This window comes from Streptomyces sp. NPDC026538 (assembly GCF_055567535.1).
This window is the reverse complement of sequence record NZ_JBVHQG010000013.1, coordinates 1-112,019: the sequence shown is the minus strand read 5'-3', so window position 1 is coordinate 112,019 and position 112,019 is coordinate 1. Positions and strand designations below refer to the sequence as shown.

The following is a 112,019-nucleotide window of genomic DNA, read 5'->3' as shown; positions in this document are numbered from 1 at the left end:
GATTACCCAAGAGCAACGAGAGAAGCTGCGCGGCTGGTTCGCCGGCCGGCTGCCCGACGATCTGTTCGAGGAACTGGTCGAGGTGACGGTGGACCGCGAGGAGATCACCGTCGTCGGGCGCATCCCCGGCCCCAAGCTGGCGGAGGGCGTCTCGGACGCCGAACGGGAGGCCGCCGTGGAGGGCCGGATCCAGGAGTTCCGGGAGCGCACCCGGGAGACCCGGATCGGGGTGGCCCAGGAAGCGGAGCACCAGTTCCGCCGCAAGGTGGCCTGGGGTGTGGAGTGCGCCGGGCAGCGGGCGCTGTTCACGCACGTGGCCGCGCCGGTGATGACCCGGCTGCGCCAGCCCGAGCGCCAGGTACTGGACACGCTGATCGCCGGGGGTGTGGCACGCAGCCGCAGCGAGGCACTGGCGTGGTGCGTGCGGCTGGTCCAGAAGCACACCGACGACTGGCTGACCGAGCTCCGCGACTCCCTGGAGCACGTCGAACGGGTCCGGGCCCAGGGGCCGGACGCCGATCAGGACTGAGACCGTCCGGCGATGGCCCAACCGTCCACCGCGGCCGCGAAAGCCGGAGGAACAGCCCGCCGGCCGTCGGCCCGACCCGGGCTCCGGCGTCGGCGGAACCCGTCGGGGACGGCGTCCGGTCCGTCGCCCACCCCGCGCCACGGAACCGTCGGCCGCCCCGCGCTCCCCCGCCGTCCCCCGTTGGAGCCCTCTCGTCCTCGCAGCACACGCGGCCCGGCCCGCCTCACCGCGCCACCGGGCGGTCGGGGCCGCGTTCCTCTCACGGATCCTGGCGCGAGGCGGCTAGTTGCCGGACAGTTGCGCCGGCTGGGCCGAAGGACCGCCGGCTCCGGCGATGGAGAGGGAGCCGGAGCTCTGGGACGGGGCCGGCGGGTCCGTGAGCCAGTGCTGGGCGCTGGAGCGGTCGCGGACCTTCACGACGATGTCGGCGCCCGCTTCCTCGCCGGCCGTGGCGAGGGCGAGGGTCTGGTCCCAGCGGGGCAGCAGCTCGCCCTGGACGGTGAGGTCGTAGCGGACGTCGTCACCGCGTTCGGTACCGGCGTCCGCGCAGGTGCCGAGGATGACCACCCCGCCGTCCGCGTGCGAGTCCAGGCACAGCCCGCGGTCGGCCACGCTGCGCAGCTCGCCGTCGTTCTGGTAGGTCCACTCCTGGGTCGAGGAGGAGGAGCACACCGCCAGCACGACACTCGCCCCGGCCTTCGGCGCGCCGTTGATGTCCAGGCACAGCTGGGCGGCGACGTTGCGCAGTCTGGTCTCGTGGTTGGCGGCGGGCAGCCCGGCGGCCGTACCGGAGGTGGGCGTCGCCTCGGGGTCGGAGTCGCCGGGCACCAGGCCCGCGGAGGCCACGGCGTCGCTGCCGTCGCCGCCGCCGGACAGCGCGCTGACCGCGAGGACGGAGGCCAGCAGGCCCGCCCCGGCGACGCCGACGCTGGTCAGCAGCGTCTTCGACGACCAGGACCCCGGTGGACGGCGCACCGGCACGGTGATGCGGGCCAGGATCCGGTTCCGCGCCGTCGCGCGGCGGCGGCCGCCTCCGGAGCGCCGGGAGGAGGAACGGGTACGGGGCTCTCCCCCGCCGCCATTGCGTCCCGGACGGGAGTCGAGGTAGCGGCGGGCTCCCCAGCCGAGCACCGCTTCGACGAGCAACGCCCCCAGACCGCCCTCGACCTGGCCGAGTTGTTCGGCGGCGGCCCGACAGTACGGGCACTCCGCGAGATGCTCCTGGACGTCCGGCAGCAGCGCGCCGCCCCGGCGCAGCGGAACGTCCAGCAGCCGGTTGTAGTAGCGGCACTCCTGGGACGGCGCGAGTTCCCGGTGGGCGCGGACACAGCCCTCCCGGAATTTCTCCCGGGCGTCTTCGAGCGCGGCCCCTGCGGTTGCCGTGTCCATGCCCAACAGACCGGCCGGTACGGTTATCGGTTCCGCCTCGACCTCGATGTGCCACAGCAGACTCTGGGCGAGCGCCGGAAGACCCAGGAATGAACGCTCCGCGAGGGTGCGGTTTTCCGGTGTCATGGACTTCGCGGCGCGCATACCGCGGCCGCCGGCCGGTTTCCCGAGGTCCGGAAGAACCTCGGATATTCGGTCTTCGGCCGACCAGTTGGCGACCGTGTCACGGACCGAGACGAGCAGCCGGGGCCGGAGCGCGTCGGCACTCTCCCCGAGGGCCACCCGGTCGAGAACCTGGTGGAAGGCGGCGGCCGCGACCATGTGGGCGACGGGCCCGGAGGCGGCCAGACAGATGACCGCGTATTCCTGTACGGGGCGCCAGTGCCGGGCCATGAGCAGCGCGGCGGACCGGGAGGCCTCGACGTCGGATCCGGCGCGCAGCGGGGCGGCGAGGGACTCGTCGGACTCCCCGGCATCACCGCCCGGCGGCGGATAGGGGGGTCGAGGCGGGTGGGGGGTGGGCACGGAGCGGATTCCTTTGGTGCGGTGGTGCGTACCTCTTCGGTGCGCGTACGGGGAGCGGGAATTGACCGGCATGGCGTCGGTCGCGTTCCCCAACTGCGGAATAGTTCCTGGCCATTACCCCCCGCGGGGATGTTTCACCCTCGCACAAGTCTCACACAAGCAACAAGGCGCCTGTACAACATCGACAGCATTGACAGAATGTCAGAAAGACGGCCGCGACCATTGTCCTGTCACGGCCGTATTCACTTTTACGCACACCCCGTGTGAACGGCGCACCCACTCCGGTCCCGCGCGCACGCTCCCGCCCCGTCCGTACGGGTAGTCCACTGGTGACCGGCCCTCCTCGTACGGCCCCGCGCAGAACGGCGGCTCTTCTGTGCGAAACAGGTCGCCGGCCCCGTTCCTCCCGCCCGTGGCCGGCGACCCCCGAGGCGCCGGAGGCAGCCTTGCCCGCAGGTCCGGGCGGGTCAGAGCTGCCAGGAACGGAGCCGGTCCGCCGCGGCGTAGACGTCGGCCTTGCCGTCGATCAGGTCGCGGGCGAGGTCGACAAGGGCTCCGTAGGGCGGATCGATGCCCACGCCGCTGACGAACATGTAGGCCACCGCGGTCGCGCAGGCGAACCGGGCGTTGGCCGAGGGCAGCGGCTTGAGCAGGGCGAGAGTGTGCAGCAGGGCGGCGGCCCGCCAGGCCGGGTCGGAGTCCACACCGAGCCGGGGCGGGTCGACGCGGTGCCGGGCGACGGCGGCGACCAGTGCGGAGAAGTCGTCGACGGTGGGCTGGTCCGGCAGCACTTCCTCATGGCGCTGCAGGAGCCAGGGCACGTCGATATGGATGACCGGCGGCATGGCTCAGGCGGCCTCGCCCTTCGCGGACGGCTCGTCGTCGGGGAACGCGGCCGCGAACTCGGCCGCGTGCGCGGCGAAGAACCGGCGGAACTCCTCCGCCCCCTCCTGCAACGCCCGGTGCCGGGCGATGTCGGCGGCGGCCGCCTCACGGACGAGGGCCTTCATGGACGTACCGCGCTCCTTGGCGATCTGCCGCAGGTCCTCTAGCTCGCGGTCGCTGAACTCCACGTTGAGAGCTGGCATGCCCTTCACGGTACCGCGCGGGTACTCGCCCGTAAATACGCGCTGGTCAGAGCGGAATCCTGCGGTACCTCCGGGCACGGTTCGGCGGCCGGGGTCCGAACCGCGCCCGTCGGGGTCCGAGTCAGATGTCGAGCCTGCTGATCCGCAGCGCCCCCGAGGCCTCCCCCGGATGGGCGCTGGTCAGGGTCAGCCGCAGCCGCGAGCCGTGTACCTGGGTGAAGGTGATGACGGTCGGGGCGTCCGAGGCGGTGGCCCAGTCCACCGTCGTACCGTCCACCGCGCGGTACGTCCCGCCGTCCCAGACCGCCACCTCGACCGAGGCGGGCAGCGCATGGGTGGCGTCCACGGTGAAGGACACGTCCGCCCGGTCGAAGGTGCGGGTGCGCCCGAAGTCGACCGACACCCAGTCCTCGGTGCGGGCTCCGCTGAACGCGGGCAGCAGGGCGGTGGCCGACTTGGCGAAGGCGTTGGACCAGCCGGTGGCCGGGTCACCGTCCAGCAGGGCGGCCGGGAGGGTGTCCGGACGGCCCGAGTAACTGGCGTCCGCGTAGGGGTAGCCGGGCGGGGCCGGATGGTCCGGGCCGAAGTCGGGGGCGGGGGTGCGGGCCGCCGAGCGGGCGGGCGTGGTGTGGACGGTGACGGTGCCCTTGCGCAGGCCGTCCACTCGAGCGGTCACCCTGAGGGCGCCCGGCTTTGTACCGGCGCGGACGATGGCGAGCGCCTTGCCGTGGAAGGCGGTCCGGGTGCTGGCCTGGTAGCGCTCGGCGCTCTCCTCGCGACCGTTGTCGAGCCCGGCCAGCGAGCCGCCGGAAACCGCGAAGGAGACGAGGTGCTCGGCGTCGGGCACCACCACACCGTGCGCGTCGACGATCTCGGCGGTCACGAAGACCAGTGACCGCCCGTCGGCGGCCAGGGACCTCCGGTCGGCGGTGAGGCGGACGGTGTGCGGGGCACCGGCGGTGCGCAGGACGTCGGTCGCGACCACCTTGCCGTCGCGCCGGGCCACCGCCTTCAGCTCGCCCGGCCGGTAGGGCACCTTCCAGGTCAGGTGCAGTTTCCCCGCACTGCCGTTCGGGCTGGTGTAACTGCCCGGGTAGGGGCCGGTGGTGAAGGTCTTGTCGTCGCCGGTGGCCTCGGTGGTCTCCAGATAGGTACGGCCGTCCGTCGTCGTCTTGGTGTCGAACTCCCGCACCCCCAGGGACTTCCCGTTCAGGAACAGCTCGACGGCGGGCACATTGGCGTACGCCCACACCTCGACCGTGTCCCCCGCCTCGTGGTTCCAGCTCATCGGCAGCAGATGCACCATGGGCTCGCTCACCCACTGGCTCCGGAAGAGGTGGTACATGTCCTTCGGGAAACCGGCCGTGTCGACCGCGCCGAAGAAGGACGCCTTGACCGGGAAGACGTTGTACGGCGTCGGCTCGCCGATGTAGTCGATGCCCGACCACAGGAACTGGCCCGCGAACCACTTCCGGTCCCGGTCCTTCTTGTGGCCGTACTCGCCGCTCATCGTCCAGGAGGCCAGGTTGTTGTCGTACGACGAGGTCGCACGGCGGCCGGGCGTGTGGTTCTCCCCCGTGTTGAGGTGTTGCGGCTCCTGGTACGCGCCACGGGTCGAGGTCTCCGAGGAGGACTCGGACTCGAAGAGGAAGAGGTGCGGGTAGGCCGCGTGCAGCGCGTCCACCGACTTGGCGGTGTTGTAGTTGAGGCCGAGTCCGTCGAGCTTGGCGAGCATCAGGTCGGCGGCGGAGCCCTGCTTCGGCACCCCGCGGTACTTGTCGGAGCCGATGACCAGGGGGCGGGTGTCGTCGGCGGCTTTGACGGCGGCGATGATCCGGTCGGCCATGGCGAGGCCGGCGGTGGAGGTGGAGTCGGGGATCTCGTTGCCGATGGACCACAGGACGACGGCGGGCGAGTTGCGGGCCGCGAGGACCATCTCGGTGGCGTCGCTCTCGCACCACTCGTCGAAGAACCGGCCGTAGTCGTACTTGGTCTTGCCGGTCCGCCAGCAGTCGAAGGCCTCCACCATCATCACGATCCCCAGCTCCTCGCAGACCTCGATCATCTGCGGCGAGGGCGGGTTGTGCGAGGTGCGGAAGGCGTTGACGCCCATCGACTTCATGATGGTCATCTGTCTGCGCACCGCGTCGGAGCTGATCGCCGCGCCGAGGGCGCCCTGGTCGTGGTGGAGGTCGACACCCTTGATCTTGGTGTGGACGCCGTTGAGGGTGAAGCCCTCGTCCGGGTCGAAGCGGTAGCCGCGGATGCCGAAGACCGTGCGGTAGGTGTCGGTGGTGGTGCCGCCGACCCGGAGTTCGGTGTGCAGGGTGTAGCGGTGTGGGGCCTCGATGGACCACAACTTCGGTCTTGCGACGGTCAGTTCATGGGTCTCGACGGTCTCACCGGAGCCGGAGCCGGATCCGGTGACGGTGACCGTGGAGGACGTACGGGCGACCGTACGGCCGTCGGGGCCGACGACCCGGGAGACGACCGTGACGTCCGCGCCCTCCCCGGACTCGTCGACCACCGCCGTCCGCACCCGCACCACGGCCCGCTCGGCGGTGATGTCCGGTGTGGTGACGTACGTCCCCCAGCGGGCGACGTGCACGCGCTCGGTCACCACCAGGCGGGCCTCGCGGTAGATGCCGCTGCCCGAGTACCAGCGGCTGCTGGGCAGTTGGTTCTGCACCTTGACCGCGAGGACGTTCTCGGTGCTGCCGTCGGTGTGCAGCAGCCCGGTGAGGTCGAGGGCGAACCCGGTGTAGCCGTACGGGTGGCGGCCGACCTGGGTGCCGTTGCAGTAGACGTACGAGTCCATGTAGACGCCGTCGAACTCCACCGAGATCCGCTTGCCGGCGTAGCCGGGCGGCAGGGTGAAGGCGAGCCGGTACCAGCCGAGGCCGCCCGGGAAGAAGCCGGTGCCGCTGGTGGTGCCGTGCTCGGTGGTGGGGGTCTGCTCGATGCTCCAGTCGTGCGGTACGGCGACCTGGCGCCAGGCCGAGTCGTCGTACCCGGGGTCGGCGGCGTCCGCGTAGGCGCCGGTCGGGTCGGTGATCCCGCCCGGGTCTACCAGCGCGAACCGCCAGCCGTCCCGCAGGGCGACCGTGCGGCGGCCGGTGACCTGCGTGGTTGTATCCGGCTCGGGGACCGCCCAGACGCCCGGGGCGCCCAGCAGGGCGCCGGCCGTCGGGGCTGCCGTGGCGGCTGCCAGAACCGATCTGCGAGTGACCGTCATGGTGCGGCTCTCCCTCATCAGGGCCCAGAACTACTCACAACTGATCGTGAACAAACAGATTCTGACGGTGCGCCACTCGCGACAGTCAAGGGTCCGGAAGCGGTCGGCCCCGGCTTTCGTCCCGTCGACCGGTCCCCGTTCGACCCCCCGGACAGGGGCCGGTCCTGCCCGAACGGCCGCCGGTGCCTGGCGGCCACGGGCGGTCCCGACCCACTAGGCTGAACACCTGTGGTGCACCTGTTGACTGTGAGTGTGCGCTTGGGAGTGGCGAGATGAGCCGGGTCTATCCGTTCGACGATGCGGCGACGGCCCGGGCTGTCATCAACGAGAACGGCACACTGGTCGAGTGGAACGAGGGCGCACGGCGGCTCCTCGGCCACCCGGCCGAGGATGTCGTGGGCCGGCCCGCGGCGCTGCTGCTGGCCGGGGACCCGCCGCCCGTGCCTGTGGGCATCCGCTGGGACGGCACCCTGGAACTCCGCCACCGGGACGGCCGTACGGTCCCGGTCTGGCTGGTCGCCCACCACCGCACGGCACACGACGAGCGTGCCGGACGGTGGCTCGTCTTCTCCCCGGTGACCGGCGGCGCCCCACCCGCCCCGGACGATCCGCTGGCCACGGCCGCGCTGATCCAGTCGCCGTGCGCGATCGCGGTCTACGACGGGCAACTACGGCTGCGCCGGGTGAACGACGCGATGGCCGAGGTCATCGGTCTGCCCGAGGAGCGGATCCAGGGGCTCCGGATCACCGAGATCGGCGGCAAGCCGCAGAGCGAGGAGCTGGAGCGGAACATGCTCCGGGTGCTGACCACCGGCCGCCCGCTGGACGTCCAGACCTATATGCGCACCGGCGGCGAGGAGCGGGCGCACGCCTGGCTGGCCCGGATGGCACCGGTCACCGACGCCGCTGGACGCGTGCTGGGGGTGAGCCTGGCCGCCCACGACATCACCGATATCTACCTCGCCAGGGAACGACTCCAGCTGGTCAACGAGGCGAGCGTGCGCATCGGCACCACCCTGGACGTCACCCGTACGGCGGAGGAGCTGGCGGACGTCTGCGTGCCGGCCCTCGCCGACTTCGTCACCGTCGACCTGCTGGACCCGCCGGACAACGGCGGCGACCTCCCGACCCGGCTGACGGTGCCGGTCACGCTGCGCCGTGTCGCGCATCAGTCGGTACTGCCCGGCGTCCCCGAGGCGGTGCTCAAGCCCGGTCACAGCGAGTCCTACCCGGCCTCCTCCCCGCAGGCCGACTCGCTGATCGCGGGGCACACCATCGTGGCCCAGGTGGCGTCCGGCGAGATGACGCAGTGGCTGACCTGGCACAAGACGCGCGGGGAGCGGGTGCGCGAGTTCGGCGTCCACTCCTCGATGGCCGTGCCGATCCAGGCGCGCGGCACGACCCTGGGAGTCGCGGTGCTGACCCGCCACCGCCGGGCCGACCCGTTCGGCCCCGACGACGTGCTGCTGGCCGAGGAGATCACGGCCCGGGCCGCCGTCTGCGTCGACAACGCCCGCCGCTACTCCCGCGAGCGCGAGACCGCCCTGGCCCTGCAGCGCAGCCTGCTGCCCCGGACGCTGCCGCACACCGCGGCCCTGCAGGCCGCCTCCCGCTATCTGCCGGCCGCCCGGGCCGGGGTGGGCGGCGACTGGTTCGACGTGATCCCGCTGTCCGGGCTGCGGGTCGCCATGGTCGTCGGGGACGTCGTCGGCCACGGTGTGCAGGCCTCGGCGACCATGGGCCGGCTGCGCACCGCGGTACGCACCCTGGCCGACATCGACCTGGCCCCGGACGAGCTGCTCACCCACCTCGACGACCTGGTGGTCCGGCTGTCGGAGGAGCTGGGCGGCGAGGGCAGCCCCGGTGAGCTCGGCGCGACCTGTCTGTACGCCGTCTACGACCCGGTGTCGCGGCACTGCACCATGGCCCGCGCCGGTCATCCGCCGCCCGTCGTGCTGCGCCCGGGTCACCGCCTCCACGAGGTGGACCTGCCCGCCGGTCCCCCGCTGGGCCTGGGCGGGCTGCCGTTCGAGTCCACCGAGATCGAACTGCCCGAGGGCACCGTGCTGGCCATGTTCACGGACGGCCTGATCACCTCCCCGCACCGTGACCCGGAGACCGGTCGCCGGCTCCTCCACGAGGCGCTGGCGGCGTACAGCGACTCGCTGGACGAGACCTGCGACCGGATCCTGCACGCCCTGCTGCCGTCGGGCGGCGCGGCCGACGACGTGGCCCTGCTGCTGGCCCGTACCCAGGGTCTGCCGCCGTCCCGGGTGGCGACCTGGGACGTCCCCGCCGACCCCGCCCTGGTCGCGCCGATCCGCAAGCAGGTGGTGGAACAGCTGGACGTGTGGGACCTGACCACGGCCGCCTTCACGGCGGAGCTGGTGGTCAGCGAACTGGTCACCAACGCCATCCGCTACGGCGCCCGTCCCATCCGGCTCCGCCTGATCCACGACACGACCAGGCTGATCTGCGAGGTCTCCGACACCAATCACACCGCCCCGCACCTGCGCCGGGCCAAGACCTGGGACGAGGGCGGCCGGGGCCTGCTGCTGGTGGCGCAGCTGACCCAGCGCTGGGGCACCCGGCACACCGGCGAGGGCAAGACGATCTGGGCCGAGCTGTCCCTGTTCCCGGAAGACGTTCCCTAGGGAGTGCTGGTCAGGACGACCAGCTGGCGGGTCGCCCGGGTCATCGCGACATAGCGGTCGACGGCGCCCTCGACGCCCGTGCCGAAGTCCTCCGGATCGACGAGGACGACCAGGTCGAACTCGAGCCCCTTCGACAGCTCCGGGGTGAGCGAGCGGACCCGGGATGTCGCGGTGAAAGCGGGATCGCCGATCACGCAGGCGACGCCCTCGGGGTGCGCGTCGAGCCAGCCGTCGAGGATCGGGGCCAGCCGGTCGGCGGATCCGTGGACGACGGGCAGGCCGCTGCCGCGGATCGAGGTCGGCACGTTGGCGTCCGGGAGCGCGGCCCGGATGACCGGCTCGGCCTCCGCCATGATCTCCTCGGGGGTGCGGTAGTTGATGCTGAGCGAGGCCAGGGTGATCCGGTCGAATCCGACCCGCTCCAGGCGTTCCCGCCACGACTCCGCGAACCCGTGCCTGGCCTGGGCCCGGTCCCCGACGATGGTGAAGCTCCGGGACGGGCAGCGCAGCAACAGCATCTGCCATTCGGCGTCGGTCAGTTCCTGGGCCTCGTCGACGACGATGTGCGCGAACGGGCCGGCCAGCAGGTCCGGGGTGAGGGTGGGCAGTTCGGACTCGTCGACCAGGCTGACCTTGGCGTCCTCGCCGCGCAGCATCCGCACCAGGCCCTCGCCGTCGTCCCCGTCGGCGCCGGAGTCGACGGCGGCCCCGATCAGGTTGTCGACGACCTGTGCCATGCGCTCGCGCTGGGCGGCGAGCGCGGCCTCCTGCCGCTGCCTGCGCCGGGCCGCCGCCGGGTCGCCGAGCCGCTGCCGGGCCGCGTCCAGGAGCGGCAGGTCGGACACGGTCCAGGCCTGGGCGTCGGCGCGCTGGAGCAGCCGTACGTCGTCGCGGTCGAGCCAGGGGGCGCACATCCGCAGATAGGCGGGCACCGACCACAGGTCGCCGACCAGGTCGCCGGCCTCCAGCAGCGGCCAGGCGCCGTTCAGGGTGTCGGTCAGCTCCCTGTCCTGCTGGAGCGACCTGCGGAACCGCTCGGGCGGGACGTCGTCGCCGGTGTGCTTGTCCAGCAGGATGGTCGCGAGTTCCTCCCAGATCTGGTCACGGCCCTCGTTGTGCGGTGTGCCCGGCCCCGGCGCCCGGAACGCGTCGGCCCAGTCGTCGGCGCTCAGCCACAGGTCGCCCCAGTCGGTGGCGACCGTCATGCCCGTGGCGGGCGGCTCCTCGTAGAAGCGGACGGCCGTCTCGATCGCCCGCACCATGTCCGCGGTCGACTTCAGGCGGGCCACCTCCGGGTCGGCCTCGGGCGTCGCCGCGGATCCCTCGTCGACGAGGTCGGCCAGGACGCAGGTCTGGACGCCCTCCTCGCCGAGGCTGGGCAGCACGTCGGAGACGTAATTCAGGTAGGGCCGGTGCGGGCCGACGAACAGGACACCGCCCCGCCGGTGGCCGAGGCGCGGGTCGGAGTACAGGAGATGGGCGGTGCGGTGCAGGGCGACGACCGTCTTGCCGGTGCCCGGGCCGCCGTCGACCACGAGCGCGCCGCGGGATCCGGCGCGGATGATCGCGTCCTGGTCGGCCTGGATGGTGGCGAGCACGTCCCGCATCCGCTCCGACCGGTCGGCGCCGAGGCTCGCGATGAACGCGGACTGGTCGTCGAGCGCGGCATGCCCTTCGAGCCCGTCGGCGGTGAACACCTCGTCCCAGTAGTCGCTGATCCGGCCGTCCGTCCAGCGGTATCTGCGGCGGCTGCGCAGCCCCATCGGGCCGGCGTGGGTCGCCGCGAAGAACGGCTCGGCCGCGGGTGACCGCCAGTCGAGCAGCAGCCGGCGGCCCTCGCTGTCGGTGAGGCCCAGCCGGCCGATGTACACGGGGTCGGGGTCGTCCGCGCCCACGACGCGCCCCAGGCACAGGTCGAGGCCGAAACGGCGCAGGGTGCGCAGCCGTCCGGTCAGCCGGTGGACCTCGATGTCCCGGTCCATCGCGGCCCGGCCGGTACCGCCGGGCGCCTTGAGTTCGGTGTCGAGCCGGTCGGAAAGCTCGGCGATCGTCTCGTCGAGACACCGCGCGATGGCCACGAAGTGCCGCTCGTCGTCGGCGATCAGGGCCGGGTCGGCCTTGCCGGACAACTGCTCGGGGAGATCGAAGACACGGGTGGTCAGGGGGTTCACTGCATCAGCTCCGTTGAGGTGCCGGCACCCGCCGGATGCGGCTGACTCCGCATCCGTGCGGGGTGCCGGGCTCGGCGACGGTGGGGACGGCTCTGGTTCTTTGACGGATGGGGACACACCCGCTGGTGCGGGCGGCACCGCTTCCCTGCGAGGTGCCGGGCTCGGCGGCAGGCGGGGCGGCTCTGGTTCCTGGTCGTCTGTGCGGAGACGGGCGGTGCTTGCGGCCGGTCTCGTCCGGTGGTGGCGGGCGCGGGTGCGGGCGGCTCTGCCTCCGCACGGTTCACGCGGAGACGGGCGGCGTCTCCTGGTCGTCTGAGCGGAGACAGGCAGTGCTTCCGGCCGGTCTCGTCCGGTGGTGGCGGGCGCGGGTGCGGGCGGCTCCGCTTCCGCACGGTTCACGCGGAGACGGGCAGCGTCTCCTGGTCGGCCTCTTCGAGCAGGAGCTTCGCGGCCGTCGTCGCGCCGTCGGTGCGGATGTCGGCGGCCACGGCGGTCGCCCGGGCCCGGGTCCCGGGGGCGAGGGCGGTCGTGAGCGCGGCGGAGAGGGAGTCGGCGGTCGGGGTCGGGCCGTCGTGGGCCGCGCCGATGCCGAGCTCGGCCACCCGGGCGGCCCAGTGCGGCTGGTCCACGATCTGCGGGACGATCACCTGGGGCACGCCGGCCAGGGCGGCGGTCGTCGTGGTGCCCGCCCCGCCGTGGTGGACGACGGCGGCCACCCGGCGGAACAGCGCCTGGTGGTTGACCTCGCCGATCGCGAGGCAGTCGGGCCGGCCGTCGACGGGGGCGAGGTCGGCCCAGCCGCGTCCGACGAGCACCCGGCGGCCCTGGGCGCGCACCGCCTCGACGGCCGTCCGGGCGGCGTCCGGCGCGCCGCGCATCGCCATGCTGCCGAAGCCGACGTACACCGGCGGCTCACCGGCCGCCAGGAAGGCCGCCAGCTCGTCCGGAAGCGGGCGTTCGTCCGGCAGCAGCCACGCGCCCGTCTGTACCAGGTCGAAGTCCGTCAGGTCCTGCCACGGTCCGAGGACCGGGTCCGCCGCCAGCCACGGCCGGTCGGTGAGGACGTGGGCACGGACGTCGTCCACCGGAGGCAGCCCGATGGCCGCCCGATGGGTGTTCAGGGCCTCGCCGTACAGCGCGTCCACCCGCTCGGCGTCCACCTTCCACAGCGTCCGCAGGTCCGCGTCGGGCGGTGCCGGGCGGCCCGGGCGGCCGGCCGGCGGGAAGTGCGGGGACGGCATCCCGAACGGGTGGGGGCACGCGAAGACGTACCGGATGCCCAGCTTCTCGGTCACGGACCGCACCCCGGCCGGCATCAGGCCGCTCGCCACCACCGCGTCGCACCCCTCGGCCGCCGCGGCGACCGCGTCGAAGTGCGCGGCGACCAGTTCGGCGGCGAGCCGGAACGCGTCCGACGGCTGCGGATTCGGCCTGGTCACCACCGAGCGCACCGAAGGCCCGAACGGCACATGCGTCACGCCCGCCCGGGCCAGCAGTTCCGCGAACTCCTGGTCCGGCGGGGCACACACCCGTACCTCGGCGCCGAGTTCCCGCAGCGCCGACGCGAGTCCCGCCATAGGTTCGACGTCCCCGCGCGACCCGTATCCCATCAACAACACACGCACGTGGTGAATCCCCCAAATACCGCTGGTTCTGGCTTCGGCCTGCGATTTTGCGGGACGAGGGGGGCCTTGCCGCAAGCCCCCCTGTGCGCTATAAGTTAAGAGTGGCGAGGAGCGACTGAACTCCTTGCCCTATTTTTTTGCCGCTTCCGTCACGACGCGCCCGCCGTTCCTGCTCTCGGCGCGCCTGCCGCTCCCGTCACGGCGCGCTCAGCCAGGGCCGGACCTGCTTGCGCGCCTCGTGCAGCCGCGACTTCAGCGTTCCCAGCGGAATCCCGACCCGTTCGGCGACCTCCGCGTAGTCCAGCTGGCAGATGTCCCGGTAGACCAGCGGCGCGACCAGCAGAGGATGCTCCCGCTCCAGCCGGTCCAGCGCCTCCAGCAGATCGATCCGGGAGCCGGCGATCACGCTGGTGGTGCGTGGATCGACGTGCTCGGCCGGTTCGATGTCCGCCGGCTGCTCCGCCGCCCGTCGCTTCAGGTCCCGGTACTTCTGCCGGGAGCAGTTGGCGACGACCGTGTACAGCCAGGTGCTGAAGCGGCTGCGGCCCTCGAAGGTGGAGATCTTCCGGGAGATCTGGAGCAGCACGTCCTGGGCCGCCTCCTCGGCATCTTCCCGGCACGGCAGAAACCGTCCGCAGCGTCGTACGACGTCGGGCCAGACCTCGGTCAGCAGCTGGTTCAGGGCCAGCTGGTCGCCGGCGGCGGCCCGCCGGGCGAGGTCTTCGGTCAGCGCGGCGTCCGGCACGGGAGGTCCCCCTCGAAGTCGATCTCAGGCCAGGCATGATAGTCGTATGCAACCCCTGGAGCGGATCGGCCGCTATCGCCTCGAACGGCGCCTGGGCACCGGTGCCTTCGGGACGGTCTGGCTCGCCCACGACGACCAGTTGGACGCCTCGGTGGCGGTGAAGGTGCTCGCCGACAACTGGTCCCACCGTCTCGACATCCACGACCGCTTCCTGTCCGAGGCGCGGCTGCTGCGCCGGGCCGACTCGAAGCGCGTGGTGCAGGTCTACGACATCGGCGAACTCCCGGACGGGCGGCCGTACTTCGTGATGGAGTACGCCGACGCGGGCACCCTCGCCGATCTGCTCGGGGCGGGCCCGCTGCCGATCCCCGACGCACTGCTGCTGACCGCGCTGGCGGCACGCGGCGCGGCGGACCTGCACGGGGCGGGGATCGTGCACCGGGACATCAAGCCGACCAATGTGCTGCTGCGCACCGCGCAGGACGGCACCCGGCGGGTGCTGCTGGCCGACCTGGGGCTGGCGAAGAGCCTGGCGCAGGCCTCGGGGCTGACCCTGGCCGCCGGTTCGGCGGGGTACCAGCCGCCGGAGCAGGCCCAGCCGGGCGAGGGCATCGACGCCCGGGCCGACGTGTACGCGCTGGGTGCGGTGGGCTACGAGCTGGTCACCGGCACCGTGCCGGCGGCCCCCGGGCAGGTCGTCCGGCCGGAGCGGTTGCGGCCGGACCTCGGGGACGACGTCCAGCGGGCGCTGATGCGGGCCCTGGAGCCGGACCGGCAGCGGCGCTGGCCGTCCGCGCAGGCCTTCGCGGACGAGCTGGACCGGCTGGCGGCGGCCGCGGCCGCGCGCCGGCCGCGGCGCCTGGACGGCGTCCGCCGACGGCTCAACGTCATCACGCTGACGGTCGCCGCGGTCCTCGCGGCCGGGGGTACCGCCCTCGCGGTCACGCTGGTCGACCTGAACGGCTCGGCGGGCGAGGAGACGAAGGTCAGCGACTCCACCGGACGGGTGGCGGCCGAGGTGCCGTCCGGGTGGGCGGGCGAGCTGCGGAACTCCGGCTGGAATCCGAAGGCGCTGGGGCTGGCCTCGGGGCACGAGCCGGGGCTGGAGGTCGCCGACGACGTGTCGGAGTGGCAGGACCTCACCACGGCGGTGAACGGCGTGTTCATCGGCCTGACCGAGCACGGCGACGTCACGGCGAAGGTGAACGCCCTGTCCCACGCGCAGTGCCATTACGACGGCAGCCGTGCGTTCACGAGCGGTACCTGGAAGGGCCGGGTCCGGACCTGGAGCGACTGTTCCGGCGCCGGCGGCTCGATCCAGGAGGCGGCCCTCGCCCCGGCCGGCGGGGACGACCAGCCCCAGGTGTATGTGCAGGTACGGCAGAAGGGAGCCGCGGACAACACCGCCACGGACGGCATACTCCGGTCGATCCGGGTCACCTGACTCGACGAATCACGGCGTGCCCCCGAACTTTTCCGCCGTTTCTCGCATCGGATGGGAGTGACGGCGCACGGAGCGCCTCGGGCACGCCTCGCAGCGTGCCGCGAACATCCAGGAGTGTGGAGAGACATGGCGCACACGTCCCAGTCCTTGCGGCGCGGGGCGGCCCTGCTCGCGAGCACGGTCGCCGCCCTGGGCCTCCTGACCGCCTGCGGCAACGACAGCCCGGGCAAGTCGCCGGAGTCGGTGTCGGGCACGGCCGCGCCCGCGACCGGCGACTCGGCGGGTTCGAGCGCGTCGGACACCGGTTCCGCGTCGTCCGGCACGGCATCCTCCTCGGCGTCCCAGAGCACCGGCTCGTCGACAGGCGGCGGCTCCTCGACGGGCGGCGGCACGACGACCGCCAGCACCGCGTCCGGCAGCCGCTGTCACACCTCCGAGCTGACCGCCTCGGTGGGCGGCAACGACCCGGGGGCCGGCCAGGAGAACTTCCCGATCGTGTTCACCAACAAGTCGGGCCGTACCTGCACGGTCCGCGGCTTCCCCGGCGCCGCCTTCGTGAACTCCGCCGGTACGCAGCTGGGTGCGGACCCCGAGCGGGAGTCCGGCAGCACCCCCGCGACGGTCACCCTCAAGCCCGGTCAGAGCGCCTGGGCCGGGCTGACCTTCTCCAATCCGGAGATCAGCGGCGCCAAGACGGCGACCCCGGCCGCGCTGAAGGTCACCCCGCCGGACGAGCGTGACTCGCTGAAGGTCACCTGGAAGGGCGGCACGGTCCCGGTCTCCGGGAACGCCTCCTCGGTCCGGCTGACCGTGCTCAGCGCCGGGACCGGTGCCTGACCTGCCGCAACGTCGGCCGCCCGGCACCTGATCCCCCGCACCCGGACCCCGCTGCCCACTCCCCCGGGCGGCGGGGTTCGTCATGTCCGGGCCACGACTGTCACAGGCGTGCAACACGCGCCTCCGGCTCCGATCTTTTTCGCCGGCCCGCCCATCGAACCCGTCGACCACACAGGAAGAAGGCCCCGCGAGGGCCGGGACGACGGAATCGGGGACGGACATGAGCGGCATCTCCCGCAGGCGGATCCTGACGGCGGGCGCGACGGCGGGCGCCCTGGGTGCACTGGGCGCGGTGTCGGGGTGCTCGAACGGCGAGTGGACGGTGGGCGGCGGCGGCGGTTCCGCCGGCGACGGCAGGAGCAGCGGCGTACCGGCCAAGCCGCTGAAGCTCATCGGGGACGGCTCCACCGCCGACACCGGCGCCCAGCCGCACCAGCCGAAGGCGACGCGCCTGGCGGCCGGCGCCAAGCCGCCGCAGTTCGTGGTGTTCTCCTGGGACGGCGCCGGCGAGCTCAGCAACCAGTTGTTCTCCCGGTTCCGCAGGGTGGCCGCCGACCACGGCGCGAAGATGACCTTCTTCCTGTCCGGCATCTACACCCTGCCCGAGGCCAAGAAGGACCTCTACCGGCCGCCGCAGCACGAGGTCGGCGCCTCCGCGATCGGCTACCTCTCCGACCGGCACATCCACAACACGCTCCAGCAGGTGCGGGCCGCCTGGCTGGAGGGCCACGAGATCGGCACCCACTTCAACGGGCACTTCTGCGGCAGCGACGGCGTGCGCAACTGGTCTCCGGCCGAGTGGCGCAGCGAGATCGACCAGGCCATCGACTTCGTCACCAAGTGGAAGACGAACACCGGCTTCACCGACCTGGACCCGCTGCCGTTCGACTACCGCAAGGAGCTGATCGGCGGCCGTACCCCGTGCCTGGAGGGCCAGACCAACCTGCTGCCCACGGCGGCCGCGCTCGGCTGGAAGTACGACGCCAGCTCCCCCGGCGGCCTGCAGATCTGGCCGGGCAAGGTGCAGGGCAACCGCATCTGGGACTTCCCGCTGCAGTCCATACCGTTCTCCGGGCACTCCTTCCAGGTCCTGTCGATGGACTACAACATGATGTTCAACCAGTCGGCCGGCAACCCGCTGGGCGACAAGTCCCAGTACGACGCCTGGCGCACCCAGGCCCGCGACACCTATCTGGCCGGCTTCGAGCGGGCGTACTCCACCAACCGGGCGCCGTTCTTCATCGGCAACCACTTCGAGCGCTGGAACGGCGGCATCTACATGGACGCCGTCGAGGAGGCGATCGGCAAGATGGCCGAGTACGACGACGTGCGCTTCGTGTCGTTCAAGCAGCTGATGGCGTGGCTGGAGGCGCAGGACCCGGCGGTGCTGCGCACCCTGCGCACCCTGAACCCGGGCCAGGAACCGACCGGCGGATGGGCTGAGTTCCTGGGCACAGCGGGTACCCGGTCCTCGTAAACGGGTCCGTCTGCTTTCATGGGCGGGCCGCACTTGATCACGCCCCGAGGAACGCGCCCTGAACAGCCCGCTCGCCGAGACCCTGTCCGTCCTGCTGCTCGCCGCCGTCCTCGCCTGGGCTGTGATCCGGCCCCGCGGCTGGCCGGAGGCGGTGCTCGCCGTACCCGCGGCGGGGGTGGTGATCGCCACCGGGGCGATCTCGCTGGACCATGCCCGGGAGGAGGCCGAACGGCTCGGGCCCGTCGTCGGTTTCCTCGCCGCCGTCCTGGTCCTCGCCCACTTCTGCGATGTGGAGGGGCTGTTCCAGGCCTGCGGGGCGTGGATGGCCCGCTGGGCGGCCGGGCGGCCGGTGCGGCTGCTGACCGCGGTGTTCGCGCTGGCCTCGGTGATCACCGCCGTACTGAGCCTGGACGCGACGGTGGTGCTGCTGACTCCGGTGGTGTTCGCGACCGCGGCCCGGTCCGGGGTGCGGGCCAAGCCGCACGTCTACGCCTGCACGCATCTGTCGAACACCGCCTCGCTGCTGCTGCCGGTGTCCAATCTGACGAACCTGCTGGCGTTCGCGGCGAGCGGGCTGAGCTTCACCCGGTTCGCGGCGCTGATGGTGCTGCCCTGGCTGGTGGCGATCGGCGCCGAGTACCTGGTGTTCCGGCGGTTCTTCGCCCGGGACCTGTCCTCGGCGGCCCCGGGGGCGAAGGACACCGGCGAGCCGCCCCGGCTGCCGCTGTTCGCGGTGGTGACGGTGGCCTGCACGCTCGCCGGGTTCGTGGTCGCCTCCGCGTTCGGGATTGACCCCGCGTGGGCCGCGTTCGCCGGCGCGCTGGTGCTCGCCGGGCGGGCGCTGGTACGACGGCGGGCGACCCCGCTGTCGGTCGTGAAGGCGGCCGCTCCGGCGTTCCTGGCGTTCGTGCTCGCGCTCGGGATCGTGGTGCGGGCCGTCGTCGACAACGGGCTGTCCGACGCGCTCGGGCATGTCCTGCCCGGCGGGACCGGGCTGCCGGCCCTGCTCGGCATCGCCGCGCTGGCCGCCGTGCTGGCGAATGTCGTCAACAACCTGCCGGCTGTACTGGTGCTGCTGCCGCTGGCCGCGCAGACCGGGCCCGCCGCTGTGCTGACGGTGCTGCTCGGGGTGAACATCGGCCCGAACCTCACCTACGCCGGTTCACTGGCGACGCTGCTGTGGCGCAGGATCGTGCACCAGCACGATCACGGGGTGGACCTCGGGGAGTTCACCCGGCTGGGGCTGTTTGCCGTGCCGACCGCGCTGGCCGGTGCGGTGGTGGCACTGTGGGGGGCGCTCCAGGTGGTCGGGATCTAGACGGGAGGCCATGGACATGCGGGTGATCGTCTGGCTGGTCGAGGGGACCTGGCCCGCCTGTGTGGACGCGGCGCGTGGTTACGCGCGGGACGCGTCCGAGGTGGTGCTGCTGCACGTGACCGAGCCGGGGGTGGCCGGGCTGGCGCACGGCGCCTTCGCGGGGCTGCTGGGCCGGGCGGGTTCGGAACCGGACCCGGAACAGCGACTGGTGGAGCTGGGCGGCACGTCGGCGGCGGAACTGCTGGACGCGGCCGAGGCACGGCTGGGGCGGCCGTGCACCCGGCTGGAGCGGACCGGGCGCGTCGAACGGGAGGTGGTGGCCGCCGCCGAGGGCGCCGACCTGCTCATCGTGGCCCGGGACGGCGACCGGTCCAGGCTGGGGCCGCACAGCCTGGGCAAGGCGGTGCGGTTCGCCGTCGACCACTCGCCCTGCCCGGTGCTGCTGGTGTGGCCGGAGGGGGCGCCGGACCTGACGACGATGCCGCCCCCGCCTCCGCCCCACCCCTGAGCCCGTACCGGCTCATCGGCCGTGGTGACCACCGCCGCCGCCGTAGCCGCCACCGCCCCCGTAGCCGCCGTCGCCGTACTGGCCACCGCCGTAGCAGTACCCCGGGTACTCCTCGCACGGGTTGTAGCCGGGGGCGCCGCTCGACGGCGTGGGCTGCGCCGTCGTCCGCGACGCCGACGGAGTGGGCGTCGGCGTGGGGGTCTTCGCGGCCTTGGTCGTGGCGGTGGGCGAGGAGGAAGGGGCCGGTGCCGGCGTCGGCGTGGTCTCGGCGTCCCAGTTGACGATCTGCATCTGCAGGTCGGGCTGGGAGGTGTCCATCACCCAGCGCTGGGAGGCGACGTTCGCCCGGGTCTTGACCACCAGGGAGCCGCCGCCGTCGGTGGCGGCCGGCGCGAGCGCCAGATCCTGGTCCCAGCGGGGCACCAGGGCACCCTGGAGGGTGAAGTCGTAGCGGATGCTCCGGCCGCCGGTCCCGGAGGCGGCCGAGCACGGGGCGAGCTGGACGGAGTAGCCGAGGTGCGAGTCGAGGCACAGGCCGGGGTCGGCGCCGTTGCGCAGCAGCCCGTCGTTCTCGTACGTCCACTGCTGGCCGGCGGCCGAGGAGCACTCGGCGAGCTCGGTCTCCGCGCCCTTGGCGGGCTTCTTGCCGACCACGCCGATGCACAGGCCGGAGGCGATGTTGTGCAGGCGTCCGCGCAGGGTGCCCTGGGTGGTCTGGCCGGTGCCGATCCAGGACGGGCCCGAACTGGCGGTGCCGGTGCCGGGCGTGGCGGAGGGCTTGACTGAGGCGGCCGAGCCGGAGCCGTCGCCGGAGCCGAGCACCGACCACAGCACCAGGGGCAGCACGACCAGCCCGCTCACCGTGCCCACGGCCACGGCGAGGTTGCGGCGGCGCACCCGGCGCGCGGCCCGCTGCTTGGCGCGGCGGGAGAGGGCGGGATGCACCACCAGGTCCTTGCCCGACGCGGCCGTCGCCGGTCCGAAGGCCTCGCCGCCCGCGGGGTGGCCGCCGGGCGTGGCCTCCTGCTCTGCGGGCTGCTCGGTGCGGCCGGCCCGCGACTCCAGATAGGCGCGGGCGCCCCAGCCGAGCACGGCCTCGGCCAGGGCGAGGCCGAGCCCGCGGCCGCCGTTGAACTGGTGGAGCTGGTCGGCGGTGTACCGGCAGTGGATGCAGCCGTTGAGGTGCTGCTGGAGGTCCGGGTCGACGTCGACGCCGCCGCGCCGGAAGGTCACGTCGATCATCCGGACGTACCGCTGGCACTCGTCCTCGTGGGCGAGTTCGCGGTGCACCTGGAGGCACTCCTCGCGCAGCCGCTCGCGGGCCCGGCCCAGTTCGACCCGCGTGTCCTGCTCGTCGAGGCCCAGCAGCCCGGCGGGTGTCGACAGCGGCTCCGACTCGACCTCGGTGTGCCACAGCACGGCCCGCGAGGACTGGGTCAGGCGCTGGAACGCGCGGGAGAGCAGCCGCCGGTCGGCGGGCGGGAGCAGTCGGGTGGCGGCCCGCTCCCCTTTGCCGACGCGGAGTTCGGGGTGCAGCAGTTCGCCGCGGCCGTCGTTGTCCCATTCGGCGGCGATACGGCGGACGGTGACAAGGAGTTGGGGACGCCAGGCAGCGGTAGGGCCGGCCTGACGGAGGGATTCCCCGAAGAGCCGGGTGAATGCGGCGGTGGTGAGCATTCCTGCGCCGCGGGTCCCGTCGGTGCACAGACGGGCGTAGGTGAAGGCCGCTTCCCAGTGCCGGTCGAGGAGTTCACCGACGGGGTGCAGCGCGGGGGCGGCGCCCGTCCAATGCTTGAGCTCGGCACTGAGCTGCTCGTCGGTGACGTCGAACGGCCGGTCGGGGGTAGGGGAATTCCCCAGGCCTGCGTCATTCACGGCGGCATTCCTTCCAGACGCAACGCGGAATCTGATACATACCAGTCGGTATGTGACCGGTGCACGACCCGGCCGATGCCATGATCGGATGGGCCCGTTGGGGGTTCGGCGCCCGAACGTCCGCCGTCGGCAGCTCTTTTGAAGCGTGGGGGCGAACGGGAGCGGCCTCGCGCATGCGGGGAAAACAATTCTCCGCATGCCGACACGGCACACCTTTGCACAGGCCAGCAGGGCGGAACAAGGGATCTCGGGGTTTTGCGCATTGCCCGGAGTCTGCGCTGATTTGACGCTTCGTCAATGAGCGCGTGAAGGGTTTGTCGTTGTATCGACATCGCAATTGGCGCGAGGATTCGGGTCGGACCACCACGACCTGCGCACCAACCATTGAACCACGGCCCGACCTGCGCGGGCCGAACGGCCGACAGCCTCGGTGAACCAATAGCAGCGAGTATTAAGGGCGTTTCACCGGAACGGTAGCCGCCGGGCGGGACACCGTATCGTTCGCGGAAAACCCGGTAGAAATGGACGGGCTGGGAAATCCGGACGCGGCCTCGACACGCGCGGCGGGCGAGTCGACGGTGTGCGGGGCGCCCGAGCCGACGGCGATCAGCTCCTCGGCGCGGCGTACGCGTCCGGATCCTGGAGGGGTTGTCCGGGGAGGAGGTGCCGGCGGCGCCGAGCATGTTCTCCTTCGAGCCGCCGGGGCCCGGCGGCAGGCGCCGCACCAGGACGACGCACCGCCCAAGGTGCTGGTGGCGGTGCGGATCGGCGAGTGCCACCGGACGTTGACCACCCGCGCCCCCAACGGGGCCCTCAGTGGCCGGAGATGGGATGGGGGCCGTAGGAGTGCTCCAGTTCCTCCAGTTCTTTGCCGCTGAGCTCCAGGTCGACGGCCGCCACCGCGTCCGCGATGTGGTTCGGCTTCGATGCTCCGATGATCGGGGCCGTCACCGTGTTCTGGTGCAGGAGCCAGGACAGAGCCACCTGGGCCCGGGGGACGCCCCGGTCGCCGGCGATGCGGGTGACCGCCTCGACGATCGCGCGGTCGCCGTCCTGGTAGAGGCGGTTGCCGAAGTTGTCGGTGGCGCTGCGCTCGGTGACCGTGCCCCAGTCGCGGGTGAGGCGGCCCCGGGCCAGCGGGCTCCACGGCAGCACGCCCACGCCCTGGTCGGCGCAGAGCGGCAGCATCTCACGCTCCTCCTCGCGGTAGAGGAGGTTGTAGTGGTTCTGCATGGAGACGAACTTGGTCCAGCCGTTGCGCTCGGCCGTGTACTGGGCCTTGGAGAACTCCCAGGCGTACATCGAACTCGCCCCGACGTAGCGCGCCTTGCCCGCCTTGACGACGTCGTGCAGCGCCTCCATCGTCTCCTCGATCGGGGTGTCGTGGTCGAAGCGGTGGATCTGGTAGAGGTCGACGTACTCGGTGCCGAGCCGGCCGAGGCTGTGGTCGATCTCGGTGAGGATCGCCTTGCGTGACAGACCGCCGCCGTTGGGACCGGGGCGCATCCGGCCGTGCACCTTGGTGGCCAGGACGATCTCGTCGCGCTGGGCGAAGTCGCGCAGCGCCTTGCCGACGATCTCCTCGCTGGTGCCGTCCGAGTAGACGTTGGCGGTGTCGAAGAAATTGATGCCCGCCTCCAGCGCCTGCCGGATCAGCGGGCGGGACGCCTCCTCGTCGAGGGTCCACTCGTGGGTGCCGCGGTCGGGCAGGCCGTAGGTCATGCAGCCGAGGCAGATCCGGGACACGTCCAGACCGGTGCGGCCGAGCTTCACGTACTCCATCGTTGTCTCCCACCGTCGAGATCACGTCGTACAGAGCCGAGCGTACGTCGGTCCGCTGTCAGGTTCCGGGCGACGGCGGCGGTGATCGGGCGGGTCAGCCCTGCTCCAGCAGGTCGAGTGCCCGTTCCCAGGCGAACTCGGGGCGCCGGCCGTCGACTTCGTTCCCGCCGGTGTGCGGGTCGCCGAAGCGGACGCCCAGCCCGCGCAGCCGGGCCAGGCTCTCCTGGTAGGCGGGGTGGGCGGCCAGCGCGTCCGCGACGCAGGGCAGGACGGCGATCGGCACGCCCAGGCCGAGGGCCTCGCAGAGGGTGCCGACGGCGAGGGTGTCGGCGAGCCCGGCGGCCCACTTGTTGACGGTGTTGAAGGTGGCGGGGGCGACGGCCACCGCGTCCGGCGCCGGGAAGGGGCGCGGGTCGGAGGGCCGCCGCCAGGCCGACCGGACGGGACGGCCGGTGCGTACCTCGGCCTCGGCGGTGTCGAAGAAACCGTTCATGGCGACCGGGGTGGCGATGACCCCGACCTCCCAGCCGCGGTCCTGGGCCGCGGTGATCAGCCCGCCGACGCCTGCGGCGATGCCGGCCCCGCAGACGACGAGGTAGAGGAAGGGCTTCGAGGGCGCATCGGTCATCCGGGAACCCTATGCGGGTGCTACCGGAGCGGGAACGACAGGCCCCGCTCGGACTCCGGGCGCGGACCGTGGAGCCGGCGTTCGTGTTCCTCGATCCGGACGTCGTTGATGCTGGCCTCGCGCCGGGTCATCAGCCCGTGCTGGTCGAACTCCCACAGTTCGTTGCCGTACGACCGCCACCACTGGCCGGCCTCGTCGTGGCACTCGTACTGGAAGCGGACCGCGATGCGGTCGCCGTCGAAGGCCCACAGGTCCTTGCGGAGCGCGTAGTCGAGCTCCCGGTCCCACTTGGCGGTGAGGAACTCGACGATCCCGGCGCGGCCGGTGACGAAGGTGTCCCGGTTGCGCCAGACGGAGTCCTCGGAGTAGGCGAGCGCCACGCGCCGCGGGTCGCGGGTGTTCCAGGCGTCCTCGGCGGCCTGGACCTTCTGGGCGGCGGTCTCGCGGGTGAACGGCGGCAGGGGCGGGCGGTCGGCCATGGTCTCCTCCTCAAGCGGAGAACGTGCGTTCTCCGGGGCGCTGCTAACGTAGGGGAACGCACGTTCTCTCGTCAAGGAGCCATCGGAAGTGGTCATGGACAGCGCGGTCGCGCGGGAGCAGGCCCTGGACGCCGCCGAGCGGCTGTTCTACGGACGGGGGGTGCAGTCCGTCGGCATGGACGACATACGCGGCGCCTCCGGCGTCTCCCTCAAGCGGCTCTACCAGCTCTTCCCCGCCAAGGAACAGCTCGTGGTGGCCTACCTGGAACGCCGGGACGTGCGCTGGCGGCAGCGGCTCGCCGCGCATGTCGAGCGCCGGCCGGACCCCCGGGAGCGGCTGCTCGCCGTCTTCGACTGGCTGGCGGGGTGGTTCGGCGAGGCGGACTTCCGGGGGTGCGCGTGGATCAACGCGTACGGCGAGCTGGGCGCCACCTCCGAGCGGGTGGTGGCCCAGGTAAGGGGCCACAAACAGGCGTTCCGGGACTACCTCGCGGACCTGGTGGCGGACGCCGGGCTGGACGCCGCGCTCACCGGGCCGCTGTTCCTGCTGGCCGAGGGGGCGATGGTGACCGCGGGCATCACCGGGAGCACGCAGCCCGCGGCCGAGGCGCGCGAGGCGGCCCGGGCGTTGCTGCGCGGCCGGTGAGGTCAGGCCGCGGCCATCGCGGCCGGCCCGCCCGGACGGCTCCGGTACGTCCTGCGGATCACCGTGCAGGCCGACCGGGTGGCGGCGACGAGGTGCTCGCCGACCCGGCGCGGCTGCGCGGGCTGGAACTGGCGGTGCCGGAGGCACCGCCAGTGGTCGCTAGCCCGTCGGCTCCTTGACGGTGATGGCGTGCACCGGGCAGGCCCGGGCCGCCTCCCGGACCAGCGGGTCGCCGCCGCCGTCCTCCTTGCCGGGGAGGAGGGTGCTGAAGCCGTCGTCGTCCTGGGTGAAGACGTTCGGGGCCGTCATGGCGCACTGGCCGGCTCCGATGCAGACGTCCGTATCGATATCGATGTGCATGGCAGGAGCCTCTTACCAGGTCACGGGGAGTTCCAGCATCCCCTGGATCGTGTCGCCGGGTTTGAAGGGAATCTCCTCCGGCGGCGCGGCCAGCCGCAGGCCCGGGAGCCGCTCCCACAGGGTGCGCAGGGCGATCTCCAGCTCGGTGCGGGCCAGGTTCTGGCCCAGGCACTGGTGGATGCCGAAGCCGAAGGCCACGTGGTGGCGGGTCGGGCGGTGCCAGTCGATGGTGTCGGGGTCGTCGTACACGGACTCGTCGCGGTTGATGACCGAGGTCGCGAAGAGCACGCCGTCGCCCTTGCGGATGGTGGTGCCGGCCACCTCGATGTCCTCCAGGGCGACGCGCAGCAGCCCGTCGGCGATGGACAGCATCCGCATCAGTTCCTCGACGGCGGCGGGCACCAGCGCGGGGTCGGCGCGCAGTTCGGCCAGCCGCTCGGGCTGTTGGAGCAGGGTGAAGGTACCGAGCGAGATCATGTTGGCCGTGGTCTCGTGCCCGGCGACCAGCAGGATGAGGGCCAGCGCGACAACCTCGTCGCGGTCCAGGGCGCCCTCGCGCAGCCGCTCGTGGACGAGGTCGTCCAGGACACCGTCGCCGGGCGCCTCGTCCCGGCTCTTGCGGTCGGCCAGCTCGCCGAGATAGGCCTCCAGCCGGTCGCGCGCGTCCAGGGAGTCCGCGGGCTCCGGACCGCGCAGCAACCGCCGGGACTGCGCCTCGAAGAACTCGTGGTCGGCGTACGGCACACCGAGCAGGTCGCAGATGACCATGGACGGCACGGGCAGGGCGAAGGTGCTCACCAGGTCGGCCGGCGGACCCTGGGCGATCATCCGGTCGAGCAGTTCGTCGACGATCCGTTGGATGGCCGGCCGCATCCCGGTCGCCCGTTTGAGGGTGAAGTCCGGGATCAGCATCCGGCGCTGGGTCTGGTGCTCGGGGTCGTCGAGGCCGAGCAGGGCGACCTTGCGGCGCTCCCGGGCCGCCGCGAACCGGGCGTTCGGCATCGGGAAGTCGTCGCGTCGGCGGTCGCTGGAGAGCCGGGGGTCGGAGAGCAGCGCCCGGGCCGTGCCGTGGCCGGTGACCGCCCAGGCGGTGCGGCCGTCGTAGAGAGTGACGCGGGACAGCGGGGTGCCGTCGCGCAGGGGGTCGTAGCCGGTGGGCGGGTGGTAGGGGCACGTGCGGTCCTGCGGCCAGGCCACGGGGTCGGCCGGGTGGGCCGCAACAGTGGGTTCCGTCAGGTCCGTCAGTTCGTTCATGGAAGACCTCGCAGACGAATGTCGTACGTCGTGCCGATCTTCATTAGATGCCCGGGGCATCTATGGGACGACCGCAAGTTCAGCCAGATCGGTGAATCGGGTGATCTGGCCGAACCCCACGTGGTCGGGGGACGATTCCGCGCCGAAATTCGCTTGCCGGGGAGACGAGGCGGACCACAGGATCTGCGCATGAACACTCCTGACGCCGTGGTGCCGCTGACCTTCGCGACCGTCGGTCGGGGGCGGGTCCAGCAGCAGCCGAGGCGCCCCTGGAGGCCCGAGCCCGCACGCCCGTGACGGCCGCGCTCGTCGCCGGCCTGCTCGCCGGGTACGGGATCGCCGTCCCGGTCGGTGCGGTCGGCACATACCTAGTGTCCCTCACGGCCCGTACGTCCCTGCGGACCGGCGCCTGCGCCGCGCTCGGCGTCGCGAGCGCGGACGGCCTCTACGCTCTGCTCGCCGCGGTCGGCGGCGCCGCGCTGGCGACCGCGCTGCTGCCGGTGCTCGGGCCGCTGCGCCTGGTCTCGGCCCTGGTCCTGGTGGCGCTCGCGGTACGCGGTGCGGCGGTGGCGCTGCGCCAGTACCGGGAGCGGCGGCTTTCGGCCCGGGCCGAGCGGCCGGTACCCGGTCCCGGACGGGCGTATCTCGGCCTGCTCGGGATCACGCTGCTCAATCCCACGACGGTGATCTACTTCGCCGCTCTGGTGGTCGGCACGCGTTCCGCCGAGCCGGTACGGCCGCTGGAGCAGGGCGTCTTCGTCCTGGCGGCCTTCGCCGCCTCCGCGAGCTGGCAGCTGCTTCTGGCGGGCGGCGGCGCGCTGCTCGGCCGGGGCCTGACCGGCCACCGGGGACGCCTGGTCACAGCTCTGCTGTCGAGCTGCGTGATGCTGGGGCTGGCGGCCCGGATGGTCCTGTCGCCGGGCTGAGCCCCGCCCGCGGCCAGGGCGCGAAGGCCCGGGCCACGGCGAGGCCGTCCTCGCAGACGTGGTGCCGTACGACCAGACCGCGCCGGACGGTGAGGTGCAGGGCGGACCTGGCGTGATACGAGCGTCCCGTGGGGTGACCTGCCTCGGGTGCCGGCCGGACGGGGTGTGTGCACGACTGTGCCCGCGGCGTGCGGTACGTGCGATTACCCGTGAGGTAAGGAGGGCCCGGTGTCGTGAGGAAGATCCGGGGCGCCCGCGGTGTTGAATCGTGGCGTCAGTCTTGGAAGCGATGAGGGGACGGACCTCACATGCCTCTTGAGGGCGAGTACGAGCCCAGCCCGACAGCCTGGGTGCGCGAGCAGGTCGAGCTGTACGAGAGCTCCGGCGGGACGAAGGGCACCACCCTGATGGACACCGGGATGCCCGTCATCCTGCTGACCACCCTGGGGGTGAAGAGCGGGAAGATCCGCAAGACGCCGCTGATGCGGGTGGAACACGACGGGAAGTACGCCGTGGTCGCCTCGCAGGGCGGCGCGCCCAAGCACCCGGTCTGGTACTTCAACATCAAGTCGCAGCCGCATGTCGAGCTCCAGGACGGGCCGGTCAAGCAGGACATGACCGCCCGTGAGATCACCGGCGCGGAGAAGGCCGAGTGGTGGGAGCGGGCGGTCGCCGCGTATCCGCCGTACGCCGAGTACCAGAAGAAGACCAACCGGGAGATCCCGGTGTTCGTGCTGGAGCCGCACCAGGGGAACTGACGGTTCCGGGAATCCTTTCCGGCCGGGGAACGTCGGAATCTAGAAAAATCTGTTTCCCGGAGGCATGAACCGGCATCGGGCCGGGCAGCCGAATGTCAGGCCCCGCCGCGTTCCCCCGTCGCGGCGGGGCTTTCTCCTGCCTCCCGCGCCGAGCGGTCGGTCACGTCCAGGAAGATCTGGTCGGTCTCGCCGAACTCCCCGTCCAGGGACCGCTTGATGCGCACCAGGACCTCCTCGACCTCCTCGCTGTCCAGGCCGGGCACCAGGTCGATCCGGGCCGCGACCAGCGTCGAGTCGAGGCCGAGCTTCATCGTGAACAGCGCTTCCACGCTGTCGATCTCGGGCTCCTCCGCCAGCCGTTCGCGGATGGTGCGGCTCAGCTCCGGGTCCGCGGCCTCCCCGATCAGCTGGGCGCGGGCGTCGGCGCCCAGCCGGTAGGCCACGAACACCAGCAGGACGCCGATGGCCAGCGAGGCGGAGGCCTCCCACACGACCTGTCCGGTGACCATGTGCAGCACCATGCCGACCATCGCGAGCAGCACCCCGAGCACCGCGGTGCCGTCCTCGGCGACGACCGTACGCAGCGCCGGATCCCGCAGCCCCCGGTCCTCCCGGCGGGCCTGGTGCAGCGCCCGGACCAGCGAGGCGCCCTCCGCGAGCAGGGCGACACCCAGCACGATCAGGCCCGCCACATAACCGCTGAGCTTCTCCTCCGCGCCGTTGCGCAGCGCCTCGACGCCCTGGAAGACGGAGAAGCAACCGCCCATGACGAAGATCCCGACGGCCGCGAGCAGCGACCAGAAGAAGCGCTCCTTGCCGTAGCCGAAGGGGTGCCGTTCGTCGGGCGGGCGGCGGCTGCGGCGCAGGGCGGCCAGCAGGAACACCTCGTTGAGACTGTCGGCGACGGAGTGCGCGGCCTCGGACAGCAGCGCGGGCGAGCCGGCGACGACTCCGCCCACGGCCTTGGCCGCGGCGATCACCAGGTTGGCGGCGAGCGCCACGAACACGGTCAGCCGTGTCCTGCGGTCGGCGTTCGACCGCTCCGAATGCCCTTGCGACCGCGCCTCCGGCCGCTCATCGGGCTTCGCTTCCGGCTGCTCGTCCGGCATCTCTTCCCGTTTCTCCTCCCATTGCCCTCGCGGCTGTTCTCGCCACTGTTCCTTCGGCTGGTCCTGCGACTGTCCTTGCGACGAAGTCCCACTCACGACGGCCGACTGCCCCGGCACGGGGTGATCACACCGTACGGGAGGAGCGAATCGGGCGGCATCGGGGAACACGGTCCATCGGCGCGTATCGGCAAGGAGGCACCATGAGCGGTGACAGCGGCAACACCTCGCTCGGGCACAAGGCGTTCAAACGGTCCCCCGGTCACTTCGCGGACCGGATCACGGCGGACGGGCGGGACGGCTGGCCGATGGCGGCCGGGCGTTACCGTCTGGTGGTCAGCCGTGCCTGTCCATGGGCGAGCCGGGCGCTGGTGTCACGGCGGCTGCTCGGCCTGGAGGACGCCCTGTCCCTGGCCGTCACCGACCCGATCCAGGACGACCGCAGCTGGCGCCTCACCCTCGACCCCGACGACCGTGACCCGGTGCTCGGCATCCGGTTCCTCAGCGTGGCCTACGACCGCCGGGAGACCGGTTACCCGGGCGGGGTGAGCGTGCCCGCGATCGTCGACGTACCGAGCGGGCGGCTGGTCACCAACGACTACCAGCGGCTGACCCTCGACCTGGCCACCGAGTGGACGGCAGAGGCGGACATCCGGCTGTTCACCACGCTGGTGCGGTTCGACGCCGTCTACCACGGCCACTTCAAGTGCAACCGCTGGAAGGTGACGGAGAACCCGGTGCTGTGGGCGTACGTCAGGGACCTCTACCAGACGCCGGGATTCGGTGACACCGTCGACTTCGACCACATCAAGCGGCACTACTACCAGGTGCACACGGGCATCAACCCCACCCGTATCGTTCCCCTCGGCCCGGATCCCGCCGGGTGGCTGACACCCCATCACCGGGAGCAGCTGGGCGGCCGGCCCTTCGGGGACGGGACATCGCCCGGCCCGGTGCCGGCGGCCGAGGAGGTCTCGGTCGCGGGACGGCCCTGACAACGCGGAGGCAGGCATGGCCAAGAGCAGGAAGAAACAGAAGCTCCCTCTCGTCTACGCGCCGCTCGGCTTCCTGCTGAGCTGGGCCGGCGGAGCGCTGGGCGCACTGGTCTTCCGCCGGACCTGGATGGCGCTGCGCGGCGAGGAGGACGCGCCGGACGCCCTGGACCGGGACCGCGGCTGGGGCGAGGTGCTGCTGGCCGCGGCGCTCCAGGGCGCCGTCTTCGCGGTGGTGCGCAGTGCCGTGGACCGCACCGGCGCCACCGCCATAGAGCGCTCCACCGGGACATGGCCGGCGACCCGCAAGGGCGGCCGGGACTGAGCGGGTTCAGCCCTGCTTGGGTGCCGCCGGCGGTACCAGACGCAGGGTGAAGGAGTGTCCGGCCGGGTCGGCGTACCCCCGCTCCTCGTACGGCCCGGCCGCGTCCTTGGTGTCGAGCGGCCGTCCGCCGAGGCCGACCACCCGCAGCTCGGCCTCGTCGAGGTCCTCGACCAGGAAGTCGAGGTGGGCCTGGAGCGAGTTCTCGGGCCGTGGCCAGCTCGGCGGGGTCGCGTTGACGTCGCGCCGGAAGGCGATCCGGAAGCCGCCGGCACGGATCTCGACCAGGTTGGCCGATGCCTCGCCGTCCTCGGCCTCCAGCAACTCCCGGTAGAAGACCGCGAGTTTCTCGGGTTCGGCGCAGTCGAGCACCACGACGGCCGCATTCACCAGTGCCATGTTTCCTCCCTGGGAAGGTTCTTGCCGTCCGTCTGTCCCCCATCACCGGATTCAGTCGGGCCGGCCGCTGCCGGCACCGTCATGACCGTGCGTCCTCGGCGGCACGGACCCGGGCGAGGCGGGCCTCGGCCGCCGTCAGCAGCAGCTCCAGGGCGGCCGGGTAGGAGCTGCCCCGCATCGAGGCCACGAGGTGGCGGGCGGTGGCGGCGATGTTCGGGTGGGTGGCGGCGGGCAGCCGGGCGTAGGTCGCCTGCCACACGTCCGCCTCGGCCTCGCGGGCGGGTCTGGGCAGGGCGGTGTTGGCGGAGTCGAGGGCGCTGTAGGCGAGGGCCTGGTCGACGAAGGCGTGATAGACGCGGACCGCCTCCGCGTCCGGGAAACCCGCGCCCCGCAGCACCCCGAGGATGGTCTCGACGGCCTGGATCTCGTACCTCCGCCCGGTCACCCGGTGGGCGCTGAGCACCGCCGCCCTGGGATGGGCGAGGGCGCCGGCGTGCATACGCAGGCCCAGGTCGCGCAGGTCGGCTCGCCAGTCGCCGGTGGGCCGCCAGACCCTCAGGGTGCGGCCGATCAGCTCGTCGGCGACGGCCAGCATCAGGTCGTCGGTGTGCCGGAAGTAGCGGTAGAGGGAGCTGGGGTCGGCGCCCAGGGCGCGGCCGAGCCGGCGCACCGACAGGGCCTCGGCGCCGTGCTCCTCGATCAGCCGCAGCGCCGTCTCGACGATCAGCTCCTCGGAGAGGACCACGCCCTGTTTGGTGGGGCGCCTGCGCCGCCGGTCGGCGGACGGGACGACTCGTTCGCTCATGGGGCTTCCCTTCCTGGTGGCGCACCTTATGACAACACCGTTGACCTGTGAAGTGCGCGGGCAGTTTCATGTGCGGTCACCGGGGCCGACCAGGTCCGGGCCCCCAGGTGCGAGCGGAGCGCTGGCCATGACCGACAAGCCCTACAGAGTCGACCCCCCTGAGTTGCGCAGGTCCCTCGGCGTCCTCGACGGCGTCGCGGTCGCCGCGTCCAGTACGGCCGCGACCACCAGCATCGGCATCGGTCTGGGGGTGACGGCGGGGGTGGTCGGGCTGCATCTGCCGGCCATCATGCTGCTGGCGTTCCTGCCGGTGCTCGGTATCGCGGGCGCCTACTCCCGGCTGAACCGGGTGGAGCCGAACGCCGGCAACGGCTACGTGTGGGTGGGCCGTTCGCTCAGTCCGTGGCTCGGGTTCATGGTCGGCTGGGTGAACATCGTGGCGACGGTGGCCTTTCTCGCGTACACCACGGCGGTCACCGGGTCGGCGATGCTGCAACTGGCGGGCGAGGCGGGGGTGCACCGCGTCGGCGGGCTCACCCTGGACCCGGGTTCGACGGCGCAGACCACGGCCGTCGGCATCGTCGTCCTGGTCGCCGTCACCCTCACGGCGGTGACCGGCATCCGCACCGCCGCCCGGCTCCAGACCGGTCTGCTGGTCTTCGAGTACGTGGTGCTGCTCGGGTTCTGCGGCTACGGCATCGTCACCGGCCCGCACCCCTTCAGCCTGAGCTGGTTCGATCCGTTCACGATCCCCTCGGCCACCGCACTCGCTCAGGGCCTGCTCCTTTCGGTGTTCTGCTACTGGGGTTTCGAGGCCGCGTTCAGTGTCAACGAGGAGGTCCACGACCCACGGGACGCCTCCCGGGCCGGGCTGATCACGCTGGTGACCATGCTGGGGCTGTTCCTGCTGGGCTCGGTGGCCTTCCAACGGGTGCTGTCGGAGCCGGAGTTGGCCGGGCACGGGGCCGAGGGGCTGGCGTTCTTCGGCGACCGGCTCGCCGCCCAGCCGTGGGCCGCGCTGCCGCTGGTGGCGCTGCTGTTCTCGGCGATGGCCTCGCTCCAGGCCGGGGTGATCCCGACGGCGCGGGGCATGTTCGCGATGAGCCGGGACCGTACCCTCGGGCCGGTGTGGGCGAGGGTCAGTCCCCGGTACGGCACCCCGGCGGCCGGGACGCTGCTGATCGGGGCGCTGGCCACGGCGGTCGCCGCGCTCGCCCTGGTGATCCCGAGGCTGGCCGACATGATCATGGCGACGGTGAACGCGGTCGGTATCGTCGTCGCCCTGTCCTACGCGCTCACCGCGCTGGCCGCGGCGGTGCGCTTCCGGGCGCTGCTGCGCGAGGACTGGCGGCAGGGCGTCCGGGCGGTGGTGCTCCCGGCGCTGAGCGCCTGCGCACTGCTGGGGCTGGGCGGCTACCTCGGCTGGTCCTTCTCCACCTCGACCGACCACTTCGCGGTCAGCGCGGACAACGGCTGGTTCCTGCTGACCACCCCGCTGGTGATGATCGCCTCCGGGTTCGTCGCGGCCGGATGGGCGAAGTACGTGCGCCGCTCACCGTACTTCCGCACCGGCGAGGGCACCGACGCCGACGCACCCCAGCTGCTCACGACCCCCAACTAAGGAACAGGAACGATGCACGCAGATCTGCTCTTCACCGGTGGACCCGTCCTCACCCCCGAGGGCCCGACGGCCACCGCCGTCGCGGTCACCGGTGAGCGCATCACCGCCGTCGGCTCCGCCGGGGAACTGCGGGAACTGGCCGGGCCGCGCACCGAGGTGGTCGACCTCGCCGGGCGGCTGCTGCTGCCCGGATTCCAGGACGCGCACGTCCATCCGGTGCCGGCCGGGCTCGAGTTGAGCCAGTGCGACCTGACGGGAGTGCGGACCGCCGCGGAGTCCGTGGCCGCCGTACGTGCCTATGCCGAGGCGCATCCGGAGCGGGAGTGGATCCTGGGCGGCGGCTGGTCCATGGAGGCGTTCGAGGGCGGTACGCCGACCCGGGAGCTGCTGGACTCCGCCGTACCGGACCGGCCGGTGTACCTGCCGAACCGGGACCATCACGGGGCCTGGGTCAACAGCCGGGCCCTGGAGCTGGCCGGGATCGACCGCGACACGCCCGACCCGGCCGACGGGCGGATCGAGCGGGACGCGTCCGGCGCGCCGAGCGGCACGCTCCAGGAGGGGGCGATGCGGCTGGTCGGCCGGCTCGCGCCGCCCGCCACCCCGGCGGACCGGCTCGCGGCGCTGCTGCACGCCCAGCGGCATCTGCACGCACTGGGCATCACGGCCTGGCAGGACGCGCTGGTCGGGGACTTCCTCGGCATGGACGACCCGTCGCAGGCGTACCTGGCGGCGGCCCGGGACGGTTCGCTGACCGCGCGGGTGGTGGGCGCGCTGTGGTGGGACCGGGAACGCGGTGCCGAGCAGATCCCCGAACTCGTCGAGAGGCGGGCCGCGTTGAGCCATGGCAGGTTCCGGGCGGGCACGGTGAAGCTGATGCTGGACGGGGTCGCCGAGAACGGCACGGCCGCACTCCTCGACCCGTACCTCGACAAGTGCGGCTGCGTTACGGCAAACCGGGGCAAGAGCTTCATCGACCCGGCGCGACTGCCCACGTACGTGACGGAGTTGGACGCGCTCGGCTTCCAGTGCCACTTCCACGCGCTGGGCGACCGGGCGGTACGGGACGCGCTGGACGCCGTCGAGGCGGCGCGAGCCGCCAACGGCCCCAGCGACACGCGGCCCCACTTGGCGCATCTCCAGGTCGTGCACCCCGCCGACGTACCGCGTTTCGCCCGGCTCGGCGCCACCGCCAACATCCAGGCGCTGTGGGCCGCGCACGAGCCGCAGATGGACGAGCTGACGATCCCCTTCCTGGGGTCCGAACGGGCCGGACGGCAGTACCCGTTCGGGGCGCTGCTGCGCTCCGGGGCGCGGCTCGCGGCCGGCAGCGACTGGCCGGTGAGCAGCCCCGACCCGATCCAGGGCATCCATGTCGCGGTGAACCGGGTCGAACCGGGCGGCGACGCGCCGGTGTTCCTGCCCGGGGAGCGACTCGGGCTCCGGGACGCGCTCACGGCGTACACGGCCGGATCGGCGTACGTGAACCACCTCGACGACACCGGCCGGGTGACGGTCGGGGCGCTCGCGGACCTGGTGGTCCTGGACCGCGATCCGTTCGCCGGGGACCCCGGGCGCATCGCGGAGACACGTGTCACGCACACATACCTGGCGGGCGCGCGAGTGTACTCGACTCAGGAGGCGTGAGCAGTAACACACGTCACGGTGAGGTCACGCGTAGATCATTTACGCTCTGGGCAGCCTCGTACCGCTTCACGGCTCAACTTTCGAGCCACGAAGGCCAGTTCGAGTGCACGGGTGGCCGACAGGCCACCCGCTCGCAGGGACGGGGGGACTCTGCGCACTGTCTCCCGAAAGGACACACATGCCTCAGGACGTCACCTTCGACCTGCCCTTCGAGACCCCCGTCTGTGAGCACCCGGAGTTCGCGCGCGTCCCACATCCCTACCGGATGTGGGACATGGACCCGGTGAACGGCAAAGCCGGGTTCGAGGAGTACACGTCGTGGGACCTGCCGCAGGCCGTGGCTGCCCTGCCCGATAGAAGCAAGGCGGGCGCTGATCGGGCACACGGGGCGGCCCGCGTCGGATCCTCCGGCCTTCCCGGAGCGGCCACGCGCCTCGGATCCGGGGGTCGCGCTACGCCTGCTGGGCCGCGAGTGCTTCCTGATCGACGCAGCTGAGACGGCGGTGCAGGTGCTCGTCTTGTAGCACGAGTGCCTCGACAGGGGCGGGCCGCTCATGGAGGGCCCGCGGTGTCGAGGGTGAATCCGCCATGGACGAGCGGCTCGCCGTGTTGGAGAACCCGGGCGGGCACAGGGCGGTTGGTCCTCGAAGGGCAGGCAGGCGACCTGCCCCACTTCCCGGGCCGTCAACGCGGCAGTCGTGCCCCTCGCGGTCGTTCGCAGCGGGAGCCGGAGCCGGTCGCGTGCGTCCGGCCGTTCGGCGAGGCCGTCGCGGAAGAACCAGAAGATTCCCGGACACGACCGGCCGGCGATCACGGTCGGTCGATTCCGTTGCCAGGACCACAGCTTGAAGGAGACCGGTGTGACATCTCAAGGCGTAGGTGCTGTTCAGAAGGCGTCCGCCGACAGCCTGCTCCCGGCGCAGCCAAGCGCCCAGCTCCAGCCCGGGGAGGCGGGGAACACCCTGGCCGGCCTCTTCGTGAAACGCATCAACGGGAGCACCGAGCAGTACCGAAGGTCCCAGCACGCCGCTCAGCAGCGGCTGGACGCACTCGGATCCTCCCACGCCGGCACCACGCTGCATGTGGAGGGAGCCCTCCAGCTGGCGCCACGCGCGTTCCTCCCGCCCGACGAGGAGGGCTACGCCAGGTTGAAACGACTCGACACCAGCCTGCGCATGATCGAAGCAGCTTTCCCCCAGGTCAGCATAGATGCCGAGGTCTGCCGACTGACCTGCACGATGCTGGAAGGGGCCTGGCGGAGCCGGGCACTCGTCCCACCGCGCGAGGAGGAGCCGGCAACCGCCTGCACCTGCCCGCTGTGCCGTCGGCTGCCCGCACCGCCCGCCCGCACGCTGGAAGACTACGGTTGGCGGCAGAGCGCCGGTCGTCCCCTCACGGTCAAGACCTGGCCGTACCGCGAGGAATTCGACAGCGTCCTGACCGGTGGATGGTCCGTGGTCCGGCAGATGAACGACCTTGAACGAGACCTCGGCCTCCGCCACCGCTTCGAAGACGACATCCTCGTCTTCCACGAGTACAAACGCGTGATCGACACCATCGACACCACGCACGTCACCCAACTCGCCGAAGGCCGCCTGGCCGAGAGTTTCAGCACCAACAGCGCACGCGCCCTGGTCTGCGGACTCTACGCGGCCCACAAGCGATCCGTCGACGAGTACTGGCTCCGACAGCACCACGCGGGCAGCGTCACACTCCCCCAGACCAACCCGCTCAGCCAGAGCACCTACTCAGCCCTGCAGATGCTGGACTGCCTGTTCTGGCACGTCTCGCCCGACACCGAACTCTGGCAGGAGGAACACCTCGCCTCCCTGCTGCTGTGCCGCGTCATCGACGACATGGCCGACGTACGGGTCGACTCCCTCACCGGCGAGATCAGCAACTTCTGGCTCGCCGACATACCCACCCACACCAAGGCCCTCTACGCTGCCTGCACCATCGCCCTCATCAAGTACGGCTGCATGCCCGAGGCGCATTCCACGATGTGGAACACGTGGTTGATGACCAGCACCATCGTCTGGTTGGGGCTCACGGGCCGCCACGCCCTGTGGTTCGACGGCATCACCCAGGGCCTCCCCCCGGCCGAGGAGTGCCCGCTCTGCGACCTGCAGCCCAACCCGTGCACCGGCATCCTCACCCACGGCACCACCCTCACCATCAGCCCGCGGCCCACCGCACCGGCGCTGAGCACCCGGACCGCCGAGCTGTCCGCACGCTGCCGGGCCCAGTACCCCCGGACCTGGCCCCTCTTCGACGCCGAGCTCCACGCCTTCGAAGCACTGCACGGCCCCTGGCACGGCAACACCGACAGGGTTTGGGAGGTCCTGCGCCGCACCTACGTCGCCGCCGTGGAGGCATCCATGGCCGCACCGTCCCCCGACCGTGCTCGTCAGGTCCAACAAGACGCCGGCGCAGTGGGGTCCGAGTACTTCTACACCATGTACGACCCTCAAACCGGGAGGGAGGACACCGCGCTGCTCGCCTACATGTTCGGCTGCGCCCACCCGCATTTCATCTGGAACGCCACGGGATACCGTCCCACGGGCGTCACGGGCGACTGGCTCGACGGCTGACGCCTCGATCCTGGTGTGTGAGACGGCAACGCTGCTGCCCGGCCGGAAACCGGCCGGGCAGCGGCGGGCTCACACCGGGAACTCGACCGGCAGGCTGTCCAGCCGGGACTCCCAGGTGGAGGCGGTCGAGGTGAGCTCATCGGCCGGCACGGCCAGCCGCAGGCCCGGCAGCCGGTGCAGCAGGACGTCCACCGCGATCTCGATCATGGACTGCCCGATGCTCTGCCCGGGGCACTCGTGAGGGCCCGCGCCGAACGCCAGGTGCGCATGGTTGCCCTCCACCGAGACACCCGGGTCGGGCCGGACCTCGGGGTCGAGGTTGCCCGGGGCGAGACCGAGAACGAGCAGGTCGCCCGCCTCGATGCGGTGCCCGCCCAGTTCGACATCGCTGGCGGCGAAGCGCCCCGGCAGGACGGTCAGCGGCGGAGAGTTCCACATGGCCTCCTCCACCACCGCCGAGATGTTCAGCTGACCGCTGATCAGCCCGGAGAGCCGGGAGGCGTCGGTCAGGACCAGCCGCAGCACCCGGGCCAGCAGGTTGGTCGTGACGGCCGCGGCGATCAGCACCACGCGCAGGTGGTGGACGACCTCGTCGTGGTCGAGAGCCGCGTGATGCGCCAGCAGGTCGGTGGTGAGGTCGGAGCCGGGTTCGGACCGCCGGCGCTCGACGAGTTCACCGAAGATCTCCCTGATCCTGCCGTCGTGCACCACGGCGTCCTCGCCGCCCTTGAGCACCTGGGCGCAGGACTCGACCAGCCGGCGCCCCTCCGCCTCGGCAAGCCCCAGAATGCGGGACATCACGAGCATCGGCGCGTAGTCGGCGTAGTCCGCCACCAGATCGGCGCGGCCGGTGTCCGCGAACCCGTCGATCAGCTTGTTCGCGAAGTGCGTGGCGTGGCGCCGGATCCCGCGGCCGACAGCGGCCTGCAGCACATCGCTGACGGCGCCGCGCAGCCTGCGGTGCGGCTCACCGTCCTGGGACACGCAGTCAGGACGCCAGCCGAGCATCGGAATCAGCGCGGAGGTCTCCGCGATCCGTCCTTCCCGGTAGTCCCGCCAGGTCCGCGCGTCCCGGGGGAACTGGCTGGGATTGTCGAGCACCCGCCGGCTGTCCCGGTAGCCCAGCACCAGCCAGGCGTGGATGTCGCCCTCCAGCAGCACGGGGGCGACGGAGCCGTGCTCCTTGCGCAGCCGCTCGTAGATGCCGAGCGGGTCGGTCGCCGCCTCTGGCCCGTACAGCCGGGCCAGTTCGGGCGAGCCGTGCGCGACCGGGCAGCCGCGGGGGGCGTCGGGACTGTCGGGGCTCTGGTCGTTCATCGGGGCTCCAGTGCGACGGCGGAGCGTTCCTTCAAATGACGTATCAGGGCGACCAGGACGTCCCGGCTGGAGGCGCGGTCACGGGCGTCGCAGGCCACGATCGGGGTGTGCGGGGAGATGTCGAGGGCGTCCCGGATCTCCTCGATGGGGTGTTCCTTGCAGTCCGGGAAGACGTTGAGGGCGATGACGAACGGCACGTTCTGCCGCTCCATCTCCTCGATGGCCCGGAAGCTGGAGGCCAGCCGGCGCGTGTCCACCAGGACGATCGCCCCGAGCGCGCCCTTGAACAGGCCGTTCCACAGGAACCAGAACCGTTCCTGCCCGGGGGTGCCGAACAGATACAGCATCAGGCTCTCGTTGAGGCTGATCTTGCCGAAGTCGAGGCTGACCGTGGTCTCGGCCTTGTCCGCGACGCCGATCAGGTTGTCGACGCCGACGGTCGCCTGGGTCAGCGTCTCCTCGGTGGTGAGCGGCTTGATGTCACTGACGGATCGGACCATGGTGGTCTTCCCGGTGCCGAATCCCCCGGCGATCATCACCTTGACCGAGCGGGTCCCCCCGGCACCGGGGTCGCCGGGATGGTCAAAGCCTTTCAAGTCCACTGAGTACCTCCTGGAGGAGCGCGAGGTCGGGCCCGCGGCCGGCGTGGTGGGCCGGAATGGGATCACGGGCTTCAATACGGCCTGCGTCCAGCAGATCCGCCAACAGCACCGCGAGAATGTTGAAGGGCAATCCGAGATGGGCGGTGAGTTCGGCCACCGACAGCGGATCGCGGCAACGCCGGACTATCTCCTCGTACTCGTGCTGCATCCCCGGGACCGGGGCGGTGCGGGAGACGACGAGGGTCGCCACGTCGAGGCTCGACGCCGACCCGCCCGGTCCGCTGCGTCCCCCGGTGAGGACGTAATAGCGCTCTAGGCCTTGGGGGTCCCCCCAGCTCGAGCGAAGTCGAGAGCCTGGGGGAGGGTCCGTTGGCCGACGAGGAGCACTCATCCAGAGTGCTCCTCCAGACGCGGAGAGGTGCCGAGCAGCTCGCCCATCCGCCGCGACAGGTCCCTCATCTGATGCCCGAGCAGCCCCTGGTCGAGCCCTTCGCGCGCGAGGACCCCGAGGTACGTCTCCACACCGGCCCGTACGACGAAGAGGTGGCCGCCGTCGACCTCGATCATCGCCAGCCGCAGCTGCCCCGCGTACTTGGGGAACTGCTCGGCGACCGGCTGGGCCAGCGCCTGCAGTCCTGCCACCACGGCCGCGAAGCGGTCCACGTCGTCCGGGTCTTCGGCGCCGAAGGAGGTGATGGCCTTGCCGTCGCTGGAGGCCACGAGGGCGAAGCGGATCTCCGGGATGCTCTCCACCAGATCGCGGAGCGCCCAGCTCACGTCGGTTCCCTGTTGCGTCATGTGGACTAGTCGCTCTCTTCAGTGTGGTGCTCCGCGGCCTCGCGTCCGGCGGCGTCATCGGCGCCGGCCGGGGTCGCGGATGCCACGACGTCTTGTTCTCCGGTCAACTCGGCCTCGCTGTCCGCCTCTTCGGACACGGCGGCTGCGCGGCCCGCGGTGGCGAAGGCGGCCAGGCCCGCGAAGGACTCCTCCGGCGGGACCGCGGTGAACGCGGGGCCCTCCGTACGGACGGCGCGCTCCTCGGGCTGCTCCTCGGCACGGCGCCGGCTGCGCCGCCGGGGCAGTCCGCCCGGGGTGGTGTCCAGGGCCTCGCCGGACTCCGGTTGAGTGACGGATTCGACGGCGACCGGGCCGTGCGCCGGCGACGCGGCGGCGGGGGCGGCCGTCACGGGAGCCGGGGCGGCGGTGGCCGCGGGCAGCGGGCTGAAGAACTTGTGCGGGACCACGACGACCACCGAGGTGCCGAGCCAGGGCGAGTCCGCGAAGGTGACCCGGATGCCGTAGCGGCGGGCGAGGATGCCGACGACCCGCAGGCCGATGTTGGCGTCCTCGGAGATACCGCCGATCCCGGGGCCGTTCTCGGTGCCCGCCAGGGAGTACTCGGCCTCGCGCTTCTTCTCCTCGCTCAGGCCCTTGCCGGAGTCCTGGATCTCGATGCCGACGCCGTTGGGCACCTCCTTGCCGGAGACGACCACCGGCTCGGTGGGCGGCGAGTAGCGGGCCGCGTTGTCCAGGAGGTGGGAGAAGATCAGCGTGAGGTGGTCCACCAGACCGCCGTCGACGCCGAGTTCGGGCAGGTGCCGGACCTCGACACGGTGGAAGTCCTTGATCCGGCCGATGCCGCCGCGCACCACGCTGAGCAGTCGCTGGGGCTCCTGCCACTGACGGCCCGGGCGGTCCGAGCCGCCGAGCACGCCGATGCTCGCGGCGAGCGAGTCGGCGGGGCCGAGCTCCTGGTCGAGCTCCATGAGACCGCGGGCCACGGCGGGCAGCCGGCCGTGCTCGCCCTGCATCTCGTGCAGCCGGCCGCGCAGCTTGCTGGTCAGGACGTGGATGCGGTTGCCGATGCTGATCACGGCCTGTTCGGCGGAGGTGGAGCGGTTGAACTCCTCCTCCACGCCGATCAGCGAGGTGCGCAGGATACGGCGCAGGTCGGCCTGGACGTCCTTGTCGACCTTGGCGCACTGCTCGGTGACCGGCAGCAGGTCGTCGATGGCGTCGCCCTCACGCAGCCGCCGCAGTGCCTCGGGCAGCTGCTCGTCGGCGAGGCGGGAGACCGCGGCCCGCTGGTGCGAGACCTGCTCCTGCCAGACCTCGGCCTGGTCGGCCAGCTGGGCGTCGGAGGACTTCAGCTGCTCGGCCAGCCGCTCCTCGTACGCCCGTGCCTGCTCGGCGAGTTGGGCGTCGTAGTGGGCGGTCCGCTCACCGAGCCGGGACTCGAAGGCGGCGGCCTGCTCCCCGAGCTGGGCGTCGAACGCGGCCGCCTGCTCGTTCAGCCGGCCCTCCAGCGTGGCGCGCTCGGCCGAGAACTTCCGTTCCAGGCCCGAGACATGCTGCTGCCACTGCTGGGAGTGCTCGGTCTGCGAGCTGCGGAACGCCCCTTCGGCGCTGCGCAGTTGGCGCTGCGAGCGGATCAGCAGCCGCACGCAGACGGAGCTGGCCACGGTCGCCGCGGCGCCGGCGACGGCCGCGGTTATTCGCTCGGAGCTCATGAACGTGGCGGCGACTGTACCTCCCCCTAAGGCCAGCGGCATCAGCCACCAGCTGTACCAGGCGACAGGGGCCCGCGCCGCCGGCGGCGGAGTGGCGAGTTCCATCTGCATCCTTCGAAGCAACACAATCGGACAACAGCGAACAAGGGCAGTGTGCGAGGGCCGCACCCATGACTGCGAACGGCGGGACGGACCCACCGCGGGGTACGTCAACTCGCTGTGACGGACTGGAGCTTATCGGGTTTGAACCCGAAAGGATCAACCTCGACGACCAGAGGAAGTGAGGGTTCCGTCACGCTCCGCCAGTTGGTGGCAAATCAATAAATACCCATCCCTGCCTGCGACTTGCCGACATGTTCCCCTTCCCCGGCCGTTGGACTACCCGATCGCGTCTTGGACACCTGTCCAGCTATAGTGGACACCTGTCCAAGTTGGGGAGAGGGTCGGTCGATCATGGAAATCCTGGCGAACGTGCTGGTCGGACTGGTGGCCGCGCTGCACGCGTACATCCTGGTGATGGAGATGTTCCTGTGGCAGAAGAAGCCGGGGATGCGCTTCCACGGCTTCGACGCGGAGCTGGCCCGGCGGACCGCGCCACTGGCCGCCAACCAGGGCCTGTACAACGGTTTCCTGGCGGCCGGCCTGGTGTGGGGCCTGGCGGCGGCCGACCCGACGGGCTTCCGCGCCCAGGTGTTCTTCCTGTCCTGCGTGGTGGTCGCGGGGGTGTACGGCGCGGTCACGGCCAACCGGCGGATCCTGTTCGCGCAGGCGCTGCCCGGCGCCCTCGCCCTGGCCGCCGTCCTGGCCGCCCGGTGACCGGCCCGGAGCCCCGCCCCGCGGTCGAGGACCCACGGGCCGCCCGCACCCGGGCGCGGCTGCGGGCGGCCCTGCTGGCGGAGTGCGCCGAGCGGCCGCTGGCGGAGGTGGGGGTGGCCGCGCTGGTGCGCCGCGCCGGGGTGGGCAGGGCCACGTTCTACGTCCACTACGACGGCTTGGAGGCGCTGGCCGTCGACACCTGCGCGGACGTGGTACGGGACGCCGTGGACGCGCTGCACGCCTGGCGGGGCCGGCCCGATCCGGTGCACGCGCCGCCGGCGCTGCTGGACTTCTTCGCGGGGCTGGTGCCGCATGCGGCGCTGTACCGGGAGCTGCTCGCGCCGGGCGGCGGCGGTCCGCTGGGCCGGGTGCTGCACCGGGACCTGCGGGCCCGCAGCCTGGCCGAGCGCGAGCTGGCCGGCGCGGCCGACGCTCCCCTGGTGGCCTCGGCGGTGGCCGCCACCTTCGCCGGGGTGCTGGCCGACTGGCTGCACGGCCTGCTGGACGCCGGCCCCGACGACGTGGCCGACCAGGTCTGGCAACTGCTGGTCGCCCTGCACATGAGCCGCTGAGGCTTCCGGCACAGGCGAGGGCGGGCCACCGTCAGGGCTGGCACGATTCCATCGAAGGTTGGCCATCGTGCCATTTCCCGGACGGGCGCATCCCGGCAGGCTGGGTGACCATGAGCAATGTGAACACGATGCGTGTGGTCAGTCAGGACGTCCTCGGCGGGCCCGAGGTACTCAAGGTGATCGAGGTGGCCCGGCCGCAGCCGCGCGCCAACGAGGTGCTGGTCCGGGTGCGGGCCGCCGGGCTCAACCCGACCGACTGGAAGCACCGGGAGACCGGCGGCTTCCTGGGCAAGCCGCCCTTCGTCCTCGGCTGGGACGTCTCCGGCACGGTCGAGGAGACCGGGATCGGTGTCGCCGCCTTCAAGCCCGGTGACGAGGTCTTCGGCATGGTGCCCTACCCGTTCGGCCACGGCACGCACGGCGAGTACGCGATCGTCCCCGCCCGCGCCCTGGTGCCGAAGCCGGCCGGGATCGACCACGTCCAGGCGGGCGCGCTGCCGCTGGTGTCGCTGACGGCCTGGCAGGCGCTGGTGGAGAACGCCGAGGTACGGCCGGGACAGCGGGTGCTGGTGCACGCGGCGGCCGGCGGGGTCGGGCATGTGGCGGTGCAGATCGCCAAGGCGCACGGCGCCTACGTGATCGGCACGGCGAGCGCCGCCAAGCACGACTTCCTGCGCGAGATCGGCGTGGACGAGCCGGTGGACTACCGGTCCGTGGAGGTCACGGAGACGGTGCGGGACGTCGACGTCGTGCTCGACACGATCGGTGGGGACACCTCCGTCGACTCGCTGCGGGTGCTGAGGCCGGGCGGGATCCTGGTGTCCATCCTGCCGGTGGGCTCCGCGGAGCTGTACGAGGAGGCCGAGCGGCTCGGGGTGCGGGCGGTGCGGATGCTGGTGGACGCCGACCGGGCCGGGATGCGGGCGGTCGCCGACCTGATGGCGGCGGGGAAGCTGCGCGCCAGCGTCGCGGGGACCTTCCCGCTGGCCGATGCCGCCAAGGCGCATGAGCTGGGCGGCACCGGCCGCACCACCGGGAAGCTGGTCCTCGTGGTGGACTGACCCCGCAGGGGCGGCAGAGGCCCCGGGTGCCTGAAGGTGAGCACGGGCTTGATCGCCTTGCCCGTGCTCCTCTCCCGCACCACCCGTTCGATCCCGGCGAACGGGTGGGTGCCGATCAGCCGGCGCGGCGGCGGGCGCCCCACACGGACCAGCCGGACCGGCGCCGGGACGAAGGCCTGGTTCTCGCTGCCGCCGAGGATCAGGCCGTCGACGTGCTTTCCGGCCGGCAACCCGCCGGCGCCCAGGGTGACTTCGCCGCCGGACGCCGGAGCGCCGACGCACACCCCGGGGAGCAGTACCGCCAGGCGCTGGGCAGTGCCTGGCACGCGCTTTCTTGGTGGAGCGGCAGCGCTCCCACGTGCCCGTTCTCCGACTGTCGCGCACGCCACAGAAAATGGCGCACCAAAGCGGCAGACATATGTCAATCGAACATGCTCAAATTCCCTCCATCGAGGGTAACTTGCAAGGCGGGGAACGGAATTGGACCGGCTGGGGTGGGAGGTGATGCCGTCGTGCGCCAGGAACCCCGACAGGATCCCGGGGCGCTCACCCGGCACCTGCGCATCCACCAGGACCGCGGATACACGGTGCTGGAGTTCCGGGGCGAGATCGACATCGCGGCGGCGACCGAGATGGCGCCCTATCTGGACCGGGTGACCGGGCGGGAGAGCACCCGGGTGGTGATCGACATGCTGCCCGTCGACTTCTTCGACTGCTCCGGGCTGCGGCTGCTGTACCGGGCACGCGGCCGGGTGCTGGAGCGCGGCGGACAGCTCCAGCTGGTGTGCACACACCCGCTGACCCTGCGGGTGCTGAAGGTGACGGGTCTGTCGCAGCTGCTGCCGCCGCTGGCGACGCTGGACGCGGCCCTCGGCCGGCCGGAGGCCACGTCCGGATCTTTATGACGTCACGTCAGGACACGCCTGGCAACGCCTACTTGAGGATGCCGGTCACCTGACCGGCGCCGACCGTCCGGCCGCCCTCGCGGATCGCGAACTTCAGCCCCTCCTCCATCGCGACCGGCTGGATCAGCTGGACGCGCACGGTGGTGTTGTCGCCCGGCATCACCATCTCGGTGCCCGGCGGCAGCGTGACGACTCCGGTCACGTCGGTGGTGCGGAAGTAGAACTGGGGCCGGTAGTTCTGGAAGAACGGGGTGTGCCGACCGCCCTCGTCCTTGGAGAGGATGTACGCCCGGGCCTCGAACTCCGTGTGCGGGGTGACCGATCCGGGCCTGATGACGACCTGTCCGCGCTCGACGTCGTCTCGTTTGACCCCGCGCAGCAGCAGGCCGACGTTCTCGCCGGCCCGGCCCTCGTCGAGCAGCTTGCGGAACATCTCGACGCCGGTGACGGTGGTCCTGGTCCGCTGCGGGTGGATGCCGATGATCTCGACCTCGCTGTTGACCCGTAGCACGCCGCGTTCGATCCGGCCGGTGACGACCGTGCCCCGGCCGGTGATGGTGAACACATCCTCGATCGGCATCAGGAACGGCCGGTCCACCTCCCGCACCGGCTGGGGCACGAACTCGTCGACAGCGTCGAGGAGTTCGAGCAGGGCCGCGGTCCACTCGGGGTCGCCCGCCAAGGCCCTCAGCGCGGAGACCCGGACGACCGGGACGTCGTCGCCGGGGAACTCGTACTCGCTGAGCAGCTCGCGCACCTCCAGCTCCACCAGTTCCAGGATCTCCTCGTCGTCGACCATGTCGGTCTTGTTGAGCGCGACGACGATGTACGGCACGCCCACCTGCCGGGCCAGCAGGACGTGTTCCTTGGTCTGCGGCATCGGCCCGTCGGTGGCCGCGACCACCAGGATCGCCCCGTCCATCTGGGCGGCCCCGGTGATCATGTTCTTGATGTAGTCGGCGTGGCCCGGGCAGTCGACGTGGGCGTAGTGCCGGCGCTCGGTCTGGTACTCGACATGCGCGATGGAGATGGTGATGCCGCGCTGCCGCTCCTCGGGCGCCTTGTCGATCTGGTCGAACGGGGTGAACGGGTTGAGTTCGGGGAACTTGTCGTGCAGCACCTTGGTGATGGCCGCGGTGAGTGTCGTCTTGCCGTGGTCGATGTGCCCGATGGTGCCGATGTTCACATGGGGTTTCGTCCGCTCGAACCTGGCCTTCGCCACAGGGGGCCTCCCGTCCGCCTCGGTGGAGCCGAGCGCGGGTCAGCGCCGCAACTCCTCCTTCCTGTCTAGACGTTGCGCGGCTCGTCGAACAGGGCGCTCACGGACTCACCGTTGTGAATACGGCGTACGGCCTCGGCCAGTGCCGGGGCGATGGACAGGATCCGCAGCTTGTCGGTGTGCTCCTCGGCCGGTACCGGCACGGTGTTGGTGCACACGATCTCCAGGACGTCGGGCTGCTCGCTCAGCCGCTTGAGCGCCCCGGCCGCGAACAGGCCGTGCGTGCACGCGATCCGGATCGAGCGGGGCGGCCCCAACTCCCGCAGCCGCTCCAGGAGTTCGATCACCGTGCTGCCCTTGGCGATCTCGTCGTCGAGCACGATGACGTCCCGGTCGGCCACGTCGCCGATGACGGAGCTGATGATCACCCGGTCGTCGGCGAACCGCTGCTTGGCGCCGGCCGCCACCTGGGCGCCGATCAGCCGGGCGAAGGCGGCGGCCTCCTTCGCGTTGCCGAGGTCGGGCGAGACGACCGTGGTGCGCGACAGGTCGTAGCGCCGGAAGTGCGCGGCCAGCTCCCGCAGGGCGTGCAGGTGGTCGACCGGCACCGAGAAGAAGCCGTGCACCTGCGGGGCGTGCAGGGTCATGGCGAGGACCCGGCTCGCGCCGGCGGCCACCAGCAGGTCGGCGACGAGGCGGCCGCCGAGCGAGATGCGCGGGGCGTCCTTCTTGTCGGAGCGGGCGTAGGAGTAGTGCGGCATGACGACGGTGATGCGGCCCGCGGAGGCACCACGGGCCGCGTCGCACATCAGCAGCAGCTCCACCAGGTGCTCCTGCACCGGCCGGACCAGGGGCTGGATCAGGAAGACGTCCCGCTCCCGGCAGTTCGCCTGGAGCTGTACCTCCAGACAGTCGTTGGCGAACCGGCTGACCCGTGTCGGGCTGAGCGGCACCCCGAGGTGCGCGCAGACCTCCTCGGCCAGCTCGGGATGGGCGCTGCCGCTGAAGACCGAGATGTCTCGCACGATCCGCTCCTCGCATGATCAATACGGGCTACGCGCTCATGCTACGGACCGTCGCGCTCTCACCACGGCACGGGTGTGCCGTCCCAGGAGAAGAACCCGCCGGTCGGCCCGTCGTCGGGCAGCAGCGCCAGCCGTACGGCCCCTCGTGCCCCCTCGGCCGGATCGCCGCCCCCCGCGGCCGCCCCGGGGACCAGGTCGGTGGCCCGGCGCCCCGGGGCGAGGGCGTTCACCTTGATGCCGTCCTCGGCCAGCTCCTGGGCGTAGAACACGGTCAGCGCGTTGAGCGCGGCCTTCGAGGAGCGGTAGGCCGCGGACCGGGGGCTGCCGGGGGTGAACTGCGGATTGGGGTGGGTGCTCCAGGTGAGGGACGCGGCGCCGCTGGAGACGTTCACGACGCGCGGGTGGGCGGAGCGGCGCAGCGCGGGCAGGAAGGCGTTGGTCACCGCGACGACACCGAAGACGTTCGTCTCGTAGATCCGCCGGAGGTCCTCGACACCGGTCCCGGTGGGCGGGCCGGTGACCGGCTGGACGCCGGCGTTGTTGACCAGGACGTCCAGGCGGTCGAGGCGGGCGGCGGCGCGTTCGATGCCGGCGGGATCGGTGACGTCGAGGACCAGGAGCCGCGCGTCGCCGCCGATCTCCGCCACGGCCCGCTCACCGTGCCCGATGTCCCGGGAGCCCACGTGGACGCTGAAGCCCGCCTCCACGAGGAGCCGTGCGGTATGGAAGCCGATGCCCTTGTTGGCACCGGTGACGAGTGCTGTGCGATCGTTCATGACAGCCACGGTTCCCCGGCCGCGTCCGTCCTGCCAGGGACCACCTGTACCAGGCGGACCGGGGAGGCGGCGGTATGGCGAGGCAGGAACTGGCGCGCTTCCTGCGGGAGCGCCGGGCGGGCCTGCGTCCGCAGACGGTGGGCCTCGCGCCGGGCACCGTCCCACGCCGGACGCCCGGCCTGCGGCGTGAGGAGGTCGCGGAACTGGCCCACATGTCCGTCGACTACTACACCCGTCTGGAGCAGGCCCGCGGCCCCCGCCCCTCCCCGCGCGTCCTGGACGCCCTGGCCGGGGCGCTGCGGCTGGCCCCCGCCGAGCGCAGCCACCTCTTCCGGCTGGCCGGCTCGGCCGCGGCGCCGCCCGCCCCCGTGGCGGTCCGGGAGGTGCGCCCGCACGTGGCCGGCATGCTGGAGCGGCTGCCCGACACCGCGGCGATCGTCACCGACGCCTCCTACGGCCTGGTGGCCTGGAACCCCCTCGCCCAGCGGCTGTTCGGCGGGGACCTGGGACACGGCACGACCAACCTGGCGCGGCGGCGCTTCCTGGGCCAGGGCCGGATGTACGCGAGTTCCGCTGCCGGGGAATTCGGCCACATCGTGGTGGCCCGGCTGCGGCGGGCTGCCGAACGCTATCCGCACGACGCGCGGCTCACCGCCCTGCTGGACGAGTTGAGCGCGGGCAGCGCGGAGTTCCGGGGCATCTGGGCGACTCATCCGGTGCATGCCCCGGGGCATCGCACCAAGGTCCTCGACCATCCGGAGCTGGGGCGGCTACGGCTGAACTGCGACGTCCTGCTGGTGCCGGAGGACGACCAGGAGGTCGTCCTCGTCACGGCCGACCCGGGCTCGGCGTCGGCACGCCGGATCGCGGAGCTGGCGGCGCGGGTCTAGCCGGCCGGGAAACGGGTCCACCGGGATGCCGGTCGCCGGCGTGCTGAGCCGGGTCGGTCCGGACTCGGGATACGACACACGGTGCAGCGGACAAAGGGGCCGGGAAGTGCTTTCTGCGGTCATCCGGGGCTCCTGGCACGCCGACGGGAGGTCACTCCACGCTCAAGCGTGTACCAGTCCTGCGTCAGCTGTCTCAATCGGCCAACAACACGGTCTGGCAAGGCGTTCGGCGGGCATTCGTGTCGTTGGAAAGGAGGACCGTCACATGGCGAGTTCCACCAAGGAGAGCAAGGAGACCTCCGAGAAGGAGACTCCGGTCAAGGCCCGGCCCCGGCGTATGCCCGGTTGGGCGAAGCTGCTCACCGCGTTCGTGCTGGTGCTCGTGGTGCTGTTCGCCGGGATCAAGCTGGCGGTGCTACCGGGCATCAAGGACCTGTTCGGCACGGAGACCCGTGACAACACGGGCCCCGCGCTGCTCAAGTCCATCCAGGACATGAGCCGTTACGACGCGGCCTCGGGCAACTTCCAGGTCGTCGTGGACCTGGAGAAGGACGCCAAGTACCTGCCGAGCGCGATCCGCGGCACCCGCACCCTGTACGTCGGGGCGGGCAACGTCGATTCCTATGTCGACCTCGGGAAGATCGGCGAGAAGGACGTGACGGTCAACGACGACCGTACCGAGGCCACCATCCGGCTGCCGCACGCGCAGCTCGGCAAGGCCACCCTGGACGCCGACCACTCCTACGCCGTCTCCAAGCAGCGCGGTCTGCTGGACCGGCTCGGCGACCTGTTCTCGGACAACCCCAACAGCGAGCAGGCGGTGCAGAAGCTGGCCGTGAAGCACATCTCGGACGCGGCGAAGACCAGCGGTCTGACCACCCGGGCCGAGACCAACACCACCGACATGCTGGAGGGCCTGCTGCACTCCCTCGGCTTCACGGAGGTGCACGTGTCCTACGGCACGGTCTGATCCGGACCGTGTGATCAGCCGCCCAGCACACCCGGCAGGGCCAGCGCCCCGAGCGTCGCGGCGCCGACCAGCAGCCAGGCCACATAGTCCCCGACGTGCCCGGACTGCAGGCGGCGCAGCGGCAGCGCCTGGCCCCGGGCCGCCAGGAGGCCGGGTCGGAAGACCGCGACGGCGGCCAGGCCGACGGCCAGGAGAGTGGAGAGGCAGCCCAGCAGGACCCCGGTGGACGTCCAGTGGACGGCGACCGGGGTCCTGCCCCTGTCGACGGCACGGACCACCGCCGCCGGGAAGCCGGGGGCGAGGCCCACGGCCAGGGCTCCGGCCAGCAGCACGGCGGGGACGGCGGTCATCGTGCCCGGGATCCGCCCGAGCCGGCCCTCGGTCTCGGGCTCCTCACCGGTCCCGGTGGTCTCGTACGCGTCGCCCTTGGGCGGCCGGTCCCCGAGGCCGAGGAAGACCCGGGCGGCGACCCGCAGCACCGCCCCCGCCGTCACCGCCGACACGACGACGTAGAGCACGGTCAGCGGAGCGCCCACCGCCTCCTCGGCGACCGACTTGCCGAGCGCGGTGCCGAACGGCGGCAACCCCGCGAGGGCCAGCGCCCCGAGGGTGAACAGGACGCCCACCGTGCGCAGTTCGCGGGCCCGGCCGTGCAGCGCGCGTTCGTCGACGTTGCCGTAGCGGTCCAGGAGGATCCCCGCGCAGGCGAAGAGGGCGGCCTTCACCCCGGCGTGCCCGAGCAGGTACAGGGCGATCCCGGAGTCGCCCGCCGGCGTCAGGACGCCGAGGCCCACGAGGAACAGCCCGGTGTGGGCGATCGTGGAGTTGGCCAGCAGCCGCTTGATGTGCCGTTGGTGCCAGCACATGAACGCGCCCAGCACGGCCGTGAGCGTGCCGAGGACGACCAGTGCCCGTTCCAGGTCGGCGGCCGGGATGCCGCCGGGTCCGGCGAAGACCGTGCCGTACACCCGCCATACGCCGTAGGCGCCGAGTTCGACCATGACTCCGGAGAGGAGCATGCAGACCGGGGTGGGGGCGACGGCGTGGGCGTCCGGGAGCCAGAAGTGGAACGGCACGGCGGCGGCCTTGACCAGCAGAGCGGTGAGCACCAGCACGAAGGCGGCCAGGACCAGCGCGTCGGGGCGGCCGTGCGCGTCCAGACCGCGACCGATCTTCGCCATGCCCAGTTCGCCGGTGCGGGCGTACAGCAGGGCGATGCCCGTCAGCATCGCGTACGCGCCGAGGGAGTTGACCACGCCGAAGGTCAGGGCTCCCTGCACCGCCTTGGCCTCGTCGATGCGGTAGCCGGTCAGCGCGTAGGCGACGACGCTCATCAGCTCGAAGAAGACGAACGCGTTGAACAGGTCGCCCGCGAGCGTGAAGCCGCACATGCCGGCCTGGAAGACCAGCATCAGCGCCGGGAAGGAGCCCGCGTGCCGGCGCGGCGGCTCCGCGAAGTAGTGCCAGGAGTAGACCAGCGCGGCCAGCGTCAGCAGCGAGGCGAGGGCGGCCATGCCGAGGGCGGGGCCGTCCCCGGTCAGCACGATCCCGACGCTCTCCCCGCCGACCGGCCGCCAGCCGCCGGCCCACTCGACCAGCGGGGGCGAGGAGTTGAACAGCAGGATGAGCGCGAGGGCGCAGGTGCCCGCGCACACCGCGCAGGCGAAGCTCTCGGCGAGGACCCGGTGCAGCCGACGGCCACCGGCCACCAGCAGGGTGGCGCCGAGCAACGGGACGGCCACGAGCAGCGGCAGCAGGTGGTGCATCAGCCGCGCAGCTCCGTCAGTTCGTCCGGGTCGACCGTGCCGTGCCGCTTGGCGATCTGCAGGACCAGCGCGAGCAGCAGCGCGGTGACGGTCGCGCCGACGACCACGTCGGTCAGGGCGAGGGCCTGCACCACCGGGTCGACCAGCGGCCGGGTGCCGGGCCTGAGATCGGAGAAGACGGGTGCGGTGCCGCCGTCGCGGTAGCCGACCGCGAGCAGCAGGACGTACGTCGACGACTGGACGACGGCCAGGCAGCCGACGGCGTGGATCAGGTTCCGGCTGGTGGCAAGGCCGTAACAGCCCGTCAGGAAGATCCAGACGGCGACCAGATAGGGGAATACGTGCATCACTGGCGGCTCAACTCCCGTTCTCCTCCTCGATCTCCACGGCCTGGTCGAGGAAGCTGGCGAGCAGGACGACGACCGCGCTCGCCACCTCCATGCCGATGGCCGCGTTCAGCAGGGGGACCAGGCCGCCGGAGGACAGCGTGTTGAACGTGCCGTACGGCAGCAGTGTGTTGGCGAGGAACGCGGTGCCGGCCAGCAGTCCGGAGAGGCCCAGCACCAGGTAGGCGCAGGCGGCCAGGGAGTCGGCGACCTCGAAGACACCGATCGGGCGGACGCGTTCCAGGGCGTGGTAGTCGGCGCCGAGGTACAGCAGGTGCAGTGCGGTCGCGGCGGCGACCCCGCCCTGGAAACCGCCGCCGGGGCTGAGCTGGCCGTGCGCGATGACGTACAGGCCGGTGACCAGGGCGACGGGGAGCACCAGCAGGGCGTACCGGCGGACGGGCCGGGCGACTTCGGCGGGCCGTGGGCGGGCCCGGTGCTCGTCGCGGGTCTGACGCAGCAGGACCACACAGCCGAGGACGGCGGCGAAGAGGATGCTCATCTCGCCGAGGGTGTCGTAGGCGCGCTGGTCGAAGTTGACGGACGAGATGACGTTGGCGGTGCGCCGGGCCAGCGCGGCACGGACGGCGCGGTCGCCGTAGGGGTGGCTGCGGCCGCCGAAGGACGGCAGGTCGAGGCAGGCGGCGACCAGCAGGGCGGCGAGGCCCGCGCCGCCGACGGCCAGCAGCCACAGCCGCAGGCGCCGGGTCACCTGTCGTCCGCCTTTCCGCGCCGCTTCACCTTGCGGACCGACAGCATGATCAGCAACGGGGTGAGCGCGGAGCCGACGGCGAGCTGGGAGAGGCCGACGTCGGGGGCCTGGAGCACGGTGAACAGGGCGCCGAGGAACAGCCCGAGGAGGGAGAGCACCAGGGCCTGACGGGCCGGGTCTCGGGTCGCCACGGCCGCGGTCGCCGAGGCGGCCGTCAGCAGCAGCGCGACGACGATCACCGCGTCAGCCACCGCGCACCCCCCGGAACCCGCCGGACAGCGCCCGCGAGGCGACCACGTTCCCGCCGATCAGCAGCGCCCCGATCACCAGCAGTTTCACCGTCGCCCGACCCGGTCCGGTCACCGCGCAGAGCACCAGCACGACCACCGCGCCGACCGCGGCCGCCGTCCAGGTCAGGCCCCAGGCGGCGGGCCGTTCGTCCGCCAGGTCGTCGGCGAGCAGCCGGGCGAAGACCAGGGTGCCGACCGGGCCCAGCAGCGCGAGGAGCAGTGCGAGATCGACGTAGGACGTACGGCCGTAGCCCTGGGCGAGCAGCAGCAGGCTGGGGCAGACCGCGGAGGTGGCGAGGTTCTGGCCGACCACCCGGCGGCCGAGCGGGCCGGTGGCGACCGCCCACAGGGCGGTGCCCGCTCCCCCGGCCAGCAGCACGGTCGCGGCCAGGATCCAGCCGTTCACCGCCAGGTCACCACCCGTCGGCCGGCCCGGGCCGCGAGGGCGCCGACCGCCGCCGCGCTCGCGCCGACGATCCGCTCCAGGGTGTCGACGCTGCCGATGAACACCAGCCAGAGCAGGGCCAGTCCGGCCCACCAGGTGAGCAGTTCGGCCGCGGCGACGAGCGCCGTACGTCCGGTCATCCGCCGCCTCCTTGGGTCGCCTTGCGGCGTTATGCCCGTTTCGCCGTCCCCGGCATCCAAGCACCGCATCCGTCGCGGGGAGCGGCGGCACGCGGGAACGGGTGCGGAGTGCCCGGGGAGCGCGGACGGAAACCTCGGATGCGCTCCGGCCTTCGCCATGGGTGAGGGCATCTCCGGGCGGTTCCTGGGTAACTGGGTCAGCACGCCGGACTGTTGACAAGTGGAGGACCTAATGGCCAGTGCCGCCTCGCGCCTGCGCACGACCAGGGCCGAGAAGAACGAGGGGACGAACACGGACAAGGACACCGGCAAACGGCCCGGGGTACTGACCAAGGTCGCCCGCGCTGTCGGCGTCCGCCGCACCGAGCCGGCCGCCACCACGAAGGCCGGCACCACGAAGCCCGGCACCGGAAAGACCGCCGACACCGGGAAGAAGGGCCGCATCGGCAAGGCGGGGCGTACCGGCAGGACAGGGGGCGCGGGGAAGGCCGGCGGCACCGGCAGGGCGAGCCGCACCGCCGGGGCCACCGGTACCGAACGCCGGCCGCTCCCGCTGCCGTTGCGGGTGCTGGCCATGCTGTGCGCGTTCGCGGTGATGGTGGCGTTCGCCGTCGTGCTGGCCCGGCTGACGCTGGATCCCTCGCCGGCGTCCGTGTCGATCGCGCACACCAATCTGCATCCCGGCCGCTCCCTCAAGATCTATCTGGACCAGCCCGCCTTGCGGGACGCGGTCAAGCAGATCGGCGGGAACATCCTGCTCGGCGTGCCGTTCGGGATCATCGTGCCGGTCCTCGTGCCGCGCGCCCGGGGCTTTTTCGGGGTGCTGCTGCTCACCGCGTTCGTGATGCTGATGGTCGAGACGGCTCAGGGCCTGCTGGTCGAAGGCCGCGCCTTCGACGTGGACGACGTCATCCTCAACACCTCGGGGGCGCTGATCGGCTGGGTGCTGCTGGGCCGCCGGCTCGGCCGGGCGGTCCACGCGCGCAAGCCGAAGAAGGCGAAGGCTTGACAGGCGTAGGGATGACCCGCCCGCGACCGCCCCGCGTGGGGACCCGGGAGGGTCATCGCCCGATCGTCCGGCACTGGTCCGTACCAAGGTATTGACGCGCCACTTATCTCATCTCTTAAATCAAGAGGCGACGCCTTCACCCCCCACCTCGGCCGGATGCCTCCCCGCGCCCGGCCGCCGTACGGAAGGACGAGCCGTGGCCTCCCCACGCCTTATCCGCAGATGCCTGTTCGCCGCCCTGTCCGCCGCCCTCGTCGGGTCGGTCGCGGTCGGTCCCGCACACCGGGCCGAGGCCGCCGACGCCGGTGCGGCCGCCGTGACCTTCTCCGACACCTTCGACGGACCCGCCGGTTCGGCGGTCAACTCCTCGAAGTGGACCCTGGAGACCGGCGACAACGTCAACAACCACGAACGGGAGTACTACACCTCCGGCACCAACAACGCGGCCCTCGACGGCCAGGGCCACCTGGTCATCACGGCCAAGAAGGAGAACCCCGCCAACTACCAGTGCTGGTACGGCACCTGCCAGTACACCTCGGCCCGGATGAACACCTCGGGCAAGTTCAGCGCCCAGTACGGGCATGTCGAGGCGAGGATGAAGATCCCGCGCGGGCAGGGCATGTGGCCCGCGTTCTGGATGCTGGGCAACGACATCGGACAGGTCGGCTGGCCGAACTCCGGTGAGATCGACGTGATGGAGAACGTCGGGTTCGAGCCCTCGACCATCCACGGCACCATCCACGGCCCGGGCTACTCCGGCTCGGCCGGGATAGGCGCCGGCTACACGCTGCCGAACGGCCAGGCCTTCGCGGACGGCTTCCACACCTTCGCGGTCGACTGGGCGCCCAACTCGATCACCTGGTCGGTCGACGGGATCGCCTACCAGACCCGCACCCCCGCCGACGTGGGCGGCAACACGTGGGCGTTCAACAAGCCGTTCTTCCTGATCCTGAACCTGGCCGTCGGCGGCTACTGGCCGGGCGACCCCAACAGCTCCACGGCGTTCCCGGCGCAGCTGGTCGTGGACTCGGTGTCGGTGACGACGAGCGACACCGCGGCCGGCGTCGCGATCAAGGGCCTGGCCGGCAAGTGCGTGGACGTGGCCGGGGCGAACTCCGCCAACGGCACCCCCGTCCAGCTCTACGACTGCAACGGCTCCGCCGCCCAGCAGTGGACGGTGGGCAGCGACGGCACCATCCGCGCGCTCGGCAAGTGCCTCGACGTCACCAGCGGCGGCACGGCGGACGGCACGACGGTCCAGCTCTACGACTGCAACGGCAGCGCCGCCCAGAAGTGGGCCGTCTCCGCGGCGCACGACATCGTGAACCCCCAGGCGAACAAGTGCCTGGACGTCACCGGCAACAACTCGGCCAACGGCACCCGGCTGCAGATCTGGACCTGCTCCGGCGGCGCCAACCAGAAGTGGACCGTCGGCTGAGAGCAGGACTCGCCGTCCGGTGGTCGCTGTCTAGTGGCGGGGCGTCCAGGTGAACTTGTCCCCGCCCACCCAGCAGACCACGGCCGGGTCGTCCAGGTCGTGGACCGTGATCCCGTGGGTCGCGGCGACCGACAGCACCTCGGTGATGTCCCTCGCCTCACCGACCACCTCGCCGTCGATCTCCACGATGCGGAAGGGCAAGGTGCCCGGCCTGCCGGTCATGACGCCTAGCACCAGGATCCGCGGCCGGGAGATGAACGGGCTCGCTATCTCGGTCATGCAATCGAGGGTAGATCTCCCCGGGCGGAAGTGACTTGCCTGAGTCACCCTGACGGTGGAGGTGGCCATGGGACCCGTCGAGGCGCTGGAGCGGATCGCCTTCCTGCTGGAACGGTCCCTGGCACCGGCCTACCGGGTGCGCGCCTTCCGCACCGCCGCACGGGTCCTGGCCGCCCTGCCCGCCGGTGAGATCGCCGAGCGGGACCGGGCCGGCACCCTCGAATCGCTGCGGGGCGTGGGCCCGAAGACGGCCCAGGTGGTCCGGGAATCGCTGGCCGGAGATTTGCCCGGATATTTGCGCACGCTTGAGGAAGCTGCGGGCGAACCCGCGGCGGACGGCGGGTCCCGGCTGCGGGCGCTGCTGCGCGGGGACTGCCATCTGCACTCGGACTGGTCCGACGGCGGCAGCCCGATCGAGGAGATGGGCCGCACCGCGGCCGCGCTCGGCCACGAGTGGGCGGTGCTCACCGACCACTCGCCCCGGCTCACGGTGGCCCACGGGCTGTCCCCGCAGCGGCTGCGCGACCAGCTGGCGGTGGTGGCGGAGCTCAACGCCTCCTGGGCGCCGTTCCGGCTGCTCACCGGCATCGAGTGCGACATCCTGGAGGACGGGTCGCTGGACCAGGAACCCGAGCTGCTGGAGCGGCTGGACGTGGTCGTCGTCTCGGTCCACTCCAAGCTGCGGATGGACGCCCGCTCGATGACCCGGCGCCTGGTGCGCGCCGTACGCGATCCGCACGCGGACGTCCTGGGCCACTGCACGGGGCGCCTGGTCACGGGGCGGGGGCGGCCGGAGTCCGAGTTCGACGCGGACGAGGTGTTCGCCGCGTGTGCCGGGTCCGGTACGGCCGTGGAGATCAACAGTCGCCCCGAGCGTCTGGACCCGCCCCGGCGCCTGCTGCGCCGGGCCGTCGAGGCGGGCGTGCTGTTCTCGGTCGACTCCGACGCGCACGCGCCCGGCCAGCTGGACTGGCAGATCCTCGGCTGCGCCCGGGCGGAGCAGTGCGGGGTACCCGCCGAACGGGTGGTGAACACCTGGCCGGCGGAGCGGCTGCTGGCCTGGACCGGGGCCGGGTGACGCTCATCACGTCAGGGCCCGGAACAGCCCGGGGTGGTTGCTCGTTGAACAAGCCGTGGGTGCGGATGGGACAGTGTCCCCGGGCCTCACCTTTTGCCCACAGGGACGATCGTTCGGCTGAAGCCCTGTGGAGCCTTTCGCCGAGAGGCGACCGCCATCCGTGCCCACCACCTGGCCGCCCCGGCCGCGAATCCCCCGTCGCGGCCGGGGCTTTGCGCTGTCCGGGGGCGGTTCCCGGGCACCGGGACCCGGGCTTGACTTCGAGAGCACTCCAATTCGTAGCGTTCAATCCATGAGCACTACGACTCCACAGCACAAGATCGGTTCCGGGTTCGGCGCGGGCAGCACCGCCGACGACGTCCTGGCGGGCCTCGACCTCGGCGGCCGGCTCGCGATCGTCACCGGCGGCTACTCCGGGCTCGGCCTGGAGACCACCAGGGCGCTGACCAAGGCGGGCGCCCACGTCGTCGTCCCCGCCCGGCGCGCCGAGGCCGCCCAGGAGGCGCTGGCCGGCCTGGACGGGGTCGAGGTGGACGAGCTGGACCTCGGCGACCTGGACAGCGTGCGCGGCTTCGCGGAGCGGTTCCTGGCCTCCGGACGACCCGTCGACTTCATGATCGACAACGCGGGCATCATGGCCTGCCCCGAGACCCGGGTCGGGCCCGGCTGGGAGGCCCAGTTCGCCACCAACCACCTCGGGCACTTCGCCCTGGTCAACCGGCTCTGGCCGGCCCTCGAACCGCGCGGCGCCCGGGTCGTCTCGGTCTCCTCGCGCGCCCATCACTTCGCCGGGATGCGCTGGGACGACGTCCAGTGGCGGCACGACTACGACAAGTGGCAGGCGTACGGGCAGGCCAAGACCGCGAACGTACTGTTCGCCGTGCACCTGGACCGGCTCGGCCAGGACTCCGGCGTGCGGGCCTTCGCCCTGCACCCGGGCGGCATCATGACCCCGCTCCAGCGGCACATCCCCCGCGAGGAGATGCGCGAGCGCGGCTGGATCGACGAACAGGGCAACGTGCTGAACCCGCAGGGCTTCAAGACGCCCCCGCAGGGCGCGGCCACCCAGACCTGGGCCGCGACCTCCCCGCAGCTGGCGGGGATGGGCGGGGTCTACCTGGAGGACTGCGACATCGCCGAGCCCGCCGTCGAAGGCGAGACGACCGGCGTCAAGGCCTGGGCGACCGACCCGGACCAGGCGGCCCGGCTCTGGGACCTCTCGGCGGAACTCACGGGCGTGAACGCCTTCGCCTGACACCCGCCGCCAGCTCCCGGCGTCGACGAACTCCCGGACGTCCGCGGGCAGTTGCCGCGCACGCGGCTTGAACCGCCCGGTGCCGTGCGCAGGCTCCCGCGGATCCGGGGGCAGCCGGGCTCGGCCAGGCCGCGTTCCCCGCTCAGCCGGACGGTTCTTCCGGCAGCGGCTCCTCGGGGTTCACCACCCCCGGACGCGGCGCCCCCCGAGGCCCTGTCCCTGCCTCGTCGGTGTCGGGGAGGTCGGCGTCCTCATCGGCGTCCGGTCGGCTGTCCTCGGCCGCGGCCCACGGGTCACGGCCTTCGGTTTGGGCCTGCTGGTCCGGCATGTCCCGGGGTACGGGCCCACTGTTCTGCTGGTCACTCACGGCTGCTCCCCTCGCACGTCACATCGGTCCGGGCAGCATGCGGGTACCTCGCCCGGGAGCCGTGAAACCGGGGCGGGCTCAGCGCGGGGTCCGCTCCTCCAGCGCCGTGCGCCAGGCGGGCAGGCGGTCCTCGGTCGCCGGTTCCGCGCGACGGCCGCCGCGGCTGAAGAAGTCGGCGAGGGGCAGGATCGCGGCCCCGACGGTGACCGCGTCCGGGCCGAGCCGGCCGAGGTCGATGGTGACCTGCTCGGCGGGGTGGCGCAGCGCGTACGTGGTCGCGTACCGGCGGACGGCGGGCAGGAAGCGGGCGCCGAGCTGCAGGCCGGCCCAGCCGCCGATCAGGATCCGCTCGGGCTGGAAGAGGTTGATCAGGTCGGAGAGGCCCGCGCCCAGGTACTCGGCGGTCTCCTCCAGGACGGCGAGCGCGACCGGGTCGGGTTCGGTGCCCTCGGGCGGGTAGGCCGCGGCGAGCATCGCGGTCAGCGCGGTCTCCTCGTCGGTGCCCTCGGCCGGACGGCCGCCCTCCTCGCGCCAGCGGGCCAGCAGCGACTCGGCACCGGCGTACGCCTCCAGGCAGCCGAGCGCACCGCAGCGGCAGCGGCGGCCCCGCACCCGTACCGTGAGGTGGCCCCACTCGACGGCCCGGCCGTGCTCCACCTCGGCGGAGACCAGACAGGCGCCGACGCCGGAGCCGAACAGCACCACGACCGCGTTGTCCGCACCGCGCCCGGCGCCGAACCACATCTCGGCCTGGCCCAGAGTCTTGGCACCGTTGTCGATGAAGTACCGCACGGAATCCGGGAGTTGGCAGCCGGAGCGGAGCAGTTCCTCCAGCGGAACGGCGTCCCAGCCGATGGTCTGGCCGTGCACCAGGGCACCCCGGTCGGCGGTGTGCTCGACGATGCCGGGGACGCCGACACCGACACCGAGCAGCAGTTCGGGCGAGGCCCCCTCGGTCGCGAGGACCTCCGCGATGCCGTCCCGGATGTGGCCGACGATCACCTCGACGTCGTAACCCTGCTGCTCCAGCGGACGCTCGACCCGGGCGAGTTCGGTGAGCGTGAGGTCGAACAGCTCGACCCGGACCCGGGTCTCGCCGACGTCGACGCCGATCATGTGACCGCTGTCCGGTGCTACGCGCAGCAGGGTGCGGGGCCGGCCGCCGTCGGAATCGACGCTGCCGGCCTCCTCGACCAGGCCGTCGGCGACCAGGTCGGCGACCACGTTGCTCACCGAGCCGGAGCTCAGGCCGGTGGCCGGCCCCAGCTCGAAGCGGCTGAGGGGGCCGTCGAAATAGAGCCGCTGGAGCACGGCCGTGCGGTTGGCCCTTCTGAGGTCGCGTACCGTGCGCCCGTTCCGCCCCGCCATGTGGCTCCCTTCACGAACCCTTCCCGACCTGCAACATACTCCTTCGGGAGGGCGGAAGCGACATTTTCCCAACCCTTAGTTCACGCTGTGAGTGAAGGGTTCCGGCAGGGCGGGCGGGTGCGGGAGCGCGGCGGGGTGCGGGTTGTGCGCGGACCGTCGGTCCACCCTGGTCGCTCGCGCGGTTCCCCGCAACCCCGAAGGGGCGCTTCAAGCCCGGGCACCGATCAGGATGCCGCGTACACATCCTCCACGTAACGCCCCTCCGCCACCAGCGAGTTCAGCCACTCGTCGGCGTCACCACCGGGCGTGCGCTCCCGGTACAGGGTGCGGAACGCCTCCCGTACCCCCGGTGCCATCCTGCTGCCGTCCCCGCAGACGTGGACCCGGGCACCGGCGGCCAGCAGGGCCCATACCTCGTCGGCCTCGGCGGCGATGCGGTGCTGGACGAAGGTGCCGGCCGTGCTGAAGGCCGGGCGCAGCGACACGGCTCCGGCGGTCTCGGCGCCGCGGAGCTCCGCGGCGTGCAGGAAGTCGGCGTCGGCGGCGTCGCAGCCGAAGTAGCAGAGCGCGGGCGGGAGTTCGGCGCCCGCCGCGAGCGCGGCCGTGCGGTCGGCGACGGCGCCCCGGAAGGGGGCCAGGCCCGTGCCCGCGGCGACCATGACGACCGGTGTGCCGGTGTCGACCCGGAAGGCCTCCCGGCACGGCTGGACCCGGGCGTACAGGGTGTCTCCGGGGCGGAGTGTCGCGAGGTGGCCCGAGCCGGTACCCCGGTAGGTGCCCTTGCCGGACCAGGCGGGTGCCTCCAGCAGGGAGATCATCAGGTCGGCGTGGCGCGGGTCGGTGGCGGGCGACGAGGAGATCGAGTAGTGGCGCGGTTTCAGCGGGGTCAGGAGGTCCAGCAGCCGGGGCCAGTCGAGGACGCCGCGCAGCGCCGGGTGGGCGGCGGAGCCGGTCTAGGTCACCCCGGTCGAGGGGCGGGTGCTTGCGCTGCTGGCCAGGGGCGCCAGCACCGCCCAGGCCGCCCGCGACCTGGGCCTCACCAAGGACGGGGTCACCTACCACCTGCGCCGCCTGTCGGCCCGCTGGTCCGCGGCCAACCGCACCGAACTGGTCGCCCGCGCCTACGCCTTGGGTGTACTGGCCCCCGGTACCTGGCCGCCCGAGCCGACGGAGTAGGCCGTACCCGCGCCTTCCGGGGCGCCGAAGCGGGCGAGGGTGTGCCAGACCATCTTGAGGTCCTGGATCGCGTACCGGCCGGTGCGGGCCGCCTCCCCGATGATCCGGGGGTCCACGACGCCCTTCTCGGCGATCAGGGCACCGAGTTCGGCGTACTGCGGGCCCCGGTAGTCGGCGTGGCGGCGCAGGTCGGGCACGGTGAGCCGGTAGCCGGGGTGCCAGTCGACCGGGAAGGGCAGCCGCCGGGCCGCCGTTTCGACGGGGGTGCCCTGGTAGCAGGCGTCCAGGACGAGGGCCGCCACGTCCCGGTCGAGCCGTACACCGCCGTGCACCTGTGTCTCGATGTAGTCGTTGAGGGCGTCCTGCTCGTCGGCCTCGGCGAGGGCGAGCAGGTGTGTTCCGGCGGCGACGCCGAAGTCCGTCGACTCGGCCGCGCTGTCGGGGTAGCAGAAGGTCGCGCGGTGCAGCGCCGGTCCGGTCAGCCGCAGGTGCGAGGAACCGAACCGGGGGGCCGCGCCGACCACTTGGCGACGGAAGTTCAGCGCCCCGTACACCGGTCGTTCGGCCGGGGCGGCGTCGTCGTAGGTCCCGCCGAAGATCCGGCTCTCCCAGCGCCAGCGGTCGCCTCCGGGGTGCGCGGTGAGCCCGCCGTTGCTGGTGCCGGTGACGAACTGTGAGTGGTAGGCACCGTCCCGGGCCAGCGCCTCCAGGATCGGCAGCCCGGCCGACAGCCGGTCGGGGTGGAAGTTCAGGGTGATGGGCAGACCGGGGTCGAGGGCCGGTCCCGAGGACAGCGCGGCCACATGGCGCAGCGCCGCCGCGGCTCGCGCCGTCCCGATGTCGGTGAGTTCCATCGGCTCCCCCGCGGCCTGTCCCCGCTCGTTCGGTGCCGGCCGACCTTATCCGATCACGTCCCGCCCGGTCGCGGTCGTTTCGTCGGGCCGGGCGTCAGCCCGTCAGGGCGATGCGTACGCCGACCCCGAGGAAGACCACCCCGCCGAACACCAGGAACACCAGGGGGCCCACCACGTGGCGCCCCATGCGGACGCGGGCGATCTGCGGGTCGGCCGCCAGGTAGACCACCGCCACCTCGCGCCCTGTGGCCAGGCCCATGCCGGAGCCGTGCATGCGTGGGGAGAACTCCACCCGGTAGCCCGAACGGTCCGTGAAGGCGATGACGGGGATCCACTTCGGGCCACCCTCGCTGTCACGGGTGCGTACGTTGTCCACGACGACTCCCCAGGTGCGCAGTCCGTGCCGGCGCAACCGCCTGACGACCGCGCTCTCCCGCACCGCGAACCCGAGGAGCCCGAGGCCCACCGCCGCCCACAGCACCGCACCGCACCGCACCGCACCGCACCGGAGTCCAACGTCCCAACCCTTCCGTCCCGCCGACCCGTTCGACACCCCGGGTGCGGGAGACGCGTCGGCCTGGTGTTCGGTTGCGGGGTCCGGGGCGCGGCGGTCGGAAACTCTCCGTAGTCCACCCTGGTCATCCAGCCACCGGCGCCCGAGTGATCCGCGGAAAACACGTTCGACGTGACCCGTGAGTGGGAACAGGCCAAGGGATGCAAGACGTACGGAAGTGGGCCAAGGGTCTGCCGCAACTGCTGCGGCGCCATCGGGACCCGGTGGTCGTCCAGACGCTGCGGTCGGCCGCCGCGGCCACGATCGCCTACGTCGTCGCGCTCCGGCTGAGCCCGGAACCGGCACCGCTGACCGCCCCGCTGACCGCGCTCCTGGTCGTGCAGGTGACCCTGTACGCCACCCTCACCAACGGTTTCCGCCGGGTCAACGCGGTGGTGGCCGGTGTGCTGGTCGCCATCGCCTTCAGCCAGCTGGTGGGGCTGACCTGGTGGAGCCTGGCGCTGCTGATCGTGGCCTCGCTGGGGGTGGGGCACCTGGTCCGGGTCGACGAGTACATCCCCGAGGTGGCGATCAGCGCCATGCTGGTGCTCGGGGTCACCACCATCAGCAGCACGGCGTGGGCGCGGATCGTGGAGACGCTGATCGGCGCGGTCGTCGGCATGGCCTGCAACCTGCTGCTCCCTCCCCCGGTGTGGGTGGACGAGGCCGGCGAGTCGATCGAGGGCCTGGCCCGCAGGCTGCGGCAGTTGATGCTGCGCATGGGCGAGGAGGCGTCGGGGCTGACGCCGTGGCGGCAGGCGGCCGAGCGGCTGCACGAGGCCCGCCGGCTCGACCACGCCATCGTCGAGGTGGACGCGGCGCTGCGGCAGGCCGAGGACAGCCTGCGGCTCAATCCGCGGGTGAAGGAGGGCCTGCTGCACCGGGTGGTGCTGCGCACCGGTCTGGACACCCTGGAGATCTGCACGGTCGTGCTGCGGGTGCTGGCCCGCACCTTCACCGACCTGGCCAAGGCCCGCGAACCCGAGGCACTGTTCGCCTCGGACGCCGGGGCGGCCGTGGAGCAGTTGCTGTCCCAGATCGCCGACGCCGTGGTGAGCTTCGCGGTGCTGGTGACGACCAGCATCAGCGAGAGCGCCGAGTCGGCCGAGGCCCGGCTCTCCGCCGAGCTGCACACCGCGACCGGCACCCGCGACAAGCTCGCCGAGCTGCTCCGGGACGAGGTCCGCGGCGACGACCGGAACTGGCAGCTCCTGGGTGCCGTCCTGACCGAGGTCAACCGGCTCCTCGACGAGTTGAACACCGAGCACCGCACCCGCCGGCTGCTGGAGGAGCTGGACCGCGTCTCCGGCGAGCAGCGCGCCCGGCGGCCCCGGCTGACCTGGCTGCGGGAGCGGATCGGCGTACCTGAACGCCTGCAGCGGAACCGGGCGGGTGGTGCGGGGCGTTCTCAGTCCGGGACGGAGAACAGGGCGGAGAAGGGGGCACGCCGGTGACGGACACGGCGGTACGGATCGACGGGAACACGCTGCGGCTGCCGGGCGGGGTGGCGGTGCGCTTCGTGCGCACGCTGCGCCTGCCGGAGACGGGGACGCATCCGCTGCCGCCGGGGCTCGGCGAGTTCCCGGTCCGGCGGGTGAGCGACTATCCGGACACGGTTCCGGCCGGGTGGCGGGCGCGCGGCGGAGTGATGCTGCCGGTGTATCTGCGCGAGGCGATGTGGCTGAGTTTCGCGGGCACGGTGGAGCCGGCCGCCCTCCAGGTCGGCGTCGGCAAGGTGTGCGCGGTCTCCGGCGAGCCGTGGAGCGACCGGCTGTCCCGGGATCCGCAGAACTACCTGGTGCTGCCCCGGCAGCCCTGGCTGGACGGCATCAATTCCGGGAGGGGCACGGTCCGCCAGTTCGTGGCGGTGCCGCTCGGTCTCGGCGCCACGGTGGAGGGGCAGGTCACCGGCGAGGAGGTGTGGGGCGGGGTGCAGCTCCGGTCCTTCACGCTCAGGGAGGAGCCGCTCGCCGAGTGGCGGCGCCGGGAGCGGCTGCGGCGGGAGCGGACGCCCGCGCCGGGATCGCTCGGCGGTTACGGCGCGGCTGTTCCCATGATGGCCGCCGCCCCCGCACCCGGTGCCGCCCCGCGCTCCCGCTCGGCCGGGATGGGCCTCGGGGTCGGCGGCTCGATGCGCCAGGAGGTCTACCAGGACGACCGGCCGCCGCGGGACTGGGCCGAGACCCCTGCCGGGCGGGTCTTCGTGCACCTGGTCACGCCCCCGGAGTGGCGCCGGATCACGGGCGAGGCGCCGCCGCCGTCACCGGTGGACCGGGCGGCGTACACCCGGGCCGGGCTGCCCTGGTACGACTACTACGATCAGGACGCCCAGGATCTCGCCCCCACGGACGCCCTGGAGACGGTCAAGCCGGTCGGCGACTGGCTCGGCGACGACCTGGAGCCCTGGCAGCAGCCGTCCCAGGGGCAGGTGATCCCGCTGAAGGACTCGCCCGGCAAGCCGGTGGAGGACGGCGACTGGTGACAGCTGTTGCAGTGGGTGCAACGGTCGTTGCCCTTCTTGCTTTTGACCAGGGGCCCGCGCCAAGGTTGCTGTGACGACCGAGGTGACCGACGACCTGAGGTGCGGGCATGGGCAGTGGTACGGAAGCGACGCGCGGCGGCTGGAGCAGGCGCCGGTTCGTCGGTGCGATGGCCGGCGCGGCGGCCGTGGTGGCGGTCCCGGCACCCGCGGCACCGCTCGAGGAGAGCGACCCGGCATCGCGCCCGGCGGCCGAGCCCCCGACGAGGCCGTCGGCCGGCCCGCGCCCGCTCTACCTCGGCACCTACACCTCCGTGGACGGCGGCGGGACCGGCATCGGCCTGGCCACCTACGCCCCCGACAGCGGCCGGATCACCGGCGCCGGCACACTCACCGGCGTCGCCGACCCGTCGTATCTGGCGGTCCACCCGGACGGCCGCACACTGTACGCGGTGAACGAGCGCACGGACGGCGGGGTGACCGCCGTACGCCTGGCGGACCGGAAGATCCTCGGCAGCCGCAGCACGGGCGGGGCGGGGCCCTGCCATCTCTCGGTGCACCCGAGCGGCCGCTGGCTGCTCAGCGCCAACTACACCTCGGGCAGTGTGGCCGTCCACCCGGTCGACAGCACGGGCGCCCTCGGCGAGCGCACGGACCTGGTCACGCACTCGAGCCCGGCGCCCGGCCCCGGCCAACAGGGCCCGCACGCCCACCAGTTCATCACCAGCCCGGACGGCGGCCATGTCCTCGCCGTCGACCTGGGCACCGACACGGTCTACAGCTACCGCCTGGACCTCGCCTCGGGCAGGCTCACCGAGGTCGCCCAGGCGCACACCAGGCCGGGGGCCGGCCCGCGCCATCTGACCTTCCATCCGGGCGGGCGGTACGCGTACCTGGCCAACGAGGTGGACGACACGATCGCGGTGTGCGGCTACGACCCGGCCGCCGGCCGGCTCTCGATCGGCGCACCCCAGCCCTCCGGCAGCAGGGCGGGCACCACCAACTACCCGGCCCAGATCCTGGTCACCGCCGACGGCGCCTACGCCTACCTGGCCAACCGGGGCGACAACACGCTGGCACGGTACGCGGTGGAGGCCGAGGGGGCGCGGTTGCGGCTGCTGGACACCATGCCGGTGGAAGGGGACTTCCCCCGGCAGATCGCGTTCTCGCCGGACGGCCGGCTGCTGTTCGCCGCCGACCAGCGGTCCGGCACCGTGAGTGTCTTCCTCGTGGACCCGCGCAGCGGTGGACTCCGGCTCGCGGGCAGGCCGTTCGCGTCACCCGTCGCCGTCTGCGCGCTCCCGCTGTAGCGTCCGCGGGCAGGAGGCGGCGGCACCGGCCTGGGTCAGCAGGACGTGCATGCGCTCGGTGAGCTGGGCGACGTCGTCGGCGGGCGCGTGGAAGGCCAGTCGTACGTCGCCGTGGGCGCGGGTGCGTTCGATGCGCAGGGTGAGTCCGTGCCGGTCCACCGCGAGGGGCTGGACGCGGGTCGCGGCGTGCAGGCTCTCGGGCTCGACGAGCCTGGTGAGCCGCTCGACGGCGTCCGGGTGGGCGTCGGCGAGGTGGGTGAGCAGGTGGGCCTCGGTGCCGGCCAGCGGGTCGGGGTGCGCAGCGGCGAACTCGTCGAGGTCGACCACGACCGCGCCGGAGGGCCGGCGCAACACCACACGGGTGGGCTGGAAGACGAGGTGCTCGTCGGAGGGCACGAACCAGCCGGCCATCCACAGCCGGGCCCGGATCCGGTTGCGCACCGCGACGGGCGCCGCGTCGGCGAACTCCAGCACCGCGGACGGCTCGCCGCGCGGGGCACAGATCGCGGCCGCGAGCAGGGCGCTGTCCTCCCGCACGTGCAGCAGCACCCGGCCGTCGTCGGCGACGGCGTGCGCGCCGACGAACTCCTCGCGTCCGCCGTCCGCGGTCACCCTGCACGACCATGCCGTGGCCAGCAGTGACCGGGCCTGTTCGGCCGCGCCGGGGCCGGCCGCCCAGGCCGCTTGTTCGTCACCCATCCCGAACCTCCTTAGGTAAGCCTCACCTAACTTATCGAAGATCGGGGTGTACGCCAAGCACGCGGTGCGTGGCGTACGCCAAGAACCGGGGTGAGGAACAAGGTGGGGCACATGGTGCGGCACAAGGTGAGGACAGGTCACCGAAAGGGGCGGCGACGCTCAGGAGAGGACGCCCAGCAGCGCCCGCGCACACAGGTCCCGCACCTGCTCCCGGGTCAACTCCTCGGTGCGCAGCCACTCCAGGCAGACGTGCGTGGTGAAGGCGAGCCAGCCGCGCACCGCCAGCCGGGTGTCGGGGCGCAACTCCAGGGCGGGGCCGAACTCGGGGTCGGCGGCGAGGGCGGCCAGGATCTGCCGCTCCTGGGCGGCCTGGGCCTGCCGGTAGACACGACGCACGGCCTGGTCGCCGGAGGCCTCGGCGCGATGGAAGGCGCGGAAGCCGTGCGCGTGGGTGTGGACGTACTCGAGGTAGACGTCCAGGCCCTCGGTGAGCTGCGCACGGGCCGGCACACCGGGCTCGGCCGCCGTCATCCGCAGCATCCGCTCACTCTCCCGCTCCACCACGGCGGCGAAGAAATCACGCTTGGTCGGAAAATAGTGGTACAGCAGGCCGCGGGAGACGCCCGCGATCTCGGCGACCTGCTCGATCCACACGTCGTCGTACGGGCTCTCGGAGAAGAGCCTGGCCCCGACCGAGAGGAGCTGCTCGCGTCGTTCCGCGGTGCTGAGTCTGCGGCGGCTGCGCTCACCCTGGTTCGCGACCATGCCCGCACTTTACTTGACGTGGGTTCAACAGCGGGATGAGACTGAAACCGCCTATTGAACCCACGTACAACTAGCTCAACCTGCCGCAGCATCAAGGGAGATGGCGCCATGGCGGAGACGGCCACGCAGACGGCGACGGGGGCGGACGGCCCGCTGCCGAAGGGGTTCCGGGGCGCCGAGCACGGCTGGCCCGAGCTGCACCGGATACCCCACCCGCCGCGCCGGCTGCCCTTCCTCGGCGACGTCCTGGGGGTCGACCGGCGCACGCCGCTCCAGGACTCGATGCGCTTCGCCGGGCAGCTGGGCCCGATCTTCCGGCGCCGGGCGTTCGGCAACGAGTTCGTGTTCGTGTGGGGCGCCGAACTTGCCGCCGACATGGCCGACGAGTCGCGGTTCGCCAAGCACGTGGGCCTGGGGGTCGCCAATCTGCGCCCGGTCGCCGGGGACGGCCTGTTCACGGCGTACAACCACGAGCCCAACTGGCAGCTGGCGCACGACGTCCTGGCCCCGGGTTTCAGCCGGGAGGCCATGGAGGGCTATCACACGATGATGCTCTCGGTGGCCGGCCGGCTGACCGGCCACTGGGACCGGGAGCTGGCGGCCGGCCGCTGGGTCGACGTGCCGGGGGACATGACCAAGCTGACTCTGGAGACGATCGCCCGCACCGGGTTCGGGCACGACTTCGGCTCGTTCGAGCGGGACCGGCCGCACCCCTTCGTGACCGCGATGATCGGCACCCTCACCTACGCCCAGCGCCTCAACAGCGTGCCCTCGCCGCTGGCCCCGCTGCTGCTGCGGCAGGCCGCGCGACGCAACGCGGCCGACATCGACCACCTCAACCGCACGGTCGACGACCTGGTCGCCGAGCGCCGCAGGACCGGCCCTGGGGACGGCGACCTCCTTGACCGGATGCTGGAGACGGCCCACCCGGAGACCGGGGAGCTGCTGTCCGCCGAGAACGTACGGCGGCAGGTGATCACCTTCCTGGTGGCCGGCCACGAGACCACCTCCGGCGCACTCTCCTTCGCGCTGCACTACCTCGCCCTGCACCCGGAGGTCGCCGCCAGGGCCGCCGCCGAGGTCGACCGGGTCTGGGGCGACACGCCCGCACCGGCCTACGACCAGGTCGCCAGGCTCCGTTACGTCCGCCGGGTCCTCGACGAGTCGCTGCGGCTGTGGCCCACGGCCCCCGCGTTCGCCCGCGAGGCCCGCGCGGACACCGTGCTCGCCGGGGACCATCCGATGCGCCGGGGCGCCTGGGCCCTGGTGCTGACCCCGATGCTGCACCGGGACCCCGAGGTGTGGGGCCCGGACGCCGAGAGCTTCGATCCGGACCGCTTCGAGGCGAAGACGGCGCGCGGCCGGGCCCCGCACACCTTCAAGCCGTTCGGGACGGGTGCCCGGGCCTGCATCGGCCGCCAGTTCGCCCTGCACGAGGCGACCCTGGTCCTCGGTCTGCTGCTGCGCCGCTACGACCTGAAGGCCGACCCCGGCTACCGGCTGCGGGTGACCGAACGGCTGACGCTGATGCCGGACGGGCTGCGGCTGCGGCTGGAGCGGCGCCGTCCCACCCCGGCGCCGGTGCCCGTGCCGGACGACACGCCCGCCTCAGCGGGCGGCGGCTGTCCAGTGCACGGGGTGGGTGACTGACGCCGGCAGCCGGGTACCGGCACTCCCCCGGGCCGCGTCGACCTGCGGCTGGGTCAGGAAGAACGCGCCGGTGAGGTCCGCGCCGGTGAGATCGGCGTCGCGCAGGTCGGCACCGATCAGGTCGGTGTCCCGCAGGTCGGCGCCGGTGAGGTCGGCGGCGATCAGGTAGGCCCCGCGCAGGCTCGCGCCGCGCAGGTCGGCGCCGCGGAGCCGGGCACCCATCAGGTCGGCTCCCCGGCGGTCCTTCTTCCGGCCCCGCACGTCCGCCCGAGCCAGCTCGCTGGTGCGCAGCAGCAGCACGTTGACCCGCTGCCGGTGGGCGGCCACGTCCAGGGCGCCGAGTTCCTCGGGCGTCCCCAGGGCGAGTTCCTCGGTGGCCCCCAGCAGCTGCCTCAACTCACCGTGGACCGGGCGGGCGGCGGGCAGGCCGAGCGCCTCGGTGAGGTACCAGAGCAGTTCGTGCAGCTGCCGTACGACCGGGAAGGCGTCGAACATCCGCCGGGCGTGCTCCTCGGTCCCGGTCCGCCAGTCCTGCCCGCCGAAGGTGACCTGCGAGACCCGCTGCCCGGCGCCGAAGCAGTCGTAGACCGTGCAGCCCGTGAACCCGCGCTGCCGCAGGTCGGTGTGGATACCGCAGCGGTGGTCGCCGCCGAGGTTCCGGCAGGGCCTGCCGGCGGGCTTGCTGACCGCGAAGTCGGCCGAGGCGGTGAACGGCAGAGCGACACAGCACAGACCGAAGCAGTCGGCGCAGTCCCCGCGCAGCACTTGCGGCCGCGGGCGTGCGGATATGTGTTCTGGCATCCGTCCAGCGTACTGACCTGCGGTTCGTCGAAGGACACGGGCGGTGTGCGCGCCGACCGGCACCGGACCCGACGCCCCCCGGGAATTCGACAGGATCGTGCACGTCTCCGGTGCGATCGCTCTAACGTTCCCGCAGCTCAGGCTGGTTGGCTCGAAGGGCCGGATTCCCCACACAGCTTCCACGGAGCATTTCATGGCACTCGACTCGTACGTCGGTCTCGGCCGTTCCGGGCTCAAGGTGAGCCCCTTCTGCCTCGGCGCGATGAACTTCGGCGAGGACGGCGGCTTCGGCTGCTCGGTCGAGGAGTCGGAGAAGATCCTCCAGACCTATCTCGACCTCGGCGGCAACTTCGTCGACACCGCAAACTTCTACACCAACGGCCACTCGGAGGCGATCCTCGGCGACTTCCTCGCCGCCCGCCCCGGCCGGCGCGACCGCCTGGTGCTCGCCACCAAGTTCTTCGGCAACCTGCACCTCGGCGACCCCAACGGCGGCGGCGCGGGCCGCAAGGCGATCGTCGGCCAGCTGGAGGACTCCCTGCGCCGGCTGCGCACCGACTACGTCGACCTGTACTGGCTGCACAACCACGACTGGGCCACACCCGTCGAGGAGACCCTGCGCACCCTCGACGACCTGGTGACGGCCGGCAAGATCCGGTACGTCGGTTTCTCCGACACCCCGGCGTGGTTCACGGCCAAGGCCCACACCACGGCGCTGCTGCGCGGCTGGACGCCGGTGACCGCCCTGCAGATGGAGTACTCGCTGCTGGAGCGCACCATCGAGGGCGAGCTGATCCCGCTCGCCCAGGACGCGGGGATGGGGCTGCTGCCCTGGAGCCCGCTCAAGAACGGCTATCTGTCCGGCAGGTACCGCCGTGGACGGGCCGCACCCGCCGACGCCAGGCGGGCCGCGGTCGTCGGACAGCCCAGCGAGGCCCAGTTCACCGTGATCGAGGCGCTCGCGGCCGTCGCCGAGGAGGCCGGCGCGAGCCCCGCCGCCGTGGCACTGTCCTGGGTGCAGCAGCGCCCCGGTGTCACCTCCACACTGATCGGCCCGCGCACGCTCGGCCATCTGGAGGCGAACGTCGCCGCCCTCGACGTACACCTGACACCGGAGCAGACGGCACGCCTGGACGAGGTCTCGGCCCCCGCCCTCGGCTTCCCCTACGACCTCAACCGCCAGGTCGGCGCGATGCTCAAGTACGGGGGCGCCACGGTCGACGGGGTGCCCAGTCCGGTCTATCCGCCGCTGCTGGAGAGCACCGCGCGCTACTGATCCGGGCCCTCGTCCGCTCGTACGTGGGTCAGCTTGGCCGGGTTGGTGACCACGTAGACGCCGGAGACCTGGTCGCCGTCCGGGGTGAGGTCCATGACCATCACGGCGTACGGGGAGTCATCCGTGAACAGTACCGCCGCGTCGTCGCCGTTGACGCGGCGGTACTGCACGTCCAGGTCCCCGGCGCGCCGGGTGGCGTAGCCGGCCAGCATGCGAGCGGCCTTCTCCCGGCCGTGCACCGGTCGCAGTCCGGCCCCCTGCCGCACGCCCCCGCCGTCGATCCACACCGTCACGTCCGGGGCGAGGATCTCCATGAGCGCGTGAAGGTCCCCGCCGAGGGCGGCCGAGACGAACCGCTCGGTCGCCTCCCGCCGGACGCGGGGGTGGGCGCGGTAGCGGGGGCGGCGGGCGTGCACATGGGCGCGGGCCCGGTGGGCGAGCTGGCGTACCGAGGCGGGGCTGCGGTCGAGCATGCCGGCGATCTCGGTGTGGGGATACCCGAACACCTCGTGCAGGACGAACACCGCCCGTTCCAGCGGGGTGAGGGTCTCCAGCACCACCAGCATCGCCATGGAGACCGTGTCGGAGCGGACCAGCTGGTCGGCGGCGTCCGGGGCGAGGCCGGCGGTGGCTCCGGTGACCAGGGGCTCGGGCAGCCAGGGACCGACATAGGTCTCACGCCGGGAGGCGACGGCCGCCCGCCGGGCGAGCGCGTGGTTCACCGCGATCCGGACCAGATAGGCACGCGGGTTGCCGATCTCCGGGAACGGCGCCCGACGGTTCTTGCCGGACCAGGACAGCCAGGTCTCCTGAAGCACGTCCTCGGTGTCGGCGACGCTGCCGAGCATGTTGTAGACGACGGAGAACAACAGCTCGCGGTGGTCGACGAAGAGCCGGGTCGCGGCGTCCGGAGGGCCGTCCCGCCGGTCCGCCGTGCCCGGCGGGACCTTCCGGGCCGGTCCCGCTCCGCCCGTCGCCGGGGTCTCCTCGGATTCGGCTGTCATGCGTCGCCCTCCTGTCTCCCGGCCCTCCTGTCCGACGCGTTCAGCTCTGTTCCTCGTAGCCGATGTCGTACCTGGCCGCTATGGGGTTGACCTTGACGGGGTCCAGCCGCCCCTCGGTGAGGACGGCGGGCCCCGCCTCGATCAGGTCCTGCAGATACCTCTCCCAGCCGCCGGGCGCGGAGACCTGCAGGACCCGGGGCGGCGGGTCGCAGGCGCCGCGCAGGGCGTGCGGGACGCCACGCGGGAGCAGCGCGAACGTGCCCTTGGGTGCCCGGTGCCTGCGGTCGTCGAACTCGATCTCCAGGACGCCGTCCAGCACGTACACGCATTCGTCCGCGTGCCGGTGGACATGGAGCGGGATGTCCTGGACCAGGATCACCTCCAGCAGCGAGAAGCGCCCCTCGGTGTCCTCGGTCGTCGCCTTGACGGCGAACGCGGGCGGCAGCGGGATCCGCCCGGGCCGGGCGGCACCCGGCTCCAGCAGGACGAAACGGTCTTCGGACATGGGCGTGGCCTCCTCGTGCGGTTCGGTCGGATCCGGATTCATTTCCTGCCCCCGAAGGCCTCTTTCCGGATGACGTCGAGGATGCTCGGAACGCCTTCCGAGGTGCGCACGTCGACGAAGGCGTGCACATGAAGATCGTCGACCGCCTCACGCAGCAGGGCGTTGCCCAGATCCGCGCGCGAGGTGAACCGGCCGGGCAGGCGCGAGGTGGCGACCTGGTAGGAGCTGACGGCCTCCGTGTCGAAGAGACCGGCGGGCCGGACCACGGTCCACCGGTGATCGCCGTCGCGCACGATGCCCTCCATGCGCCGCATGTCCTCGTACACGGTGCGCCCGACGGTACGGGCGATGGACGGTTCGACCACCTTCCGGAAGAGGAAGGTCTCGCCGGGTGCCGCCACGCCGAAGAGCACGGTCGAACTCACACAGACCAGCCGCCGGACGCCGTGCTTGGTCATGGCCTGCGTGATGCGGGTGACGCCCTCCGAGTACACCGTGACGGGCTTTCGGCTGTAGGGCACCCCGAGCGTCGAGATCACCGCGTCCTGCCCGGCCACGGCGCGTTCCACCGCGACGGGGTCGAGCACGTCCGCGCCGGTCACCCGGAGCCGCGCGTCGCCGAGCGGGAACTCCTCGGGGCGGCGGGTGACGGCGGTGACCGTGTGCCCTTCGGCGATCGCCTGCCCGGTGACCTGCCGCCCGGTCGGTCCGTTCGCCCCGAATACGACGAGTTTCACGTCTCTTCCCCTCTCCTGCAGTCTCCTGCGGACGTCTCCGCCGGTGGCCTGGGAGCGCATCCGGCACAGTCGTCCGACTGGTCCTGCATCTGGGAGGGCCCGACGGCGACGAGTGTGACATCCCGCCGCCGGGTGGGACGTGGATCACATCTCCGGGGCGGGCAGGTCCAGGTGTTCGAGCCGCGCCGGGTCGGCGAGGATGTACATCTCGGTGATGCGGCCGTCCACGACGGTGACCGCCGAGACCGACAACGGACGGCCTTCGGGCATGGTGACCACGCCGACCGTGCCGTTGACGAGCACGAGCCGCGACCAGACCGAGAACTGCCGGAAGGTGAAAGCCCCTTCGGCCACCGACCGGGCCCCGCGCAGCACCTTGGACGCGGCCGCGCCCCGCACCAGCGCGCCCGAGTCCACCCGCAGCACCACATCGGGGTGGAGCACCGCGAGCAGCGCCTCGAAGTCACCGCTCCGGGAGGCGGCGAGGAAGGCCTCCAGCGCCTGGCGCTGCCGGCCGAGGTCGGGGTCGGCCGACGGGGTGGCCCCCTGCACCCGGCGGCGGGCCCGGCTGGCCAGCTGCCGGGTCGCCGCCGCACCGCGTTCCACGATCGGCGCGATGTCGTCGAAGGGCACCGCGAACATGTCGTGCAGCACGAACGCCAGCCGCTCGGCGGGCTCCAGCGTCTCCAGGACGATCAGCAGGGCGATCCCCACCGAGTCGGCCTCCACCGCCTCCTTCTCGGGGTCCACCTCCGACAACGGCCTGACCACCGGGTCCGGGACGAACGTCTCGTCGAGCGGCTGCTCGCGCCGGGCCGTGCGGGAGCGCAGCATGTCGAGGCAGACCCGGCCGACCACCGTGGTCAGCCAGCCGCCGAGGTTGCGGATCTCGTCCGCGTCGGTGCGGCCGAGCTTGAGCCAGGTCTCCTGGACCGCGTCCTCGGCCTCGGCGAGCGAGCCGAGCATCCGGTAGGCCACCGCGCGCAGCCGGTCGCGGTGCTCCTGGAAGCGGCGGGCCAGCAGTTCCGTGTCGTTCATCCGTCTCCCCGTTCGTCGGCCGGGGCGCGCGGCGACGGCCAGGCGTCCTCCCCGCGCACCTTCTTACCAGGAGGTGCGGACACCCCCTGTCCGCGTTCTCCTTCGCGGGGCGTCAGACCTCGTCGCGGGCGAGCGCGAGGAGCCGGTCCAGGACCCGCGGGGCGCCGGCGCGCAGTCCGTCGTGCTCGAACTCGTCGGTGACCCAGGTGCGCAGGCCCCGGACGGCCCGGGCGGTCCGCAGCGAGTGCCCGGCGTCGACGTACATGTCGTCGTGGTAGACGGCGGCGGCGACCGGGACCTCGTTGACGGCGAGCCGCGCCGGGTCGTACAGCGGCTGCCAGTCGGTGCGGGCGGCGAGCAGTTCGGCGGTCTCGCGCAGCGGGCGCAGGGACGGGTCGGTCTCGAACACCCAGGGGTGGACCGTCTCACCGGTGAACAGCACCGGGGCGTCGTCGGCGAGCGCCTTGGCCGCGTCGAACTGCGGGAACTCGGCGCGCACCCGCTCGGCCGCCCAGGCGGTGGGGCGGGTGTCCTGGCCGTAGAGCGGCTCGTGGACGAGGGCGTAGAGCGGGTTGCTCGCGTACGACAGCAGGGCCTGGGCCTGCTCCTGGAAGGCGTCGGAGAGTTCGGAGCCGGCCGGGGTGCGGACGAAGGCGTCCTCCAGGAGGAAGTGCAGGCGGTGGCTGCCGTCGCTCATGCCCAGCATCAGGCCGAGGGACTGGAAGGCCTCGACGGTGAGCCGGTAGCCGTTCGGCAGGACCACCTGGTGGTCGAGGAGGTGCTCGGCGATCCGCCGGACCCGCTCGACGTCCATCGGGTAGCGGTCGTAGTGCGCGGTGACCTTGCGTTCGATGCGCGGGTAGGCGGCCCGGTAGACGTCGTCGGCGTGCGCGTCCAGGGACGGCAGGCCGCCGGTGATGAGGGAGGTGCTGAGACCTTCCGGGAAGAACGACAGGTAGGTCACCGTGCAGAAGCCGCCGAAGCTCTGGCCGAGGGTGGTCCAGGGGGCGCCGCCGGTGAGCTGGGGACGGATCGCCTCGCAGTCCCGGACGATCGAGTCGGCGCGGAAGCGGGCCAGGTGGTCGGCCTGGGCGGCGGGGCCGCCGCGCAGCGGCAGCGTCTGCCGGTTGACCGGGGTGGAGCGGCCGGTGCCGCGCTGGTCGAGGAGCAGCACGCGGTACTCCTGCAGGGCCCTCTCGAGCCAGGCCTGCCGTCCGACGAAACGATTCGCCCCGAATCCCGGGCCGCCCTGCAGATAGAGCAGCCAGGGCAGTTCCTCGTCCGCCTTGTCGCTCGCGACCGCCTCCCGGCCGTACAGCTCGATGGTCTCGCCGTCCGGGTCGGCGTGGTCCAGAGGGACGGTGAAGTGGCGGTCGGTGAGGACGACGCCGGGCTGGCGGTAGCTGAGGCTCAACGTTTCTCCCGTGACGGACGGATGGTCGCGACCCAGTTCAGCACACGTCAGGGGCCCGGCCGCCCCCGGGATCATGGAACGTTACTGAATAGCCGATCAGCGGGCGGCGAGGCTGGAGCGGCGCACCACCAGTTCCGGCTGGAGCACCACCCGGCGGTGCTCGTGCGCCGCCTGCCCCTCGCGCTCCTCGGTCTCCTCCAGGAGCAGGTCGGCGGCCATGGCGCCCATGGTCACGGCCGGCTGGCGTACCGAGGTCAGCGGTACGGCGGCCGCAGCGGCGAACTCGATGTCGTCGTAGCCGACGATCGCCAGGTCGTCCGGGACGACCACGCCTGCCGCGTACATGGCCTGCAGGACACCGAGGGCGAGCAGGTCGTTGGCGCAGAACACGGCGGTGGGCCGGTCGGCGAGGCCGAGCAGCCGGGCCCCCGCGTCCCGCCCCGCCGCCACGTCGAGACGCTCCGTCGGCAGCTCGCGCAGCGCGTCGGGCCCGAGGCCCGCCTCGGCGAGGGCGTTCAGGGCGCCGGTGCGCCGGTCGCGGACCTGGTTGAGCCCGGGCGGCCCGCTGACGTAGGCGATGGACCGATGCCCCGCGTCGACGAGATGACGGACCGCGAGCGCGCCGCCCGCCACGTCGTCGACGCTGACCGAGCACTCGGTGGTGCCCTCCGCGACCCGGTCGACCAGCACGAACGGGATGCCGTGCCGCCGGAAGGTCTCGATGTTGCGGCCGGTCGCGTCCGCCGGGGTGAGCAGGACACCGCGCACCCGCTGTTCGGCGAAGAGCGCCAGGTAGTCGGCCTCCTCACCGGCGTTCTGGGCGCTGTTGCAGACCATCACACCGACCCCGGCCTGCCGAGCCGCCCGTTCGGCGCCCCGGGCCACGTCCACGAAGAAGGGGTTGCCCATGTCGAGGACGAGCAGGCCCATGATCCGGCTGCGGCCGGCGCGCAGCTGGCGCGCGGACTCGCTGCGGACGTAGCCGAGCCGGTCGATCGCCGACTGCACCCGCGCCCGGGTCTCGCCGGCGACGGTGTCCGGGCGGTTGATGACGTTGGAGACCGTGCCCACCGAGACTCCGGCGGCGCGGGCGACGTCCTTGATACCCACCGACTGGGCCATCGGGCGAGACCTCCAGGGAACCGTGGACGACACCTTCACAGCGAGGAAGGGCACATCCGGAAGGGCTTCACATTACGACATGACTCGCACACCGGCCCGGGTCAGCCGGGCAGGGCGAAGTCGACGACATGGAGCGCCGAGGGGGTCGTACCGCTCGACTTCTCCTGGTACATGAACGACAGCACGTGCTCCGCCCCGACCCGCGTCTCGTCGATCACGACCTCGCCGAAGGCGTTCAGCTCACTGCCGTCGTACAGCAGTGTCCAGTCGGTGTACCCGGAGGCCCTGGACGCACCGGCGATCCGGCCGAAGGGGAACACCGCGTAGGCGTTGTCGTACCTGTCCAGGACCAGCTTGGTGCGCTGGCTGGAGTTCAGGGCGACCGGAATCTCGGTCTTCTGCCAGGTGCCGGAGAAGTTCTTGCGGAGGTGGAAGGCGCGGCCGTCGGCGGTGCGGTCGCCGACGTAGTTCGTGGTGCACTGGCCGAACCTGCCTGGCACGTAGCTGATGATCGCGTGCGGCAGGCCCGCGGAGTCGGTCCACTGGCTCTCCTGGTTCATCAGGGAGTGGTCCGGGTCGAGCGGGTCGACGACGAGACCCGGGTCGGTGACGGTGACCGTGTCCGAGGTGCCGGTGGTGGCGACCAGGGCGCCGGCGTCGTTGCGCCAGGTGCGGCCGCGGTCGGTGGAGTAGATGTAGCCGGTGTCGTGGTTGGTGATGCCGCCGCCGCTGCACATCACGGTGCCGCTCTGCTCCCTCCAGGTGAAGAAGGCGTGCAGCCGTCCGTTCACGTCGTAGTCGATGCCGTGCAGATACATGTTCCGGGCGGTCGACGAGCCGTGCTCGCTCGTGTACGTCCCGCCGGCGCCGGACCACTCCCCCAGCACGGTCCAGCGCGAACCGTCGTATTCGGCGAGCGCGTTGCGGCCGTTCCCGGAGACCCCCACCCGGTAGCTCAGCTGAAGCCTCCCCTCGGGCGTGGAGACGAACTGCGGGTAGGTGAACTGCGAGGTCGGTGACACCCCGTCCAGCGACGTCTGTACGGTCCCGAAGACGGCCGGCGTCCACGCCGTGGCACCGGGATCGTCCAGCAGCCCGGCGGCCGACTTCACGTAGAAGAAGCCGTCGCTGTGGGAGTCCATGTTGATGTGGAGGCGGCCGTCGACCCTGGAGACGCCCATGGAGATGACGTTGTGGGAGTCGTCGGCCTTCAGCCGGTGGTCGAGGGTGACGGTCGCCCATGACGACCCGCCCGGCGCCCGGCGCCCGATCACCGCGGCGCCGGTCGAGGTGTACCAGCCGGCGTACTGGTGGCCCTTGTAGGTGAACAGGCCGTTCTTCTGGAAGGAGTTGTTGTTGACCAGGCCGTCGTAGGAGACGAAGTGGACCGCCTGGGCGTCGAGCCGGCTGGTGCTCAGCTCGGTGACGGAGGGGCCGGGATCTGCGGCCCGTGCGATGCCCGGCGTTGCCACGCCGGCCAGTATGGCGGTGGTGAGCACGGTACGGCGTCTCATGAGCGGCTCCTGGGCGAGGGGACGGGTCAGGCGAGGTGGAACACTTCGGTGAGCGGTTTCATCGCCTCGTCGGGCCGGGTGCCGGCCGGCGACTCGAAGAACGGCCCCATGTCCGCCTGCCAGCGGGCGTTGACCTCGGTTTCCGCCATGCCGGCCCGGGCGGCCTCGAAGTCCTCGGTCTCCAGATAGCCGACCAGCAGGCCGTCGTCGCGCAGGAAGAGCGAGTAGTTGTGCCAGCCGGTGGCGGAGAGCGCCGCGCGCATCTCCGGCCACACGGCGGCATGGCGTTCGCGGTACTCGGCGATGCGGTCCTGCCGGACCTTGAGGAGGAAACAGACCCGCTGCATCAACGCCCCCTGATGTCCTAGAAGTTGAACTGGTCGATGTTCTTCGCGTCGAACACGGTCGGCTTGCCGAGGTTGATCACGCCGTCCTTGCCGATGGTGTACGTGGTGTCGCCGGCCTTGAAGGTCTCGCCCTCCTTGCCGGTGATCTGCCCGGAGGACAGGGCGACGGCGGTGCGGGCGGCGAGGTCGCCGAGCTTGGCCGGGTCCCACAGCTCGAAGGCGTCGACGGTGCCGTTCTTGACGTACTGACGCATGTCGTTGGGCGTGCCGAGCCCGGTCAGCTTGACCTTGCCCTTGTACTTGGAGCCGGACAGGTACTGGGCGGCCGCCTTGATGCCGACGGTGGTCGGGGAGATGATCCCCTTGAGGTCCGGGTACTGCTGGAGCAGGCCCTGGGTCTGCTGGAAGGACTGCTGGGCGTCGTCGTTGCCGTAGGCGACCTTGACCAGCTTGACGTTCTTGTACTTCGGGTCCTTCAGCTCCTCCCGCATGAACCCGATCCAGGTGTTCTGGTTGGTCGCGGTCTGCGCGGCGGACAGGATCGCGATCTCGCCCTTGTACCCGATCTGCTCGGCGAGCAGCTGCACCTCGGTACGGCCGAGGTCCTCGGCGCTGGCCTGCGAGACGAAGGCGTTGCGGCAGCCGGCGTTGGTGTCGGAGTCGTAGGTGACGACCTTGATCCCGTTGCTCATGGCCTGCTTGAGCGCGGTGCACAGGGCGCCGGGGTCCTGGGCGGACACGGCCATGGCGTTGACCTGCTGCTGGGTGAGGGTGTTGACGTAGGAGACCTGCCCGGAGGTGTCGGTGGCGCTGGAGGGCCCGACCTCCTTGTACTTGGAGCCCAGCTCGGTGAGCGCCTTCTCGCCGCCCTTGTCGGCGGAGGTGAAGTAGGGGTTGTTGACCTGCTTGGGCAGGAAGCCGACGGTGAGGCCCTTCTTGAGGGCGGCGTTCGGGTCGGCCTTCGCCGTCGAGGTGGCCGCCGACGACGCGTCGCTGCTGGAGTTGTTCTTGGTGGTACCGCCACAGGCGGTGGCGGCGAGAGAGAGGGCGGAGACAGCGGCCAGCGCGGCACAGGCACGCCGGAGGGATGACTTACGCATGAGGGTTCCTTTGAAGTAAGGGCGGTGGAAGCGCCCCCTCCTGGGGGCGCGGGGCTGAATTGGATGTGCGGCTCCGCCGCGCGGGCGCGACCAGCCACACACGGCCCGCAGTGTTCAGACGGCCTTCGCACCCCTATGCCTGGCGAGGGAGACCTGCTTGGCAACCCTCGGGCCGAGCACCGAGACGACAAGCAACACACCGGTCACGACAATCTGGGACTGCGCGGAGACGTTCAGCAGGCTCATCACGTTCTGCAACGCCCCGAGCAGGAACACCCCGGCGATCGCACCGCCCAGCGTGCCCCGGCCCCCGTCGAAGTCGATACCGCCGAGCAACACCGCGGCCACGACGCTCAGTTCGAGCCCCGTCGCGTTGTCGTACCGCGCACTGGCGTAGTGCAACGCCCAGAAGATCCCGGTCAGGGACGCCATCAACCCGGTGGCGACGAACAGGATCAGCTTGTTCCGCTTCACCCGGATCCCGGCGAACCGCGCCGCCTCCTCGCTCGCCCCGACCGCGAACAGCGACCGCCCGAACGGCGTGGCGTGCAGCACCACCACGGCGATCACGAGCAGCACCAGGAACGGCAGGAAGGCCCGCGGCAGGAACGTGCCGCCGAGCCGGCCGGCCGCGAAGTCGAGGTACTGCGTGGGGAAGTCGGTGACCGCGTCCGAGCCGAGGACGATCTGCGCGATGCCCCGGTAGGCCGCGAGCGTGCCGATGGTGACGGCCAGCGACGGCAGGCCCAGCCGGGTCACCAGCAGACCGTTGACCAGGCCGCAGACCACGCCCAGCAGCAGGCAGAGCGGGATGATCGTCTCGATGGCCATGCCCTCGTTCCAGAGCCTGCCCATGACCGCGCCCGAGAGCCCGGCGGTGGAGGCGACCGAGAGGTCGATCTCGCCGGCCACGACCAGCAGCGTCATCGGCAGCGCGATCAGGGCGATCGGAAGCGTGTTGCCGATCAGGAACGACAGGTTGAGCGAGTTGCCGAAGCCGTTCACGAAGCCGAAGGAGAACAACAGCAGCACGACCAGCAGGGCGCCGACGACGGTGTCCCAGCGAATCGCACGCGTCAAGGACTCAGGCATGGCTGGTGCTCTCCTTGCTGATCGCGGTCCTCTTGAGGGCCGACTTCTTCTTCAGCGCGGCCGCCACCCGCAGCGCCACGACCCGGTCGACGGCGATGGCGAGCAGCAGCAGGAAGCCGTTGATGGCGAGAACCCACACGGAGCTGACCCCGAGGGCCGGCAGCACGCTGTTGACGGAGGTCAGCAGCAGCGCTCCCAGTGCGGCGCCGTACACGCTCCCGGAGCCGCCCGTGAAGACCACGCCGCCGACCACCACGGCGCTCACGACGGTGAGTTCGAAGCCGGTGCCGGTGCCGGAGTCGACGTTGCCGAAGCGGGCCAGGTACATGGCCCCGGCCAGTCCGGCGAGTCCGCCGCAGAAGGTGTAGGCGGTGAGGATCCGCTTGCGCACCGGGATGCCGGCCAGCCGGGCCGCCTCCGGGTTGGAGCCGAGGGCGTACAACTCCCGTCCGCTGCCGAAGTGTCTGAGGTAGTAGGCGGTGGCGACCAGGACGGCGAGGGCGATCAGCGCGAGCCATGGGACGGCCGACAGCCCTCCCGAGCCGAAGTCGTTGAACCCGCCGGGGAGATCGGCGGCCGTGATCTGCCGGGAGCCGACCCAGATCGAGTCGACGCCCCGGATGATGTACAGCGTGCCGAGGGTGACGACGAGTGCGGGTACCTGGCCGAGGCTGACGAGAAGGCCGTTGAGCAGTCCGCAGCCGATGCCGAGCAGCACTGCCAGCACGATCGCGACGACCGTGTCGCCGCCGCCGTGCAGGTAGTCGCCGGCGGCGAAGGCGGTGATGCCGAGCGTGGAGCCGACGGACAGGTCGACGTTCCTGGTGATCACCACCAGGGACTGGCCGGTGGCGACCAGCACCAGGATGGTCGCGTTGAGCAGCAGGTCCTTGATGCCCTGCTGGGAGAGGAACTGGCTGTTGCCGGCCTGGGTGACGGCGATCATCACCAGGAAGACGACCAGGATGGCGAGTTCGCGCATCTTGAAGACACGGTCGACGAGCCGGGTCCCGCTGGACTCGGGCGTCTCGGCGACGGAGGTCTGTTCGGAGGTGGTCACCGTCATGCGGCGGCCCTCCCCACGGCGGTGGTCGTCATGCGGCGGCCCTCCCGGTCGCTGCGGCCATCACGGCTTCCTCGGTGGCGTCGGAGCGCGGGATCTCGGCGGTGATCCGGCCCTCGTGCATCACCAGCACGCGGTCGGCCATGCCGAGGATCTCGGGCAGGTCGGAGGAGATCATCAGGACGGCGACCCCGTCGGCGGCCAACTCGCCGAGGAGGCGGTGGACCTCGGCTTTCGTACCGACGTCGATGCCGCGGGTGGGTTCGTCGACGATCAGCACCTTCGGTCCGGTCGCCAGCCACTTGGCGAGGACCACCTTCTGCTGGTTGCCGCCGGAGAGCGTGTTGACGGTGTCGGCGATCCGGGCGTACTTCACCTGGAGCTTCACCGCCCAGTCGAGGGAGCGGCTGCGCTCGGCGCCGCGGTCCATCAGGCCGGCCCTGACGGTCGTACGCAGTCCGGTCAGGCCGATGTTCCGCTCGATGGACATGTCCATCACCAGACCCTGGGCGCGCCGGTCCTCGGGGACCAGGGCCAGACCGGCGGACATCGCGACGGAGGGTGCGCCGTTGGTCAGCTTCTGCCCCCTGACCTCGACCTCGCCCGCGTCCCAGCGGTCGACGCCGAACACGGCCCGCGCGACCTCGGTGCGGCCGGCCCCGACCAACCCGGCGAGGCCGACGATCTCACCGGCGCGCACCTCGAAGGAGATGTCGGTGAAGACGCCCTCCCGGGTCAGCCGCCGTACCGAGAGGGCGACTTCACCCACCGGCAGGTCCTGCTTGGGGTACAGCTCGTCCAGGTCGCGGCCGACCATCCGGCGGACCAGGTCGTCCTCGGTCATGCCGTCGACGGGCTCGCTGGCGATCCAGGCGCCATCCCGGAGGGTGGTGACCCGCCGGCAGATCTGGAAGATCTCCTCAAGCCGGTGCGAGATGAACAGCACGGCGGCGCCCTGGTCGCGCAGCGTGCGGACGACACCGAAGAGGCGGGCGACCTCGCTGCCGGTGAGGGCCGCCGTCGGCTCGTCCATGATCAGGACCCGGGCGTCGAAGGAGAGCGCCTTGGCGATCTCCACGATCTGCTGGTCCGCGATGGACAGGCCGCGGGCGGGGCGGTCGGGGTCGAGGGCGACGCCGAGCCGCTTCATCAGGGCGGCCGTGGCCGCGCGGGTGGCCTTGTGGTCGATCCGGCCCAGCGCCCGCCGGGGCTGCCGGCCCATGAAGATGTTCTCGGCGATCGACAGGTCGGGAAAGAGCGTGGGTTCCTGGTAGATCACGGCGATTCCGGCGTCGCGGGCGTCGCCGGGGCCGTGGAAGACGACGGGCTCACCGTCGAGCAGCACCTGACCGGCGTCCGGTCGGTGCACCCCGGCGAGGGTCTTGATCAGCGTCGACTTGCCCGCGCCGTTCTCCCCGGCGAGGGCGTGCACCTCACCGGGGAACAGCTCCAGGGAGACGTCCCGCAGGGCGCGGACGGCACCGAAGGACTTGGAGACGTCCCGCAGCGCCAGCACCGGGGCCGGTCCCGTGTCGGACGGGTGGGTCATGGATGGCTCCTCGACGACACCGGCGAGACGGTCGGCACCGACCCCACAGCGTCGTGAAAGGTTTCAACTGGATTGCCGGGACCGTAGGCACCACGGGCATGTCACGTCAATGGGTCCGTATCGAAAAAATTTCGATAGCCTAAGGTCACGGCCGAGTCACGGAAAACCAGGTTGGTCGGAGTGCTTGACACCCCTTCGGGGGGCTCATACTTTGCCGTCCTGAATCGTTTCACCGTTCATACTCCAGGAGCTCCCAAGTGACCGACCTCGCCGCGGTGAAGGCCGCGCTGAAGACCCAGGCCGTCGAGACGCCGTCGTGGGCGTACGGAAACTCGGGGACCCGTTTCAAGGTGTTCGCCCAGCAGGGCGTGCCGCGCTCGGCGAAGGAGAAGCTGGACGACGCGGCGCAGGTCCACGCGGTGACCGGGGTCGCGCCGACGGTGGCGTTGCACATCCCCTGGGACAGGGTGGACGACTACGCGGATCTGGCCGGGCACGCCGGGAAGCAGGGGCTGAAGCTGGGGGCGATCAACTCCAACACCTTCCAGGACGACGACTACAAGCTGGGCAGCATCTGCCATCCGGACGCGGCGGTGCGCCGCAAGGCCGTCGGCCATCTGCTGGAGTGCGTCGACATCATGGACGCGACGGGGTCCCGCGACCTGAAGCTCTGGTTCGCGGACGGCACCAACTACCCCGGGCAGGACGACATCCGGGCACGCCAGGACCGGCTCGCGGAGGGGCTGGCCGAGGTGTACGCGCGGCTGGGTGAGGGGCAGCGGATGCTGCTGGAGTACAAGCTGTTCGAGCCGTCCTTCTACACGACCGACGTACCGGACTGGGGCACGGCCTACGCCCACTGCCTGAAGCTGGGGCCGAAGGCGCAGGTCGTCGTCGACACCGGGCACCACGCGCCGGGCACCAACATCGAGTTCATCGTCGCCACGCTGCTGCGGGAGGGGAAGCTCGGGGGGTTCGACTTCAACTCGCGGTTCTACGCGGACGACGACCTCATGGTCGGGTCCGCTGATCCCTTCCAGCTGTTCCGGATCATGTGCGAGGTCGTGGGCGGGGGTGGGTTCACCTCCGAGGTGGCCTTCATGCTCGACCAGTGTCACAACATCGAGGCGAAGATCCCGGCGATCATCCGCTCGGTGATGAACGTGCAGGAGGCCACGGCGAAGGCACTGCTGGTGGACCGGGGCGCGTTGGCCGCCGCTCAGGCCGCGGGGGATGTGCTCGGCGCGAATGCCGTGCTGATGGACGCGTATGACACGGATGTGCGGCCGTTGCTGCGGGAGGTGCGAGCCGAGATGGGGTTGGACCCGGAGCCGCTCGCCGCGTATGCCCGGTCCGGGTGGGCCGAGAAGGTTGTCGCCGAGCGGGTTGGGGGGCAGCAGGCGGGGTGGGGTGCCTAAGCGTCTGCCGGGATCTGTGGCTCGCGGACTGCGGGTCCGTCGTGGCTGGTGGCGCAGTTCCCCGCGCCCCCAGGGAAATGCAGTCACGCTCGTTCGAGAAGTAAGGAATCCTCTATGTCCGGCCATCCCGAAGCTGCCGCTCTCCTCGCTCGTGCCCATCGGCTCGGTGCCGATCCCCGGAACACCAACTACGCCGGCGGGAACGCCTCCGCCAAAGGCACCGCGGCCGATCCCGTCACGGGTGGTGATGTCGAGCTGATGTGGGTGAAGGGGTCCGGTGGGGACCTGGGCACGCTCACCGAGTCGGGGCTCGCCGTACTGCGGCTCGACCGGCTCCGGGCGCTCGCCCGTGTCTATCCGGGTGTCGAGCGCGAGGACGAGATGGTGGGTGCCTTCGACTACTGCCTGCACGGCAAGGGCGGAGCCGCTCCCTCGATCGACACCGCCATGCACGGGCTCGTGGACGCCCCGCACGTCGATCACCTGCATCCGGACTCCGGGATCGCGCTGGCCTGTGCCGCCGACGGGGAGAAGCTGACCGCCGAGTGCTTCGGGGACTCGGTGGTGTGGGTGCCGTGGCGACGGCCCGGGTTCCAGTTGGGGCTGGACATCGCGGCCGTGAAGTCCGCCAACCCGCAGGCGGTCGGATGCATCCTCGGCGGGCACGGGATCACCGCCTGGGGCGACACCTCCGAGGAGTGTGAGCGCAACTCACTCCACATCATCCGCACCGCCGAGGCCTTTCTCGCCGAGCGCGGCGGGCCGGAGCCCTTCGGGCCCGTCGTCGCGGGGTACGGCGCTCTGCCGGAGGCCGAGCGGCGGGAGCGGGCCGCCTCGCTCGCGCCGTATGTACGAGCCCTCGCCTCCCAGGACAAGGCGCAGGTGGGGCACTTCACCGACGCCGAGGTCGTCCTCGACTTCCTGGCCCGGGCCGAGCACCCGCGGCTCGCCGCGCTGGGGACGTCGTGCCCGGACCACTTCCTGCGGACGAAGGTACGGCCGCTCGTCCTTGACCTGCCGCCGACCGCACCCATCGACGAGACCGTCGCCCGGCTCCGGGAGCTGCACTCCGCCTACCGCGAGGAGTACGCCGCCTACTACCGGCGGCACGCCCTGCCCGACTCCCCCGCCATGCGCGGCGCCGACCCGGCGATCGTGCTGGTGCCCGGCGTCGGCATGTTCAGCTTCGGCAAGGACAAGCAGACGGCCCGGGTCGCGGGCGAGTTCTACGTCAACGCGATCAATGTGATGCGCGGCGCCGAGGCCGTGTCGGCGTACGCGCCGATCGAGGAGTCGGAGAAGTTCCGGATCGAGTACTGGGCGCTGGAGGAGGCCAAGCTCCGGCGGATGCCGGGGCCGAAGGCGCTGGCGACCCGGGTGGCGCTGGTGACGGGGGCCGGCAGCGGGATCGGGAAGGCCATCGCGCACCGGCTCGCCGCCGAGGGAGCCTGTGTCGTCGTGGCCGACCTCGACGCCGAGGGTGCCGCCGCCGTCGCGGAGGAGCTCGGCGGGCCGGACAGGGCCGTCGCCGTCACCGTCGACGTGACGGACGAGGAGCAGATCGCCGCCGCCTTCCGGGCCGCCGTGCTGGCCTTCGGCGGGGTCGACCTCGTCGTCAACAACGCCGGGATCTCCATCTCCAAGCCTCTGCTGGAGACTTCGGCTAAGGACTGGGACCTCCAGCACGACATCATGGCCCGCGGTTCCTTCCTGGTGTCGCGGGAGGCGGCCCGGGTGATGATCGCCCAGCGGCTCGGCGGTGACATCGTCTACATCGCCTCGAAGAACGCCGTGTTCGCCGGGCCCAACAACATCGCCTACTCGGCCACCAAGGCCGACCAGGCCCATCAGGTGCGGCTGCTGGCAGCCGAGCTGGGCGAGCACGGGATCCGGGTCAACGGGGTGAACCCCGATGGCGTGGTGCGGGGGTCCGGGATCTTCGCCGGGGGGTGGGGGGCGCAGCGGGCCGCCGTGTACGGGGTGGAGGAGTCGAAGCTGGGCGAGTTCTACGCGCAGCGGACCATCCTCAAGCGTGAGGTGCTGCCCGAGCATGTGGCGAACGCCGTGTTCGCGCTGACGGGCGGGGAGCTCACCCACACCACCGGGCTGCATGTGCCCGTGGACGCGGGTGTGGCGGCCGCGTTCCTGCGATGACCGGCCCCAGGTCCTATGCCGCCGTCGACCTCGGCGCGTCCAGCGGGCGGGTCATGGTCGGCCGCGTCGGCCCCGACTCGCTGGAGCTGGCCGAGGCGCACCGGTTCGCCAACCGGCCGGTACAGGTGCCGGAGGGGCTGCGCTGGGACGTACTCGCCCTGTACGCCGGGGTGCTGGAGGGGCTGCGGGCGGCGGGACCGGTGGACTCCGTCGGGCTCGACAGCTGGGCCGTGGACTACGGGCTGCTGGACGCCGACGGAGCGCTGCTCGGCAACCCGGTGCACTACCGGGACGCCCGCACGGAGGGTGTCGCCGAGAAGGTGTGGGCGACCCTGCCGGCGGCGGAGCTGTATGCCCGCACCGGGCTCCAGTACGCGCCCTTCAACACCCTCTACCAGTTGGCTGCGGCGCGTTCGAGTGCCCAGTTCGCCCGTGCCGAGCGGCTGTTGCTCATCCCCGACCTGCTGTCGTACTGGCTGACCGGCGAGCAGGGCACCGAGCTGACCAATGCCTCCACCACCCAGCTGATCGATCCCCGGACGCGCGACTGGTCGTACGAGGTGGCGGACCGGCTGGGGATCGACCTCGGGCTGTTCGCTCCGCTGCGGCGGCCCGGGGACAGGGCCGGGGTGTTGCGGCCCGAGGTCCTTGAGGAGACGGGGCTCGGCGGACCGGTGCAGGTGACCGCGGTCGGCTCGCACGACACCGCGTCGGCGGTGGCCGCCGTGCCGGCGGCAGGTGAGCGGTTCGCCTACATCTGCACCGGCACCTGGTCGCTGGCCGGGCTCGAACTGGCCGCGCCCGTGCTGACCGAGGAGAGCCGGGCCGCCAACTTCACCAACGAGCTGGGGCTGGACGGCACGGTCCGCTACCTGCGCAACATCATGGGGTTGTGGCTGCTCCAGGAGTGCGTACGGGCCTGGGGCGACCCGGATCTGGGCGGGCTGCTGCGGGAGGCGGCCGGCGTGCCGGCGCTGCGGTCGGTGGTGGACGCGGGGGACGCGGCCTTCCTGGCCCCCGGCCGGATGCCGGAGCGGATCGCCGAGACGTGCCGGGCGTCCGGGCAGCCGGTGCCGCGGACTCCCGGCGAGATCACCCGGTGCATTCTCGACTCCCTGGCGCTCGCCCACCGGCGGGCGGTCACCGACGCACAGCGGCTCGCCGATCACCCGGTGGACACGGTGTACGTGGTGGGCGGTGGTACCCGCAACGCGCTGCTCTGTCAGCTCACCGCCGACGCCTGCGGGCTGCCGGTGGTGGCAGGTCCGACGGAGGCGGCGGCCCTCGGGAACGTGCTGGTCCAGGCCCGTGCGGACGGTCTGGTCGGCGACCTGGCCGACCTGCGGCGGCTGCTCACGCGCACCCAGCCGCTCACCCGGTACACACCGCGCGGCGGCACCGCCCGCTGGGCGGCGGCCGAGGCACGACTCGCCGCACGGTGAACCGGGACTCCCGCTGACCGCACCGGCCCATTACTCTGCACTCATCCGATGATCGACCGCGAGGAGCCGCGATGCGTGTCGCCCTGTTCCTGACCTGTGTCAACGACACGCTGTATCCGGACACAGGCCGTGCCATGGTGAAACTCCTGACCAGGCTGGGCGTCGAGGTCGACTTCCCGATGGCCCAGACCTGCTGCGGACAGGCTCACTACAACACCGGGTACCGCCATGAGGCGGAGCCGCTGGCCCGGCATTTCTCCGATGTCTTCGGGGAGTACGAGGCGATCGTGACGCCGTCCGGGTCGTGCGGGGCGATGGTCCGGGAGCTGTACCCGCGGATGGGCGAGCGGGCCCGGGCGGAGGGCCGCGGCAGCGGCCTCGCGCTCGCGCTGGCGCCGGTGGTGCCGAAGACGTACGAGCTGACCGAGTTCCTGGTGGATGTGCTCGGGGTGACGGACGTGGGCGCCTACTACCCGCACACGGTGACCTATCACCCGACCTGTCACGGGCTGCGGAGTCTGGGGCTCGGTGAGCGGCCGCGCCGGCTGCTCCAGGCCGTGAAGGGGCTGGAACTGGCGGAGCTGCCGGGGGCGGAGGAGTGCTGCGGGTTCGGGGGGACGTTCGCGCTGAAGAACCCCGACGTCTCGGCGGCGATGGGGGCCGACAAGGTACGCAACGCCGAGTCGACGGGCGCGGAGGTGCTCTGCGCGGCCGACAACTCCTGCCTCATGCACCTCGGCGGCACCATGACCCGGCTCGGCACCGGGATGCGGCCGGTGCACATCGCGGAGATCCTGGCGAGCACCAAGGAGGAGCCGGCCGTATGAGCGGAACGTATCTGGGGATGCCGGCCTTTCCGAAGGCCGCGCACGAGGCCGTCAACAACCCCACCCTGCGCCAGAATCTGCGCCATGCCACGCACACCATCCGGGCCAAGCGGGCCAAGGCGGTCGCCGAGGTGTCCGACTGGGCCGCGCTGCGCGAGGCCGGCAAACAGATCAAGGACCATACGCTCCGTCATCTCGACCGCTACCTGGTCCAGTTGGAGGAGGCGGTGACGGGGGCAGGCGGTACGGTCCACTGGGCCGCCGACGCCGACGAGGCCAACCGGATCGTCACCGACCTGGTCAAGGAGACCGGCGAGTCGGAGGTCGTCAAGGTCAAGTCGATGGCCACGCAGGAGATCGGGCTCAACGAGGCTCTGGAGGCCGAGGGCATCCGGGCCTACGAGACCGATCTCGCCGAGCTGATCGTGCAGTTGGGCAAGGACCGGCCCTCGCACATCCTGGTCCCGGCGATCCACCGGAACCGGGGGGAGATCCGGGACATCTTCCGTCGCGAGATGGGCGAGTGGGGACGCCCCGCGCCCGAGGGCCTCACCGACACCCCCGCCGAACTCGCCGAGGCGGCCCGCCTCCACCTCCGCGAGAAGTTCCTGCGCGCCAAGGTCGGCATCTCCGGTGCCAACTTCATGGTCGCCGAGACCGGCACCCTGGTGGTCGTCGAGTCCGAGGGCAACGGCCGGATGTGCCTGACCCTGCCCCAGACGCTGATCTCGGTCGTCGGCATCGAGAAGATCGTGCCGACCTGGCGGGACCTGGAGGTCTTCCTGCAGACCCTGCCCCGTTCGTCGACCGCCGAGCGGATGAACCCGTACACCTCGACGTGGACCGGCACCACCGACGGGGACGGCCCGAGGACCTTCCACCTGGTGCTCCTCGACAACGGCCGCACCGACACCCTCGCCGACGAGGTCGGCCGCCAGGCGCTGCGCTGCATCCGCTGCTCGGCCTGCCTCAACGTCTGCCCGGTGTACGAGCGGGCGGGCGGCCACGCCTACGGCTCGGTCTACCCGGGCCCCATCGGCGCGATCCTCAGCCCTCAGCTGCGGGGCACGGCGAGCGAGATCGACGCCTCGCTGCCGTACGCATCGTCACTGTGCGGGGCCTGCTACGAGGTGTGCCCGGTCGCCATCGACATCCCCGAGGTGCTGGTGCACCTGCGCGAGCGGGTCGTGCAGGGCGGCGAGGCGGTCCGGAACGGCAACAAGGTGCTGCTCAAGCCGGCCAAGGGGCATGCGGCCGAGCGGGCCGCGATGCGGGCGGCCCGCTGGGCGTTCTCGCACCCGGCCGCCCTGCGCGCCGGCCAGCGGCTCGCCTCCCGCAGCCGCCGCCTCCACCCCCGCACATTGCCCGGCCCCGGCAAGGCATGGAGCGGGACCCGGGACCTGCCGGCCCTGCCGGCGGAGCCGTTCCGGGACTGGTGGCAGCGGACCAACGGCGCAAAGGACGGTGCCAAGTGAGCAGCAGGGAACGGATCCTGGGCCGGGTTGGGCGCGCGCTGGCCGACGTGCAGGGTGAGGAGGCGCCCCTCGAGCGGGCGTATCTGCGCGAGCACGGGCAGCGCAGCGTCACCGAGACGGTGGAGCTGCTCGCCGAGAACCTCGCGGACTACCGGGCGGTCGTGCATCGGTGCGCGGAGGGTGAACTGGCCGCGCTGATCGGCCGGCTGGTCGCCGAGCGCGGGGCCGGGACGGTGGTCGTGCCGGCGGGGCTGGACGCGAAGTGGCTCGCGGCGGCCGACGCCGAGGTGGTCCCGGACCTCGCTGAGAGCACACCGCACCAGCTCGACGAGGTGGGCAGTGTGGTCACCGGGTGTGCGGTGGCGATCGCCGAGACCGGAACGATCGTGCTGGACGGCGGCCCCGATCAGGGGCGCCGCCGCATCACCCTCGTCCCCGACCATCACATCTGTGTCGTCCGGGTACCGGACCAGGTCGTCTCCTCCGTCCCGCGGGCCCTCGAACGCCTCGACCCAGCGCGCCCGTTGACCTGGATCTCCGGGCCGTCCGCGACCAGCGACATCGAGCTGGACCGGGTCGAGGGAGTGCATGGTCCGCGCACCCTGGAGGTGGTGCTGGTCAGCGCCGATCCGCCGAGCGCCGAGGCCGACGCGTAGTCACCGGACGGCAGTTCGCATGCAGCGAGGCCGTCCGTGAAAGGCTTGTGGCGCACGCCCGGGACCCGGGGCAGCGGGGTGCGGCCCTCATCGGCGGCGCCCGGCGGCCGCGGGGCACCCGCGCCGTTCGGTCGCTTGCCGGCGCCGTCCCGGCCGGTGACGCCGTCGGTGCTCAGCAGACCCGTGTCGAAGCGCGCGGGGCGCGAGGCGGTGGCGCGGCCGTCCTCGTGCCGGACGGTCACCGTCCACTCGTTGATACGTGCCGACGGGCGGTCCGCAAAGGGCGCGGCTAGCGTGAGGGAATGATCCGGTTCGAGCAGGTCACCAAGCGGTATCCGGACGGTACGACCGCCGTGGACGGCCTCTCCTTCGACGTGGCGGAGGGTGAACTCGTCACCCTCGTGGGCCCGTCCGGCTGCGGCAAGACCACCACGATGATGATGGTCAACCGGCTCATCGAACCGACCTCCGGCCGGATCCTCGTCGACGACGAGGACATCGCCCGGATCGACCCCGTGCGACTGCGCCGCCGCATCGGCTACGTCATCCAGCAGGTGGGCCTGTTCCCGCACCGCACGGTCCTCGACAACACCGCGACCGTTCCGGCCCTGCTCGGCTGGAAGCGGGCCGCGGCCCGCGAGCGCGCCGCCGAACTGCTCGACCTGGTGGGCCTGGACCCGGGGACGTTCGGTCCGCGCTACCCGGACCAGCTCTCCGGCGGCCAGCGGCAGCGGGTCGGCGTGGCCCGCGCGCTCGCCGCGGATCCCCCTGTGCTGCTGATGGACGAGCCGTTCGGCGCCGTCGATCCCGTGGTGCGGGAGCAGTTGCAGGACGAGTTCCTCAGGATGCAGGCCGCAGTGCGCAAGACGGTGCTGCTGGTCACCCATGACATCGAGGAGGCGGTCCGGCTCGGCGACCGGATCGCGGTGTACGGGCAGGGACGCATCGAGCAGTACGACACGCCGGGTGCGGTGCTGGGGACGCCCGCCACGCCGTACGTCGCCGAGTTCGTGGGCGCGGACCGCGGGCTGAAGCGGCTGTCGGTGACCGAGATCCAGCCGGACGACCTGGAGCAGCCGCCGGTCGCCCGCCCGGCCGAGTCCGCCGAGAGCGCCGAGGCGCGGTTGCGGGCGCAGGGCGCCCGCTGGGCGGTGGTCCTGGACCCGCACGGCGACCTGCACGGCTGGGTGGGCCGGGACGAGTTGGCGGCCGGCGGCACCGTCGGAGACCTCGCGCACCGCATGACCGCGTGGGTGCCGGTCGGCGCCCCGCTGAAGCAGGCGTTCGGTGTGATGCTCCAGTACGACGCCGGGTGGGTCGCGGTCCTCGACGGATCGCGCTTCCTCGGTGCCCTGACCCCGGCCAAGCTGCATGAGGCGCTGCGCCGCTCGGTGGACGCGGACGCGCGCGGCGTCTCCCGAGGCCAGGTGCCGTTCGACTCGGTCTCCGACGCCTGACCGGCGGTGCGTCGGCCGGCGCTCGTCAGCTGTACGTGATCGGGCAGCCGCGGCGCAGTGAGTGCTGCGCGGCCCGCAGGTACAGCGCGACATAGAAGGCCGTGTCCAGGTCCTTCCCCCACGGGCCGGGGCGGACGGCTGCGGCTGCCTCGGCCGGGCCTTCCAGGAACCACATCGTCAGATCGAGGTTGTCGCAGGCCGCCGGTATCGCGTCGACCGGAAGCCGGATCGCCGCCGCCAGCCGCTCGGCGAGGGCGAGCACCTCGGGGGCGCCGGCGATCACCGTCTCGTCGGTGTAGGCGGATTCCAGGGGCAGCCGGATCTCCTCGCCGAGGGAGACCGGCACCAGCACCGACCAGCCCAGCAGCAACTCCCCCTCCTGCGGCGACAGCTGCTCCCGGCACAGCGCACCGAACCCGTCCATGGACGGCACCAGCTTCTCCTCGAACGACAGCCCCGTGCCGCGCTCGAACGCGGCCTGCTCGGGCACCGACTCGTACGGCGCGAGCCCGCGCCGCCGCAACTCCTCGTTCAGGGCCGAGGCGACGGCGCCCTTGCCGCCCTCTTCCGCGTCCTCGAACCACTCCTGCGCGGCGACACTCACCAGATAGATCCCCATGCCCCGGAACGTACCGCCCGCCACTGACAACGGGCACCGAACCTCACTTCACCAGGCCCTTGTCCCGCAAGTACGTGCCCGCCACGTCCTGGGCCAGCCGTCGCCAGCTGTCGACCTGCTGGTTCATGGCGGCCAGGTCGGCCGTCGTCAGGACGTCGTTGAGCTTGCCGAGCGCCTTCGTCACGCCCTCACTGCCCGCCCGCGCGCGGTTGACGACCGGGACGACGTAGTCGGCGTTCTGCAGGTGCCTGTCGTCGGCGAGCAGGACCAGGCCGAACTGGTCGAGGGTCGCGTCCGTGGTCGTGGTCAGCACCATCTGGTCCTGCCCGCTCTGCACGGCCCGCTTGGCCTGGGTGGTCCCGACGCCCTTGGGGTCGACGCCGGTGATGTCAATGCCGTAGACCTTCTTCAGTCCCGGCTCGCAGTACGGCCGTTGCACACATTCGTCACCCGCCGCGAGCCGCACCTTCAGACCCGAGGCGCCCAGGTCGCTGAGCGTCTTCAGGTGGTGCTCCCGGGCGTAGGCGGCGGTGACCGCGAAGGCGTTCTGGTCCACCGCCCGTCCGGGGTCCAGGACCGTGAGACCGCGCGGTGTGGCGAGGCGGCGCAGCGCCTTCATCGTGGCGTCCAGGTCGGGCGAGCCCACGGGCGGTGCGTCGGGGCCGTTGGCCTTGGCGTTGAGCCAGTCGGCGAAGGTGGCCGCGTACTCGGGGACGGCGTCGATCTGCCCGGACTCCAGGGCGGGTTCGTAGATCTCCCGGTTGGCGACGGTGATGAGGGAGGTCCGGTAGCCGGCCTGGGTCAGCAGCTGTGCGTACATCTGGGCGAGCAGGTCGCTCTCGGTGAATCCGGCCGAGCCGATGGTCAGCTGCCGGCTGTCGCCCGGGGGTGCGGTGACCTCTCCGCGGTTCTCCAGGGAGGGGCCGTTGGTGCAGGCGGTGAGGGCGAGCAGCAGCACGCCCGGCACCGCCGTACGGGACCTCACTGCGAGCCCCGCACCCAGACCGGGGCGAGCCGCTCGGCGAGCTCGAAGACGCCCTCCACGATCAGCGCGAAGACGGCGACCAGGATCGCCCCGGCGACCACCTGGGGTGTGCTGGCCAGGTTGAACCCGGCGGTGATGATCCGTCCCAGCCCTCCCCCGCCCGCCAGCGCGGCGATGGTCGCCGTGGCCACGAGCTGGACGGCGGCGATCCGCACGCCGTTGAGCACCAAGGGGAGCGAAAGGGGCAGTTCCACGTGAAACAGCATTTGGTGCCCGGTCATCCCCATACCGCGCGCCGCCTGCACGATGCTCCGGTCGACCTCGCGCATGCCGACGTAGGCGTTGGTGAGCAGCGGCGGTATCGCGAACAGCACCAGGGCCACCACCGTGGGGCCCTCGCCCCACCGGCCGATCGGGGTGAGGAGCAGCAGGACCAGGACGGCGAAGGTGGGGACGGCACGGCCCACGTTGGAGATGTTCACGGCGAGTGCGCCGCCCTTGCCGAGGTGACCGAGGACCAGGGCGACGGGCAGGGCGACGGCACAGCTGATGACGAGGCAGACGACGGTGAGGACGAGGTGCTGGAGCAGCCGGTGCCCGATGCCGTCGCCGCCCGACCAGTGCGCGGAGTCGGCGAGCCAGTCCCAGGCGTCGGCGAGCGTCGTCATGCGCGGGCCGCCCGCGTCCACGGGGTGAGCAGTCGCTGCACACCGAGCAGCAGCAGGTCGGCGGCGACGGCGATCAGCACGCACAGGACCGAGGCGGTGAGCACCTGGGCCTTGAAGTAGGTGTTCATGCCGGCGTAGATCAGGTTGCCGAGGCCCCCGAAACCGACGATCGCGCCGACGGTGACCAGGGAGACCGCCGAGACGGTGGCGATGCGCAGTCCGGCCATCGCCGCGGGCAGGGCGAGCGGCAGCTCCACGGTGAGCAGCAGGCGGATCGGGCCGTAGCCCATGCCGCGGGCGGCCTGCCGGGTCTCCTCGGGCACGGCGCGCAGGCCCGCGAGGATGTTCCGGACGAGCAGGGTGAGCGAGTAGAGCACCAGACCGGCGACGACGAGGGTGGCCGAGAGTCCGTAGACCGGCAGGAGCAGCGAGAACATCGCCAGGGAGGGGATGGTGTACAAGATCGTCGTGACGCCGAGGACGGGCGCGGCCGACCAGCGCCAGCGGCGGGCCAGCACGGCCAGGGGGACGGCGATGGCGAGACCGATGAGCACGGAGACCGCGGTGAGCCGGAGATGCTGCCCGACCGCGTCGAGGAGGATCTGGCGGCGGCTGCTCAGATAGGCCCCGCAGATCCACTCGTTGCGCGCGAGGCAGTCGTTCGGGGGCGCGGTCACGCGTCCATTGCATCGGGCGGGCGACCCGCTCGGCGCGTTGTGCTCACCCGTCCGGGTCGTCGGCGGCGGGGCGGACCGGGACGCCCGGGACGAGTGCACCAGGCGTTGCCGGGCGCCCCGACCTAGCGCACCACGCCATGCCGGGCGGTCGGCCCAGCGCACCACGCCATGCCAGGCTCCCCGACCTCGCGCACCACGCCATGCCGGGTGGCGGCCGGGTCCGCCGTGGCGCCCCCGGCAGTTGGCGCTACGGCATTCCCCCCGCGTCCATCAGCGCCGTCGCCGTTCCCGTGGCCAGGCCGTCGTCCAGGCGCTCGATGTGGGCGCCCGCCCGGGCGCTGGAGCCGTCGAAGACCAGCATCAGCTGCCGGGCGAGGACGGCCGGGTCAGTCGCGCCCCCCTGTTCGGCCTGCTCCCGGAAGAAGCCCTCCATCCGGCTCTTGGCGTCGCGGGCCACCACGCTCGCGGGGTGCTCGGGGTCCTTCAGCTCGACCAGGACGGCGAGGTACGGGCAGCCGCGGTACTCGGGGTTCCCGGAGCTCTTCTCCAGCCGCTCGAAGACGTACCGGATCCGCTCGCGGGGCGTGGCCGACGCGTCCTCGGCGGGCGTGAGCTGGGCCTCGTACCAGGCCCTGCGGCGCTCCAGGCTGGCGGCCAGCATCTCCTCCTTGCTGTCGAAGAGCTGGTACATCGAGCGCTTCGACACCCCTGCCGACCTGCACAGCGCCTCGACGCCCACGGAGACGCCGTCGCGGTAGAAGAGCTCGGCGGCGGCTTCGAGCAGCCGGTCGCGGGGGGACGCCTTGTCGGTGGTGGCCATAGGTCCGAGGTTACCTCTCGGCAGCACATTCGGAAACCGATCGGTATACAGGGTGGCAAGCTCGCTGAACAAGCGCTTAGATAGTGAGGTCAGCTCCTACGCCGCTCAGCCGGAGGCCCCCGTTGTTCACTTCCGTCGACGACGTCTCAGCCCGTCTCGCGGAGACCGGCTATCTCGCCTCCCCCGCCGTCGCCACCACCGTCTTCCTGGCCGACCGGCTCGGCAAGCCCCTCCTCGTCGAGGGGCCCGCCGGGGTCGGCAAGACCGAGCTGGCGAAGGCCGTCGCCGAGGTCGCCGGCGCCCGGCTGGTACGGCTGCAGTGCTACGAGGGCGTGGACGAGTCCCGGGCGCTGTACGAGTGGAACCACGCCAAGCAGCTGCTGCGCATCAGCGCCGGCCGGGACGAGACCTGGGACGAGGCCCGCACCGACATCTTCAGCGAGGAGTTCCTGCTCCCCCGCCCGCTGCTCACCGCGATCCGGGGCGACGACCCCAAGGTGCTGCTGATCGACGAGACCGACAAGGCCGACGTCGAGGTGGAGGGCCTGCTCCTAGAGGTGCTCAGCGACTTCCAGGTGACCGTCCCCGAGCTGGGCACGGTCACCGCGACCCGCCGCCCCTTCGTGGTGCTCACCTCGAACGCGAGCCGTGAGCTGTCCGAGGCGCTGCGCCGCCGCTGCCTGTTCCTGCACATCGGGTTCCCGGACGAGGAGCTGGAGCGCCGGATCGTACGGCTGAAGGTGCCGGGGCTCGGCGAGGCGCTCACCGAGTCCGTGGTCCGGGTGGTCGGGGCGCTGCGGGCGATGGACCTGCGCAAGGTGCCGTCCGTGGCCGAGACGATCGACTGGGCGCGCACCCTGCTGGCACTGGGCGCCGACACCCTGGACGAGCAGGTCGTACGGGATTCCCTGGGCGTGATCCTCAAGCACCAGGACGACATCCAGAAGGCGGCCGCCAAGCTGGACCTGGACGCGCTGTGAGCGCAGCGGCACACGCTCCGGCCGACCTCGCCGACCGGCTCACCGGTCTGGTGGGGGCACTGCGGGCGCACGGGGTGCGGGTCGGCACCGGGGAGACCGTGGACGCGGGCCGGGCGGTGGCGGCGCTGGGCCTGGCTGACCGGGAGCTGCTGCGCGAGGGGCTGGCCGCGACCCTGCTGCACGGTACGGGCCAACGGACCGTGTTCGACCAGGTCTTCGACCTCTACTTCCCGCGCGGCGTGGGCGGCCCGGGTGCCGAGTCGGCCGACCGGGACGAGCTGCGGGAGCGGCTCGCGGCCGCGCTGGCCGACGATGACACCGCGCTGCTGCGGCAGTTGGCGGCGCAGGCGGTGGACGGCATGGGAGGGTACGGGAGTTCGCCGGGCTCGGACGGCTGGTCGTCGTACCAGACACTGGACCGGCTGCGGCCGCAGACGCTGCTGGCGCGGGTGCGGGCAGACGTCCGGGCGCGGGGCACCGACCCGGGGTTCACGGACCGGCTGCTGGACGACGAGATCCGGCGGCGGATCGAGGCGTTCCGGGGGATGGTCGCGGCGGAGGCCCGGCGCCGGGTGGCCGAGCGGCGCGGGCGGGACGAGATCGCCCGGCGGGCGGTGGCGCCGAGCGCCGACCGGGTGGACTTCCTGTTCGCCGGACGGGATCAACTCGCCGAACTGCGCAGGGCTGTTCAGCCGCTGGCCCGCAAGCTGGCGACCCGGCTGGCCGCGCGCCGCCGCCGCGCCGCACGGGGCACCATCGACCTGCGCCGCACGCTGCGCGGTTCGCTGTCCACGGGCGGGGTGCCGATGCGGCCGGTGCTGCGCCGGCGCCGGCCGGTCCGGCCCGAACTGGTGCTGCTGTGCGATGTGTCGGGCTCGGTGTCGGGGTTCTCGGACTTCACGATGCTGCTGGTGCAGGCGCTGCACGACCAGTTCAGCAAGGTCCGGGTGTTCGCCTTCGTCAACCGGATCGACGAGGTGACCGGCCTGCTCGAACACGGCCGGGCCGACCCGGAGGGGCTCGGCGCCCGGATCAGCGCCGAGGCGACGCTCACCGGCTGGCACGGCAGCAGCGACTACGGGGTGTCGCTGGGCGAGTTCGCGGAGCGGTACGGCGCCGCGGTCGGCCCGCGCAGCACGGTGTTCGTGCTCGGCGACGCCCGCACCAACAACCTCGACCCGAACCTCGCGGCCGTCCGCCGGATCGCCGGACAGGCGCGCCGCGTCTACTGGCTGAACCCCGAGGCGCGTTCCCTGTGGGGCACCGGCGACTCGGCGGCGCCCGACTACGCGGAACTGGTGGAGATGCACGAGTGCCGTACGGCCCGACAGCTCAGCGGGCTGATCGCACGGCTGCTGCCGGTGTGACGGACCGGGTGCCGTCACCTGCGGGCGCCGGCTGCACCCGGTGGTGCAGCCGGCGCCACCGACGTCTCCCCGGCCTCCGTGGAGGAGGTCTTCGGTCCGGTGGCCCCGGTGGCCCGGTCGGCCCGGGCGCCGTATCCGTGCTGACGCGACGGCGCGCCGCGGCGGCCCGGTGCGGCCCGGGCCGGGTGGACTACGCGCTGGGATGGGAGAGTTCGATGTCGTGGTCGTGGATGTCGGCGCCGGAGACGAGCACTCCGGCGGCGTGCGGCGGGTAGCCGGTCGCGATGACCGTGTACGGGCCGGTGTCCAGGTCGGGGAAGGCGTACCCGCCGTCGTCACCGGTGGTGGTCGTGGCGACGACGTTGCCGGCGACGTCCACCAGCGTGACCCGCGCGTCGCCCAGCGGGCCTCCGGCGCCGCGTACCGTGCCGCGCACATGGGCGCCGGGCCGCAGTTCGGCCTCCACGCGGGTGACGCCGCTACCTCCGTAGGGCCACTCGAGTCTGCACGACCCTCCCGAATGCAAGTCACTTGATTTACTTAAACAAGCACAGCCGGGTCCCGTGCGACGGGGGTGAAGGCCGCTCAGCTGGACTCGCGCACCACCAGCCGGCACGGCACCGTGTGCACCCCGGGCGCCGGTTCGGCGTCGATGGCCTGGAGCAGCCGCAGCGCGGCGATCCGCCCGATCCCGGCCAGGTTCATGTCGACGGTGGTGAGCGGCGGACGGCAGGCGAGCGCCATCGTGTCCCAGTTGTCGTACCCGACGACCGCGATGTCCCCCGGTACGTCCCTGCCGCGCTCGCGCAGTGCGTCCGCCACCCCGCGGGCGATCTGGTCGTTGCCGCAGAAGACGGCGTCCGTGTCGGGCGCCGTCCGCAGTACCGCGTCGGCGGCCCGCCGCCCCCAGGCCTCGCTCCACTCCCCGAAGTGCACCCGGCCGGTGGCGAGTTGGAGTCCGGCCCCGGCCAGGTGCCGGACGGCGTGCGCGGCACGGTCGCGGGCTGCCTGATGGTGCTCGGGCCCGCTGACATGGGCGATCCGGGTGCGGCCGGTGGCCAGCAGGTGTTCCACGGCGAGCCGGGCGCCGCCCCGGTCGTCGGTGACGACGGAGGTGTCGGCGGGGTCGGTCGACGGTGAGAGGGCGTAGACGACCGGGATCGCCGGGTCGATGCCGGACAGGGGCGGACGGGGGTCGGTACGGCGGCCCGTGACGATGATGCCGTCGACCCTCCGGTCGGTGAGGTTGCGCAGATGGTGCTGTTCGCGAATGGCGTCGCCACGGGTGTCGCAGAGCAGCACGGAGATCTTCCCGGCGCCGAGCGCGTCCTCGGCGCCGAGCAGTACCGGGGTGCTGAAGCGGCCGATGCCGTCCGTCGTCATCAGCCCGACCGTCCAGCTCCTGCCGCTGTGCAGGCTCTGCGCATGCTGATTGGGCCGGAAGCCGAGCGCCTGCACCGCGTCCAGCACCCGTTGCCGGGTCTCCGGGCGCATCCGTCCGGCGCCGTTCAGCGCCTTGGAGGCCGTGCCGACGCTGACGCCGGCGAGCGCGGCGACATCGGCGAGCCTGGCCCGGCCGACGGGCGGAGAGTCTGGCGCAGAGGTCACGGGCAAACCTTTTCCTGGACGGCTTCTCGGCGGTGCCGCCGGCCTCCCGGCGACAGAGCCGCCCCACATCGTCGCAGTCACCGGCGTGAAGTGCCAGACCCGCCGGGCAAGTTGAAAAATCTGCGCCGGGCGTCTTGACCCCTCCCCTCGGCTGCCCTGTACTTCTCGGCGAGAAAACGGTTGCGCACAGTGGTTCCGCGCCACATCGCGCCCCAAGTCCCGGACGGCGTTCGATATTTCGACTCCGTCGTCGCCCAGGCGCTCACTCCCTCCCCACCCTCGGAGAGCCATGCCCCGCACCCGCGCCGCCCGTCCCGCACCCGCCGGCCCTGTCCGTCTCACCCCCGACGCCCGCACCGCGCTGCGCCCGGCGACCGTCGCCATCGACGGCGGCTTCTGGCACGACCGCCGCACCACCAACGCCCGGGTCTCCCTCCCCCAGGGTCCGGACCTGCTGGAGTCCGCCGGCAACCTGCACAACCTGCGCCTGGCGGCCGCCGCGTCGTCGGGCGCCGCGGCCGAGGGCGAGTTCCGGGGCGCGTACCCGTTCGTCGACACGGACGTCTACAAGTGGCTGGAGGCGGCGTCCTGGCAACTCGCCCAGGGGGAGGACACCGCACTGGCCGCCGACGTGGAGCGGATCGTCGCCCTGGTGGCCGCCGCGCAGCAGCCCGACGGCTATCTCAACACCTGGTTCCAGCTGGTCAAGGGCGGCGAGCGGTACCAGGACCTGCGCTGGGGCCACGAGTTGTACTGCGCGGGCCATCTGATCCAGGCGGCCGTGGCCCACCACCGCGCCACCGGCCGCACCGAACTCCTCGACGTGGCGCGCAGGTTCGCCGACCACATCGACTCGGTCTTCGGCCTCCCTGGCAGCGGCAGGCCCATCGACGGCATCGACGGTCACCCGGAGGTCGAGACCGCCCTGGTGGAGCTGTACCGGGAGACCGGCGAGCGCCGCTATCTGGACCTGGCCGGCTACTTCGTGGACCGGCACGGCCATGGTCTGCTCGGTGGCGCGTCCTACTGCCAGGACCGGGTCCCGCTGCGCGAGGCCACGAACGTCGAGGGCCATGCCGTACGGCAGTTGTACCTGCTGGCGGCCGCCGCGGACCTGGCGGCGGAGACCGGCGACGCCGAACTGCGGGCGGCCGGTGAGCGGTTGTGGCGGGCCATGACGACCACCAAGACGCATATCACCGGTGGCCTCGGCGCCCATCACGACAAGGAGGATTTCGGCGACCCCTACGAACTCCCCAGCGAACGGGCCTACTGCGAGACCTGTGCCGCGATCGCCTCGGTGCAGTGGAGCTGGCGGCTGGCGCTCCTCACCGGCGAGGCCCGCTACTCCGACCTGATCGAGCGCACCCTGTTCAACGGCTTCCTGGCCGGGGTCTCGCTGGACGGCGAGCGGTGGCTGTACGTCAACCCGCTCCAGGTGCGCGACGGGCACACCGACACCGGCGGCGACCAGTCGGCCCGCCGCACCCGCTGGTTCCGCTGCGCCTGCTGCCCGCCGAACGTGATGCGGCTGCTGGCCGGGCTGACGCACTACCTGGCGTCGAGCGACGAACAGGGCCTGCAGATCCACCAGTTCGTGACCGGCACGTACGAGAACGACCGGGTCCGGGTTCGCGCGGAGACGGACTACCCCTGGCACGGCACGATCGGGTTCACCGTCGAGGAGACCCCGGCCGACGCCCCCTGGACGCTGTCCCTGCGTATCCCGCAGTGGTGCCGGGACTTCCGGGTGCGGTGCGGCACGCGGACGTACGACCGGTCCGACGCCACGGTGGACCAGGGCTGGTTGCGGCTGACGCGCACGTGGCGGCCGGGCGACCGGGTGCACCTCGAACTCGTCCTCGAACCCCGGCTCACCGCGGCCGACCCGCGCGTGGACGCCGTGCGCGGCTGTGTGGCGATCGAGCGGGGGCCGCTCGTGTACTGCCTGGAGCAGGCCGACCATCCGGGCGGCGGCCTGGACGACATCGTCCTCGACCCGTCCCGGCCGCCGGCCGTGAAGCACCGACCGGACCTGCTCGGCGGTGTCGCCACCGTGGTGGCCGCCGGACACCGGCGGCAGACCCCCGACCGGGGCTGGTGGCCTTACCTCACCGCGGACCACTCCGGTCCCGAACCCGACGGCGATCCGGTCGAGTTGACCGCGATCCCGTACCACGTCTGGGCCAACCGCGAGGACGGCAGCATGCGCGTCTGGCTCCCCACCTCCTGAGACACCCCGTCCTACGACAACGAGGTCACCCCGTGATACCCACCCGCCGTACCGTCATGGTCACCGCCGTCGCCCTCGGCACCCTCGCCTCCCTCACCGCCTGCGGTGGCGGTTCCGGCTCCTCGGGATCGTCGTCCCCGGCCGGCGGCACGTACACCTTCTGGGACCCGTATCCGCAGTTCGACTCCTCCTCGGAGTGGGGCAAGCGGGTCACCGCGTGCGGCACCGCGGCCGGGGTGAAGCTCAAGCGGACCGCGTACGACACCACCGACCTGGGCAACAAGGCGCTGCTGGCCGCCCAGCAGGGCAACGCGCCGGACGTGATGCTGGTCGACAACCCGGTCGTCTCCACGCTGGTGGAGGCGGGGATCCTCAACAAGACCGGCGACCTGGGTCTGGACACCTCGTCGATCCAGAAGAACATCATCGGGGCCGGCACGATCGACAACGCCTCCTACGGGGTGCCGATCGGCGCCAACACCCTCGCGCTCTACTACAACAAGAAGATCCTCTCCGCCGCCGGTGTCGACCCGGCCTCGGTCAAGGACTGGACGTCGCTCACTGCCGCGCTGAAGAAGGTGAAGGCGGCCGGCAAGAAGGGGATCACCTTCTCGGCGATCAACACGGAGGAGGGCAGCTTCCAGTTCCTGCCCTGGTTCTGGGGCGCGGGCGGCGACCTCACCGAACTCGACTCGGCCAAGGGAGTGGCCGCACTGGCGCTGTGGAAGCAGTGGGTGGACGCGGGGTACGCGCCGAAGGACGTGCTGCAGAACACCCAGACCACCAGCTGGCAGGAGTTCGCCACCGGGGCGTACGCGTTCAGCGAGAACGGCACCTGGCAGCTCGGCAACGCCGACAAGGCGGGCTTCCCGTACGGGGTCATCAACATCCCCGGCCAGAACGGCGGTTCGGCCCCGGTGCCGACCGGCGGCGAGTTCGGGACCGTGCCCGTGCAGCAGGACACCTCGCGCTACGACACCACCAAGAAGATCGTCACCTGCTTGACCAGCGACTCCAGTCTGCTGGCCACCGACACCACGCTCATGTACGTGGCGCCCACCTCCGCCGTACAGGCCGAACAGGTCAAGAAGAACCAGGAGTTGAAGCCCTGGGTGGCGGCGGTCGCGGCGGCCCGCGGCCGTACCAGCGGCGGTCTCGGCACCAAGTACCCGACCATCTCGCAGCCCCTGTGGACGGCCGTCCAGGCGGCGCTCTCGGGGAGCAAGAGCCCGCAGGACGCGCTCGACACGGCCCAGTCCAGCGCGCGGAAGGGCTAGGCCCGGTATGACCGTCGCCCGGATCGACCGTCCGCGGCCCGCACCGGCCGCCGCGGCGAGGACGAGCGAGGCCGGTGCCCGGTCCCTGCGCCGCAGGCGGCGACTGACCGCGCTCGCCTTCGTGACACCGCTCCTCGCCTACCTCTGCGCCTTCTACGTCTATCCGCTCTACCGCAACCTCGATCTGAGCCTGCGCGACTACACCGTCCGGTCCTTCGTGGCGGGCGACGCACCCTTCTCCGGCTGGGACAACTTCCGGAAGGTGCTGGACGATCCCACGTTCGGTCCTGCGATGCGGCACACGATGGTCTTCACCCTCGTGTCGATCGTCTTCCAGTACGCGGCCGGGCTCGCCCTCGCGGTCTTCTTCAACCGGCACTTCAGGCTGTCGACCGTACTGCGGGCGCTGTTCCTGATCCCCTGGCTGCTGCCGCTGATCGTGTCGGCGTCGACGTGGTCGTGGATGTTCAACAGCGAGTCGGGAGTGGTGAACTACTTCCTGCACTTCTTCGGCGTGGCCCCCGTCGGCTGGCTGACCTCGCCGGACTGGGCGCTGACCTCGGTGATCGTCGCCAACATCTGGATCGGCATCCCCTTCAACCTGGTCATCCTGCACAGCGGCCTGCAGAACATCCCCGGCGAGCTGTACGAGGCGGCGGCGCTGGACGGGGCGGCCGGCTGGCAGCAGTTCCGCCGGATCACCTTCCCGCTGCTGCGCCCGGTGTCGGCGATCACGCTGCTGCTCGGGCTCGTCTACACGCTCAAGGTGTTCGACCTGATCTGGATCATGACCAAGGGCGGTCCGGGCGACGCCTCCTCCACCCTGGCCACCTGGTCCTACCAGCTCGGCTTCGGCACGCTGCTGCCCAGGTTCGGTCCCGGTGCGGCCGTCGGCGACATCCTGATCCTCATCGCCCTGGCCTTCGGCCTGCTGTACATCCGCGTACAGAGGAGGCAGGAGGCATGAAGTCCCGAACGAACAGCCGCTGTCACACCGCCCTCGGGCTGCTCCTCACCGCCCTGATGCTGTTCCCGGTGTACTGGATGATCAACGTCTCCCTCACCCCGCAGCGGGACATGCGCAAGAGCCCGCCGGACCTGCTCCCACTGCACCCCACCTTCGAGGGCTACCGGGCCGTCCTGGACGACCAGTTGCCCTACCTCGGCACCAGTCTGCTCATCGGGCTCGGCACGGTCGCCCTCACCCTCGCCCTCGCCGCCCCGGCCGGCTACGCACTGGCGAAACTGCGTCCGCGCGGCGCCGGTGCCCTGGGCCTGGCCCTCCTCATCGCGCAGATGGTCCCCGGGATCGTCATGGCGATGGGCTTCTACGGCGTCTTCCTGGACCTCGGACTGCTCAACTCCTGGTGGGGCCTGATCGTCGCGGACTCCACGATCGCCGTCCCGTTCGGCGTCATGATCTTCACCGCGTTCATGTCGGGCATCCCCGGCGAGCTGATCTCGGCCGCCCGGATCGACGGCGCCGGCACCTGGCGCACCTTCCGGTCGGTCGTCCTCCCGCTGAGCCGCAACGCGATCGTCACCGTCTCGCTGTTCGGCTTCCTGTGGGCCTGGTCCGACTTCGTCTTCGCCAACACGCTGGACGGCGGCGGAGGTTGGAAGCCGATCACGCTCGGCATCTACAAGTACATCGGCAACAACAACCAGGAGTGGAACGCGATCATGGCCACCGCCGTGGTCGCCTCGGTCCCCGCGGCCGTCCTCCTGGTCCTCGCCCAGCGCTATGTGGCCGCGGGCGTGACCGCGGGCGCGGTGAAGGACTGAGCCCTTCAACTTCCCTACTCTTCGAGGAGACCCATGCCATGAGCCGCATCCCCCTCAGAGCCGCCCTCGGTGCCGTGGTGCTGACCGCCGCCCTCGGCACCGCCGCTCCCGCCCAGGCCGCCCCCACCTCCGCCACCACCCTGGTGGTGAGCGCGAACCAGACCCTGCGCCCGGTCACACACGTGGCCTCGGGCAGCCTGTACGGCCTGGACACCGCGAGCGTGCCCGCCGACAGCCTGGTCGAGCCGCTCAGGCCCAACACCTTCGTGCAGATGGCGCCCGGCGGCAGCCAGCTGCCCAACGGCGAGCCCAGCCCCGGCGGTGACGCCCTGGTGGTCGCCCCGGAGGCGGCGAAGGCCGGTGCCAAGGTCGTCGTACGCATGCCGGACTGGTACCCGAACTTTCCCTACAGGTGGGTGAGTTGGAGCGACTGGTTGTCGGCCGTGGACAGGCAGGTCGCGGCCGTGAAGTCCTCCGGGGCCGCCGTCGCCGCCTACGAGCTGTGGAACGAACCGGACTGGACCTGGGACACCTCGGCGGCCGGCACCTTCGACTCCGGGTGGGCGACGACGTACAAGGAGGTCCGCGCCAAGGACGCCGGCACCCCGGTCCAGGGCCCGAGTTACTCGGCGTGGAACCAGAGCTGGATGAGTACCTTCCTCACCGACGCCAAGGCGAGCGGCACCGTCCCCGACATCATCGCCTGGCACGAGCTGCAGGGCTCGCAGAACATCGCCGCCCATGTCGCCGCCTACCGCGCCCTGGAGACCGGCCTCGGCATCAGCCCCCGCCCGATCGCCATCGAGGAGTACGGCACCACGAGCGAGGTCGGCGTCCCCGGACCGCTCGCGAGCTACGTCGCCAAGTTCGAGCGGGCCGGTGTGCACGACGCCGAACTCGCCTTCTGGAATCACTACGGCACCCTCGGCGACACCCTCACCGACACCGGCGGCTCACCGAACGGGGCGTACTGGCTGTACAAGTGGTACGGCGACATGTCCGGGAACATGCTCGTCACCACACCCCCGGCGCAGACGGGCATCGACGGCTTCGCCTCCCGCAACGGCGCGGGCAACCAGGTCAGCGTGGTCGCCGGCGGCTGCACCGGTTCGTGCGCCGTCACCGTCAACGGACTGTCGTCGTTGCCGGCCTTCGGCAGCACCGTGCACGTGAAGCTGGAGTACACCCCGTCCAGGGGCCGTACGACCGCCGTGTCCGGACCGATCACGGTCTCGGACGCCGACTACCCGGTCAGCGGCGGCTCGATCACCGTGCCGGTGACCATGAACGCCTCCGACGGCTACCACCTGACCGTCACCCCGAGCGGCACCGCCACCTCGCTGGCCGGGCGCTACCGGATCACCAACCGGAACAGCGGCCTCGCCCTGGACACCAGCGGCGCGGGCACCGCCCAGGGCACCGCGGTCGTCCAGGCCACCGCGACCACGGGCACCGACCACAACTGGACCCTGATGGCCGCCGGCAGCGGCCTCTACAAGATCCAGCAGCAGGCGAGCGGACTGCTTCTCGGCATCAACAACGCGGGCACCGGTGCCGGCGGCACCGCACTGATCTGGGGTGACAACGGCACCGCCGACCACCTCTGGCAGCTGATCCCGTCCGGCGACGGCTACTACAAGATCGCCAACTACAACAGCGGGCTGCTGCTCGGGGTGACCGGCATGAGCACCTCGTCCGGCGCCCAGGTCCTCCAGTGGGACGACAACGGCACCGCCGACCATCTGTGGAAGCTGACAGCCCACTGACGTACGCGCCTCTGAACCACCGCACACCCGGGGGGAAGAAGCGGGGCCGGGATCCCCAGGGCCCGGCGGGCCGGACCTCGGCCGAGCGGACCGAACGGGCGCCGCCGGCCACCTGGTTGTCCGGGCGGCCGGGGGTGGCAGCACCCCCGGCCGCCCGGACGACCTCCGCTTCCCCGACGGCCCCCGCGCCCCGTACGACCTCCGCACCCCAGACGGCCTCCGCTCCCCCACCGGCCGCCGCGGCTCCCGGCACCCGGCGCAGGCGGCGCGCTGGACGCGGCCCGCCTCGCTCCGGTCGGCGGTGCCTCGCCCTGGGCCCCGGGCCACGGCAGGGAGGGCGGCCGGGAGTACGGCATCCGCCCCTCCGCGCCGGACGCCAGGTGGCAGACGTACCGCCCGGTCTTCGGCAACCTGAGGGACGGGTTCCGCAAGCCTGGCTGACCGCTCGGCAACCGGGACGTTCGGCCGCTAGGTTGGGTGGCATGAGCAACCTTGACCGTGCGCCCGTCCCGAGCGTGTGCGGTGGCCGCGGATTCGTCGTCGCCGAACCCGTCCGCGAGCTGCTGAGCCCCCGCCACGTGCAACTCGGCGAGTCGACCGAGGTGCGCCGGCTGCTGCCCAACCTCGGCCGCCGCATGATCGGCGCCTGGGCTTTCGTCGACCACTACGGCCCCGACGACATCGCCGACGAGCCCGGGATGCAGGTCCCGCCGCACCCGCACATCGGGCTGCAGACGGTCAGCTGGCTGCACCAGGGCGAGGTGCTGCACCGCGACTCGACCGGCAGCCTGCAGACGATCCGCCCGCGCGAACTCGGGCTGATGACCTCGGGCCGGGCGATCAGCCACTCGGAGGAGAGCCCCAGGCCGCACGCCCGGTACCTGCACGGCGCCCAGCTGTGGGTCGCGCTGCCGGACTCCCACCGCCACGTCGAACCGAAGTTCGAGCACCACCCCGACCTGCCGACGGTCACCGCGCCCGGCCTCACCGCGACGGTCCTCCTCGGTTCCCTCGACGGCGCGGCCTCGCCCGGTACGACGTTCACCCCGATCGTCGGGGCCGACCTGGCGCTGACGCGGGGGGCGGATCTACGCCTGCCCCTGGAGTCCGACTTCGAGTACGGCGTGCTGGCGATGTCCGGCGAGGTGCGTGTCGACGGCGTCCCGGTGGTCCCGGGCTCGATGCTCTACCTCGGCTGCGGCCGCACCGAACTGCCGCTGCGCGCCGAGTCGGACGCGGCGATCATGCTCCTGGGCGGCGAGCCGTTCGAGGAGGAGCTCATCATGTGGTGGAACTTCATCGCCCGTTCCCAAGACGAGATCGTACAGGCCCGGGAGGACTGGGAGAAGGGGGCCCGTTTCGGCGAGGTGAAGGGCTACGACGGGTCGCCGCTTTGCGCACCGACATTGCCCGAGACCCCCCTGAAGGCACGGGGACGGGCCCGCTGACCAGGAAAGATGCAAGTTTCTGACGTCAGGCCCCCAGCGCCCGCCGCCCGTCCGCCTCACCACGACGTTCACTGACGCCAGTCCCCTCGGAGGCCGGTGCACCAGCACCTCCGAGGGGCTTCTCGATTCCAGGGTGTGGGCATCTGTGGGCAGCTTTGCCAGGACGAATGCTGACCCAATGCTGACTTTACTGACGAGTAGTCAAGACTATGCCAAGCGGCGAGTCCAGCCCCACTGGAGTTCAGCTACGGGCGCCAGCGGGCTGGCACCCCCATGTGACGATGCCCTCTTCGAGAGGACTACGGCTCCTACCACGCCTCGTTAAACCGCTTGCCCGAGCCATTGTGCAGGTTCGACAAATCCAGGTGCCCGTAACGAACGCCGCCGGAGAACCGACCCGTCGCCAGTCGCCACCCTTGCACCACTCGCCGCTCTCGCCAGCCGTCTCAGGGGCAGCCGAATAGACGTCAGCTACTTCGGTGCCTACGGGCACGTTCCGCTGCGCGTGGTCCTGCTGCTGGCCGAGGTGGCGGACATCCTGCTCTCCGCGCTTGCGGGCAGCGCGCGGATCATGCAGTTGCGCGCGACCGCCCGCAAGCACGACCGGGCCGGCCACAGGGCTGTGAAGGTCGGGGCCAAGGACTCGTCGAAGGCCCGGTGGTAGCCCGGACTACCGGGAGCCCGCCACAGGCCGCTGCTTGCAGAAGGAGCCTTCCAGATAGGCGGCCTCGTCTTCGCCGAGTTCAACGTCCACCGCGTCGGCCAGCTGGGCCGGCTTGGTGACCCCGACGATGGGTCACCGCCGGGTTGCGCATGACCCAGGCCAGGGCGACCTGGGCTGGCGACAGACCCCGCTCGCCCGCGATCTCGTGGACACGCTCAGCCACTGCCTGGTCCCCGTCGCGGTAGAGGATCTTGCCGCCCTCGTCGGTCTCGGCACGCGCCGTGGCAGTGTCCCGGGCCCCGCGTCAGCCTGCCCCGCGCCAGCGGGCTGACTGGGGCCGTGCGGCCCGCCAGTTCGCCCTCGGCGTCGCCCTCAAGGCTGACGCGATCGTAGTCGACTCGAACTTGGAAACATGCCTTCGTACGGCTGCGTATCCTGGTCGGCGCGGAGGCGGGGCCTTGCACGCCTGGAGGGGCAGCCGTTAGGCACCTGCGTGAATTGCTCATCGACGCCTGGTGGTGGCTCAACTAACTGATGGTTTCAATATGAGTTGAGTCCATGCTCTTGCAGCGATCGATCCTGGTCGGCAGGCTGTGCGGGTGCGTGTTGATCTTGTTCCTGACGCTCTCTGGGAGCGGGTGGCTCCGTTGCTGCCGCCCGTTCCCGAGCGTCGTCATCGCTACCCCGGACGCCTGCGCGTGCCGGACCGGGTG

At 71.9% G+C, this 112,019-nt stretch carries 102 protein-coding genes and 4 pseudogenes (1 of these 106 running past the window's edge); 48 read left to right on the top strand and 58 right to left on the bottom strand.

Features of this window, described 5'->3' with window-relative positions; translation table 11 throughout:
- A protein-coding gene (locus tag ACZ4N4_RS38830) for a hypothetical protein (protein WP_467597849.1) crosses the window boundary here: on the top strand, positions 1-529 show its 3' portion. The gene continues 2 nt to the left of window position 1, outside the view; the window shows 529 of its 531 coding nt (coding positions 3-531); only part of the start codon is in view: it crosses the left edge, with 1 base visible at position 1; the stop codon is at positions 527-529.
- A 282-nt stretch (positions 530-811) separates the two neighbouring features.
- On the opposite strand, the gene ACZ4N4_RS38825 is transcribed toward ACZ4N4_RS38830, so the two are convergent.
- From ACZ4N4_RS38825 to ACZ4N4_RS38810, 4 genes are all read right to left on the bottom strand, one after another.
- Positions 812-2,443: an RICIN domain-containing protein gene (locus tag ACZ4N4_RS38825; RefSeq protein WP_467597846.1), complete on the bottom strand. Its 1,632-nt coding sequence runs from the start codon at positions 2,441-2,443 to the stop codon at positions 812-814.
- A gap of 467 nt (positions 2,444-2,910) precedes the next feature.
- Positions 2,911-3,288: a toxin Doc gene (locus tag ACZ4N4_RS38820; protein ID WP_351327488.1), complete on the bottom strand. Its 378-nt coding sequence runs from the start codon at positions 3,286-3,288 to the stop codon at positions 2,911-2,913.
- A 3-nt stretch (positions 3,289-3,291) separates the two neighbouring features.
- Positions 3,292-3,531 (bottom strand): hypothetical protein, encoded by a 240-nt coding sequence (locus tag ACZ4N4_RS38815; RefSeq protein ID WP_360494007.1) that lies wholly within the window; start codon positions 3,529-3,531, stop codon positions 3,292-3,294.
- A 121-nt stretch (positions 3,532-3,652) separates the two neighbouring features.
- Complete coding sequence (locus ACZ4N4_RS38810) at positions 3,653-6,766, bottom strand: glycoside hydrolase family 2 TIM barrel-domain containing protein (protein WP_467597843.1); 3,114 nt, start codon at positions 6,764-6,766, stop codon at positions 3,653-3,655.
- A 272-nt stretch (positions 6,767-7,038) separates the two neighbouring features.
- On the opposite strand from ACZ4N4_RS38810, the gene ACZ4N4_RS38805 reads away from it, so the two are divergent.
- On the top strand, positions 7,039-9,420 hold the full coding sequence (locus tag ACZ4N4_RS38805) for a SpoIIE family protein phosphatase (RefSeq protein WP_467597840.1): 2,382 nt from the start codon (positions 7,039-7,041) through the stop codon (positions 9,418-9,420).
- On the opposite strand, the gene helR is transcribed toward ACZ4N4_RS38805, so the two are convergent.
- The 3 genes from helR to ACZ4N4_RS38790 all read right to left on the bottom strand — a co-directional run bounded on the left by helR (position 9,417) and on the right by ACZ4N4_RS38790 (position 13,961).
- Positions 9,417-11,591 (bottom strand): RNA polymerase recycling motor ATPase HelR, encoded by a 2,175-nt coding sequence (helR, locus tag ACZ4N4_RS38800; RefSeq protein WP_467597837.1) that lies wholly within the window; start codon positions 11,589-11,591, stop codon positions 9,417-9,419. The genes ACZ4N4_RS38805 and helR overlap by 4 nt on opposite strands.
- A gap of 395 nt (positions 11,592-11,986) precedes the next feature.
- Positions 11,987-13,216: a glycosyltransferase gene (locus tag ACZ4N4_RS38795; protein WP_467597834.1), complete on the bottom strand. Its 1,230-nt coding sequence runs from the start codon at positions 13,214-13,216 to the stop codon at positions 11,987-11,989.
- A gap of 196 nt (positions 13,217-13,412) precedes the next feature.
- Complete coding sequence (locus tag ACZ4N4_RS38790) at positions 13,413-13,961, bottom strand: RNA polymerase sigma factor (protein ID WP_360493992.1); 549 nt, start codon at positions 13,959-13,961, stop codon at positions 13,413-13,415.
- Between the two features lie 46 nt (positions 13,962-14,007).
- Here ACZ4N4_RS38790 and ACZ4N4_RS38785 point away from each other — a divergent pair, with 46 nt between their 5' ends.
- The 5 genes from ACZ4N4_RS38785 (at position 14,008) to ACZ4N4_RS38765 (ending at position 19,545) form a co-directional block, all read left to right on the top strand.
- Positions 14,008-15,405, top strand: coding sequence for a serine/threonine-protein kinase (locus tag ACZ4N4_RS38785; protein WP_467597831.1), 1,398 nt, complete (start codon positions 14,008-14,010; stop codon positions 15,403-15,405).
- A gap of 126 nt (positions 15,406-15,531) precedes the next feature.
- A complete protein-coding gene (locus tag ACZ4N4_RS38780) occupies positions 15,532-16,242 on the top strand; it encodes a DUF4232 domain-containing protein (RefSeq protein WP_453566995.1) in 711 nt (236 codons plus the stop codon).
- Positions 16,243-16,462: 220 nt separating this feature from the next.
- Positions 16,463-17,719, top strand: a complete 1,257-nt coding sequence (locus ACZ4N4_RS38775; RefSeq protein WP_467597828.1) for a polysaccharide deacetylase family protein — start codon at positions 16,463-16,465, stop codon at positions 17,717-17,719.
- Between the two features lie 58 nt (positions 17,720-17,777).
- A complete protein-coding gene (locus ACZ4N4_RS38770) occupies positions 17,778-19,037 on the top strand; it encodes an arsenic transporter (RefSeq protein ID WP_467598172.1) in 1,260 nt (419 codons plus the stop codon).
- 16 nt (positions 19,038-19,053) lie between these two features.
- Positions 19,054-19,545 (top strand): universal stress protein, encoded by a 492-nt coding sequence (locus tag ACZ4N4_RS38765; RefSeq protein ID WP_453567425.1) that lies wholly within the window; start codon positions 19,054-19,056, stop codon positions 19,543-19,545.
- A 12-nt stretch (positions 19,546-19,557) separates the two neighbouring features.
- On the opposite strand, the gene ACZ4N4_RS38760 is transcribed toward ACZ4N4_RS38765, so the two are convergent.
- The 4 genes from ACZ4N4_RS38760 to ACZ4N4_RS38745 form a co-directional block, all read right to left on the bottom strand.
- A complete protein-coding gene (locus tag ACZ4N4_RS38760) occupies positions 19,558-21,420 on the bottom strand; it encodes a ricin-type beta-trefoil lectin domain protein (protein ID WP_467597825.1) in 1,863 nt (620 codons plus the stop codon).
- 813 nt (positions 21,421-22,233) lie between these two features.
- Positions 22,234-23,202, bottom strand: a complete 969-nt coding sequence (locus ACZ4N4_RS38755) for an aldo/keto reductase (protein WP_467597822.1) — start codon at positions 23,200-23,202, stop codon at positions 22,234-22,236.
- A 94-nt stretch (positions 23,203-23,296) separates the two neighbouring features.
- Complete coding sequence (locus ACZ4N4_RS38750; protein WP_467597819.1) at positions 23,297-23,830, bottom strand: flavoprotein; 534 nt, start codon at positions 23,828-23,830, stop codon at positions 23,297-23,299.
- A gap of 20 nt (positions 23,831-23,850) precedes the next feature.
- Positions 23,851-24,309 carry a nuclear transport factor 2 family protein gene (locus ACZ4N4_RS38745; protein ID WP_467597816.1) on the bottom strand — a complete coding sequence of 153 codons (459 nt, stop codon included), beginning with the start codon at positions 24,307-24,309 and terminating at the stop codon, positions 23,851-23,853.
- Between the two features lie 94 nt (positions 24,310-24,403).
- Here ACZ4N4_RS38745 and ACZ4N4_RS38740 point away from each other — a divergent pair, with 94 nt between their 5' ends.
- The gene (locus ACZ4N4_RS38740) at positions 24,404-24,955 is read left to right on the top strand and encodes a TetR/AcrR family transcriptional regulator (RefSeq protein WP_453567012.1); all 552 of its coding nucleotides are present in this window, start codon (positions 24,404-24,406) and stop codon (positions 24,953-24,955) included.
- A gap of 159 nt (positions 24,956-25,114) precedes the next feature.
- On the opposite strand, the gene ACZ4N4_RS38735 is transcribed toward ACZ4N4_RS38740, so the two are convergent.
- Positions 25,115-25,315 (bottom strand): ferredoxin, encoded by a 201-nt coding sequence (locus ACZ4N4_RS38735; protein ID WP_453567014.1) that lies wholly within the window; start codon positions 25,313-25,315, stop codon positions 25,115-25,117.
- A 12-nt stretch (positions 25,316-25,327) separates the two neighbouring features.
- Positions 25,328-26,569: a cytochrome P450 gene (locus ACZ4N4_RS38730; RefSeq protein ID WP_467597813.1), complete on the bottom strand. Its 1,242-nt coding sequence runs from the start codon at positions 26,567-26,569 to the stop codon at positions 25,328-25,330.
- Positions 26,570-26,862: 293 nt separating this feature from the next.
- Between ACZ4N4_RS38730 and ACZ4N4_RS38725 the strand changes: the two genes are divergently transcribed.
- Both ACZ4N4_RS38725 and ACZ4N4_RS38720 read left to right on the top strand, forming a co-directional pair.
- Positions 26,863-27,495, top strand: coding sequence for a LysE family transporter (locus ACZ4N4_RS38725; protein WP_450756654.1), 633 nt, complete (start codon positions 26,863-26,865; stop codon positions 27,493-27,495).
- 308 nt (positions 27,496-27,803) lie between these two features.
- Positions 27,804-28,253 (top strand): nitroreductase family deazaflavin-dependent oxidoreductase, encoded by a 450-nt coding sequence (locus ACZ4N4_RS38720; RefSeq protein WP_467597810.1) that lies wholly within the window; start codon positions 27,804-27,806, stop codon positions 28,251-28,253.
- A gap of 95 nt (positions 28,254-28,348) precedes the next feature.
- Here the strand turns inward: ACZ4N4_RS38720 and ACZ4N4_RS38715 are convergent, their stop codons facing one another.
- Entirely contained in the window at positions 28,349-29,362 is a 1,014-nt protein-coding gene (locus ACZ4N4_RS38715) for a cation diffusion facilitator family transporter (protein WP_467597808.1), read from the bottom strand.
- A 200-nt stretch (positions 29,363-29,562) separates the two neighbouring features.
- On the opposite strand from ACZ4N4_RS38715, the gene ACZ4N4_RS38710 reads away from it, so the two are divergent.
- Positions 29,563-30,354, top strand: a complete 792-nt coding sequence (locus tag ACZ4N4_RS38710; RefSeq protein ID WP_467597805.1) for a glutathione S-transferase C-terminal domain-containing protein — start codon at positions 29,563-29,565, stop codon at positions 30,352-30,354.
- Between the two features lie 16 nt (positions 30,355-30,370).
- Complete coding sequence (locus tag ACZ4N4_RS38705; protein WP_450756646.1) at positions 30,371-30,676, top strand: DUF4235 domain-containing protein; 306 nt, start codon at positions 30,371-30,373, stop codon at positions 30,674-30,676.
- A gap of 6 nt (positions 30,677-30,682) precedes the next feature.
- Here the strand turns inward: ACZ4N4_RS38705 and ACZ4N4_RS38700 are convergent, their stop codons facing one another.
- Both ACZ4N4_RS38700 and ACZ4N4_RS38695 read right to left on the bottom strand, forming a co-directional pair.
- Positions 30,683-31,072 (bottom strand): VOC family protein, encoded by a 390-nt coding sequence (locus tag ACZ4N4_RS38700; RefSeq protein ID WP_453567026.1) that lies wholly within the window; start codon positions 31,070-31,072, stop codon positions 30,683-30,685.
- A gap of 79 nt (positions 31,073-31,151) precedes the next feature.
- Positions 31,152-31,877 (bottom strand): TetR/AcrR family transcriptional regulator, encoded by a 726-nt coding sequence (locus tag ACZ4N4_RS38695; protein ID WP_467597801.1) that lies wholly within the window; start codon positions 31,875-31,877, stop codon positions 31,152-31,154.
- Positions 31,878-32,004: 127 nt separating this feature from the next.
- Between ACZ4N4_RS38695 and ACZ4N4_RS38690 the strand changes: the two genes are divergently transcribed.
- The 3 genes from ACZ4N4_RS38690 to ACZ4N4_RS38680 all read left to right on the top strand — a co-directional run bounded on the left by ACZ4N4_RS38690 (position 32,005) and on the right by ACZ4N4_RS38680 (position 37,736).
- Positions 32,005-33,498 carry an APC family permease gene (locus tag ACZ4N4_RS38690; protein ID WP_467597798.1) on the top strand — a complete coding sequence of 498 codons (1,494 nt, stop codon included), beginning with the start codon at positions 32,005-32,007 and terminating at the stop codon, positions 33,496-33,498.
- Positions 33,499-33,510: 12 nt separating this feature from the next.
- Entirely contained in the window at positions 33,511-35,145 is a 1,635-nt protein-coding gene (locus ACZ4N4_RS38685; protein WP_467597795.1) for an amidohydrolase, read from the top strand.
- 860 nt (positions 35,146-36,005) lie between these two features.
- Positions 36,006-37,736: a hypothetical protein gene (locus ACZ4N4_RS38680; RefSeq protein WP_467597791.1), complete on the top strand. Its 1,731-nt coding sequence runs from the start codon at positions 36,006-36,008 to the stop codon at positions 37,734-37,736.
- Between the two features lie 69 nt (positions 37,737-37,805).
- Here ACZ4N4_RS38680 and ACZ4N4_RS38675 read toward each other — a convergent pair whose 3' ends face one another.
- From ACZ4N4_RS38675 to ACZ4N4_RS38655, 5 genes are read right to left on the bottom strand one after another with little or no spacing between them, the layout of a single operon-like run.
- Positions 37,806-39,053, bottom strand: a complete 1,248-nt coding sequence (locus ACZ4N4_RS38675; protein ID WP_453567038.1) for a cytochrome P450 — start codon at positions 39,051-39,053, stop codon at positions 37,806-37,808.
- Entirely contained in the window at positions 39,050-39,655 is a 606-nt protein-coding gene (locus tag ACZ4N4_RS38670; protein WP_450756634.1) for a GTP-binding protein, read from the bottom strand. Before ACZ4N4_RS38670 ends, ACZ4N4_RS38675 begins: the two co-directional genes overlap by 4 nt.
- On the bottom strand, positions 39,636-40,046 hold the full coding sequence (locus ACZ4N4_RS38665) for a DUF742 domain-containing protein (protein WP_365793691.1): 411 nt from the start codon (positions 40,044-40,046) through the stop codon (positions 39,636-39,638). The genes ACZ4N4_RS38670 and ACZ4N4_RS38665 overlap by 20 nt, the downstream gene beginning before the upstream one ends.
- Positions 40,043-40,453 (bottom strand): roadblock/LC7 domain-containing protein, encoded by a 411-nt coding sequence (locus tag ACZ4N4_RS38660; protein WP_046733906.1) that lies wholly within the window; start codon positions 40,451-40,453, stop codon positions 40,043-40,045. Before ACZ4N4_RS38660 ends, ACZ4N4_RS38665 begins: the two co-directional genes overlap by 4 nt.
- A 5-nt stretch (positions 40,454-40,458) precedes the next feature.
- The gene (locus ACZ4N4_RS38655) at positions 40,459-42,270 is read right to left on the bottom strand and encodes a sensor histidine kinase (protein WP_467597785.1); all 1,812 of its coding nucleotides are present in this window, start codon (positions 42,268-42,270) and stop codon (positions 40,459-40,461) included.
- Positions 42,271-42,618: 348 nt separating this feature from the next.
- Here ACZ4N4_RS38655 and ACZ4N4_RS38650 point away from each other — a divergent pair, with 348 nt between their 5' ends.
- The 4 genes from ACZ4N4_RS38650 (at position 42,619) to ACZ4N4_RS38635 (ending at position 45,519) form a co-directional block, all read left to right on the top strand.
- Positions 42,619-42,981, top strand: coding sequence for a DUF1304 domain-containing protein (locus ACZ4N4_RS38650; RefSeq protein WP_450756628.1), 363 nt, complete (start codon positions 42,619-42,621; stop codon positions 42,979-42,981).
- Positions 42,978-43,553: a TetR/AcrR family transcriptional regulator gene (locus tag ACZ4N4_RS38645; protein ID WP_450756626.1), complete on the top strand. Its 576-nt coding sequence runs from the start codon at positions 42,978-42,980 to the stop codon at positions 43,551-43,553. Before ACZ4N4_RS38650 ends, ACZ4N4_RS38645 begins: the two co-directional genes overlap by 4 nt.
- 110 nt (positions 43,554-43,663) lie before the next feature.
- A complete protein-coding gene (locus ACZ4N4_RS38640; RefSeq protein WP_467597781.1) occupies positions 43,664-44,614 on the top strand; it encodes an NADP-dependent oxidoreductase in 951 nt (316 codons plus the stop codon).
- Between the two features lie 512 nt (positions 44,615-45,126).
- Positions 45,127-45,519 carry an anti-sigma factor antagonist gene (locus tag ACZ4N4_RS38635; RefSeq protein WP_467597778.1) on the top strand — a complete coding sequence of 131 codons (393 nt, stop codon included), beginning with the start codon at positions 45,127-45,129 and terminating at the stop codon, positions 45,517-45,519.
- Between the two features lie 28 nt (positions 45,520-45,547).
- Here ACZ4N4_RS38635 and tuf read toward each other — a convergent pair whose 3' ends face one another.
- The 3 genes from tuf to ACZ4N4_RS38620 all read right to left on the bottom strand — a co-directional run bounded on the left by tuf (position 45,548) and on the right by ACZ4N4_RS38620 (position 48,539).
- Positions 45,548-46,741, bottom strand: coding sequence for an elongation factor Tu (gene tuf, locus ACZ4N4_RS38630; RefSeq protein WP_453567049.1), 1,194 nt, complete (start codon positions 46,739-46,741; stop codon positions 45,548-45,550).
- A 65-nt stretch (positions 46,742-46,806) separates the two neighbouring features.
- Positions 46,807-47,763: a ribose-phosphate diphosphokinase gene (locus ACZ4N4_RS38625; protein ID WP_453567051.1), complete on the bottom strand. Its 957-nt coding sequence runs from the start codon at positions 47,761-47,763 to the stop codon at positions 46,807-46,809.
- A 59-nt stretch (positions 47,764-47,822) separates the two neighbouring features.
- Positions 47,823-48,539 (bottom strand): SDR family NAD(P)-dependent oxidoreductase, encoded by a 717-nt coding sequence (locus tag ACZ4N4_RS38620; RefSeq protein WP_467597773.1) that lies wholly within the window; start codon positions 48,537-48,539, stop codon positions 47,823-47,825.
- 74 nt (positions 48,540-48,613) lie between these two features.
- Here ACZ4N4_RS38620 and ACZ4N4_RS38615 point away from each other — a divergent pair, with 74 nt between their 5' ends.
- Together ACZ4N4_RS38615 and ACZ4N4_RS38610 are read left to right on the top strand one after the other, a co-directional pair.
- On the top strand, positions 48,614-49,429 hold the full coding sequence (locus ACZ4N4_RS38615) for a helix-turn-helix transcriptional regulator (RefSeq protein WP_467597770.1): 816 nt from the start codon (positions 48,614-48,616) through the stop codon (positions 49,427-49,429).
- Between the two features lie 337 nt (positions 49,430-49,766).
- Positions 49,767-50,399 (top strand): DUF4230 domain-containing protein, encoded by a 633-nt coding sequence (locus tag ACZ4N4_RS38610; protein ID WP_360494031.1) that lies wholly within the window; start codon positions 49,767-49,769, stop codon positions 50,397-50,399.
- Between the two features lie 14 nt (positions 50,400-50,413).
- Here the strand turns inward: ACZ4N4_RS38610 and ACZ4N4_RS38605 are convergent, their stop codons facing one another.
- Genes ACZ4N4_RS38605 through ACZ4N4_RS38580 form a run of 6 tightly spaced genes read right to left on the bottom strand, consistent with a single transcriptional unit; the run spans position 50,414 to position 54,138 of the window.
- The gene (locus ACZ4N4_RS38605; RefSeq protein ID WP_467597767.1) at positions 50,414-52,165 is read right to left on the bottom strand and encodes a complex I subunit 5 family protein; all 1,752 of its coding nucleotides are present in this window, start codon (positions 52,163-52,165) and stop codon (positions 50,414-50,416) included.
- Positions 52,165-52,512 (bottom strand): sodium:proton antiporter, encoded by a 348-nt coding sequence (locus ACZ4N4_RS38600; RefSeq protein ID WP_358926421.1) that lies wholly within the window; start codon positions 52,510-52,512, stop codon positions 52,165-52,167. Before ACZ4N4_RS38600 ends, ACZ4N4_RS38605 begins: the two co-directional genes overlap by 1 nt.
- Positions 52,513-52,522: 10 nt before the next feature.
- The gene (gene mbhE / locus ACZ4N4_RS38595) at positions 52,523-53,263 is read right to left on the bottom strand and encodes a hydrogen gas-evolving membrane-bound hydrogenase subunit E (RefSeq protein ID WP_467597764.1); all 741 of its coding nucleotides are present in this window, start codon (positions 53,261-53,263) and stop codon (positions 52,523-52,525) included.
- Positions 53,260-53,514, bottom strand: a complete 255-nt coding sequence (locus tag ACZ4N4_RS38590) for a hydrogenase subunit MbhD domain-containing protein (RefSeq protein WP_450756608.1) — start codon at positions 53,512-53,514, stop codon at positions 53,260-53,262. The genes mbhE and ACZ4N4_RS38590 overlap by 4 nt, the downstream gene beginning before the upstream one ends.
- Positions 53,507-53,959 (bottom strand): MrpF/PhaF family protein, encoded by a 453-nt coding sequence (locus ACZ4N4_RS38585; protein WP_453567061.1) that lies wholly within the window; start codon positions 53,957-53,959, stop codon positions 53,507-53,509. Before ACZ4N4_RS38585 ends, ACZ4N4_RS38590 begins: the two co-directional genes overlap by 8 nt.
- Positions 53,956-54,138 (bottom strand): hypothetical protein, encoded by a 183-nt coding sequence (locus ACZ4N4_RS38580; protein WP_453567063.1) that lies wholly within the window; start codon positions 54,136-54,138, stop codon positions 53,956-53,958. Before ACZ4N4_RS38580 ends, ACZ4N4_RS38585 begins: the two co-directional genes overlap by 4 nt.
- Positions 54,139-54,580: 442 nt before the next feature.
- Here ACZ4N4_RS38580 and ACZ4N4_RS38575 point away from each other — a divergent pair, with 442 nt between their 5' ends.
- Positions 54,581-55,147: a VanZ family protein gene (locus tag ACZ4N4_RS38575; RefSeq protein WP_453567427.1), complete on the top strand. Its 567-nt coding sequence runs from the start codon at positions 54,581-54,583 to the stop codon at positions 55,145-55,147.
- Between the two features lie 196 nt (positions 55,148-55,343).
- Positions 55,344-56,585, top strand: coding sequence for a ricin-type beta-trefoil lectin domain protein (locus tag ACZ4N4_RS38570; protein ID WP_453381889.1), 1,242 nt, complete (start codon positions 55,344-55,346; stop codon positions 56,583-56,585).
- A 30-nt stretch (positions 56,586-56,615) separates the two neighbouring features.
- On the opposite strand, the gene ACZ4N4_RS38565 is transcribed toward ACZ4N4_RS38570, so the two are convergent.
- Positions 56,616-56,864 (bottom strand): hypothetical protein, encoded by a 249-nt coding sequence (locus ACZ4N4_RS38565; RefSeq protein WP_453567067.1) that lies wholly within the window; start codon positions 56,862-56,864, stop codon positions 56,616-56,618.
- 67 nt (positions 56,865-56,931) lie between these two features.
- On the opposite strand from ACZ4N4_RS38565, the gene ACZ4N4_RS38560 reads away from it, so the two are divergent.
- Both ACZ4N4_RS38560 and ACZ4N4_RS38555 read left to right on the top strand, forming a co-directional pair.
- Positions 56,932-57,942 carry a PHP domain-containing protein gene (locus tag ACZ4N4_RS38560; protein ID WP_467597758.1) on the top strand — a complete coding sequence of 337 codons (1,011 nt, stop codon included), beginning with the start codon at positions 56,932-56,934 and terminating at the stop codon, positions 57,940-57,942.
- A gap of 292 nt (positions 57,943-58,234) precedes the next feature.
- On the top strand, positions 58,235-59,197 hold the full coding sequence (locus ACZ4N4_RS38555) for an SDR family NAD(P)-dependent oxidoreductase (RefSeq protein ID WP_453567070.1): 963 nt from the start codon (positions 58,235-58,237) through the stop codon (positions 59,195-59,197).
- 142 nt (positions 59,198-59,339) lie between these two features.
- On the opposite strand, the gene ACZ4N4_RS38550 is transcribed toward ACZ4N4_RS38555, so the two are convergent.
- The 3 genes and pseudogenes from ACZ4N4_RS38550 to ACZ4N4_RS38540 form a co-directional block, all read right to left on the bottom strand.
- Positions 59,340-59,564 carry a hypothetical protein gene (locus ACZ4N4_RS38550; RefSeq protein ID WP_453567071.1) on the bottom strand — a complete coding sequence of 75 codons (225 nt, stop codon included), beginning with the start codon at positions 59,562-59,564 and terminating at the stop codon, positions 59,340-59,342.
- A 78-nt stretch (positions 59,565-59,642) separates the two neighbouring features.
- On the bottom strand, positions 59,643-60,932 hold the full coding sequence (locus tag ACZ4N4_RS38545) for an ROK family protein (protein ID WP_453567073.1): 1,290 nt from the start codon (positions 60,930-60,932) through the stop codon (positions 59,643-59,645).
- A 224-nt stretch (positions 60,933-61,156) separates the two neighbouring features.
- Positions 61,157-61,870 (bottom strand): annotated as a pseudogene (locus ACZ4N4_RS38540) (ferredoxin reductase domain-containing protein); the annotation flags it as partial.
- Between the two features lie 19 nt (positions 61,871-61,889).
- Between ACZ4N4_RS38540 and ACZ4N4_RS38535 the strand changes: the two are divergent.
- Positions 61,890-62,108: pseudogene (locus ACZ4N4_RS38535) on the top strand (LuxR C-terminal-related transcriptional regulator); the annotation flags it as partial.
- On the opposite strand, the gene ACZ4N4_RS38530 reads toward ACZ4N4_RS38535, so the two are convergent.
- Positions 62,054-62,962, bottom strand: a complete 909-nt coding sequence (locus tag ACZ4N4_RS38530; RefSeq protein WP_467597754.1) for a DUF3626 domain-containing protein — start codon at positions 62,960-62,962, stop codon at positions 62,054-62,056. The pseudogene ACZ4N4_RS38535 and the gene ACZ4N4_RS38530 sit on opposite strands and share 55 nt — an antisense overlap.
- Positions 62,963-63,056: 94 nt before the next feature.
- Positions 63,057-63,443 (bottom strand): DUF3592 domain-containing protein, encoded by a 387-nt coding sequence (locus ACZ4N4_RS38525; RefSeq protein ID WP_467597751.1) that lies wholly within the window; start codon positions 63,441-63,443, stop codon positions 63,057-63,059.
- A 233-nt stretch (positions 63,444-63,676) separates the two neighbouring features.
- Here ACZ4N4_RS38525 and ACZ4N4_RS38520 point away from each other — a divergent pair, with 233 nt between their 5' ends.
- The 3 genes from ACZ4N4_RS38520 (at position 63,677) to ACZ4N4_RS38510 (ending at position 67,304) form a co-directional block, all read left to right on the top strand.
- Complete coding sequence (locus tag ACZ4N4_RS38520) at positions 63,677-64,969, top strand: FUSC family protein (protein WP_453567080.1); 1,293 nt, start codon at positions 63,677-63,679, stop codon at positions 64,967-64,969.
- Entirely contained in the window at positions 64,966-65,997 is a 1,032-nt protein-coding gene (locus ACZ4N4_RS38515) for a hypothetical protein (protein WP_453567082.1), read from the top strand. Before ACZ4N4_RS38520 ends, ACZ4N4_RS38515 begins: the two co-directional genes overlap by 4 nt.
- A 107-nt stretch (positions 65,998-66,104) precedes the next feature.
- Positions 66,105-67,304, top strand: a complete 1,200-nt coding sequence (locus ACZ4N4_RS38510; protein WP_467597747.1) for a lactonase family protein — start codon at positions 66,105-66,107, stop codon at positions 67,302-67,304.
- On the opposite strand, the gene ACZ4N4_RS38505 is transcribed toward ACZ4N4_RS38510, so the two are convergent.
- Together ACZ4N4_RS38505 and ACZ4N4_RS38500 are read right to left on the bottom strand one after the other, a co-directional pair.
- The gene (locus ACZ4N4_RS38505; RefSeq protein ID WP_467597744.1) at positions 67,272-68,003 is read right to left on the bottom strand and encodes a DUF2470 domain-containing protein; all 732 of its coding nucleotides are present in this window, start codon (positions 68,001-68,003) and stop codon (positions 67,272-67,274) included. The genes ACZ4N4_RS38510 and ACZ4N4_RS38505 overlap by 33 nt on opposite strands.
- 159 nt (positions 68,004-68,162) lie before the next feature.
- The gene (locus ACZ4N4_RS38500) at positions 68,163-68,768 is read right to left on the bottom strand and encodes a TetR/AcrR family transcriptional regulator (protein ID WP_450756576.1); all 606 of its coding nucleotides are present in this window, start codon (positions 68,766-68,768) and stop codon (positions 68,163-68,165) included.
- A gap of 108 nt (positions 68,769-68,876) precedes the next feature.
- On the opposite strand from ACZ4N4_RS38500, the gene ACZ4N4_RS38495 reads away from it, so the two are divergent.
- Positions 68,877-70,418: a cytochrome P450 gene (locus ACZ4N4_RS38495; protein ID WP_467597741.1), complete on the top strand. Its 1,542-nt coding sequence runs from the start codon at positions 68,877-68,879 to the stop codon at positions 70,416-70,418.
- Here ACZ4N4_RS38495 and ACZ4N4_RS38490 read toward each other — a convergent pair.
- The gene (locus ACZ4N4_RS38490) at positions 70,377-71,219 is read right to left on the bottom strand and encodes a pentapeptide repeat-containing protein (RefSeq protein WP_467597738.1); all 843 of its coding nucleotides are present in this window, start codon (positions 71,217-71,219) and stop codon (positions 70,377-70,379) included. The two genes, ACZ4N4_RS38495 and ACZ4N4_RS38490, sit on opposite strands and share 42 nt — an antisense overlap.
- Before the next feature lie 193 nt (positions 71,220-71,412).
- Between ACZ4N4_RS38490 and ACZ4N4_RS38485 the strand changes: the two genes are divergently transcribed.
- On the top strand, positions 71,413-72,495 hold the full coding sequence (locus ACZ4N4_RS38485) for an aldo/keto reductase (RefSeq protein WP_467597735.1): 1,083 nt from the start codon (positions 71,413-71,415) through the stop codon (positions 72,493-72,495).
- On the opposite strand, the gene sigJ (ACZ4N4_RS38480) is transcribed toward ACZ4N4_RS38485, so the two are convergent.
- From sigJ (ACZ4N4_RS38480) to ACZ4N4_RS38425, 12 genes are all read right to left on the bottom strand, one after another.
- The gene (sigJ, locus tag ACZ4N4_RS38480) at positions 72,489-73,499 is read right to left on the bottom strand and encodes an RNA polymerase sigma factor SigJ (RefSeq protein WP_467597732.1); all 1,011 of its coding nucleotides are present in this window, start codon (positions 73,497-73,499) and stop codon (positions 72,489-72,491) included. The genes ACZ4N4_RS38485 and sigJ (ACZ4N4_RS38480) overlap by 7 nt on opposite strands.
- 40 nt (positions 73,500-73,539) lie before the next feature.
- Complete coding sequence (locus tag ACZ4N4_RS38475) at positions 73,540-74,004, bottom strand: cupin domain-containing protein (protein WP_467597729.1); 465 nt, start codon at positions 74,002-74,004, stop codon at positions 73,540-73,542.
- Between the two features lie 38 nt (positions 74,005-74,042).
- Positions 74,043-74,741 carry an NAD(P)-dependent oxidoreductase gene (locus ACZ4N4_RS38470; protein ID WP_467597726.1) on the bottom strand — a complete coding sequence of 233 codons (699 nt, stop codon included), beginning with the start codon at positions 74,739-74,741 and terminating at the stop codon, positions 74,043-74,045.
- Positions 74,742-74,885: 144 nt separating this feature from the next.
- Complete coding sequence (gene sigJ, locus ACZ4N4_RS38465) at positions 74,886-75,779, bottom strand: RNA polymerase sigma factor SigJ (RefSeq protein ID WP_467597723.1); 894 nt, start codon at positions 75,777-75,779, stop codon at positions 74,886-74,888.
- Positions 75,780-75,891: 112 nt separating this feature from the next.
- Positions 75,892-77,193, bottom strand: a complete 1,302-nt coding sequence (locus ACZ4N4_RS38460; protein ID WP_467597720.1) for an alpha/beta fold hydrolase — start codon at positions 77,191-77,193, stop codon at positions 75,892-75,894.
- Between the two features lie 96 nt (positions 77,194-77,289).
- Positions 77,290-78,315: a LacI family DNA-binding transcriptional regulator gene (locus tag ACZ4N4_RS38455; RefSeq protein ID WP_360493814.1), complete on the bottom strand. Its 1,026-nt coding sequence runs from the start codon at positions 78,313-78,315 to the stop codon at positions 77,290-77,292.
- A gap of 101 nt (positions 78,316-78,416) precedes the next feature.
- Positions 78,417-79,829 carry a BNR repeat-containing protein gene (locus ACZ4N4_RS38450; protein ID WP_467597717.1) on the bottom strand — a complete coding sequence of 471 codons (1,413 nt, stop codon included), beginning with the start codon at positions 79,827-79,829 and terminating at the stop codon, positions 78,417-78,419.
- Between the two features lie 26 nt (positions 79,830-79,855).
- Complete coding sequence (locus ACZ4N4_RS38445; protein WP_450756554.1) at positions 79,856-80,176, bottom strand: L-rhamnose mutarotase; 321 nt, start codon at positions 80,174-80,176, stop codon at positions 79,856-79,858.
- Positions 80,177-80,193: 17 nt separating this feature from the next.
- Positions 80,194-81,276: a rhamnose ABC transporter substrate-binding protein gene (gene rhaS / locus ACZ4N4_RS38440; protein WP_467597715.1), complete on the bottom strand. Its 1,083-nt coding sequence runs from the start codon at positions 81,274-81,276 to the stop codon at positions 80,194-80,196.
- 114 nt (positions 81,277-81,390) lie between these two features.
- A complete protein-coding gene (locus tag ACZ4N4_RS38435) occupies positions 81,391-82,368 on the bottom strand; it encodes an ABC transporter permease (RefSeq protein ID WP_467597712.1) in 978 nt (325 codons plus the stop codon).
- Positions 82,361-83,434, bottom strand: coding sequence for an ABC transporter permease (locus ACZ4N4_RS38430; protein ID WP_467597710.1), 1,074 nt, complete (start codon positions 83,432-83,434; stop codon positions 82,361-82,363). The genes ACZ4N4_RS38435 and ACZ4N4_RS38430 overlap by 8 nt, the downstream gene beginning before the upstream one ends.
- A gap of 28 nt (positions 83,435-83,462) precedes the next feature.
- Entirely contained in the window at positions 83,463-84,980 is a 1,518-nt protein-coding gene (locus ACZ4N4_RS38425; protein ID WP_467597707.1) for a sugar ABC transporter ATP-binding protein, read from the bottom strand.
- 257 nt (positions 84,981-85,237) lie between these two features.
- Between ACZ4N4_RS38425 and rhaI the strand changes: the two genes are divergently transcribed.
- From rhaI to ACZ4N4_RS38390, 7 genes are all read left to right on the top strand, one after another.
- Complete coding sequence (gene rhaI, locus ACZ4N4_RS38420; RefSeq protein WP_453567112.1) at positions 85,238-86,398, top strand: L-rhamnose isomerase; 1,161 nt, start codon at positions 85,238-85,240, stop codon at positions 86,396-86,398.
- A 114-nt stretch (positions 86,399-86,512) separates the two neighbouring features.
- Positions 86,513-88,552 carry a bifunctional aldolase/short-chain dehydrogenase gene (locus ACZ4N4_RS38415; RefSeq protein WP_467597704.1) on the top strand — a complete coding sequence of 680 codons (2,040 nt, stop codon included), beginning with the start codon at positions 86,513-86,515 and terminating at the stop codon, positions 88,550-88,552.
- Positions 88,549-89,994, top strand: a complete 1,446-nt coding sequence (locus ACZ4N4_RS38410) for a rhamnulokinase (RefSeq protein ID WP_467597701.1) — start codon at positions 88,549-88,551, stop codon at positions 89,992-89,994. Before ACZ4N4_RS38415 ends, ACZ4N4_RS38410 begins: the two co-directional genes overlap by 4 nt.
- A gap of 71 nt (positions 89,995-90,065) precedes the next feature.
- Positions 90,066-90,821: a (Fe-S)-binding protein gene (locus ACZ4N4_RS38405; RefSeq protein WP_453567118.1), complete on the top strand. Its 756-nt coding sequence runs from the start codon at positions 90,066-90,068 to the stop codon at positions 90,819-90,821.
- Positions 90,818-92,296: a LutB/LldF family L-lactate oxidation iron-sulfur protein gene (locus ACZ4N4_RS38400; protein WP_467597696.1), complete on the top strand. Its 1,479-nt coding sequence runs from the start codon at positions 90,818-90,820 to the stop codon at positions 92,294-92,296. The genes ACZ4N4_RS38405 and ACZ4N4_RS38400 overlap by 4 nt, the downstream gene beginning before the upstream one ends.
- Complete coding sequence (locus ACZ4N4_RS38395) at positions 92,293-92,952, top strand: LutC/YkgG family protein (protein ID WP_467597694.1); 660 nt, start codon at positions 92,293-92,295, stop codon at positions 92,950-92,952. Before ACZ4N4_RS38400 ends, ACZ4N4_RS38395 begins: the two co-directional genes overlap by 4 nt.
- A gap of 302 nt (positions 92,953-93,254) precedes the next feature.
- On the top strand, positions 93,255-94,409 hold the full coding sequence (locus ACZ4N4_RS38390) for an ATP-binding cassette domain-containing protein (protein WP_467597691.1): 1,155 nt from the start codon (positions 93,255-93,257) through the stop codon (positions 94,407-94,409).
- A 25-nt stretch (positions 94,410-94,434) separates the two neighbouring features.
- On the opposite strand, the gene ACZ4N4_RS38385 is transcribed toward ACZ4N4_RS38390, so the two are convergent.
- From ACZ4N4_RS38385 to ACZ4N4_RS38365, 5 genes are all read right to left on the bottom strand, one after another.
- Complete coding sequence (locus tag ACZ4N4_RS38385; RefSeq protein ID WP_467597688.1) at positions 94,435-95,028, bottom strand: hypothetical protein; 594 nt, start codon at positions 95,026-95,028, stop codon at positions 94,435-94,437.
- Positions 95,029-95,071: 43 nt separating this feature from the next.
- A complete protein-coding gene (locus tag ACZ4N4_RS38380; protein ID WP_467597685.1) occupies positions 95,072-96,013 on the bottom strand; it encodes an ABC transporter substrate-binding protein in 942 nt (313 codons plus the stop codon).
- Complete coding sequence (locus ACZ4N4_RS38375) at positions 96,010-96,681, bottom strand: ABC transporter permease (RefSeq protein ID WP_467597682.1); 672 nt, start codon at positions 96,679-96,681, stop codon at positions 96,010-96,012. The genes ACZ4N4_RS38380 and ACZ4N4_RS38375 overlap by 4 nt, the downstream gene beginning before the upstream one ends.
- A complete protein-coding gene (locus ACZ4N4_RS38370) occupies positions 96,678-97,358 on the bottom strand; it encodes an ABC transporter permease (RefSeq protein WP_453567132.1) in 681 nt (226 codons plus the stop codon). Before ACZ4N4_RS38370 ends, ACZ4N4_RS38375 begins: the two co-directional genes overlap by 4 nt.
- Before the next feature lie 247 nt (positions 97,359-97,605).
- A complete protein-coding gene (locus tag ACZ4N4_RS38365) occupies positions 97,606-98,178 on the bottom strand; it encodes a TetR/AcrR family transcriptional regulator (protein WP_467597678.1) in 573 nt (190 codons plus the stop codon).
- 122 nt (positions 98,179-98,300) lie between these two features.
- On the opposite strand from ACZ4N4_RS38365, the gene ACZ4N4_RS38360 reads away from it, so the two are divergent.
- Positions 98,301-99,158: an AAA family ATPase gene (locus tag ACZ4N4_RS38360; RefSeq protein ID WP_351747790.1), complete on the top strand. Its 858-nt coding sequence runs from the start codon at positions 98,301-98,303 to the stop codon at positions 99,156-99,158.
- Positions 99,155-100,525 (top strand): vWA domain-containing protein, encoded by a 1,371-nt coding sequence (locus tag ACZ4N4_RS38355; protein WP_467597675.1) that lies wholly within the window; start codon positions 99,155-99,157, stop codon positions 100,523-100,525. Before ACZ4N4_RS38360 ends, ACZ4N4_RS38355 begins: the two co-directional genes overlap by 4 nt.
- 190 nt (positions 100,526-100,715) lie before the next feature.
- Here the strand turns inward: ACZ4N4_RS38355 and ACZ4N4_RS38350 are convergent.
- Positions 100,716-101,012: pseudogene (locus tag ACZ4N4_RS38350) on the bottom strand (carboxypeptidase-like regulatory domain-containing protein); the annotation flags it as partial.
- Between the two features lie 98 nt (positions 101,013-101,110).
- Entirely contained in the window at positions 101,111-102,133 is a 1,023-nt protein-coding gene (locus ACZ4N4_RS38345; protein ID WP_467597672.1) for a LacI family DNA-binding transcriptional regulator, read from the bottom strand.
- 289 nt (positions 102,134-102,422) lie between these two features.
- Here ACZ4N4_RS38345 and ACZ4N4_RS38340 point away from each other — a divergent pair, with 289 nt between their 5' ends.
- The 8 genes and pseudogenes from ACZ4N4_RS38340 to ACZ4N4_RS38305 form a co-directional block, all read left to right on the top strand.
- Entirely contained in the window at positions 102,423-104,366 is a 1,944-nt protein-coding gene (locus ACZ4N4_RS38340; RefSeq protein WP_467597669.1) for a glycoside hydrolase family 127 protein, read from the top strand.
- Between the two features lie 32 nt (positions 104,367-104,398).
- Complete coding sequence (locus ACZ4N4_RS38335) at positions 104,399-105,643, top strand: sugar ABC transporter substrate-binding protein (protein WP_467597666.1); 1,245 nt, start codon at positions 104,399-104,401, stop codon at positions 105,641-105,643.
- Between the two features lie 7 nt (positions 105,644-105,650).
- Complete coding sequence (locus ACZ4N4_RS38330) at positions 105,651-106,610, top strand: carbohydrate ABC transporter permease (RefSeq protein WP_467597664.1); 960 nt, start codon at positions 105,651-105,653, stop codon at positions 106,608-106,610.
- Complete coding sequence (locus ACZ4N4_RS38325) at positions 106,607-107,428, top strand: carbohydrate ABC transporter permease (RefSeq protein WP_453567143.1); 822 nt, start codon at positions 106,607-106,609, stop codon at positions 107,426-107,428. The genes ACZ4N4_RS38330 and ACZ4N4_RS38325 overlap by 4 nt, the downstream gene beginning before the upstream one ends.
- Before the next feature lie 38 nt (positions 107,429-107,466).
- A complete protein-coding gene (locus tag ACZ4N4_RS38320; protein ID WP_467597661.1) occupies positions 107,467-109,194 on the top strand; it encodes an RICIN domain-containing protein in 1,728 nt (575 codons plus the stop codon).
- Positions 109,195-109,676: 482 nt separating this feature from the next.
- On the top strand, positions 109,677-110,642 hold the full coding sequence (locus ACZ4N4_RS38315) for a pirin family protein (RefSeq protein ID WP_467597658.1): 966 nt from the start codon (positions 109,677-109,679) through the stop codon (positions 110,640-110,642).
- Between the two features lie 505 nt (positions 110,643-111,147).
- Complete coding sequence (locus ACZ4N4_RS38310) at positions 111,148-111,306, top strand: hypothetical protein (protein ID WP_467597655.1); 159 nt, start codon at positions 111,148-111,150, stop codon at positions 111,304-111,306.
- Positions 111,307-111,905: 599 nt separating this feature from the next.
- Positions 111,906-112,019 (top strand): annotated as a pseudogene (locus ACZ4N4_RS38305) (IS5/IS1182 family transposase); the annotation flags it as partial.

What these genes read in the sequence shown, in the direction of transcription:
- ACZ4N4_RS38820 (WP_351327488.1), bottom strand. Translation starts at nt 3,288, where the DNA reads ATGCCGCCGGTCATCCATATCGACGTGCCCTGGCTCCTGCAGCGCCAT.
- ACZ4N4_RS38815 (WP_360494007.1), bottom strand. Translation starts at nt 3,531, where the DNA reads ATGCCAGCTCTCAACGTGGAGTTCAGCGACCGCGAGCTAGAGGACCTG.
- ACZ4N4_RS38810 (WP_467597843.1), bottom strand. Translation starts at nt 6,766, where the DNA reads ATGACGGTCACTCGCAGATCGGTTCTGGCAGCCGCCACGGCAGCCCCG.
- ACZ4N4_RS38805 (WP_467597840.1), top strand. Translation starts at nt 7,039, where the DNA reads ATGAGCCGGGTCTATCCGTTCGACGATGCGGCGACGGCCCGGGCTGTC.
- ACZ4N4_RS38785 (WP_467597831.1), top strand. Translation starts at nt 14,008, where the DNA reads ATGCAACCCCTGGAGCGGATCGGCCGCTATCGCCTCGAACGGCGCCTG.
- ACZ4N4_RS38780 (WP_453566995.1), top strand. Translation starts at nt 15,532, where the DNA reads ATGGCGCACACGTCCCAGTCCTTGCGGCGCGGGGCGGCCCTGCTCGCG.
- ACZ4N4_RS38775 (WP_467597828.1), top strand. Translation starts at nt 16,463, where the DNA reads ATGAGCGGCATCTCCCGCAGGCGGATCCTGACGGCGGGCGCGACGGCG.
- ACZ4N4_RS38765 (WP_453567425.1), top strand. Translation starts at nt 19,054, where the DNA reads ATGCGGGTGATCGTCTGGCTGGTCGAGGGGACCTGGCCCGCCTGTGTG.
- ACZ4N4_RS38755 (WP_467597822.1), bottom strand. Translation starts at nt 23,202, where the DNA reads ATGGAGTACGTGAAGCTCGGCCGCACCGGTCTGGACGTGTCCCGGATC.
- ACZ4N4_RS38750 (WP_467597819.1), bottom strand. Translation starts at nt 23,830, where the DNA reads ATGACCGATGCGCCCTCGAAGCCCTTCCTCTACCTCGTCGTCTGCGGG.
- ACZ4N4_RS38745 (WP_467597816.1), bottom strand. Translation starts at nt 24,309, where the DNA reads ATGGCCGACCGCCCGCCCCTGCCGCCGTTCACCCGCGAGACCGCCGCC.
- ACZ4N4_RS38740 (WP_453567012.1), top strand. Translation starts at nt 24,404, where the DNA reads ATGGACAGCGCGGTCGCGCGGGAGCAGGCCCTGGACGCCGCCGAGCGG.
- ACZ4N4_RS38735 (WP_453567014.1), bottom strand. Translation starts at nt 25,315, where the DNA reads ATGCACATCGATATCGATACGGACGTCTGCATCGGAGCCGGCCAGTGC.
- ACZ4N4_RS38730 (WP_467597813.1), bottom strand. Translation starts at nt 26,569, where the DNA reads ATGAACGAACTGACGGACCTGACGGAACCCACTGTTGCGGCCCACCCG.
- ACZ4N4_RS38720 (WP_467597810.1), top strand. Translation starts at nt 27,804, where the DNA reads ATGCCTCTTGAGGGCGAGTACGAGCCCAGCCCGACAGCCTGGGTGCGC.
- ACZ4N4_RS38715 (WP_467597808.1), bottom strand. Translation starts at nt 29,362, where the DNA reads ATGCCGGACGAGCAGCCGGAAGCGAAGCCCGATGAGCGGCCGGAGGCG.
- ACZ4N4_RS38710 (WP_467597805.1), top strand. Translation starts at nt 29,563, where the DNA reads ATGAGCGGTGACAGCGGCAACACCTCGCTCGGGCACAAGGCGTTCAAA.
- ACZ4N4_RS38705 (WP_450756646.1), top strand. Translation starts at nt 30,371, where the DNA reads ATGGCCAAGAGCAGGAAGAAACAGAAGCTCCCTCTCGTCTACGCGCCG.
- ACZ4N4_RS38700 (WP_453567026.1), bottom strand. Translation starts at nt 31,072, where the DNA reads ATGGCACTGGTGAATGCGGCCGTCGTGGTGCTCGACTGCGCCGAACCC.
- ACZ4N4_RS38695 (WP_467597801.1), bottom strand. Translation starts at nt 31,877, where the DNA reads ATGAGCGAACGAGTCGTCCCGTCCGCCGACCGGCGGCGCAGGCGCCCC.
- ACZ4N4_RS38690 (WP_467597798.1), top strand. Translation starts at nt 32,005, where the DNA reads ATGACCGACAAGCCCTACAGAGTCGACCCCCCTGAGTTGCGCAGGTCC.
- ACZ4N4_RS38685 (WP_467597795.1), top strand. Translation starts at nt 33,511, where the DNA reads ATGCACGCAGATCTGCTCTTCACCGGTGGACCCGTCCTCACCCCCGAG.
- ACZ4N4_RS38675 (WP_453567038.1), bottom strand. Translation starts at nt 39,053, where the DNA reads ATGAACGACCAGAGCCCCGACAGTCCCGACGCCCCCCGCGGCTGCCCG.
- ACZ4N4_RS38665 (WP_365793691.1), bottom strand. Translation starts at nt 40,046, where the DNA reads ATGAGTGCTCCTCGTCGGCCAACGGACCCTCCCCCAGGCTCTCGACTT.
- ACZ4N4_RS38660 (WP_046733906.1), bottom strand. Translation starts at nt 40,453, where the DNA reads ATGACGCAACAGGGAACCGACGTGAGCTGGGCGCTCCGCGATCTGGTG.
- ACZ4N4_RS38655 (WP_467597785.1), bottom strand. Translation starts at nt 42,270, where the DNA reads ATGGAACTCGCCACTCCGCCGCCGGCGGCGCGGGCCCCTGTCGCCTGG.
- ACZ4N4_RS38650 (WP_450756628.1), top strand. Translation starts at nt 42,619, where the DNA reads ATGGAAATCCTGGCGAACGTGCTGGTCGGACTGGTGGCCGCGCTGCAC.
- ACZ4N4_RS38640 (WP_467597781.1), top strand. Translation starts at nt 43,664, where the DNA reads ATGAGCAATGTGAACACGATGCGTGTGGTCAGTCAGGACGTCCTCGGC.
- ACZ4N4_RS38620 (WP_467597773.1), bottom strand. Translation starts at nt 48,539, where the DNA reads ATGAACGATCGCACAGCACTCGTCACCGGTGCCAACAAGGGCATCGGC.
- ACZ4N4_RS38615 (WP_467597770.1), top strand. Translation starts at nt 48,614, where the DNA reads ATGGCGAGGCAGGAACTGGCGCGCTTCCTGCGGGAGCGCCGGGCGGGC.
- ACZ4N4_RS38610 (WP_360494031.1), top strand. Translation starts at nt 49,767, where the DNA reads ATGCCCGGTTGGGCGAAGCTGCTCACCGCGTTCGTGCTGGTGCTCGTG.
- ACZ4N4_RS38605 (WP_467597767.1), bottom strand. Translation starts at nt 52,165, where the DNA reads ATGCACCACCTGCTGCCGCTGCTCGTGGCCGTCCCGTTGCTCGGCGCC.
- ACZ4N4_RS38600 (WP_358926421.1), bottom strand. Translation starts at nt 52,512, where the DNA reads ATGCACGTATTCCCCTATCTGGTCGCCGTCTGGATCTTCCTGACGGGC.
- ACZ4N4_RS38580 (WP_453567063.1), bottom strand. Translation starts at nt 54,138, where the DNA reads ATGACCGGACGTACGGCGCTCGTCGCCGCGGCCGAACTGCTCACCTGG.
- ACZ4N4_RS38565 (WP_453567067.1), bottom strand. Translation starts at nt 56,864, where the DNA reads ATGACCGAGATAGCGAGCCCGTTCATCTCCCGGCCGCGGATCCTGGTG.
- ACZ4N4_RS38560 (WP_467597758.1), top strand. Translation starts at nt 56,932, where the DNA reads ATGGGACCCGTCGAGGCGCTGGAGCGGATCGCCTTCCTGCTGGAACGG.
- ACZ4N4_RS38555 (WP_453567070.1), top strand. Translation starts at nt 58,235, where the DNA reads ATGAGCACTACGACTCCACAGCACAAGATCGGTTCCGGGTTCGGCGCG.
- ACZ4N4_RS38545 (WP_453567073.1), bottom strand. Translation starts at nt 60,932, where the DNA reads ATGGCGGGGCGGAACGGGCGCACGGTACGCGACCTCAGAAGGGCCAAC.
- ACZ4N4_RS38530 (WP_467597754.1), bottom strand. Translation starts at nt 62,962, where the DNA reads ATGGAACTCACCGACATCGGGACGGCGCGAGCCGCGGCGGCGCTGCGC.
- ACZ4N4_RS38520 (WP_453567080.1), top strand. Translation starts at nt 63,677, where the DNA reads ATGCAAGACGTACGGAAGTGGGCCAAGGGTCTGCCGCAACTGCTGCGG.
- ACZ4N4_RS38510 (WP_467597747.1), top strand. Translation starts at nt 66,105, where the DNA reads ATGGGCAGTGGTACGGAAGCGACGCGCGGCGGCTGGAGCAGGCGCCGG.
- ACZ4N4_RS38505 (WP_467597744.1), bottom strand. Translation starts at nt 68,003, where the DNA reads ATGGGTGACGAACAAGCGGCCTGGGCGGCCGGCCCCGGCGCGGCCGAA.
- ACZ4N4_RS38500 (WP_450756576.1), bottom strand. Translation starts at nt 68,768, where the DNA reads ATGGTCGCGAACCAGGGTGAGCGCAGCCGCCGCAGACTCAGCACCGCG.
- ACZ4N4_RS38495 (WP_467597741.1), top strand. Translation starts at nt 68,877, where the DNA reads ATGGCGGAGACGGCCACGCAGACGGCGACGGGGGCGGACGGCCCGCTG.
- ACZ4N4_RS38490 (WP_467597738.1), bottom strand. Translation starts at nt 71,219, where the DNA reads ATGCCAGAACACATATCCGCACGCCCGCGGCCGCAAGTGCTGCGCGGG.
- ACZ4N4_RS38485 (WP_467597735.1), top strand. Translation starts at nt 71,413, where the DNA reads ATGGCACTCGACTCGTACGTCGGTCTCGGCCGTTCCGGGCTCAAGGTG.
- sigJ (WP_467597732.1), bottom strand. Translation starts at nt 73,499, where the DNA reads ATGACAGCCGAATCCGAGGAGACCCCGGCGACGGGCGGAGCGGGACCG.
- ACZ4N4_RS38475 (WP_467597729.1), bottom strand. Translation starts at nt 74,004, where the DNA reads ATGTCCGAAGACCGTTTCGTCCTGCTGGAGCCGGGTGCCGCCCGGCCC.
- sigJ (WP_467597723.1), bottom strand. Translation starts at nt 75,779, where the DNA reads ATGAACGACACGGAACTGCTGGCCCGCCGCTTCCAGGAGCACCGCGAC.
- ACZ4N4_RS38455 (WP_360493814.1), bottom strand. Translation starts at nt 78,315, where the DNA reads ATGGCCCAGTCGGTGGGTATCAAGGACGTCGCCCGCGCCGCCGGAGTC.
- ACZ4N4_RS38450 (WP_467597717.1), bottom strand. Translation starts at nt 79,829, where the DNA reads ATGAGACGCCGTACCGTGCTCACCACCGCCATACTGGCCGGCGTGGCA.
- ACZ4N4_RS38445 (WP_450756554.1), bottom strand. Translation starts at nt 80,176, where the DNA reads ATGCAGCGGGTCTGTTTCCTCCTCAAGGTCCGGCAGGACCGCATCGCC.
- rhaS (WP_467597715.1), bottom strand. Translation starts at nt 81,276, where the DNA reads ATGCGTAAGTCATCCCTCCGGCGTGCCTGTGCCGCGCTGGCCGCTGTC.
- ACZ4N4_RS38435 (WP_467597712.1), bottom strand. Translation starts at nt 82,368, where the DNA reads ATGCCTGAGTCCTTGACGCGTGCGATTCGCTGGGACACCGTCGTCGGC.
- ACZ4N4_RS38430 (WP_467597710.1), bottom strand. Translation starts at nt 83,434, where the DNA reads ATGACGGTGACCACCTCCGAACAGACCTCCGTCGCCGAGACGCCCGAG.
- ACZ4N4_RS38425 (WP_467597707.1), bottom strand. Translation starts at nt 84,980, where the DNA reads ATGACCCACCCGTCCGACACGGGACCGGCCCCGGTGCTGGCGCTGCGG.
- ACZ4N4_RS38415 (WP_467597704.1), top strand. Translation starts at nt 86,513, where the DNA reads ATGTCCGGCCATCCCGAAGCTGCCGCTCTCCTCGCTCGTGCCCATCGG.
- ACZ4N4_RS38410 (WP_467597701.1), top strand. Translation starts at nt 88,549, where the DNA reads ATGACCGGCCCCAGGTCCTATGCCGCCGTCGACCTCGGCGCGTCCAGC.
- ACZ4N4_RS38405 (WP_453567118.1), top strand. Translation starts at nt 90,066, where the DNA reads ATGCGTGTCGCCCTGTTCCTGACCTGTGTCAACGACACGCTGTATCCG.
- ACZ4N4_RS38400 (WP_467597696.1), top strand. Translation starts at nt 90,818, where the DNA reads ATGAGCGGAACGTATCTGGGGATGCCGGCCTTTCCGAAGGCCGCGCAC.
- ACZ4N4_RS38390 (WP_467597691.1), top strand. Translation starts at nt 93,255, where the DNA reads ATGATCCGGTTCGAGCAGGTCACCAAGCGGTATCCGGACGGTACGACC.
- ACZ4N4_RS38385 (WP_467597688.1), bottom strand. Translation starts at nt 95,028, where the DNA reads ATGGGGATCTATCTGGTGAGTGTCGCCGCGCAGGAGTGGTTCGAGGAC.
- ACZ4N4_RS38375 (WP_467597682.1), bottom strand. Translation starts at nt 96,681, where the DNA reads ATGACGACGCTCGCCGACGCCTGGGACTGGCTCGCCGACTCCGCGCAC.
- ACZ4N4_RS38365 (WP_467597678.1), bottom strand. Translation starts at nt 98,178, where the DNA reads ATGGCCACCACCGACAAGGCGTCCCCCCGCGACCGGCTGCTCGAAGCC.
- ACZ4N4_RS38340 (WP_467597669.1), top strand. Translation starts at nt 102,423, where the DNA reads ATGCCCCGCACCCGCGCCGCCCGTCCCGCACCCGCCGGCCCTGTCCGT.
- ACZ4N4_RS38330 (WP_467597664.1), top strand. Translation starts at nt 105,651, where the DNA reads ATGACCGTCGCCCGGATCGACCGTCCGCGGCCCGCACCGGCCGCCGCG.
- ACZ4N4_RS38325 (WP_453567143.1), top strand. Translation starts at nt 106,607, where the DNA reads ATGAAGTCCCGAACGAACAGCCGCTGTCACACCGCCCTCGGGCTGCTC.
- ACZ4N4_RS38320 (WP_467597661.1), top strand. Translation starts at nt 107,467, where the DNA reads ATGAGCCGCATCCCCCTCAGAGCCGCCCTCGGTGCCGTGGTGCTGACC.
- ACZ4N4_RS38315 (WP_467597658.1), top strand. Translation starts at nt 109,677, where the DNA reads ATGAGCAACCTTGACCGTGCGCCCGTCCCGAGCGTGTGCGGTGGCCGC.